This is a genomic window from Geobacillus lituanicus, from assembly GCF_050994965.1.
GTDB classification, from domain to species: domain Bacteria; phylum Bacillota; class Bacilli; order Bacillales; family Anoxybacillaceae; genus Geobacillus; species Geobacillus stearothermophilus.
On the sequence record NZ_CP194773.1, the window covers coordinates 288,357 to 400,000 of the forward strand.

The 111,644-nt window shown below is 51.3% G+C and carries 103 protein-coding genes, 1 rRNA gene and 9 pseudogenes (2 of these 113 cut by a window edge); 40 read left to right on the forward strand and 73 right to left on the reverse strand.

Features of this window, described 5'->3' with window-relative positions; translation table 11 throughout:
- Positions 1-483 carry the 5' portion of an agmatinase gene (gene speB, locus ACR1UW_RS01345; protein WP_049624641.1) on the reverse strand. The gene continues 393 nt to the left of window position 1, outside the view, so the window shows 483 of its 876 coding nt (coding positions 1-483); the start codon lies at positions 481-483; the stop codon falls past the left edge of the window.
- Positions 484-495: 12 nt separating this feature from the next.
- Positions 496-1,323: a polyamine aminopropyltransferase gene (gene speE, locus ACR1UW_RS01350; RefSeq protein WP_498934355.1), complete on the reverse strand. Its 828-nt coding sequence runs from the start codon at positions 1,321-1,323 to the stop codon at positions 496-498.
- 257 nt (positions 1,324-1,580) lie between these two features.
- Here speE and ACR1UW_RS01355 point away from each other — a divergent pair, with 257 nt between their 5' ends.
- Entirely contained in the window at positions 1,581-3,626 is a 2,046-nt protein-coding gene (locus ACR1UW_RS01355) for a transglycosylase domain-containing protein (RefSeq protein ID WP_237420988.1), read from the forward strand.
- Positions 3,627-3,757: 131 nt separating this feature from the next.
- Here ACR1UW_RS01355 and ACR1UW_RS01360 read toward each other — a convergent pair whose 3' ends face one another.
- Entirely contained in the window at positions 3,758-4,273 is a 516-nt protein-coding gene (locus ACR1UW_RS01360) for a YwhD family protein (protein WP_011232874.1), read from the reverse strand.
- 17 nt (positions 4,274-4,290) lie between these two features.
- Positions 4,291-4,959 carry a site-2 protease family protein gene (locus ACR1UW_RS01365; protein WP_011232875.1) on the reverse strand — a complete coding sequence of 223 codons (669 nt, stop codon included), beginning with the start codon at positions 4,957-4,959 and terminating at the stop codon, positions 4,291-4,293.
- A gap of 132 nt (positions 4,960-5,091) precedes the next feature.
- On the opposite strand from ACR1UW_RS01365, the gene thmT reads away from it, so the two are divergent.
- A complete protein-coding gene (gene thmT, locus ACR1UW_RS01370) occupies positions 5,092-5,280 on the forward strand; it encodes a 2-hydroxymuconate tautomerase (protein ID WP_011232876.1) in 189 nt (62 codons plus the stop codon).
- Between the two features lie 100 nt (positions 5,281-5,380).
- Positions 5,381-5,893: pseudogene (locus ACR1UW_RS01375) on the forward strand (solute carrier family 23 protein); the annotation flags it as partial.
- Positions 5,894-6,082: 189 nt separating this feature from the next.
- On the opposite strand, the gene ACR1UW_RS01380 reads toward ACR1UW_RS01375, so the two are convergent.
- The 3 genes from ACR1UW_RS01380 to ACR1UW_RS01390 all read right to left on the reverse strand — a co-directional run bounded on the left by ACR1UW_RS01380 (position 6,083) and on the right by ACR1UW_RS01390 (position 8,285).
- Complete coding sequence (locus ACR1UW_RS01380; protein WP_498934357.1) at positions 6,083-6,601, reverse strand: YwgA family protein; 519 nt, start codon at positions 6,599-6,601, stop codon at positions 6,083-6,085.
- Between the two features lie 13 nt (positions 6,602-6,614).
- Positions 6,615-7,913, reverse strand: a complete 1,299-nt coding sequence (locus ACR1UW_RS01385) for an HD domain-containing protein (RefSeq protein WP_498934359.1) — start codon at positions 7,911-7,913, stop codon at positions 6,615-6,617.
- A gap of 144 nt (positions 7,914-8,057) precedes the next feature.
- Positions 8,058-8,285, reverse strand: coding sequence for a YuzB family protein (locus ACR1UW_RS01390; protein ID WP_011232879.1), 228 nt, complete (start codon positions 8,283-8,285; stop codon positions 8,058-8,060).
- Between the two features lie 175 nt (positions 8,286-8,460).
- Between ACR1UW_RS01390 and ACR1UW_RS01395 the strand changes: the two genes are divergently transcribed.
- The gene (locus tag ACR1UW_RS01395; RefSeq protein ID WP_096226032.1) at positions 8,461-9,114 is read left to right on the forward strand and encodes an RsfA family transcriptional regulator; all 654 of its coding nucleotides are present in this window, start codon (positions 8,461-8,463) and stop codon (positions 9,112-9,114) included.
- 138 nt (positions 9,115-9,252) lie between these two features.
- On the opposite strand, the gene lipL is transcribed toward ACR1UW_RS01395, so the two are convergent.
- Complete coding sequence (gene lipL / locus ACR1UW_RS01400; RefSeq protein ID WP_013146647.1) at positions 9,253-10,104, reverse strand: octanoyl-[GcvH]:protein N-octanoyltransferase; 852 nt, start codon at positions 10,102-10,104, stop codon at positions 9,253-9,255.
- 199 nt (positions 10,105-10,303) lie between these two features.
- A complete protein-coding gene (gene pta / locus ACR1UW_RS01405; protein ID WP_434411003.1) occupies positions 10,304-11,284 on the reverse strand; it encodes a phosphate acetyltransferase in 981 nt (326 codons plus the stop codon).
- A gap of 228 nt (positions 11,285-11,512) precedes the next feature.
- Here pta and hemQ point away from each other — a divergent pair, with 228 nt between their 5' ends.
- The 3 genes from hemQ to gerQ all read left to right on the forward strand — a co-directional run bounded on the left by hemQ (position 11,513) and on the right by gerQ (position 13,630).
- Positions 11,513-12,259, forward strand: a complete 747-nt coding sequence (gene hemQ, locus ACR1UW_RS01410; RefSeq protein ID WP_011232883.1) for a hydrogen peroxide-dependent heme synthase — start codon at positions 11,513-11,515, stop codon at positions 12,257-12,259.
- Between the two features lie 321 nt (positions 12,260-12,580).
- A complete protein-coding gene (locus ACR1UW_RS01415) occupies positions 12,581-13,027 on the forward strand; it encodes a cell wall hydrolase (RefSeq protein WP_498934362.1) in 447 nt (148 codons plus the stop codon).
- A gap of 18 nt (positions 13,028-13,045) precedes the next feature.
- Positions 13,046-13,630, forward strand: a complete 585-nt coding sequence (gene gerQ, locus ACR1UW_RS01420; protein ID WP_095860134.1) for a spore coat protein GerQ — start codon at positions 13,046-13,048, stop codon at positions 13,628-13,630.
- Between the two features lie 195 nt (positions 13,631-13,825).
- On the opposite strand, the gene ACR1UW_RS01425 is transcribed toward gerQ, so the two are convergent.
- The 4 genes from ACR1UW_RS01425 to ACR1UW_RS01440 form a co-directional block, all read right to left on the reverse strand.
- Positions 13,826-14,197 (reverse strand): DUF423 domain-containing protein, encoded by a 372-nt coding sequence (locus ACR1UW_RS01425; protein ID WP_015376087.1) that lies wholly within the window; start codon positions 14,195-14,197, stop codon positions 13,826-13,828.
- 267 nt (positions 14,198-14,464) lie between these two features.
- The gene (locus ACR1UW_RS01430) at positions 14,465-14,764 is read right to left on the reverse strand and encodes a YwdI family protein (RefSeq protein ID WP_063167150.1); all 300 of its coding nucleotides are present in this window, start codon (positions 14,762-14,764) and stop codon (positions 14,465-14,467) included.
- An 18-nt stretch (positions 14,765-14,782) separates the two neighbouring features.
- Complete coding sequence (locus tag ACR1UW_RS01435; protein ID WP_011232888.1) at positions 14,783-15,472, reverse strand: uracil-DNA glycosylase; 690 nt, start codon at positions 15,470-15,472, stop codon at positions 14,783-14,785.
- Between the two features lie 82 nt (positions 15,473-15,554).
- Positions 15,555-15,710 (reverse strand): hypothetical protein, encoded by a 156-nt coding sequence (locus ACR1UW_RS01440; protein WP_158225554.1) that lies wholly within the window; start codon positions 15,708-15,710, stop codon positions 15,555-15,557.
- A 150-nt stretch (positions 15,711-15,860) separates the two neighbouring features.
- On the opposite strand from ACR1UW_RS01440, the gene ACR1UW_RS01445 reads away from it, so the two are divergent.
- Genes ACR1UW_RS01445 through ACR1UW_RS01455 form a run of 3 tightly spaced genes read left to right on the forward strand, consistent with a single transcriptional unit; the run spans position 15,861 to position 17,429 of the window.
- Positions 15,861-16,211 carry an STAS domain-containing protein gene (locus tag ACR1UW_RS01445; RefSeq protein ID WP_011232889.1) on the forward strand — a complete coding sequence of 117 codons (351 nt, stop codon included), beginning with the start codon at positions 15,861-15,863 and terminating at the stop codon, positions 16,209-16,211.
- Positions 16,208-16,696: an anti-sigma B factor RsbW gene (gene rsbW, locus ACR1UW_RS01450; protein ID WP_498934365.1), complete on the forward strand. Its 489-nt coding sequence runs from the start codon at positions 16,208-16,210 to the stop codon at positions 16,694-16,696. Before ACR1UW_RS01445 ends, rsbW begins: the two co-directional genes overlap by 4 nt.
- Positions 16,656-17,429 (forward strand): sigma-70 family RNA polymerase sigma factor, encoded by a 774-nt coding sequence (locus ACR1UW_RS01455; RefSeq protein WP_033011024.1) that lies wholly within the window; start codon positions 16,656-16,658, stop codon positions 17,427-17,429. Before rsbW ends, ACR1UW_RS01455 begins: the two co-directional genes overlap by 41 nt.
- Positions 17,430-17,463: 34 nt before the next feature.
- Here the strand turns inward: ACR1UW_RS01455 and ACR1UW_RS01460 are convergent, their stop codons facing one another.
- Positions 17,464-19,374, reverse strand: coding sequence for a SpoIIE family protein phosphatase (locus tag ACR1UW_RS01460; RefSeq protein WP_237421083.1), 1,911 nt, complete (start codon positions 19,372-19,374; stop codon positions 17,464-17,466).
- A 174-nt stretch (positions 19,375-19,548) separates the two neighbouring features.
- Positions 19,549-19,644: pseudogene (locus ACR1UW_RS01465) on the reverse strand (FMN-dependent NADH-azoreductase); the annotation flags it as partial.
- A 100-nt stretch (positions 19,645-19,744) separates the two neighbouring features.
- Between ACR1UW_RS01465 and ACR1UW_RS01470 the strand changes: the two are divergent.
- Positions 19,745-19,963, forward strand: a pseudogene (locus tag ACR1UW_RS01470) (type II toxin-antitoxin system PemK/MazF family toxin); the annotation flags it as partial.
- 485 nt (positions 19,964-20,448) lie between these two features.
- On the opposite strand, the gene ACR1UW_RS01475 reads toward ACR1UW_RS01470, so the two are convergent.
- The 7 genes and pseudogenes from ACR1UW_RS01475 to ACR1UW_RS01505 all read right to left on the reverse strand — a co-directional run bounded on the left by ACR1UW_RS01475 (position 20,449) and on the right by ACR1UW_RS01505 (position 26,010).
- Positions 20,449-21,084: an FMN-dependent NADH-azoreductase gene (locus ACR1UW_RS01475; protein ID WP_033015399.1), complete on the reverse strand. Its 636-nt coding sequence runs from the start codon at positions 21,082-21,084 to the stop codon at positions 20,449-20,451.
- A 173-nt stretch (positions 21,085-21,257) separates the two neighbouring features.
- Complete coding sequence (locus ACR1UW_RS01480) at positions 21,258-21,404, reverse strand: hypothetical protein (RefSeq protein ID WP_193443078.1); 147 nt, start codon at positions 21,402-21,404, stop codon at positions 21,258-21,260.
- Positions 21,405-21,927: 523 nt separating this feature from the next.
- A pseudogene (locus tag ACR1UW_RS01485) lies at positions 21,928-22,204 on the reverse strand (UPF0236 family transposase-like protein); the annotation flags it as partial.
- Between the two features lie 158 nt (positions 22,205-22,362).
- On the reverse strand, positions 22,363-22,860 hold the full coding sequence (locus ACR1UW_RS01490; RefSeq protein ID WP_033009759.1) for a PIN domain-containing protein: 498 nt from the start codon (positions 22,858-22,860) through the stop codon (positions 22,363-22,365).
- Positions 22,861-22,863: 3 nt separating this feature from the next.
- The gene (locus ACR1UW_RS01495; RefSeq protein ID WP_033009761.1) at positions 22,864-23,160 is read right to left on the reverse strand and encodes a hypothetical protein; all 297 of its coding nucleotides are present in this window, start codon (positions 23,158-23,160) and stop codon (positions 22,864-22,866) included.
- 348 nt (positions 23,161-23,508) lie between these two features.
- Entirely contained in the window at positions 23,509-24,891 is a 1,383-nt protein-coding gene (locus tag ACR1UW_RS01500) for a glycine--tRNA ligase (protein ID WP_033004942.1), read from the reverse strand.
- Between the two features lie 288 nt (positions 24,892-25,179).
- Positions 25,180-26,010, reverse strand: coding sequence for a glycosyltransferase family 2 protein (locus ACR1UW_RS01505; protein WP_121678363.1), 831 nt, complete (start codon positions 26,008-26,010; stop codon positions 25,180-25,182).
- Between the two features lie 171 nt (positions 26,011-26,181).
- Here ACR1UW_RS01505 and ACR1UW_RS01510 point away from each other — a divergent pair, with 171 nt between their 5' ends.
- Positions 26,182-27,732, forward strand: coding sequence for an IS1182 family transposase (locus ACR1UW_RS01510; protein WP_171698435.1), 1,551 nt, complete (start codon positions 26,182-26,184; stop codon positions 27,730-27,732).
- Positions 27,733-27,859: 127 nt separating this feature from the next.
- Here ACR1UW_RS01510 and ACR1UW_RS01515 read toward each other — a convergent pair whose 3' ends face one another.
- The gene (locus tag ACR1UW_RS01515; RefSeq protein WP_121650167.1) at positions 27,860-29,056 is read right to left on the reverse strand and encodes an MFS transporter; all 1,197 of its coding nucleotides are present in this window, start codon (positions 29,054-29,056) and stop codon (positions 27,860-27,862) included.
- 379 nt (positions 29,057-29,435) lie between these two features.
- Here ACR1UW_RS01515 and ACR1UW_RS01520 point away from each other — a divergent pair, with 379 nt between their 5' ends.
- The 5 genes from ACR1UW_RS01520 (at position 29,436) to ACR1UW_RS01540 (ending at position 32,920) form a co-directional block, all read left to right on the forward strand.
- Entirely contained in the window at positions 29,436-29,990 is a 555-nt protein-coding gene (locus ACR1UW_RS01520; protein ID WP_080985723.1) for a DUF4277 domain-containing protein, read from the forward strand.
- A gap of 245 nt (positions 29,991-30,235) precedes the next feature.
- Complete coding sequence (locus ACR1UW_RS01525) at positions 30,236-30,712, forward strand: YqxI family protein (protein ID WP_013146667.1); 477 nt, start codon at positions 30,236-30,238, stop codon at positions 30,710-30,712.
- 15 nt (positions 30,713-30,727) lie between these two features.
- Positions 30,728-31,045: a hypothetical protein gene (locus ACR1UW_RS01530; RefSeq protein WP_013146668.1), complete on the forward strand. Its 318-nt coding sequence runs from the start codon at positions 30,728-30,730 to the stop codon at positions 31,043-31,045.
- Between the two features lie 131 nt (positions 31,046-31,176).
- Entirely contained in the window at positions 31,177-31,239 is a 63-nt protein-coding gene (locus ACR1UW_RS01535) for a DUF7667 family protein (protein WP_420867691.1), read from the forward strand.
- Positions 31,240-31,558: 319 nt separating this feature from the next.
- Positions 31,559-32,920: an IS4 family transposase gene (locus ACR1UW_RS01540; protein ID WP_033011274.1), complete on the forward strand. Its 1,362-nt coding sequence runs from the start codon at positions 31,559-31,561 to the stop codon at positions 32,918-32,920.
- A gap of 314 nt (positions 32,921-33,234) precedes the next feature.
- Here ACR1UW_RS01540 and ACR1UW_RS01545 read toward each other — a convergent pair.
- From ACR1UW_RS01545 to ACR1UW_RS01590, 10 genes and pseudogenes are all read right to left on the reverse strand, one after another.
- A pseudogene (locus ACR1UW_RS01545) lies at positions 33,235-33,786 on the reverse strand (MFS transporter); the annotation flags it as partial.
- Between the two features lie 174 nt (positions 33,787-33,960).
- Entirely contained in the window at positions 33,961-35,406 is a 1,446-nt protein-coding gene (locus ACR1UW_RS01550; RefSeq protein WP_237420993.1) for a glycoside hydrolase family 32 protein, read from the reverse strand.
- A gap of 12 nt (positions 35,407-35,418) precedes the next feature.
- On the reverse strand, positions 35,419-36,795 hold the full coding sequence (locus tag ACR1UW_RS01555) for a sucrose-specific PTS transporter subunit IIBC (RefSeq protein ID WP_096226023.1): 1,377 nt from the start codon (positions 36,793-36,795) through the stop codon (positions 35,419-35,421).
- A gap of 193 nt (positions 36,796-36,988) precedes the next feature.
- The gene (locus tag ACR1UW_RS01560) at positions 36,989-37,819 is read right to left on the reverse strand and encodes a PRD domain-containing protein (RefSeq protein ID WP_328061948.1); all 831 of its coding nucleotides are present in this window, start codon (positions 37,817-37,819) and stop codon (positions 36,989-36,991) included.
- An 18-nt stretch (positions 37,820-37,837) separates the two neighbouring features.
- Entirely contained in the window at positions 37,838-38,332 is a 495-nt protein-coding gene (locus tag ACR1UW_RS01565) for a PTS sugar transporter subunit IIA (RefSeq protein WP_033015389.1), read from the reverse strand.
- Positions 38,333-38,535: 203 nt separating this feature from the next.
- Positions 38,536-39,564, reverse strand: coding sequence for a Bug family tripartite tricarboxylate transporter substrate binding protein (locus ACR1UW_RS01570; protein WP_498934369.1), 1,029 nt, complete (start codon positions 39,562-39,564; stop codon positions 38,536-38,538).
- 56 nt (positions 39,565-39,620) lie between these two features.
- Positions 39,621-41,138, reverse strand: coding sequence for a tripartite tricarboxylate transporter permease (locus ACR1UW_RS01575; RefSeq protein ID WP_094239381.1), 1,518 nt, complete (start codon positions 41,136-41,138; stop codon positions 39,621-39,623).
- Positions 41,139-41,156: 18 nt separating this feature from the next.
- The gene (locus tag ACR1UW_RS01580; RefSeq protein ID WP_498934372.1) at positions 41,157-41,633 is read right to left on the reverse strand and encodes a tripartite tricarboxylate transporter TctB family protein; all 477 of its coding nucleotides are present in this window, start codon (positions 41,631-41,633) and stop codon (positions 41,157-41,159) included.
- Positions 41,634-41,772: 139 nt separating this feature from the next.
- Positions 41,773-42,834: a tartrate dehydrogenase gene (locus ACR1UW_RS01585; protein WP_094240008.1), complete on the reverse strand. Its 1,062-nt coding sequence runs from the start codon at positions 42,832-42,834 to the stop codon at positions 41,773-41,775.
- Positions 42,831-43,520: a GntR family transcriptional regulator gene (locus tag ACR1UW_RS01590; protein ID WP_096226019.1), complete on the reverse strand. Its 690-nt coding sequence runs from the start codon at positions 43,518-43,520 to the stop codon at positions 42,831-42,833. The genes ACR1UW_RS01585 and ACR1UW_RS01590 overlap by 4 nt, the downstream gene beginning before the upstream one ends.
- Positions 43,521-43,960: 440 nt before the next feature.
- Between ACR1UW_RS01590 and ACR1UW_RS01595 the strand changes: the two genes are divergently transcribed.
- The 7 genes and pseudogenes from ACR1UW_RS01595 to ACR1UW_RS01625 all read left to right on the forward strand — a co-directional run bounded on the left by ACR1UW_RS01595 (position 43,961) and on the right by ACR1UW_RS01625 (position 51,382).
- Positions 43,961-45,196: a PucR family transcriptional regulator gene (locus ACR1UW_RS01595; RefSeq protein ID WP_498934374.1), complete on the forward strand. Its 1,236-nt coding sequence runs from the start codon at positions 43,961-43,963 to the stop codon at positions 45,194-45,196.
- Between the two features lie 117 nt (positions 45,197-45,313).
- Entirely contained in the window at positions 45,314-46,447 is a 1,134-nt protein-coding gene (gene ald, locus ACR1UW_RS01600; RefSeq protein ID WP_498934376.1) for an alanine dehydrogenase, read from the forward strand.
- 343 nt (positions 46,448-46,790) lie between these two features.
- A pseudogene (locus ACR1UW_RS01605) lies at positions 46,791-47,201 on the forward strand (zinc ribbon domain-containing protein); the annotation flags it as partial.
- A 71-nt stretch (positions 47,202-47,272) separates the two neighbouring features.
- Positions 47,273-47,812 carry a Uma2 family endonuclease gene (locus ACR1UW_RS01610; RefSeq protein ID WP_498934378.1) on the forward strand — a complete coding sequence of 180 codons (540 nt, stop codon included), beginning with the start codon at positions 47,273-47,275 and terminating at the stop codon, positions 47,810-47,812.
- A gap of 152 nt (positions 47,813-47,964) precedes the next feature.
- Positions 47,965-49,329, forward strand: coding sequence for an ISLre2 family transposase (locus ACR1UW_RS01615; protein ID WP_498932867.1), 1,365 nt, complete (start codon positions 47,965-47,967; stop codon positions 49,327-49,329).
- 222 nt (positions 49,330-49,551) lie between these two features.
- The gene (gene pdxK, locus ACR1UW_RS01620) at positions 49,552-50,367 is read left to right on the forward strand and encodes a pyridoxine/pyridoxal/pyridoxamine kinase (protein ID WP_498934380.1); all 816 of its coding nucleotides are present in this window, start codon (positions 49,552-49,554) and stop codon (positions 50,365-50,367) included.
- A 154-nt stretch (positions 50,368-50,521) separates the two neighbouring features.
- Positions 50,522-51,382, forward strand: a complete 861-nt coding sequence (locus ACR1UW_RS01625) for a carbon-nitrogen hydrolase family protein (protein WP_044744212.1) — start codon at positions 50,522-50,524, stop codon at positions 51,380-51,382.
- Between the two features lie 54 nt (positions 51,383-51,436).
- Here the strand turns inward: ACR1UW_RS01625 and putP are convergent.
- Positions 51,437-52,895: pseudogene (gene putP, locus ACR1UW_RS01630) on the reverse strand (sodium/proline symporter PutP).
- Between the two features lie 407 nt (positions 52,896-53,302).
- Here putP and ACR1UW_RS01635 point away from each other — a divergent pair.
- The 3 genes from ACR1UW_RS01635 (at position 53,303) to ACR1UW_RS01645 (ending at position 55,565) form a co-directional block, all read left to right on the forward strand.
- On the forward strand, positions 53,303-54,121 hold the full coding sequence (locus ACR1UW_RS01635; protein ID WP_289651738.1) for a basic amino acid ABC transporter substrate-binding protein: 819 nt from the start codon (positions 53,303-53,305) through the stop codon (positions 54,119-54,121).
- Positions 54,122-54,189: 68 nt separating this feature from the next.
- Entirely contained in the window at positions 54,190-54,846 is a 657-nt protein-coding gene (locus ACR1UW_RS01640; RefSeq protein ID WP_011232918.1) for an amino acid ABC transporter permease, read from the forward strand.
- Positions 54,843-55,565 (forward strand): amino acid ABC transporter ATP-binding protein, encoded by a 723-nt coding sequence (locus ACR1UW_RS01645; protein WP_289651739.1) that lies wholly within the window; start codon positions 54,843-54,845, stop codon positions 55,563-55,565. Before ACR1UW_RS01640 ends, ACR1UW_RS01645 begins: the two co-directional genes overlap by 4 nt.
- Positions 55,566-55,785: 220 nt before the next feature.
- On the opposite strand, the gene ACR1UW_RS01650 is transcribed toward ACR1UW_RS01645, so the two are convergent.
- The 7 genes from ACR1UW_RS01650 to ACR1UW_RS01680 form a co-directional block, all read right to left on the reverse strand.
- The gene (locus ACR1UW_RS01650; RefSeq protein ID WP_047819116.1) at positions 55,786-57,033 is read right to left on the reverse strand and encodes an RNA-guided endonuclease InsQ/TnpB family protein; all 1,248 of its coding nucleotides are present in this window, start codon (positions 57,031-57,033) and stop codon (positions 55,786-55,788) included.
- Positions 57,034-57,206: 173 nt separating this feature from the next.
- Positions 57,207-57,506 (reverse strand): cytochrome aa3 quinol oxidase subunit IV, encoded by a 300-nt coding sequence (qoxD, locus tag ACR1UW_RS01655; RefSeq protein WP_011232920.1) that lies wholly within the window; start codon positions 57,504-57,506, stop codon positions 57,207-57,209.
- Between the two features lies 1 nt (position 57,507).
- Positions 57,508-58,122, reverse strand: coding sequence for a cytochrome aa3 quinol oxidase subunit III (gene qoxC, locus ACR1UW_RS01660; protein ID WP_015376112.1), 615 nt, complete (start codon positions 58,120-58,122; stop codon positions 57,508-57,510).
- 3 nt (positions 58,123-58,125) lie between these two features.
- Entirely contained in the window at positions 58,126-60,072 is a 1,947-nt protein-coding gene (gene qoxB / locus ACR1UW_RS01665) for a cytochrome aa3 quinol oxidase subunit I (RefSeq protein WP_042381203.1), read from the reverse strand.
- Positions 60,073-60,089: 17 nt separating this feature from the next.
- On the reverse strand, positions 60,090-60,986 hold the full coding sequence (gene qoxA, locus ACR1UW_RS01670) for a cytochrome aa3 quinol oxidase subunit II (RefSeq protein ID WP_289651740.1): 897 nt from the start codon (positions 60,984-60,986) through the stop codon (positions 60,090-60,092).
- 281 nt (positions 60,987-61,267) lie between these two features.
- Positions 61,268-61,978 carry a TrmH family RNA methyltransferase gene (locus ACR1UW_RS01675; RefSeq protein WP_289651741.1) on the reverse strand — a complete coding sequence of 237 codons (711 nt, stop codon included), beginning with the start codon at positions 61,976-61,978 and terminating at the stop codon, positions 61,268-61,270.
- A gap of 266 nt (positions 61,979-62,244) precedes the next feature.
- The gene (locus ACR1UW_RS01680; protein ID WP_289651742.1) at positions 62,245-63,633 is read right to left on the reverse strand and encodes a DUF8451 domain-containing protein; all 1,389 of its coding nucleotides are present in this window, start codon (positions 63,631-63,633) and stop codon (positions 62,245-62,247) included.
- Positions 63,634-63,819: 186 nt separating this feature from the next.
- Between ACR1UW_RS01680 and ACR1UW_RS01685 the strand changes: the two genes are divergently transcribed.
- Together ACR1UW_RS01685 and manA are read left to right on the forward strand one after the other, a co-directional pair.
- On the forward strand, positions 63,820-65,346 hold the full coding sequence (locus ACR1UW_RS01685) for an FAD-dependent oxidoreductase (RefSeq protein WP_498934385.1): 1,527 nt from the start codon (positions 63,820-63,822) through the stop codon (positions 65,344-65,346).
- A gap of 191 nt (positions 65,347-65,537) precedes the next feature.
- Entirely contained in the window at positions 65,538-66,500 is a 963-nt protein-coding gene (gene manA / locus ACR1UW_RS01690) for a mannose-6-phosphate isomerase, class I (protein WP_289651744.1), read from the forward strand.
- Between the two features lie 564 nt (positions 66,501-67,064).
- On the opposite strand, the gene ACR1UW_RS01695 is transcribed toward manA, so the two are convergent.
- Entirely contained in the window at positions 67,065-68,219 is a 1,155-nt protein-coding gene (locus ACR1UW_RS01695) for a glycerate kinase (protein ID WP_289666524.1), read from the reverse strand.
- 716 nt (positions 68,220-68,935) lie between these two features.
- Here ACR1UW_RS01695 and ACR1UW_RS01700 point away from each other — a divergent pair.
- Positions 68,936-70,174 (forward strand): GGDEF domain-containing protein, encoded by a 1,239-nt coding sequence (locus ACR1UW_RS01700; protein WP_498934387.1) that lies wholly within the window; start codon positions 68,936-68,938, stop codon positions 70,172-70,174.
- A 372-nt stretch (positions 70,175-70,546) separates the two neighbouring features.
- Here ACR1UW_RS01700 and rlmH read toward each other — a convergent pair whose 3' ends face one another.
- The 20 genes and pseudogenes from rlmH to ACR1UW_RS01800 form a co-directional block, all read right to left on the reverse strand.
- Positions 70,547-71,026, reverse strand: coding sequence for a 23S rRNA (pseudouridine(1915)-N(3))-methyltransferase RlmH (gene rlmH / locus ACR1UW_RS01705; protein ID WP_020754209.1), 480 nt, complete (start codon positions 71,024-71,026; stop codon positions 70,547-70,549).
- Positions 71,027-71,109: 83 nt separating this feature from the next.
- The gene (locus tag ACR1UW_RS01710) at positions 71,110-71,262 is read right to left on the reverse strand and encodes a CxxH/CxxC protein (RefSeq protein WP_020754210.1); all 153 of its coding nucleotides are present in this window, start codon (positions 71,260-71,262) and stop codon (positions 71,110-71,112) included.
- 59 nt (positions 71,263-71,321) lie between these two features.
- On the reverse strand, positions 71,322-72,539 hold the full coding sequence (locus ACR1UW_RS01715; protein ID WP_050368739.1) for a S1C family serine protease: 1,218 nt from the start codon (positions 72,537-72,539) through the stop codon (positions 71,322-71,324).
- 101 nt (positions 72,540-72,640) lie between these two features.
- Complete coding sequence (locus tag ACR1UW_RS01720) at positions 72,641-73,435, reverse strand: MBL fold metallo-hydrolase (RefSeq protein WP_063329673.1); 795 nt, start codon at positions 73,433-73,435, stop codon at positions 72,641-72,643.
- A 6-nt stretch (positions 73,436-73,441) separates the two neighbouring features.
- Complete coding sequence (locus ACR1UW_RS01725) at positions 73,442-74,227, reverse strand: two-component system regulatory protein YycI (protein ID WP_033008870.1); 786 nt, start codon at positions 74,225-74,227, stop codon at positions 73,442-73,444.
- On the reverse strand, positions 74,214-75,542 hold the full coding sequence (locus ACR1UW_RS01730) for a YycH family regulatory protein (protein WP_498934391.1): 1,329 nt from the start codon (positions 75,540-75,542) through the stop codon (positions 74,214-74,216). The genes ACR1UW_RS01725 and ACR1UW_RS01730 overlap by 14 nt, the downstream gene beginning before the upstream one ends.
- Positions 75,535-77,364: a cell wall metabolism sensor histidine kinase WalK gene (walK, locus tag ACR1UW_RS01735; RefSeq protein ID WP_498934393.1), complete on the reverse strand. Its 1,830-nt coding sequence runs from the start codon at positions 77,362-77,364 to the stop codon at positions 75,535-75,537. Before walK ends, ACR1UW_RS01730 begins: the two co-directional genes overlap by 8 nt.
- A gap of 6 nt (positions 77,365-77,370) precedes the next feature.
- Positions 77,371-78,084, reverse strand: coding sequence for a response regulator YycF (gene yycF, locus ACR1UW_RS01740; protein ID WP_033008867.1), 714 nt, complete (start codon positions 78,082-78,084; stop codon positions 77,371-77,373).
- Between the two features lie 305 nt (positions 78,085-78,389).
- The gene (locus ACR1UW_RS01745) at positions 78,390-79,676 is read right to left on the reverse strand and encodes an adenylosuccinate synthase (RefSeq protein WP_498934395.1); all 1,287 of its coding nucleotides are present in this window, start codon (positions 79,674-79,676) and stop codon (positions 78,390-78,392) included.
- Between the two features lie 152 nt (positions 79,677-79,828).
- Positions 79,829-81,193: a replicative DNA helicase gene (gene dnaB / locus ACR1UW_RS01750; RefSeq protein ID WP_033008866.1), complete on the reverse strand. Its 1,365-nt coding sequence runs from the start codon at positions 81,191-81,193 to the stop codon at positions 79,829-79,831.
- Positions 81,194-81,304: 111 nt separating this feature from the next.
- Positions 81,305-81,754: a 50S ribosomal protein L9 gene (gene rplI, locus ACR1UW_RS01755; RefSeq protein ID WP_033008865.1), complete on the reverse strand. Its 450-nt coding sequence runs from the start codon at positions 81,752-81,754 to the stop codon at positions 81,305-81,307.
- On the reverse strand, positions 81,751-83,727 hold the full coding sequence (locus tag ACR1UW_RS01760) for a DHH family phosphoesterase (protein WP_498934397.1): 1,977 nt from the start codon (positions 83,725-83,727) through the stop codon (positions 81,751-81,753). Before ACR1UW_RS01760 ends, rplI begins: the two co-directional genes overlap by 4 nt.
- Before the next feature lie 47 nt (positions 83,728-83,774).
- The gene (locus ACR1UW_RS01765) at positions 83,775-84,701 is read right to left on the reverse strand and encodes a YybS family protein (RefSeq protein WP_498934399.1); all 927 of its coding nucleotides are present in this window, start codon (positions 84,699-84,701) and stop codon (positions 83,775-83,777) included.
- A 195-nt stretch (positions 84,702-84,896) separates the two neighbouring features.
- On the reverse strand, positions 84,897-85,133 hold the full coding sequence (gene rpsR / locus ACR1UW_RS01770; RefSeq protein WP_008880812.1) for a 30S ribosomal protein S18: 237 nt from the start codon (positions 85,131-85,133) through the stop codon (positions 84,897-84,899).
- 41 nt (positions 85,134-85,174) lie between these two features.
- Positions 85,175-85,669 carry a single-stranded DNA-binding protein gene (ssb, locus tag ACR1UW_RS01775; RefSeq protein ID WP_033008862.1) on the reverse strand — a complete coding sequence of 165 codons (495 nt, stop codon included), beginning with the start codon at positions 85,667-85,669 and terminating at the stop codon, positions 85,175-85,177.
- 29 nt (positions 85,670-85,698) lie between these two features.
- On the reverse strand, positions 85,699-85,986 hold the full coding sequence (gene rpsF / locus ACR1UW_RS01780) for a 30S ribosomal protein S6 (RefSeq protein WP_033008861.1): 288 nt from the start codon (positions 85,984-85,986) through the stop codon (positions 85,699-85,701).
- A 259-nt stretch (positions 85,987-86,245) separates the two neighbouring features.
- Positions 86,246-87,346: a redox-regulated ATPase YchF gene (gene ychF / locus ACR1UW_RS01785; RefSeq protein WP_033008860.1), complete on the reverse strand. Its 1,101-nt coding sequence runs from the start codon at positions 87,344-87,346 to the stop codon at positions 86,246-86,248.
- A 67-nt stretch (positions 87,347-87,413) separates the two neighbouring features.
- A pseudogene (locus ACR1UW_RS01790) lies at positions 87,414-88,028 on the reverse strand (molybdopterin-dependent oxidoreductase); the annotation flags it as partial.
- Between the two features lie 157 nt (positions 88,029-88,185).
- Positions 88,186-88,383: a DUF951 domain-containing protein gene (locus tag ACR1UW_RS01795; RefSeq protein WP_033008859.1), complete on the reverse strand. Its 198-nt coding sequence runs from the start codon at positions 88,381-88,383 to the stop codon at positions 88,186-88,188.
- 19 nt (positions 88,384-88,402) lie between these two features.
- The gene (locus ACR1UW_RS01800) at positions 88,403-89,302 is read right to left on the reverse strand and encodes a mechanosensitive ion channel family protein (RefSeq protein ID WP_498934402.1); all 900 of its coding nucleotides are present in this window, start codon (positions 89,300-89,302) and stop codon (positions 88,403-88,405) included.
- A gap of 197 nt (positions 89,303-89,499) precedes the next feature.
- Here ACR1UW_RS01800 and yyaC point away from each other — a divergent pair, with 197 nt between their 5' ends.
- A complete protein-coding gene (gene yyaC / locus ACR1UW_RS01805) occupies positions 89,500-90,120 on the forward strand; it encodes a spore protease YyaC (protein ID WP_044743676.1) in 621 nt (206 codons plus the stop codon).
- Between the two features lie 134 nt (positions 90,121-90,254).
- On the opposite strand, the pseudogene ACR1UW_RS01810 reads toward yyaC, so the two are convergent.
- The 11 genes and pseudogenes from ACR1UW_RS01810 to rpmH form a co-directional block, all read right to left on the reverse strand.
- Positions 90,255-90,924: pseudogene (locus ACR1UW_RS01810) on the reverse strand (DUF554 domain-containing protein).
- A 58-nt stretch (positions 90,925-90,982) separates the two neighbouring features.
- A complete protein-coding gene (locus ACR1UW_RS01815; protein ID WP_033010850.1) occupies positions 90,983-91,843 on the reverse strand; it encodes a ParB/RepB/Spo0J family partition protein in 861 nt (286 codons plus the stop codon).
- Positions 91,836-92,597, reverse strand: coding sequence for a ParA family protein (locus tag ACR1UW_RS01820; protein WP_033010849.1), 762 nt, complete (start codon positions 92,595-92,597; stop codon positions 91,836-91,838). Before ACR1UW_RS01820 ends, ACR1UW_RS01815 begins: the two co-directional genes overlap by 8 nt.
- Before the next feature lie 127 nt (positions 92,598-92,724).
- Positions 92,725-93,570, reverse strand: coding sequence for a nucleoid occlusion protein (gene noc / locus ACR1UW_RS01825; protein WP_033010848.1), 846 nt, complete (start codon positions 93,568-93,570; stop codon positions 92,725-92,727).
- Between the two features lie 141 nt (positions 93,571-93,711).
- Positions 93,712-94,428: a 16S rRNA (guanine(527)-N(7))-methyltransferase RsmG gene (gene rsmG, locus ACR1UW_RS01830; RefSeq protein ID WP_033010847.1), complete on the reverse strand. Its 717-nt coding sequence runs from the start codon at positions 94,426-94,428 to the stop codon at positions 93,712-93,714.
- A gap of 23 nt (positions 94,429-94,451) precedes the next feature.
- Entirely contained in the window at positions 94,452-96,341 is a 1,890-nt protein-coding gene (mnmG, locus tag ACR1UW_RS01835; protein ID WP_033010846.1) for a tRNA uridine-5-carboxymethylaminomethyl(34) synthesis enzyme MnmG, read from the reverse strand.
- Between the two features lie 17 nt (positions 96,342-96,358).
- Positions 96,359-97,747 carry a tRNA uridine-5-carboxymethylaminomethyl(34) synthesis GTPase MnmE gene (gene mnmE, locus ACR1UW_RS01840; RefSeq protein ID WP_033014247.1) on the reverse strand — a complete coding sequence of 463 codons (1,389 nt, stop codon included), beginning with the start codon at positions 97,745-97,747 and terminating at the stop codon, positions 96,359-96,361.
- A 223-nt stretch (positions 97,748-97,970) separates the two neighbouring features.
- Positions 97,971-98,627 carry an RNA-binding cell elongation regulator Jag/EloR gene (gene jag / locus ACR1UW_RS01845; RefSeq protein WP_094239398.1) on the reverse strand — a complete coding sequence of 219 codons (657 nt, stop codon included), beginning with the start codon at positions 98,625-98,627 and terminating at the stop codon, positions 97,971-97,973.
- A complete protein-coding gene (gene spoIIIJ / locus ACR1UW_RS01850) occupies positions 98,624-99,388 on the reverse strand; it encodes a YidC family membrane integrase SpoIIIJ (RefSeq protein ID WP_237421015.1) in 765 nt (254 codons plus the stop codon). The genes jag and spoIIIJ overlap by 4 nt, the downstream gene beginning before the upstream one ends.
- An 81-nt stretch (positions 99,389-99,469) precedes the next feature.
- Complete coding sequence (gene rnpA / locus ACR1UW_RS01855; protein WP_033014243.1) at positions 99,470-99,829, reverse strand: ribonuclease P protein component; 360 nt, start codon at positions 99,827-99,829, stop codon at positions 99,470-99,472.
- A gap of 79 nt (positions 99,830-99,908) precedes the next feature.
- Positions 99,909-100,043 carry a 50S ribosomal protein L34 gene (gene rpmH, locus ACR1UW_RS01860; protein WP_020961658.1) on the reverse strand — a complete coding sequence of 45 codons (135 nt, stop codon included), beginning with the start codon at positions 100,041-100,043 and terminating at the stop codon, positions 99,909-99,911.
- 490 nt (positions 100,044-100,533) lie between these two features.
- Here rpmH and dnaA point away from each other — a divergent pair, with 490 nt between their 5' ends.
- The 9 genes from dnaA to ACR1UW_RS01905 form a co-directional block, all read left to right on the forward strand.
- Positions 100,534-101,883: a chromosomal replication initiator protein DnaA gene (gene dnaA / locus ACR1UW_RS01865; RefSeq protein ID WP_033014241.1), complete on the forward strand. Its 1,350-nt coding sequence runs from the start codon at positions 100,534-100,536 to the stop codon at positions 101,881-101,883.
- 171 nt (positions 101,884-102,054) lie between these two features.
- Positions 102,055-103,191, forward strand: a complete 1,137-nt coding sequence (gene dnaN / locus ACR1UW_RS01870; RefSeq protein ID WP_033011986.1) for a DNA polymerase III subunit beta — start codon at positions 102,055-102,057, stop codon at positions 103,189-103,191.
- A gap of 181 nt (positions 103,192-103,372) precedes the next feature.
- Positions 103,373-103,594: a S4 domain-containing protein YaaA gene (gene yaaA, locus ACR1UW_RS01875; RefSeq protein WP_033011987.1), complete on the forward strand. Its 222-nt coding sequence runs from the start codon at positions 103,373-103,375 to the stop codon at positions 103,592-103,594.
- 11 nt (positions 103,595-103,605) lie between these two features.
- Positions 103,606-104,724, forward strand: coding sequence for a DNA replication/repair protein RecF (gene recF / locus ACR1UW_RS01880; protein WP_094239399.1), 1,119 nt, complete (start codon positions 103,606-103,608; stop codon positions 104,722-104,724).
- Between the two features lie 45 nt (positions 104,725-104,769).
- Positions 104,770-106,692, forward strand: a complete 1,923-nt coding sequence (gyrB, locus tag ACR1UW_RS01885; RefSeq protein ID WP_498934409.1) for a DNA topoisomerase (ATP-hydrolyzing) subunit B — start codon at positions 104,770-104,772, stop codon at positions 106,690-106,692.
- A 153-nt stretch (positions 106,693-106,845) separates the two neighbouring features.
- On the forward strand, positions 106,846-109,323 hold the full coding sequence (gene gyrA, locus ACR1UW_RS01890; RefSeq protein ID WP_237421017.1) for a DNA gyrase subunit A: 2,478 nt from the start codon (positions 106,846-106,848) through the stop codon (positions 109,321-109,323).
- A gap of 276 nt (positions 109,324-109,599) precedes the next feature.
- Positions 109,600-110,676, forward strand: a complete 1,077-nt coding sequence (locus tag ACR1UW_RS01895; protein ID WP_237421018.1) for an HD-GYP domain-containing protein — start codon at positions 109,600-109,602, stop codon at positions 110,674-110,676.
- Entirely contained in the window at positions 110,657-110,800 is a 144-nt protein-coding gene (locus tag ACR1UW_RS01900) for a hypothetical protein (protein WP_155734064.1), read from the forward strand. Before ACR1UW_RS01895 ends, ACR1UW_RS01900 begins: the two co-directional genes overlap by 20 nt.
- A 241-nt stretch (positions 110,801-111,041) precedes the next feature.
- A 16S ribosomal RNA gene (locus ACR1UW_RS01905) occupies positions 111,042-111,644 on the forward strand (it continues 956 nt past the right edge of the window).

A 111,644-nucleotide genomic window follows, 5' to 3' on the forward strand; every position in this document is an offset into this window, starting at 1 on the left:
CAAGTCAGCGACTTTGCGGATTGGCGTCGCGTGCGACAGCGGCTCGCCTTCGTAATGTTCACGCAAGTCGGTATGGGCGTCCATGTGAATGACGGCCAAATCCGGGTAATAGTCGTACACCGCTTTGATGACCGGCCAAGAGACGAGATGTTCGCCGCCGAGGCCAAGCGGAAACTTGCCGGCGTCAAGCACCTTTTTCACGAACTGCTCAATCAGCTCTAAACTGCGGGCCGCATTGCCAAACGGCAGCGGAATGTCTCCAGCGTCAAAGTAGCGGATGTCTTTGAGTTCGCGGTCCAAATATGGGCTGTACTCCTCAAGCCCGATTGACACTTCGCGGATGCGGGCCGGGCCAAACCGCGAGCCAGGCCGGTAGCTGACCGTCCAGTCCATCGGCATGCCGTAAATGACCGCTTCGCTCTCTTCGAAGTTCGGGTGGCTGCCAATAAAGACGTTGCCTGAATAAGCTTCATCAAAACGCATCGATCTGCCCCCTTATTTCACTAGGTCCGCGACAAATTTTGGCAAAACGAAGCACGCCTTATGCAATTCTTTCGTGTAGTATTTCGTCTCAATGTCATGGAACCGGTCGTCGCTCACCGCAAGCGGGTCGTATTGTTTCGAGCCGAGCGTAAACGTCCAGAGCCCGCTCGGATACGTCGGAATGTTCGCTGTATACAAACGGGTGATCGGGAAAATTTCTTTCACATCGCGGTAGACGTTGCGGATCAAGTCTGCTTTAAACCACGGATTGTCCGTTTGGGCGACGAAAATGCCGTCCTCTTTCAGCGCGTTGGCGATGCCGGCATAAAACCCTTTTGTGAACAAGTTGACCGCCGGGCCGACTGGTTCCGTCGAGTCGACCATGATGACGTCGTATTCGTTTTCGCTTTGCGCGATATGCATAAACCCGTCATCGACTTTCACTTCGACGCGCGGATCGTCAAGTTGGCCAGCGATTTCCGGCAAGTATTTTTTCGAATACTCGATCACTTTGCCGTCGATTTCCACAAGCGTCGCTTTTTTGACGCTCGGGTGCTTCAGCACTTCACGAATGACGCCGCCGTCGCCGCCGCCGACGACAAGGACGTTCTCTGGCTTCGGATGGGTGAACAATGGGACGTGGGCGACCATTTCATGATAGACGAACTCGTCTTTTTGCGTCGTCATCACCATGCCGTCTAAAATGAGCATGTTGCCAAACTCCGCCGTTTCGACCATATCAAGTTTTTGGAACGGCGTCTGTTCTGTATGTAAAGTGCGGATGATGCGTGCGGTGATGCCAAAATGCTCCGTTTGCTTTTCGGTAAACCAAAGTTCCATTCGGTAACATCCTTTCTCCGAGCGTTGCTTACTATACAAGTTTTCCTTAGCCAACGAAACACTAAACATGAAAAAGTATAGAGCAATCTAGCAAAAATGCAAGAGGAACAAGTTTAAAATAAAAAATTTTTTTTCATACTGGTAAGAAAAAGCGGAAAACCTCGCTGGCGAAGCCTTGACAAAAGCAAGGCGGCGCATCCAGCCGGGCGTCCGCCCGCATGTCTAAAACAACGCCAAAACCGTTGAGGTGATGCGCAATGGAACCGATCCCGGGCAGCCGTTTTCGCGGCACATGGAAATATGTGCGCGCCGCCGTCTTTATCGGCTTTTTTCTCGCCATCTTTGCCTTCGCCGCTCTCGGGAGCTTTATTTTGTTTGCCAAAATCGAAGGCGCCCCGCCGGTCGCCGTGCCGCAAACAACGATTTTTTATGCGGACGACGGCCGCAAAATTGGGGAAAGCGACCATGGACAAAAGCGGTACTGGGTTCATCTCGGTGACATTTCCCCGCACGTCATCGAGGCGACGATTGCCGTTGAGGACCGAAAGTTTTACGAACACCACGGATTTGACTTGAAACGGATCGCCGGCGCGGTGCTCGCCAATCTCGAGGCCATGGACAAAGTGCAAGGAGCGAGCACGATCACCCAGCAATATGCACGCAACTTATTTTTAACACATGAGAAAACGTGGTCGCGAAAAATCCAGGAAGCGCTGTACACGATCCGCCTTGAAGCCAATTACAGCAAAGAAAAAATTTTAGAAGGCTATTTAAATACGATTTACTACGGCCATGGCGCCTACGGCATCGAGGCAGCAGCGCGCTATTATTTCGGCAAGCACGCGAGCGAGCTGACGCTCAGCGAGGCAGCGATGCTCGCCGGCATTCCGAAAGGGCCGTATTACTACTCGCCGCTTGTCAACGAGGCGCGGGCAAAAGCGCGGCAAAAAATCGTGCTCACCTCCATGGTGGAAGCCGGCTACATCAGCCGCGAAGAAGCGGAGCGGGCGTACCGTGACAAGCTCGTTTACATCCGCCACCGCGAACGAGAGCAGCCTGTGGCCCCGTATTTCCAAGATGTTGTGAAACAGCAGCTGCGCACGAAGCTTGGCTTTGATGAGCGGACGATTGAGCTCGGGGGGCTGCGCGTCTACACAACGCTCGACCGACGCCTGCAGCGAATCGCCGAAGAACAAGTTAAACAAGTCATCAGTCCCCATTCTGCCATCCAGGCGGCATTGGTGGCCATGGATCCGCGCACAGGGGAAGTAAAGGCGCTCATCGGCGGACGCAACTACGAAGAAAGCCCGTTCAACCGCGCTGTGCAAGCGGAACGCCAGCCAGGGTCGACATTTAAGCCGTTTTTGTATTACGCGGCGATCAAGCAAGGATTCACCCCATCGACGCAACTGCGCAGCGAGCTGACGACATTTACGTTTAACGGCGGCCGATCGTCGTACACCCCCCATAATTACAATGACTACTACGCCAATGGCCCGATCACGCTCGCTCAGGCGCTCGCTGTATCCGACAACGTCTTTGCGGTGAAAACGCTCCAGTTCATCGGCGCCGACAAACTCGTCGAAACAGCGAAAGCGCTTGGCATTACAAGCAGATTGAAAGCAGTGCCGTCATTGGCGCTTGGCACCTCGCCCGTGAAAGTGATCGACATGGTGGCCGCGTACAGCACACTGGCCAACTACGGCAAACAAACCGAACCGGTGTTTATTCAAAAAGTCGTCGACGCGAACGGAAACGTGCTGTATGAACATAAGCCGGAGAGCCGGCAAGTGCTCGACCGCGACGCAGCGTTTGTGACGACCCATTTAATGACCGGAATGTTCGATCCAAAGCTTAACGGCTATACGACCGTCACCGGGCAATCGATCGCCGATGAAATGACGCGCCCGTACGCCGGCAAGTCCGGGACGACGAAAACGGACAGCTGGATGATCGGCTTCGCCCCGCAGTTGGTCGCCGGCGTCTGGACCGGCTACGACCGCGGCGAAACGATGAGCCGCTTTGACGAAAAGCAATACGCGAAACAAATATGGATCCGCTTTATGGAGAAAAGCCTCGCCGGCGAGCCGAAAAAATCGTTCAAGCCGACCAAAGGCGTCATCGGTGTCTACATCGACCCGCAAAACGGCAAGCTGGCGACCGATTCGTGCCCAGTGAAGCGGAAAACGTATTATATCGCTGGCACAGAACCGGTTGACTATTGCACCGATCATGTAAAAGAGGAGAAGAAGAAAAAAGAAGACGGAAAAAGCTGGTTCGAGAAATGGTTTCCATGGTTTTAAACAAGAAAATCCCCTGCGTTTGCCCGCAGGGGATTTTCTTGTCCTAGTTTTCCTGTGTTATACATGTAGATTTAGTTTATCCTTTTTTCCAGATAAGAACAAGCCCTTAGGCAAACATGTTCACAAAACCGTCACAATTCGCCTTCGAGTCCTTTTTTCAGTTCATCGCTCGAGCGATTCCACATCCCGATGTCGTGGCCTTTCAAAAAGTCGGCGAGCACCCGCTTCGACTTAGCGTCCATATGATCGACGATGATATGCCGTTTCAGCGATTTATCGAGCCGGTTCACATGTTCCGGCAATAACTTATAACCACGGCGCGCCTCACGGTCGACCGTCATTTCGCACGCCGTCACCCCGGCGTAATACGGACCGTCCTCGCGACGCTCGATCGTCACCCAGACGATCCAATACGGCTTGCCGTTTGGCACGGCGGAGCGATCCGGCAAAAACTTGATGCCGCGCTCAACAGAGCTGCGGGCATGCATCGCCCCCATATCAACGAACGCTTCACCCGCTTCGACGTCAATGATGACCGGCGACACGTTTTCTAGGCTCAACGCCCCGGCGCCAAAGCCGCGGTGCCCGTCGGTCGGGTCGTCTTTGATGATATTAAAGCCGATGTTTTTTTTCTTTTTTTGCTCCATCCGCTTGTTCCTCCTTCCTACATAAACAAGCTGGCCACAAGTGACTGCAAGTTCTCAAGCACAAACGGCAGCGCCACTTGAAACACCGGCTCAATCGTATAGCGATCGAGCGGCGTCAGCACGAGAACAAGGAAAATGAGCGCCCCGTACGTTTCCCACTGCGTCATTTTCGCCCGCAGCCCATCCGGGGCCAAGTCTTCAATAATACGATACCCATCAAGCGGCGGAAACGGCAATAAATTAAACACAAACAAGACGGCGTTCAAGCTGATAAAAATTTGGAAAAACAGATCAAACCCGGCCGCAAACCAATCTGGCAGCGCCCGCATGATGCCGAAATCGATCATGGCGTACCAAATGACAAATCCAAGCCCGGCGAGCGCGAGGTTGCTTAGCGGCCCTGCCACCGAGACAAGAATGCCGGCAAGGCGCGGGTTTTTGAAATAAAAGCGATTGACTGGCACCGGGCGCGCCCAGCCAAACCCGGCGAGAAAGATCAGCAAAGTTCCAAGCAAATCCAAATGGGCAAACGGTGACAATGTCAGCCGTCCCTCGTTTTTCGCCGTCGGATCGCCGAACTTGTAAGCAACGTAGGCATGGGCGAACTCATGCACAGAAAACGCCAGCGCCAGCGTCAACAGCACGTACGGAATTTCGCTTAACGAATACGGCAAAATGTGTTCCACTTGATTAACTCCTTTTCCCCTGTATTCACTATCCTTAGTATACATGATTTACCGCCAAAAGTGGACTGAACTTCACGGTTCCATGGTATAATAAGCGCGATAGCACTCGACAAGGAAATGGGGGGAATGATGATGCCGTATGTCACGATCAAAATGCTCGCCGGCCGCACGGATGAACAGAAGAAAGCGCTCGTTGAAAAAGTGACGGACGCCGTCGTCGAGACGACAGGGGCGAAACGGGAGAGCGTTGTCGTATTCATTGAAGAAATGACGAAAGACCATTACGCCATCGCTGGAAAACGGCTGAGCGACGCGGAGTAACAAACAGGGGGACGCCATCGGGCGTCCCCATTGCTTTTTGAAATAAAAACGAATATTATTATATTTGTCTTTCATATTGTTCGTCTTTAGGAGGTTGCCTATGATTCGTCTTCCGCACCATGCCAGCAATCGCAAAACAGAGGTTCTCGCTGGCCTGACGACCTTTTTCACCATGGTGTACATCATCGTCGTCAATCCGATCATCTTATCAGACGCCGGCGTCCCGTTTGAACAGGCGTTCACCGCCACCGTCACCGCCACCGTCATCGCCACCGTCGTCGGCACGCTTTGGATGGCAATATTCGCCAACTATCCGATCGCCATTGCCCCCGGCATGGGGCTGAACGCGTATTTTGCCTATTCCGTCGTCGGCTCGCACGGCGGCATTTCGTACGAAACCGCGTTTTCCGCTGTGTTTGTCGCGGGATTGCTGTTTTTGTTGCTGTCGCTCACCCCGCTCCGCAGCAAGCTGATCGAAGTGATCCCCGACAGCTTAAAACATGGCATCACCGCCGGCATCGGGCTGTTTATCGCCTTTATCGGCCTGCGGCTGACCGGAATCATCCAAGCCCATCCGCAAAATTTGGTCGCGCTCGGCTTCATCTCGTACCCGCTCTTAAAAATCGCCCGCGGCCGCTGGCGCGATGTGCCGTTGCTGCTGTACGTGCTTGCCGTGCTGTTCTTTTTGCAGCTGGCGTTTTTGCCGCATTAATCCAAAAGAAGAAGGTGTCCCGGAAACAATGGGACACCTTTTCGTCTATGGCCAGCTGATGGTGTGTTGAAACAGTGTTTTTCATCTTCCCTACACACCAGCGCCCTTGTTGCAACGGCTCCGCAGCGCCTCAATATACGCATACGCCTCTTCGATCTCGTCCTCCGTATAGCGCTGCTTGCTTTTTACGACAGCGATTTTCTCTTTTACCTCATCTTTTGACAAATGTTCAAAATAGAGCACCGTGGAGACAAGCTCCAAAAAGCGTGCGTTTTGTCCGTTCATCGCCTGCATGCATTCGGCAAGGCCCGGCATCTCCCAGTCGTAATGGCGCAAAAACTGTTCGCCCGCTTCGGTCAGTGTATAGCGGTATTGCACATAGCCGCTCTTTTTCTCTTTCACTTCATGCAAAAAGCCGAGCGCGCACAGCTCTTCGATGCGGCACGTCAACTCTTCCGAATACGGGCCGTAAAAGTGGAAGTCGAACTTCTCATAAAACGGAAAGTCGAGCTTTTTGGCGATGTAAATCATTTTTTGCAGCTTTTTGCGGCCGACAATTTCCCCGGCGGCCGCCAACGCCTTCATTACTTTCGCATGCTCTGTGAGCACTCTCCGTCATCTCCTAACCCTTTAAAATTTCCATAATCTTTTTCTTCACTGTCCGCTTCGTCGACAAGTCTTCCAGGAAATCAGCGGGGAAATAGAGCTTATGGTCGGTGCGCCGCTTGCCGGAAATGGCGTCAACCAACACCGATTCGCGCGACAGCTCGCGAAGCTCCCCGTTTGGCATCAACAAATAAATCGGCAGGCGCTCTCCTTCCTCGCCCGGCCGGTAAAAATCGTACGGCAAGTCGGACGATGAATCGACGACCAAGTAATAGTCTGGATCGATCCCGGCCTTTTTGAACAAGCCGGTCAGCTCGATCAGCTTCGCCATTTGCTCGTTTGTCGGATGGAACTCCGTATATTTGAACAGGCGGCGGTGGACAAACCGCCGGCATAAGTCGCTTAAAATCGGATCTTGCTCATATTGCCATTGCTGGAAGTAAAACAGGATGATCGCTTCATCGAGCGCCAAATAGTCGCCGAGCGTTACATGGCCGGCAAAAAACGATAAAAAATGGGTTGGCTTCGTCGCAAACGTATACCCGTCCTCGTACAGCTTTTTCGCCCGATGCAAAATTTTCGTCAAAATGACTTCCGCACTGCGCGTCACGGGATGAAAGTACACTTGCCAGTACATTTGGTAGCGGCTCATGATGTAATCCTCGACCGCATGCATGCCGCTCCGCTTAATGACGACTTGGTCTTCGCGCGGACGCATGACGCGCAAAATGCGCTCCATGTCAAAATAGCCGTAGCTGACGCCGGTGTAGTAGGCATCGCGCAACAAATAATCCATCCGGTCGGCGTCAATTTGGCTCGAAATGAGGCTCACAACAAGCTTGTTCGGGTACGTTTTGGCGATCACTTCAGCGACCCTTCGCGGAAAATCGTCATCCACTTGGCGAAGTGCGGCGTTCACTTCTGTATCGCCTAAAATGATGGCCTGTGTAAAATCTTCGTGGTCAAGGCGAAACACCTTCTCAAATGAATGGGAAAACGGGCCGTGTCCTAAATCGTGCAAGAGCGCCGCGCATAGGCAAAGAAGGCGCTCGCTATGATCCCAATGATCGCGGCCGACAAACACGTCGTCAATGATGCGGCGGATGATTTCGTAAACGCCGAGCGAATGGTTAAACCGGCTGTGCTCGGCGCCGTGAAACGTCAAATATGTCGTGCCGAGCTGCTTGATGCGGCGCAGGCGCTGAAATTCTTTTGTGCCGATCAAATCCCAAATCACTTTGTCGCGAACATGTATGTATCGGTGCACCGGATCTTTAAACACTTTTTCTTCGTCAAGCTGCCCGCCGGAATACATCGCATCCTCCTCTTCCGTCTCCAACATACATCTATTATACGCCGTTTCTTTTGGCAAAGAAATAGTTGACTTTTTTCTCCGTCTTTCTCCATTATTGACGGAAAAAACAAAAAATCACCTTCTTTCGGCAAAGAAGGTGATCGGTTATCGCTTTTTCAACCTTTCAGCAATTTTATCAATCAGTTCGTCTTCCGTCAGCGCCGCCACCGGACGGTTGTTGACGAAAGCAAACGTCTTTTTCCGCCCTGGGCCGCAATACGACTGGCAGCCTATCTTGATGACCGCATCCGGATCCAGCTTTTTGAGGCGCGGAATCAATGTTTTTAAATTCGGCGCCTTGCAGTCGTCGCAAACGCGAAACTCATTCGCCATCACTCGTCATCCCTTTCCGCAGCGTTTGCTTTGTGTATTCTACCGCTTTCGTGAGAAAATTGCAAGTTGGCATGCTTTCACCCTTGTAATTTGCCAATCCCATAAACTTGCAACGTATAATTTTTTTCCTTTTGGTCCACCCTTTTACTAGCATGGGAAAAAGGAGTGGAGAACAGTGAAACAACGGCAAGACGCTTGGACGGAAGAAGACGATTTATTGTTGGCAGAGACCGTATTGCGCCATGTGCGTGAAGGGAGCACCCAACTCAACGCCTTTGAAGAAGTCGGCGACAGGCTGAACCGGACATCGGCCGCCTGCGGCTTTCGCTGGAACGCGGTCGTCCGCCATCGCTACGAAGAAGCATTGCAGCTGGCAAAAAAACAGCGAAAAGAACGGCTGCGGCTGCTGGCCAAACAAGGCGGCGCGAAAAAGCGGCGTCTGTACGAGCCGCCGATGCCATCACTCGAAGAGCTGGGAGAGGTGATGCAGCTGCCTGCCGTCATCCCGTCCTCCCCGCCGCAACAAGTGACGCTGGATCAAGTGATCGCTTTTTTGAAAACGTTCCAATCCCATGAACGGAAACGGGAGACGCTGATCAAAGAAAACGAGCGGCTGCGCCGCGAAATTGAAGAATTAAAGCAAAAAAATAAAGAACTTGAAGAAAAGGTTGCGAAATTAGAAGAAAATTCGTCGACCGTCCAAGAAGATTTTGAGACGCTCGTGAAAATCATCAACCGAGCGCGCAAAATGGTGTTAAAAGAGGAAGAAGAGCGGGGGCTGACCTTCCGTATGGACCCGAACGGCAACTTGGAAAAAATCGCGGAGTAAATAAAATAAGGATGCCCTGTCCATGGCTGCGCCTTGATCGCACTCTCTCCGGTGCGGCCGAGACACGGAGCATCCTTTTTGCCTGCCGGCGGCGTCAGGCGATGAACGCAGGCTCTTGCTGCTGGGCGGACCGCCCCCTTATTCTCCTGCTAGGAGCTCGCCCTTGAGCGCCGTTTCATTCCGCTCGACGATGCGCGCCCAATACTGCTCATACCAATTCCATTCGCCGTTCTCGAGGGCAGACGAATATAGCTCGCCGCCAAACGACTGCAGCGTGCGCCAAAGGGCGACAAGCAGCTCATCGATCGACAACTCGCAGCCGAGAAGCTCAGACAGCGACGCCATGACAGCTGGGACAACATCGGGGTAGGCGAATTTCGTTTTCTCTCCTTGGCGGCCGAGCTCATAAAAGCGGCGAATCAGCTCAGCCCGCGCGGCTCCGCTCCCGTTGACGCAAAGGTAGATTTGCACGGCAACGCCGCCGCGCACGCGCCGTTGCGAAATGCCGGCAAACTTTTTGCCGCCAATGCTCAAGTCATAGCTCCCCGGGCAATACGAACCGACGATTTCCCCCGCCTCAACGCGGGCGCCGTATGAGGCAAGCATGGCGGCCATGAGCGCATACATCGCCTCATACCCTTGCTCGATGGCAATCGTGTTTTTCGTTTCCGGAAAAATGAGCGAAATATTCAACACCCCGCTGTCAAGGACAACGGCCAACCCGCCGGAATTGCGGACGACGACGCGATACCCTTCCTGGCGCAAAAACGAAATGGCCTCATCGATGTACGGAAGCTTCGTATCAGCGGCGCCTAAGACGACGGTATTCTCATGCACCCACGTGCGGACGACCGCATCCGACTGTCCCGCACCAACCGCGGTGCATAATGCATCATCGATGGCAAACGATTGTTTCGCATCAAACAGCGGACCGAAATGCGACTGGTCGATGACCCGCCATTTCGGCTGCCGCAGCAATTCATGGCCCATCGCAGCAAACCCCTTACGTTGAACGTTCCGCTCTCATTATACCACATCAAATTGGAACGATTACGGCCATTAAAAAAGAAAGCGGCTAAACAGCAGCCAGCCGCCTTCTTTGACACGAATCCATGCATGAAACAAGGTGTCGCCCATTCTTTGGCAAAACGAACCGGTTCCGACTCCTCTTGCTCAGTTCGCCGCCTCTTTACTCCCCAAGCGACTGCGCCGCGGTGATGAGCGCGAGCTTGTAGGCGTCTTCGGCGCTGCAGCCGCGCGATAGGTCGTTCACCGGCTTGTTCAGCCCTTGCAAAATCGGGCCAACCGCTTCAAAGCCACCAAGGCGCTGGGCGATTTTGTAGCCGATGTTGCCCGCCTCAAGGCTCGGGAAAATAAAGACATTTGCGTCCCCTTGAATGACCGAGTCCGGCGCTTTCTTTTTCGCCACCTCTGGCACAAACGCGGCGTCAAATTGAAACTCACCGTCAAGGATCAGATCCGGCGCCATTTCTTTCGCCAACCGCACCGCCTCAACGACTTTTTCCGTCTCCGGCGACGAGGCCGACCCTTTCGTGGAAAAGCTTAACAGCGCTACGCGCGGCTTAAGGCCGAACATTTTGGCCGTCCGGGCGCTCTCGACCGCGATTTCAGCCAAATCTTGACTGTTAGGAGCAATGTTGATGGCGCAATCGGCAAACACATATTTTTCGTCGCCGCGCACCATGATGAACACGCCGGACGTTTTGCCAACGCCTGGCTTCGTTTTAATGATTTGCAAGGCTGGTCGGACCGTATCCGCCGTCGAATGTGCCGCCCCGCTGACGAGGCCGTCGGCCGCTCCCGTATAAACGAGCATCGTACCGAAATAGTTTTCATCGAAAAGCAACTCGCGCGCCGTTTCTTCTGTCACTTTCCCTTTGCGCCGCTCCACAAACGCCGAAACTAGCTCATCAAACCCGCCGTAGCGGCGCGGGTTGACAATCTCCACCCCTTCAAGCGGCAAGCCAAGCGCCGCTGCTTTCACCCTTATCGCTTGCTCATCGCCAAGGACGATCGGCTGAAGCACTTGCTCCGTCGCCAAACGGCTCGCCGCCGTTAAGATGCGGTCATCGGTTCCCTCCGGAAACACGATTTTTCGACCCGTATCGGTTACTTTCGCTTTTAATGCCGTAAATAAATCGGTTGTCACGATTCATGCCTCCTTCACGGTTGGCCCGCCTGTCTCCAGGCATCAGCCTTTCTCTACATTAAGCATACCGCTTCGATACGAAAACGCAACGATCGTAAGCCCTTCCAATCAATAATTCACCTTTTGGAACAATTCAGTATCTTTTGCTTTATGCACGGACACCCGCTTTTTTGGCCAAACTATGATATAGTGGTACTGTACAATTGATTGAATAAAGGAGTGACGATGATGAGCGAAGCGGCCCAAACGTTGGACGGTTGGTATTGTTTGCACGATTTCCGCACGATCGACTGGAGCGCGTGGAAAACACTTCCAAACGAAGAGCGCGAGGCAGCGATCAGTGAGTTTTTAGCGCTTGTCGATCAATGGGAGACGACGGAAAGCGAGAAGCAAGGAAGCCATGCCGTCTACACGATCGTCGGGCAAAAAGCCGATATTTTGTTCATGATTTTGCGGCCGACGCTGGATGAGCTGCATGAAATCGAAACAGCGCTTAACAAAACGAAACTCGCCGACTATTTATTACCTGCGTATTCGTACGTTTCGGTCGTGGAGTTGAGCAACTACTTGGCGTCCGGCAGCGAAGATCCGTACCAAATTCCAGAGGTGCGCCGCCGTTTGTATCCAATTTTGCCGAAAACGAACTACATTTGCTTCTATCCGATGGACAAGCGGCGCCAAGGCAACGACAACTGGTACATGTTGTCGATGGAACAGCGGCGCGAACTCATGCGCGCCCACGGCATGACCGGCCGAAAATACGCCGGCAAAGTGACGCAAATCATCACCGGCTCCGTCGGCTTGGATGATTTTGAATGGGGCGTCACCTTGTTTTCAGATGATGCACTCCAGTTCAAAAAGCTCGTCTATGAAATGCGCTTTGATGAAGTGAGCGCCCGCTTTGGCGAGTTTGGTTCATTTTTCGTCGGCACTCGCTTGTCGGTGGAAAAAGTTCCTTCGTTCTTCCATGTATAAAAAAGAGGGGCCCAAACGCGGCAGGGCCCCTTCGCTTATTTTCCTGTTCTTCAAGCAACCGGCGAGCTCCTCCCCCTGAAAGGTCAGCCAAACGAGCGATTTCTTCCGCCGTCATCCCTTTGCACATCATGTTACGGGTCTTTCTTGCGCAACGGGTTTCCCTTTTTGGTCAACCTCCCCTGTTTCTGTCATATCCAGCCCAACTGCCCCATACATATAAATCAGAAATTCCTCCGAGAAATCGCCTGTCTGTCTGTCACCATTTTCTTGTTCCACCAATAGCCTATTACTGTCGAAATTCACAACGACTGAGGTGACGATATGGGTCAGATCGCTCCCTCCATTGTAGCCCACACAGAAGAGGAAGTAAAGTTGTTGGCTCGGCTCATGCGAGCCGAAGCGGAAGGAGACGGGCGGCTTGGGATGCTCATGGTCGGCAACGTCGGCGTCAACCGCGTCATCGCCGACTGCCTTGACTTCCGCGGCATCCGCTCTATCCGGCAAATGGTGTTTCAAAGCCCGGGCGGCTTTGAGGCGGTGCAAAAAGGGTACTTTTACCAACGGGCGCGCAAAGTGGATATAGGCCTAGCCCGCCAAGTGCTCCGCGGTTGGCGCTACCACCCAGCGACAAACGCCCTTTGGTTTTTTAAACCACCTGAAGGTCAACCGTGCCCACCGCAATGGTTTGGCCAGTGGAACGTCGGCCGCTACAAATCGCATTGCTTTTTTGCACCGACTCCATCCGACTGCCCACGTGTCTATTCTTAATATTGAGGAGGGTTCTTTATGCCGAACAATCCAGAAAATCAATTTTATCCACTTGATGAGGAGCAACAATCATTTTATTATTCGCCGTTCGGTCAAGAACGGCAACAACCGTATGCATCCTATCCATACGGCTATCCGTATCCGCAGCCGTACTATCCGGCGGCATACCCGTATTATTACTATCCGCAAGCGGCTGCCGCTCCAATGATGACACCGGCGACAGCCGCCGCTCCGACGTTCGGTTTGCAGGCGCCGACGTTTACGGCCCCGACACCGATGCCGACCACCACCGTCCCATCGATTCCAGGGATGCTGCCGATTGAAGAATCGTACATTGAAAACATTTTACGGTTAAACAAAGGAAAAGTCGCCACTATCTATGCGACGTTTGAAAACAACCGTGAGTGGAATGCCAAGGTGTTTCGCGGCGTCATTGAAGCGGCTGGACGTGACCATGTCATTTTAAGCGACCCACAAACAGGCACACGCTATTTGATCCCGATGATTTACCTCGATTATGTCACGTTTGAAGGAGAAATCGCCTACGAATATCCGTTTGCCGGTGCCTCCGCCACGCCGCTCGCCTCCTATTCGCCGCGCTGAGTGCAAGCGCAAAACCGATGTTCGATGAGCAGGCTGCCCCAGGGTAGCCTGCTTTTTTTCATCCGATGCGACGTCCATCACAAGTTGCTGACGCCTAGTTGTCTATCATGGTGGCAAACGAAACAAAAAAGGTGCCTTCTATGATTGGGACGGCGCGTGATTTCCTGTTCGGGGTACACCTTGCCCGCGCTTCGCTTACAGCCATTTCAACGCCGCATAGCCGATCATCACCCAGGCGACCAAAAAAGCGACGCCGCCAAACGGAGTGATCGCGCCAAGCGGCTTAATCTGCGTTACACTTAATACGTACAAGCTCCCGGAAAACAACACGATGCCGGCGAACATCACCCAGCCCGCCGCACCGATCAGCCCGACATTTGGCGCCTTGCCAGCGAGCAATCCGACAACAAGCAGCCCTAATGCGTGGAACATCTGATATTGGACCGCCGTTTTCCAAATCTCCAAATAACGATCCGGAATCTTCCCTTCAAGCCCGTGCGCGCCAAACGCTCCCAATGCGACGGCTAAAAACGCATTGAGCGCGCCGAGAAGGACGAATGTTTTCATAGCTGTTCCGCCTTTCTAATGAAAGATTGTTTTCCCTCATTCATTAATAATAATGGGAATGTTCCCCGACAACAAATTACTAATGAATGTCAGCCACTTCACTCGACAGAACCGGTCAATCGGGAGCGCCACCGGCAAGACCCGCATCCAAGCCGGTGAACCGCTTCTTGTTTTTTGGCGCAAACAAGGACAAGCGGTTTAAAGGAGTTCTGTTGATCAAGAATCCCTGTGGAGAAGGCCGTTCCACGGGGATTCGCTGTCCCACTCTCAGAAATCCAGCAACGACTCCCCGTTCGCCTCATCGTCAATGTCAGGGGAGCGTCCCCCGACAGAAACGGCTCCAAGCGAAAGCCCGCCAGCAACCGAAATCGGCCCGCCGACGGCAAGCGACTCTGTCGAGACAGACGGAACGGACGGCTGCGGCTGGCCTGTCGTTTCCAGCATCAAATCGCATAAAACGCGAATGGCAGCGACATGTTCACGCATCCGCTGCGGGTCATGGGCCGCCTTTGCCTTGCGCAATTCGTCTTCCATTTTGGCGACAACCGCCGCCAAAGAGATCGTCATGATGTCTTCCCCCTTTCTTCATTCAGCGCGGGCGCCGATGTTCTCGATTTGCCAATCGATCGGTTCGCGTCCGTGCTTGGTTAAAAACGCGTTCGTCCGCGAAAACGGGCGATGGCCGAAAAAGCCGCGCGCGGCGGAAAACGGGCTCGGGTGCGGCGCTTCAATAATCAGATGGCGCGGATTCGTAATCCGTTCTTTTTTCTCTTGCGCGTTCCGGCCCCAAAGCAAAAAGACGACCGGATCGTCTTTTTCGTTGACGAGCTCAATGACGCGGTCGGTGAAATATTCCCACCCTTTGCCGCGATGGGAGTTCGCCTGGCCGCGGCGGACCGTCAACACCGTGTTTAACAACAGCACCCCTTGCTCGGCCCATTTGACGAGATAGCCGTTATCTGGTATATAGCAGCCAAGGTCGTCATGCAGCTCTTTAAAAATGTTCGCTAAGGACGGCGGCACCGGCACGCCCGGCTTGACGGAAAAACTAAGCCCGTGCGCCTGTCCCGGGCCGTGGTACGGATCTTGCCCGAGCAGCACGACTTTGACGTTTGCATACGGTGTATAATGAAGGGCGTTGAAAATATCGTGCATATCGGGATAGATCGTCCGCGTCCGGTACTCCTCTTTTAAAAACTCGCGCAGCTTTAAGTAGTACGGCTTTTGAAACTCCTCTTCAAGCAGCGGAGCCCAGTCGTTTTTGAGAATCGGCATTGCGAGCAACTCCTTTGCCATCGGCTTTTTCCCTTTTATCATTGTAGCCCAAAAGACGCCAGCGTCAAAGCGAAGTGAATGTTCAGATTGAGGCAACCATAGCGAAACCTGTTTCCCCAACAGGAAATGCGCCAATCCCCTGCCGCAGCCAAACCGGAACACGCCGGTCGCGGCAGGCGGAATAGAGGACAAAAATCTCCTTTTTTATTCTCTTCGCCCATTGTTTCCATCTTTCCATCATCATGTCCCCTTTTCATTCGACATTCCCTGTTTCAACAAGTATAAAATATGGGTATAGAAAGCGTAAACGCCAAAGGCCGGACAAGCTAAGCCGTCGGCGCCAACGCAACACCGGGATATCCATCAAACGCACAGTGGGGTGAAAGAAATGGATCAGAAACAATTCCGTCTTGTTCATGACGAACAGCCGGATCGGCACGTTGTATACATAAAAGGCGAACTGGACCTGGCGGCAGCCGAGCAATTTCAACGCACCGTCGAACCGCTCGCCGGCGATGCGTCCAAACCGCTCGTTCTTCGTCTCGAAGATTTAACGTATATTGACAGCACCGGGATCGGCATGTTTGTAGCACTGTTAAAAACGCGGCATCAACTCGGGGCGCCGTTTGCCATTGAAAACGTGCCGCCGAAAGTGCGGCGTCTGTTCGATTTAACTGGAGTATCCTACTTTTTTTCCGAAATGAACGATGCGTCAGAAAGGATCGGAGGCCAATCATGAAAGAGCACGAAACGATCGTACAGCTGTCGATTCCAGCCGATGCACAGTTTCTTGACATCGTGCGTTTGGCGTTATACGGGCTGGCTGCCAAAATGGGATTTTCCTATGAAGAAATCGAAGATATGAAAGTCGCCGTCTCCGAAGCGTGCAACAACGTCGTGCTTCACGCCTACAACGGAAGAAGCGGCGATATTCACCTCCGTTTTGAGATGAGCGCCGATGCGCTTTCCATCGTCATTAAAGATGAGGGAAAAGGGTTTGACTACAAACGGGCGACCAAACAGGCGGCGTCGCTGTCCGGCAAGCCACTCCAAGATGTGAAAGTCGGCGGCCTCGGCCTCTTTTTAATGAAAGCGCTCATGGATGACGTCCGCGTCACGACCAAAGGCGGAACGGAAGTCCGCCTGACGAAATTCCGCCTTCACGGCGAAGGAGAGCATGCCCATGACTGTATATCCCCCTCCTCTGTCCAAGAGCAAGCTTGACGCCCTTATTTCCGCCTATCAACAAACGAAGACGGAAGAAGCGGCGACAGCGTTGCTCGTGCGTTTTGAGCCGCTCATTGCGGCCGCAGCGAAAAAAATGGCGCGCAGCCGCCCTGATTTTTACGAAGACTTGTTTCAAGTCGGCCGGCTGTCGTTTTTGCGCCTTCTTGACCATTACGACCCGAACCAAGGAACAAACTTTGAATCGTATGCGATGAAAAGCTTGATCGGCTATATGAAAAACTATTTGCGCGACAAAGCGTGGTATATCCAAGTGCCGCGCCGGGTGAAAGAGAAAGGAAGCAAAGTGCAGCAAGCCATCGACGAACTGACCGTCAAGCTCGAGCGGTCGCCGAACATAGATGAAATTGCCGCCCATTTAGGCTTATCGGTGGAAGAGACGATCGAGATTTTAGCCGGCCGCGACCATTACCAGGCGATTTCGCTCGACGCCCCGGTGCAAGACGGGGAAAAGGATGCGACGACGATCGGTGAATTCGTCGCGGATGAAGCGAACGAAATCGAGTCGCTGATCGAGCGAATGGATTTAGAGCAGGCGATCGGCAAACTGAGCGAGCAAGAACAAATCGTCATCGACGCCGTCTTCCGCCGCGGCGAGACGCAACGGTCGCTCGCTGAACGGCTTGGCGTCTCGCAAATGACGATCAGCCGCATTCAAAAGCGGGCGATCGAAAAGCTGAAACGGCAGCTGGCCGCTGCCTACCCGTCGTAACAGCCAAAAACGCCGCCGGCCGGCTAGGGCGGCATCAGCGGCGGCGGAGCAACAACAACGTCTGGTCGTCTTTTTGTTCGTATTGGTGGTACGCCTTGATATGCTCGTACAAATCGCGGACGATTTGCGCTGCCGGCTGGTCCAAATTGACGCGGGCAACCATCGAGGCGAGGACGGAAAAATCATCGTCCGCCTCTTCGCCGCGTTTTTCGGTCACCCCATCGGTGTACAGCAGCACAAAATCACCCGGCTCGAGCACTACCGACTTCGTCTCAAACGAAAATTGCGGAAACAACCCGAGCGCGCACCCTTTCGCGTGAAGCGGCACGCATTGTTTCGTTTTCGCCCGGTACCAAAGCGCCGGTTCGTGCCCAGCGCACGCGTACGAGAACGTATGCGTCTTTTCGTTGTAATTGCCGACAAACATCGTGACAAACATCGACGGCTCGGTGTAGTCGTAGGCGAATCGGTTCAGCAGGTCAAGATACACGTGCGGCTGCGTTCCGTAATGAACGGTCCGGTCTAAAATAAATTTCATCAATGTCATCAGCATCGCGGCTGGAATGCCTTTTCCCGACACATCGGCAATGCCGACTGAGACCGATGTTTGATGGACGGCAAAGTGGTAGAAATCGCCGCTCAACACTCGGGCAGGGACGCTGAGGACGCTGATGTCGACGTACGAAGGCAAATCCGCCTTCGACGATGTCTGCAAAAGCGACCGCTGCATATTCGCGGCAAGCGACAGTTCAAAGTCGAGTTGTTCGCGTTCACGCTCAAGCCGCTCTTTCTCTTTTTTCTCCGTCATGTCGCGCAAAACGGCGACAAGCCCTGTCAGCGCACCGTTTTCCATCACCGGCGCCAGCGTGTAGCCGACCGGCAGGCACACGCCGTCATGGCGGCGAAACGGCTCCTCCTCGACGCGAATCACCTCGCCGCTTTTCAGCTGTTTGACAACACGGCGCAGCCGCTTCCAGTCCCACTTGTCGCCGTCTGGCCCGGCGAGCGAGACAAAGGAAAACAGCGGCTTCCCTTTCGCTTCCTCCGGATCAAGGCCAAGCAAACGGCCCGCTTCCGGGTTCATCCATACGATCCGGCCGTCGCGGTTTAACATCATCAATCCCTCGCCAAGGGCGTTCGCCATCATTTCCAGCTGCTGTTTGTGCTGTTTCAGCTCCACGTACGGTTTTTCGACCGTCTCGACGTACATTGCACGCACGACATACAAAAATCCGGCCATTTCATACAGCTGCCCCCATAGCGCATGGCCGCCGCCAAGCATAAGCAGCCATTGGCCGAGGGCAAATAATAGAAGCGCCATAGACCAGTATAGGGAAGCGGGAGCCCTCCCTTGCCGAAAACGCCGCCATGCGAACACGGCCGCCGCTGCATCAAGCAAACCGACCGCTCCTTCCCCTGCGCGCCACCAAAACGGCCAGCGGCTCGTCCCATGCGCCGGCCAAAACGGGGACGTGATGTGGATGAACAAACTAACAGCCGCCGTATACAAAAACGCGGCCAAAAACGCCTGCCAGCGTTGCCCGCTTTGCCGTTCCATCACCTCATCGCGGCGCGAAAACAGAAAAAGAAGCCCCCAGGCAAGCGTCAATCGGGCCGAGAGCGAAAAAGGGGACGCTTCCACACCATCAGATGCAAAAGACAAGACAACATGCAGCGAAAACAACAAGCCTGAGGAGAAAAACAGCGCCCCCATCATCAGCCGCTCCATTGACAACGTATGCGGAAACACAGACCATCCTTGCACGGCGACAAGCCAGCAAACGACCATCACGGCGAGCCCTAAGGCAAGATGAATAGAATGATAGAATCCAGGCGAAACAGGCAGCCTGCCGGCCGCAAACAGAAGCAAGCCAAACATTCCGGCCGCCAGCACGGCCATCGCGCTGTGCAGACGCACCAGGCGATATCGTTCGTATTCCTTCACCAACGAGGAACCTCCACTCTTCATTCTATATGGCTTATTATACCATACGGCTCCCCGCCAGCGTATATGCACGTCACGGCCGTTTGGTTTGTCCAATAAAAAAGGAGCCTCTCCGGATGAAGAGGCTCCCAGGCCAAGTTTGCGGCCATTTTCCGCGCAATACCCGTTCTCCCGTTAAAACGTGTGCGCCAAGTCTTTCGCCCGGGCGATGGCGTTCGCTTTGATTTCTTCCGCCTTTTCCGGCACCGCCGCATGCCCTTCGACAAATACCATTCTATTGGTGATGGGAGATATCCTGCAACGACAAAATAATGGGAATGTATAGCGCAAAAAAATATTGCAGCGTGGCCGAACTTTAAGGACAAGATGTGATACAATTCGGAAAGGGAAAACCAAAGTAGTGCCTCGTTTCAAGACACATTACTTTCTTCGAAAGGAAGTTTATCCTTTTTTAGCTCAGACTTCCGCGGTAAAGGTAGAAGAATTAACGACCGTAAACAAAGTACGATTAAAGCAACATATCGGCAATATAAACGAGGATGACTTAAATAAGATTATGAACCGTGTAAAATGGGTATTTGACCTGTAACGTATTTACAATGTATTGACGACGTATTTATGACGTATTGACATTTCCCTAGGTTTTTTCTATACTTAGAGTACAAAATAAGTTGTCTGTCTCGTCACAGACCATTTCACACGTGAAAAAACGTGGATTCGTTTGTTTTGACAACGGAGAGGAGCCTAAATGGTTCCTCTCTTTGCATATTATCGCCAAGAGAATCATAACCTAATGATAAGTTGCCTGCCGCGTCGCAGGCCATTTCACCCCGTCAGCGGGGAATTCATGGTTTTTGCCCCAGTACTTCGGTGCTGGGGTTTTATGTATTTATCGAGGAAAATTTCTCACGAAGAAATAGGGACTTTATTGATCAGGCTATACCATACGGCTCCCCACCAGCGTATATGAACGTCACGGCCGTTTGGTTTGTCCAATAAAAAAGGAGCCTCTCCGGATGAAGAGGCTCCCAGGCCAAGTTTGCGGCCATTTCCCGCGCAATACTCGGCCTCCCGTTAAAACGTGTGCGCCAAGTCTTTCGCCCGAGCGATGGCGTTCGCTTTAATTTCTTCCGCCTTTTCCGGCACCGCCGCATGCCCTTCGACAAACAACCCTTCAAATGACGGAACACCGAAAAATTGCATAATGACGCTTAAGTACCGATGCCCCATCTCCATCTCCGCCGCCGGGCCTTCGGAGTAGAAACCGCCGCGCGCTTGAATGTGGAGCGCTTTTTTATCAGTAAGCAATCCGACCGGCCCTTGTTCCGTATATTTAAACGTCTTGCCGGCGACCGCCACGGCGTCAATGTACGCCTTTAACACCGGCGGGAACGAAAAGTTCCACATCGGCGTGACGAATACGTATTTGTCGGCGGAAATAAACTGCTCGCACAGCTCGTTCATCCGCCCGACTTTCGCTTTTTCTTCGTCAGACAGCTCTTCAAACGATTTCCCGGAGCGAAGTTTGCCCCAGCCGCTGAACACGTCGACGTCGATTTCCGGAATGTATTCCTTGTATAAGTCGAGATGAATCACTTCATGATCCGGATGCACTTGCTTGTACGTGTCGATAAACGCCTTCCCGACCGCCATGCTGTAAGACTGCGTGTCATCGTGCGGATGGGCGGTGATGTACAATACGTTTGTCATGATGCATACTCCCTTTCGTGATGATCTCGGCACTTTAGTGTTTGCACTTTGTTCAAGCGGCATTCACTTATTTTGAATTCAAATATCTCCAACAAGAGATAATTATATAAAGATCCGACACATTTGGCAAACGATTTGACCGCAAAAAAAAATTGCCTTTCTCCAAGGCAATGTTACTCGCTTTGTTCCACGACAAACGGGTTGCCGCTGATTTGTTTTCGTATCTCATCGGTGAGCGTAAACGGTTCGCTTTTGACACCGCTTTCATTTTCGCTAGGCAGATGACCGCTGCCATCGTAGTAGATCGGTTTTCCTTCCATGATGGCTAACCTCCTTGATTCGTGCAGGATACAGGAACTAGTCTGTGCTTCTATTTTACCATTTATGCGGCGGGAATTCGATCGTTTTTTGAAATTCGAGTCGGCCAAGACTTGGTGGAGAACGTTTTTTGGCTCCCTATGGAATTTTGAAATCACGGGTGATTGGGCCATTTTCAGGAGTTTATATCCGTAAGCGCTTTTGTACTCTCATCCCTCATCATGAGGTGACTCCGTTTAGTCTCATTTTTTACATCCAACCACCATCGCGAAGAGCCGGCAACGCTTGATCGATGGGCGTCCCCGATGACGGTTGAAGACACAGGATGTTTTGTCGCCTCACATCCGCCACCGCCGTCCTGCCTCCCGTTTGGCCTGTTCGACTCACTTGGCCTTCTTCGGGGCCGAGGCTGCCCTCTGGGGTTCTTCCTCCTCCAACTTCCCTTTCTCCGCCCTATTCCATCGATTTGGGTGATCATGGTCCATAAACGCCCGAAGCCGCTTCCCTTTCTCTTAGCGGGAAACAGAGTCCATCCGCTTCCACCAACAGCACCCGACCATATCGTTGGGAAACAGAGGGGAGGAGCGAGACAGGGGCCTCCAACACCAGCTGACGAATCACCTCATGGCTGAGGACCGCATCTCTCACGATCGACTCCAACGAACGGGCGGCTTTGCGGTAGGAAGAGCACCCCACAACCAACTTGACTGCCGTTTCCCCCTAGGCAAGGACCGATCGGTTAGACTCCATTAAAGCCCTGTTCAGCATTGAGCAAGAAAATATAGGCGCCCACTTGTCGATCGCAGTCTTAGTTCCGTTGAATGGATTAATTTTATTTTGCGGTAATCGGATTGGAAAATATCTTGTTGCGGAAGACGTATTTTGGAAATATTTTGGTGATGGGGTCACGAATGTCGTTAATCGGGTTGCCATAAGGGATAATATGTTCAAATAAAATTTCTAAAACCCTCTGCTTTCGATATAGGTTTTGACAAACTCGCCGTAAGCTTTCTTATCTATTATCGGATTCACATAATCTAACTTTCGATCTTTATAAGTATAGTTATCTCGAATCCAATGAAAGTCTTTATCGTTATTACTAACTAATATGGCATTATGTAGAAGAGCTGCAGCTGCAACAAGAGCATCTGGTGCTTTAATACTCTTTTTGCGTGTACTGTCCGCTCTCGCTTTTCTTCTTATGTCAGCTGCTAGCTCCATATCTTCTCTAGTGACTTCATAGATTTGATCAGCCATTTGAATATATCCTTTTCTATTTTCTCTTATATCAGGATCTGTTTCGATTTCGAAATGAGACATGATCTCCATCTCAATGAAGGTAGTCATAATAATCTCTACCTCATCTTCAATCAGCTGTTCAATGAACTCTACTGCATCAGGGTAACCCATTTCATGTGCTGCGTATATATTTGTATCGATTAGTACTTTGGTTGACAATGCTTAATCCTCCCACTCTTCTCTATTTGCAATTCTTAATGATTCCAACACGCCTTCTTTGCTAAATAACTTCGTACTGCCAGCCAGACGTTTGTGTAACGCTTTCTTTTCTTCCTTGGTTAGCTTCTTTTTTTTAGATCGCACTTGAATGACCTCCTTCATTTGCTCTTCTGTTAGAACAGATGGTCCAATTCGGTAATGATGACGGTTTTGACGCACTATTCTCTTTAAAATTGGGCGTTTTGCCGTTCCAGTTGTTATATGATATGCGCCACGGCTCCTTTTTTTGTTAGTGCTCATTTGCATCCCCACCTTGGTTGAGGTTTTATACATAATTATATCATGTTTCAAGAAGTCAGGTTATTAATTTTACTGTAGATGAGCAGGCTCTTCACCACAAGTTGTAAATGAACCTTCATCATTTACACTCCCGTTTCCGTTTTTCGCTGAGACACAGATGGAATAGCAGGATTTTGTACGAGATCATCGCCTCTCTAGGATCCGCATGTGAAATCTTTGCGAGCAAAGCATTTTGGCTCTTTTAGATGACCTCAAACCGTCAAACTCAGAGGGGTGAAGGATCAAAAAAAGAGGCTGTCTGCGAAAGCTCGGTTTCACGATCTTTTGAGACAGCCTCCGTTCCCGTCATCAAAAAGCGATTTTTTCCTCTAAAAAGGCTTTGAGCTCCCCAATCGGCAGCCGCACTTGCTCCATCGTGTCGCGGTCGCGCACGGTCACTTGGCCGTCTTGTTCAGACTCGAAATCGTATGTGATGCAAAACGGCGTGCCGATTTCATCTTGGCGGCGGTACCGCTTGCCGATCGAGCCGGTTTCGTCATAGTCGACCATGAAATGTTTCGCCAGCTCTTCATAAATGCGGTGCGCCCCGTCCGCGAGCTTTTTCGACAGCGGCAAGACAGCCGCTTTGTACGGCGCAAGCGCCGGATGCAAGTGCATCACCGTTCTCGTCGTGCCGTCTTCCAGCTCTTCTTCGTCATAGGCGTCGATCATAAACGCCAGCGTGACGCGGTCAGCGCCAAGCGACGGCTCAATGCAGTACGGGATGTAGCGCTCGTTCGTTTCTTGGTCGAGATAATGGAAGTCCTCGCCCGAGTATTCCATATGCCGCTTCAAATCGTAATCCGTGCGCGACGCGATGCCCCACAGCTCGCCCCAGCCGAACGGGAAATGGTACTCGATGTCCGTCGTGGCGTTGCTGTAGTGGGACAACTCTTCTTTCGCATGGTCGCGCAGGCGGATGTTATCCTCCTTCATGCCGAGCGACAGCAGCCAGTCCTTGCAAAACTGTTTCCAATAGTCAAACCATTGCAGCTCCTCACCGGGCTTGCAGAAAAACTCGAGCTCCATCTGTTCGAATTCGCGCGTGCGGAACGTGAAGTTGCCCGGCGTAATCTCGTTGCGGAAGCTTTTGCCGATTTGCGCGATGCCAAACGGCAATTTTTTGCGCATCGTGCGCTGGACGTTTTTGAAGTTGACGAAAATGCCTTGCGCTGTCTCTGGACGCAAATAAATTTCGTTGGCGCTCGACTCGGTGACGCCTTGGTACGTTTTAAACATTAAGTTGAACTGGCGCACGTTCGTGAAATCGCGGCTGCCGCATTCCGGGCAGGCGATGTCGTATTCCTTGATGAGTTCATCCATCTTGGCAAGCGGCAACCCGTCAACGATCATCTCGATCCCTTTTTCCTCGAGCGCCTTCTCAATCAGCTTGTCGGCGCGGTGGCGCGCTTTGCACTGTTTGCAGTCGACCATCGGATCGTTGAAGTTGCCTAAGTGACCGGACGCTTCCCACGTTCTCGGGTTCATTAAAATGGCGGCGTCGAGCCCGACGTTGTACGGTGACTCTTGAACGAATTTTTTCCACCACGCCCGTTTGATGTTGTTTTTCAGCTCAACGCCAAGCGGGCCGTAATCCCATGTGTTCGCCAGCCCGCCGTAAATTTCCGAGCCCGGAAACACGAAGCCGCGATGCTTGGCGTGGGCAACGATTTCTTCCATTGTCACAGCCATCTGTTCATCCTCCTCCATTCATCATTTGTTACCATGAAAAACGCCCTCGCCCCTAGGCCTTGTGCCTAGGGACGAGAGCGTAGCTCCCGCGGTTCCACCCTAGTTGATGCGCAAATCACGCATCCCCTTTTTGCCATTTCCGCTCCGGACTGCCGTTTCATTAACCGTCTTCACCGGGCTCCCACCGCCCCCGGCTCGCTTCGGAAGAGAGGGTTAACTACTATTGATCCGTCATCGCGATCCATATATGATTTTGTCCACTATCATAGCAAACCAGAAAGACCTATGTCAATGGTCGCTCGCATTTTTTTGCGCCCAAAACCGCGACACGACGGGCTTCCCGTCCCAGATGACTTCGCTTTTCGCCCGGCGCTTCGCGACTTCCGGCTCGTCAAGCAAGAGCCAAAAATTTTTCATCGGCAAGTCCCCAAGCCCATGCTTCTCGCAAAGCCGCCGCAAATATTGGCGCCGCTTGTCGTTCATATGTCGCGACACGTTGTCGCCGTCCGGGCTGAACGCGTACAACACGGTCGCCGCCGCGACACGGGCGACGCGACAGACGACCGCCGCGCGCAAAAAGAAGTCCCAATCCCAATAATGGTGAACGGACGGGTCAAAATCGCCGATGTTGTCATGAAGCGCCTTCCGATAAACGCTCCCGGACGGCACATACGTCGAAAACGTACGCATCGCCTCCAAATCATACTCATAAGCAAACAAAAACCGTGCCGACGGGATGCGTCGGTCGTTTTCGGTTCGATACTGAACAATTTCCGCATCGGCATAGGCAAAATCGGCGTCACGAAGCGCTGTGACCATACGTTCGAGATGGCACGGCAACACGAGGTCATCGTCGTCGCAAAGCATGATGAATTCGCCGCGCGCCGCCTTGACGCCTTCGTTGCGGGCGGCGACATGTCCTTCGTTGTCGCGGCGGTCGATGAGACAGATGTCAAGCTCTGGATACAAGGCGGCGACATCATGAACGGGGATGCCGCCGTCATTGACAATGATCACCTCAAAATGGCGGTATGTCTGCCGGCTCAACGCCTCGAGCAGCTCGGCAAGCGGATACGGGCGATTGTACGTCGGGATGACGACCGATACGAACGGGCGCAAGGAATCCACCGCCTCTCTTCATGATCCGAACAAAAAAGGGGCTGACCCAAAACGCGAATGCGTTTTGGGATCAGCCCCCACTTTTTTGCCTCAAATATAGAAGAATCGCCCTTTTTTCTGGTAGAATAGAGTCACCAAAACCACTACCACCGAAAGAAGGGCGATTCTTTTATGAAACATGATCATATTTCCTTTAAAGAGTATACCATGGACAACCTCTCTTTGCCAAGCAACATCGCCGATCTCATTCCACGGGATAACATGGCCCACGTGGTTCATGAGATGGTTGAACGCATCCCGATGGAGACGTTTCTTGCTTACTACAAAGGAGGGGGCGCCTCCGCCTATCATCCGAAAATGATGACCAAAATTCTCCTTTACGCTTACACCCAAAAAATGTATCATGGCCGTGAGATTGCACGGCAGCTCGAAGTCCACCTTCCCCTCATGTGGCTAAGTGGATTTCAAAAGCCGGACTTCCGCTCCATCAATCGGTTTCGTTCGGAGCGGATGAAAGACCTGATTGACGACCTGTTCCGGGAAATGATCACGCTGCTCGTGGCCGACGGCTATGTCAAGATGGAAGATTATTTTGTGGATGGAACGAAAATTGAAGCGAATGCCAACCGGTACACCTTCGTTTGGCGCAAATCGGCTGAGAAGTACCAGGAGAAACTCCAAGCCAATGTCGATCGGCTGATTGCCCAGATCGAGGCGATCGTGGAAGAAGAAAAGGCGGAAGACATCGACCCTTCGCCGGCCTTTACGTCAGAAGAAATCCGAAAGAAAACCGAGGAGTGGGAAAAACGGTTGGAGGCCGAGCCGGACAACCAACCGTTGAAGAAGGCCATCAAGAAGATGAAGGAGGACTACTTGCCCCGCAGTGAAAAGTATGAACACCAACTCCATGTATGCGGGGATCGCAACAGCTATTCCAAGACCGATGTGGATGCCACCTTCATGCGGTTGAAGGAGGATCACATGCGAAACGGCCAGCTCAAGCCGGCCTATAACGTACAGGTGGGTTCTTCCGGCCAATTTATTTTGGGGTATTCCCTTCATCAGAGGCCGGGCGACACTCGTTGTCTTCTCCCGCATTTGGAGACCGTTCGAGAGAAGTACGGCGTGGAACCCGAACGTTTGATCGCTGACGCGGCTTATGGCTCGGAAGAGAACTACGTGAAGCTGGAAGAGAAGCACATATCGGCCTTGATCAAGTACCATACGTATGAGAAGGAGAACACGCGCAAGGTCAAGAAAAATCCGCATCATCAGCAGAATTGGACCTATGTGGAAGAAGAAGACGTTTGGATTTGCGCCAATGGGAAAAAGCTGGTTCGCACCGGAACTTCGAAACAGACCACGGAATCAGGATACACCTCGGTCACCCGACACTACCAATGCCATGAATGCGAAGGATGTCCGTTCCGTTCGGCCTGCACGACTTCCAAGTATGGACGAACCACGCAATGGAACCCCGTCTATCATGAACAAAAACAGAAAGCCCGCGAACGGTTGGAGAGTGAAGAAGGGCAAGCCCGATACCGCCAACGCCAAACCGACATTGAGAGTGTATTTGGGCAAATCAAACAAAATCGCGGGTTTCGTCGCTTTGTCCTGCGAGGCCTCCAAAAAGTTTCCATCGAATGGGGGCTGGTTTGTGCTGCCCACAATCTTCTCAAAAAAGCCGCTAGGGACAAGCAATTGTCCTTGGTGGCGTAAATGAGGGGGAGAACAGAGTCGGAATTTTGTTCCGTTTGGTAAAATATACAAAAACCAGAGAGGGCTGACTCCAAAAGTCCGCTTTTTGGCGGACTTTTGGGTCAGCCCCTCCGTTTGATTTGTCAACTTAAGCGAGCTCTTGCTGCTTCGTCTCTTTGCCGAGGACGGCGACAGAAAGAACGGCGACAAGAACAGCGAGGCAAAACAGCGTGAAAATCATCGTCACCGACACCCCTTGGGCGACAAGCGAGCCGACCAACAGCGGGCCGAAAATGCCGCCGATGCGGCCAAACGCCGCCGCCATGCCGGCGCCGGTCGCACGAATCGATGTCGGATACTGCTCCGGCGTATACGCATACAGCGCTCCCCAAGCGCCGAGGTTGAAAAACGACAAGAAAATGCCGGATGCCATCAGCCCGACGAGCGACTCGGCCGTGCCGAAAAAGTAAGCGCTCAATGCGGTGCCAAGCAAGTACGTGACCAAGACAAATTTCCGCCCCGCCCGCTCGATCAGCCATGCGGCGCTGAAATAGCCGGGCAATTGCGCCAGCGTCATGATGAGCACATATTCAAAGCTTTTAATTAAGCTGAATCCTTTCATGACCATGACGCTTGGCAGCCATAAAAACATGCCGTAATACGAGAAAACGACACAAAACCAAAGGATCCAAAGCATGACCGTCTCTTTCCGATAAGGAGCGGACCATACGTGGACGATGTTTTTCCATACCGTCTCTTCTTTTCTTACAGCCGCAAACCGCGGCGAATCGGGCAGGCGGAGGCGCAAATAGATCGCATACAGCGCTGGAATCGCCGCCAGCCATAACGCCGTCCGCCATCCGTAAGCCGGGATAACGAAATACGAGATGAGCGCTGCCAATAGCCACCCGCCGGCCCAAAAGCTCTCGAGCAGCACGACAGCCCGGCCGCGATCCTTAGCTGGCACCGCTTCTGAGACGAGCGTTGACGCGACCGGCAGCTCGCCGCCAAGTCCCATGCCGATCAAAAAGCGGAGCGCCAAAAACGCCGCCAACGTCGTCGTCAGCGCCGACAGCCCACTGCCAAGCGAGAACAGCAACAATGTGAAAATAAAAACGTTTTTCCGCCCGATCCGGTCCGCAAGCAATCCGAACACGAGCGCCCCGACCGCCATGCCGATCGAGTTGACGCTGCCGATCCAGCCGACTTGGCCGGCCGTCAAATTCCAGTCTTTTTGCAAGGCCGCCATCAAAAACGACAACATGCCGACATCCATCGCGTCAAACAGCCAGCCAAGGCCGGCTATGCCTAACAGCTTGCGCTGGGAAATCGCGGTTTGGTTCATGTGTATCTTCCTATCATTATTAGTGTAAAGACATATTCATTATAAAAGAAAATCATTGGCCTGTGCACTATACGGTTGATAATTTTTGCGAAAAATCAGCTCGAAGCCTTGAATAACAGGATCAAACACCAACATCGCGATCCAGCCATCGTTCCATGGTTGGAACAAAAAGTTCGGCTAAAATCAGCTGCCATGCTTTTCATGATAGGCGCCAGTACAACCTTTTGGCAAAGCATCAAATCCTTTCTTCGTTCCCTCGTTCATGATGTTGATTTCGACCTCACATTTCGCACCCTTCCGACGAAAATCGGGAGGATTTTTTCGTTCCGATGTCGAATGAATCCTTGACACACAAGGAAAGTGAAGGAGTTTTTCTCTCATGGATGTGCAAGTCGAATCGGTCTATCGCAATTCTTATTTGAATATCATAAGTGCTCTATTCAAAAAACTGGGTTTCCCCCAATCGATTGACCATCTCGTTCCCGTCGATCCGCAGTGCCAGACTCGAGTCAACGATGCCGTTCAAGCCATTCTCTACAATGTGTTTGACGGCCGGCAAGCCCTCGTTCACTTGGAACAATGGGGGCACACGATCGACCTGGAGAAACTCATCCGTTCCGGGCTCCATCCTTCCCAGTTGAATGACGATGCGTTGACCCGTCATCTCGATCGTCTGTATGAGGCCGGCATTTACCGCGTCTTTCAGCGCCGGGTGCGTCCGTTCATGACTCCCGAACACCCGTTGAAGGGTCCTGGAGGCCGCAAGCTGACCCGTCCGACGGGACAGGCGATTTTTCAGCTGTTTCCATACGTGAACGTCGTCCTGTTCAAGCTGCCGGATGGACGCATCCAACGCTCACTGGATCGCTCCCTCACCCCGGATCAGCGAAGGATTCTGCAGGGATTGGGCATGGATGAGAGCATTTACGTGTAACGTGATACGGAACGACCAGATATGGTAAAAAAAGGATTTCCATCACTCGTTGTGTTGGTCGGAAAGTTATTCTAAAAAACGAAATAAAAAATCCTTTCTTTCAACCCTGTTAGGGTGCGAAATGTGAGTACTAATATGGGTTATATGAACTTTTTGTGAACGACAAATTGCGACATACTTTTACTTTTTTAACCTTTTATAGTATTCATTGAAATAAATAAACCGATAAAAGGGAGGGGGAATTTATGAAGCTGTCTATGAAGTTGTTCAAAAGAATTTTATCTCCTGTTTTAGCTCTGTCTGTTTTGGCGGTAGCAGTACCTACTTCTGTTTTTGCCGCAGAGACAAACACGGTGTCACAACTCACCCCTTCTGTGGCGAAGGTCAACACAGTGTCGCCAAAGGTAGAAACACAGGGTATCAAAACTGCAGCTCTCAAGAAAGCGGTATTGACGTTAGCAGACATGCTGGAATCGCAAGCCATTAAAAAATTGCTCGACTTTGTTGAGGACTACGGCAGTAAAAAGGTAGCAGATACTATCAGGGAATATGCCGATAATATTGCTGATACCTTGCGGACCATAGCTTCTTGGAAAGACCTTTCTATCCAAATCATTCAAGATCAAGTTAGCGGGGCGTTATATGATCTGGGAGTACCACTGAGTACAGCGAGACAGGTTGGTTGGGTCATTTCAAAATTCGTAGACTGGGTATTACTATAGTACAAGGAGGGTGCTATGAACGAGGAAAGAATCAAGGATCTTGAAGCAAAATTGAGTCTAGCCACCGACGCAATTACGTTACTCTTAGATATGGTGAACAAGGAGCACAAAAGCTTTGCGATTCTGGCCTTAGCCACTGGCTTTACTGCCGACGAGTTGGAACGCCTGGAAAAGCTGTTTTATCACGCTGGCAAATCACAGTGGGACAAGGACACATTTGTGGCAGAGTTCGAGAAGCAGCTTCCCAAAAGAAGTGCAATGTTGAGAAGCATTTTGGAAGGGCTAAAGTCAGATGGAAAGTTCGTATCGTTATGCGAGAAGTATTTGGATTGACAGAAAAAACCCGCCCATGTCGAGGCGGGTTTATTTTTCTTCAAAACATCCAAATCTTCACCAAACGATTCTGTCAATGTCAAGAGAGTATGGAGATCGCGAAACTCAAAAACCTGTCGCTACTGGCCAGCATGACCGGCGACGTTGAGTGGCAGCATGAGTTGTGCGCGAGGCTGGAGAAGTTGTCGGGATGAAAAAGGAGCCCTTCTCGCTTGATATTATCCCTCTAGTGTAGACAGTTGGGAAAATGCCCATACTGTCATGAAAAACACTGGAGGGATTTGTTTATGTTCGAGACCAAGCAAACACCGAAAGGGAAGACCACCTATTCCGTGGAGTTTAAATGGAGGGCTGTCCAGATGTACATCGAAGAAGGATGGGGATATAAGCGGATATGCCAAGAGTTATAGGGATTCCCTGCATAGCCATCAAGTTAAGAAAACAGGAATAAATATATGCCTGATTTGACCATCCTTTTGAAGACCTCATAATGTCTTAGAAAGGGTGGTTTTTTTGAAGACGTCCTTATCTCTCCGAGAAGAATGGCATTGTTTTTTAGACGGATTAAGAAGCGTGTTATCGTGCGAAGAACTTGAACATATGGCCCGAGATCATCAATTTATTCAACGAAAGGGGAAATTACGCGCCCATGATTTTGTGGCACTTTGCACATTTCTCCAGGAAGGAGGCGGTCAAAAATCATTGGTGCAGCTTTGCAGTGCTCTAGCTCTCAAGCAAAACACCTTTCTGAGTGCGGAAGGGCTCAATCAACGGTTTAATGAAAAAGCGGTGAGTTTCCTCAAAGCGGTGTTTGAAAAACTGCTCATTCATCAGACTCAGGAAGCCCGTCACTTATGTCAAAGACATTCGCTGTTTCGCCGGATTCGCATTCTCGATTCCACGTCGTTTCAACTGCCTCCTGAAATCCGGGGGATTTACGAGGGATGTACGGGGCCTGGGGTGAAAATTCAGCTAGAATATGAATGGCTAGAAGGGAAGTTTCTCCATGCGGATGTCGAAGATGCCCGTCATCACGACGCCGCCTACGGAGCGTCCCTTCTATCGACCATCCAAGAGGGAGACCTTTGTTTGAAAGACTTAGGCTATTTTTCGCTTGAGGGATTGCAAGCCATTCATGACGCCGGAGCCTTTTATATTTCCCGGCTCAAACACAATGTAGGGATTTACCAAAAAGAAGGAGACCGATTTCGAAAATGGGAACCAGAGGATTTCCTTGCGGTGTTACAACCCGGAGAAACCATGGAACTGGAACATGCGTATGTCAGTGGAAAGAAAGTTCATCAACCGCGGCTCATTGTGTATCGGCTGACCGAAGAACAGGAGCGACAGAAGGAAGGACAATGGAAACAGAAGGCGAAACGAAAAGGGGCCGCGTACGTGACGCGACGCCCCCACTCAATATATGTATATATCACCAATATTCCAGCGATTTATACCTCTTTGCACGAAATTCATACGCTGTATTCTCTTCGCTGGCAAATTGAAGTGGTATTTAAGACATGGAAATCCCTGTTTCACATTCATCGATTCAAACCGATGAAAGGGGCTCGCTTTCAGTGCCACCTGTATGGAACGTTGATTGCCTTATTGATCAGCTCCACTGTCATGTTTAAAATGCGGGAATGGCTCTATCGAAAACAGAAAAAGGAATTGAGCGAATATAAGGCGATGAGTATGATCAAGGAGTTCGGTATGGATTTCTTTCAAGCCTTATGGTGTTCTGAGGCGTTAGTTGTCCAACTCCTTTTAAAACTGTGTGACATCATCGCTCAACACGGAAAAAAATCAAGGCGTTATACAAAAAAGAGCGCTTTAGACATTATCGAGAGTTTGGTCATCATGCCGGTGTCATAAGAAATTCCCGCCTCATATACCATGAAAAAAACCTTCTATAGGGAAGGTGTATTTGGCATGCCTATCTTTATATATTCTCACGGTCACAGCCTCCAAAGATGAAAAGTGAAGCCTTGGAGCTACTCGCTCCAAGGCTTCACTTGATGGCTATGGGGATTCCCTGCACGAAAACGATCAGACTTTGGGTAAAACGTTATCATGAACATGGTCGAAAAGGGCTCGAAGAACGGCGCGGGACATCCAAGTCTCCATTCAAGGGAAGACCCCGAAAAAAAGAGTGCAGTTTAGAGGAAGAGAATCGAAGACTGAAAGCTGAGGCGGAGGCGCAAATAGATCGCATACAGCGCCGGAATCGCCGCCAGCCATAACGCCGTCCGCCAGCCGTAAGCTGGTATGACGAAATACGAGATGAGCGCTGCCAATAGCCAACCGCCAGCCCAAAAGCTCTCGAGCAGCACGACAGCCCGGCCGCGATCCTTAGCTGGCACCGCTTCTGAGACGAGCGTTGACGCGACCGGCAGCTCGCCGCCAAGTCCCATGCCGATCAAAAAGCGGAGCGCCAAAAACGCCGCCAACGTCGTCGTCAGCGCCGACAGCCCACTGCCAAGCGAGAACAGCAACAATGTGAAAATAAAAACGTTTTTCCGCCCGATCCGGTCCGCAAGCAATCCGAACACGAGCGCCCCGACCGCCATGCCGATCGAGTTGACGCTGCCGATCCAGCCGACTTGTTCGGCTGTCAAGTTCCAGTCTTTTTGCAAGGCGGCCATCAAAAACGACAACATGCCGACATCCATCGCGTCAAACAGCCAACCGAGACCGGCAATGCCTAACAGCTTGCGCTGGGAAATCATCGGTTGATTCATGTGTATCCCCCTGTCATTATCGATGTAAAGACATCGTCTACTGTTCATTATAGAGGGGGACGGAAGTAAATTCAATCCCGTATTGCTCATTGTCTCACAAAAGGAACTACAACAGTAATAAACAAGCCGCCGAAAAGCGAGTGCTCTCGGCAGCTTTGCTCGTGCCAATCCGTCTTATAATTCCCATTTCTCGATGTCCATCTGAAGATGCCCATGAGCGCCAAAGAAAATCGTTTGGTCGTCCGGATGCGGAAAAAACCGCGCAGTGAACGTCTCTTCGCCATCATTGACGAACAGTTCGATCGATGACGTATCAAGGAAAACATGAAGCGAACGAAGACGTGGCAATCGACATTGCCGCTTCTCCGTCAGCCCGTTCACAAAGCTTTTCCGTTCAAGCGTCAATACCCCTTCGTCACTATTGTAAACAAGGCGAGCCGCATGGCGAAAGTAAATTTCCATCATGCTTCCGAACAGTTCGATATTGTCGAGGCGAAGTTCGATCGCATCTCCCTCGAGTCCCGGCCATGACCTCAGCTCATTCACCACAGTGGCGCTTGGATATGCTACTTTTTGTTTGCGCAACTGTTTCAGCTCTTCCACTGGCGTCTGTCTCAGCTTGCCGCCAGTGAGGCGAAGTTCGCGCGGCAAGGTGAGCGCGTGCACCCAGCGGTGGCTCACTGTCGGCTGGCGGTCTTCATCCTGGTCCGGCACACCCATCCAGCCGATGAGGATGCGCCGCCCGTTCCGGTCAAGCATCGTTTGCGGAGCGTAAAATTCAAAGCCGCGGTCAAGCTCCTCAAACGTCCCGTGAAGGAATTCGGCCCGTTCGTAGTCGAAGCGGCCGACAAAATAACCTGACTGGTAGACGTTTTGGTAGCGCATGCCGTCCGGTTTTAATCCTTGCGGGCAGACGATGAGCACGTCTTGCCCATCTAATGGAAACAAGTCTGGGCATTCCCACATATAGCCAAACGGACCAAGCCCGTTCATGTTGCCGCCAGCAATTGGGCCAAGATGCTCCCAATGACAAAGATCAGCGGAACGAAACAGCACCGCTTTTCCATCGCCGCTTTCGCTTTGCGCCCCCAGGATCATATACCAATGGCCCTGATACCGCCATACTTTCGGATCGCGGAAATGGGCCGTATATCCGTCCGGAAGTGTAATGACGACGCCTTTTTTTGTAAAATGAATGCCATCTTCCGATACGGCCATGCATTGGTACGTTTGGCGGTTTCCTTGTTCATCTTTCACATTGCCAGTGTAAAACAGCACGAGTTTTCCATCGCAACTAATCGCACTGCCGGAATAGCAGCCATCTTTGTCATACCATTCGCTTGGCGCTAACGCAATCGGCGCTGCTTGCCAATGAACCAAGTCTGGGGATGTATAATGCCCCCAGAACTTGGCGCCATGGCCGGTGCGAAACGGCATCCATTGGTAGAAGACGTGATACGTTCCGTGCCAGTCGATCAGCCCGTTTGGATCGTTCATCAACCCGACAGGAGGCATGAGATGGTAGCGAAGCCGATACCGGTCACGATTGACAAGAGTCTCATATTTTTCGACTTCAGCGTATGCTTGTTCAATAAGTTTCTGTTCCTGTTCGGATTTCATCCGCTTGTCCCCTCACTCTTCTTCTTCACGGAACTTTAGAAGGAATGTCGCCACAAACGCTGAAACGACGGCAATGGCAAAACCGATTAAGTAGTGCATTAAGTTCGTGAGCCCTTCCGGCGCAACGATGGCGATCATCGGGATGCCGGTCAACCCGTAGGCATTAGCTACTACATTCGTAAATACGACGTACGCTCCGCCGAGCGCGCCGCCAATGGCCGCAGCGATAAACGGCTTCCGGTATTTTAAGTTCACCCCGAAAATGACTGGCTCGGTAATGCCTAAAAAAGCTGACAAGGCCGCCGGCAACGCAATCTCTTTTGTTTTTGTCCGCTTCGATTTGACAAATACAGCCAAACCGGCGCCGCCTTGGGCGACGTTGGCCATCGACCAAATTGGCAGTAAATAGTTGACCCCAAGTTTCGCCAACAAGTTCGCTTCAATGGCATGAAAGCTATGATGCACACCGGTAATGACGATCATCGAGTACAATCCGCCGAAGATAAGGCCAGCTAACGCACCGCCATAATGGTAAACAAAGTTCAACACCTTCGTAATCCCATCGCCAATCAAATTGCCGAGCGGACCAATGGCCAAAATCGTAATAAATCCCGTCAAAATGACGGTCACAAATGGAACAACAAGCAAACTGACCGCATGGGGAACAACTTTTCGCAATCCACGCTCCAATTTGCTCATCACATACGTCGCCAGCAAAATCGGCACGACCGTCCCTTGATACCCGACCATAGCGATATCAAAGCCAAGAAAATGCATATAGTTTGGCTTGGCCTCGGCCAATCCCCACGGGTTTAATAGCGCCGGGTGAGTCATAATACCGCCGATGACCGCCCCTAAAAACGGCGTACCGCCAAATTCTTTCGCCGCGCTAAAGCCGATTAAAATCGGCAAAATAATAAACGCCGCACTCGAAAACATATCAAGCAAAATATACAGCGGGCTGTCTGCCGCCACCCATTTGAACGCCTTCATCATCCCAAGCAAACCCATTAACAAACCGCTCGCGACAATGGCTGGGATGATTGGGACAAAAATGTTTGACAACGTCTTCGCAAAGCGGGCGAGCGGATTCATTTTTTGCTTGATGGCTTCTTGATGGGCATCAGCATCACCTTGCTGTATCCCTGCTTCCCGGACAAACGCCTCATACACTTTATTCACCACGCCGGTGCCAAAAATAATTTGAAACTGTCCGGAGCTGGAAAACGCCCCTTTAACCCCTTCAATGTTTTCAATGTCTTTCGCCTCGGCCTTTTTGTCATCTTTTAAGACGAGGCGAAGCCGTGTCGCGCAATGAGTTACGCTAATGATGTTTTCTTTCCCGCCAAGGAGCGGGATGAGTTGTTTAGCAATGTGTTCATAATTCATCGGTGAACTCCTCCCCTTCTGAATGATGGTGAAATGAAAAACAAAAAAGACCTAAAACATACAAAGGGCGATCTAGCGGCATGACTCACTTGCCGTTCCCTTCATACGTTTTAGGTCTTGCCTGCTCGAAGCAGTCACAATCCCGCAATATTTCGTTGTCCGTTTTGCATTATACGACAACTTGCTGTTTTTGTCAACGCTTTCGCAACCGTTGGATATGGAGGACGATATAGGCGAGTTCCTCCTCCGGAAAACGGATGCCATATTCCTTCTCTGCATAGCTTGCCGCTTTTTGTGTACACGCCCATTCCCTTGCATATTTTGTCTGAATGAGCGCAAGCATCTCCTCATCCATCGAATGAATCGGCTCCCCGTTTTCGATGCGACTTAAGGCAAAGCGCAAATGAGTGAGCAGCCGCTGGTATGAAATGCTTTCCTTATCGATCGATATGCCGAGCTCCGTTTGGATAAGGTCAACGAATTCATGAATGAGCGTCGTCTCGCGCATCGTTTTGTTCATGCTGGCGGCATCGAGTTTCGCCGTATGAATATGAAGGGCGATATGGGCCACCTCGTCATCGGGAATCTCGATGCCAAGCCGCTCTTTGATCAACTGTTTCGCCCATAGCCCAATTTCATACTCCGCCTTATATAGCACTTTAATTTCATTGAGCAATTTGTTTTGAATGCGGTAACCTTGCTTCAACCGCTCGATGGCAAACGACAAATGGTCAGTCAGCGCAATATGAATATGGTCGTTGAGCGGTGCTTGCAGTTTGTCTTCCGCATAGCTGATAATTTCTTCGGCAATATCGATATGTTCTTCTGGCAACGTGCGAAGCAATTGCTGGAACTTCTCATTTTCTTCTTCCATGACGAAAATTTTCTCAATGCGGCCCGGGGGGATGAGATCGTTTTTCCGCTTTTGAAACGCAATCCCCGGGCCCATGACAATTTTCTCTTTGCCTTCGTCGAGCACGACAACAGCGTTGTTGTTTAAAATCTTATGGATGCGAAACGCCATATGTCCTCCCTTCCGCCCTTATTTCATTTTCACATGAAATAAGACCGTCTCGCCTTTTTTGGCTGATGCCTCGGCCTTTCTCTCAAGGCTTTTGAGGGCATCCCCGTTCGTAATGATGATGGGCGTCACCGCGCTTTTCGCTTTCTCGCGCACAAGTGGCAAGTCGACAGAAAGAAGCCGATCGCCCCGCTTCACTCGGTCGCCGGCTTTGACATAAGCGGTAAACCCTTCCCCGTTCATCGACACGGTGTCGATGCCGACATGGATGAGCAACTCCACACCCGCTGCCGAACGCAAGCCGATGGCGTGTTTCGTCGGAAAGAGCTGAATGATTTCGCCATCGACCGGAGCGACGACATCCCCATCCGCCGGGTCGATGGCGATGCCATCGCCCATCATGTTTTGCGCAAACACCGGATCCGGCACGTCTTCAAGCGGCACAATCGTCCCGTCAAGCGGTGCGGTGATCATCTCTTCCTTCGGCTGTTGCTTGCCAAACCATTTTTTGAACAACGAACGTCATCCTTTCTTTTCTAAAATCACAATAAGCTTCTCTACTTACTTTTGTTGCACGTGAAATTAGAAGACATAAAAAAAGACCTAAAGCACCGCAAACAGAGCCGCTTTAGGTCCATAGGCGGCGTCTTTCCTGGCATGAGACCTCTCCTTTTAAGGTAGAGAAAGACGCCGCATTTGTCAAATAGGCTATATTCGTTTTACTTGATTAACCCCTTTTCATTGGCAATTTGTTTAAATTTTTCGACTTCGTCTTTCACATATTTTGTAAAATCTTCAGAGTTCAAATAAGACGGTTGAACAACAATCGATTTCAGTTTCTCTTGGTACTTAGGATCATTGAGCATTTCTTCAATTGATTTTTCCCACTTTTTCACGATTTCGTCCGGAACTTCTTTCGGCGCGGAAACCCCATACCATTGAGTGACAGTAACCCCTGTAATCCCTTGCTCTTCAAGTGTTGGGACATCCGGAAAATAAGGGCTTCGCTCCGACGAAGCGATGCCTAATATTTTCAGTTTTCCTGCTTTGACTAGGTTGGCGACCTCGCTGACCCCTTGCACTCCGAGCACAATATGTCCGCCAGCAACTTTCGGAAGCGCGTCTCCGGAGCCGTTTGTCATAACAAGCTTAGCTTTTGAAAAATCAGCGCCAATGCTGTCCATCCATTGGATGACGCCAAACGTTGCAATAGCAGTTGTGCCATTGCTGGCGAACGTCAATTTATCCGGGTTTTGTTTTACCCACTCGCTAAACTCTTTTAAATTGTTCCAAGGAGCATCGGCTTTTACTACATAAGCAAGCGGGTCAACAGCCAATCTGGCGATAAAGCGTAAGTCATCGAGTTTAAATGGCAAATTCGGATTTCCCGCAAAAAGCGCTGAGCCGGCGGAAGCGCTTTGTGTCAAGATTGAATAGCCATCTTTTGACCCTTTTTTCAGCACTTCCAACGTACCGGTGGCTCCACCTGCCCCCGGTTTATTGACAACGTTAATTGGTTGCCCCCACTTCTCGCTTAAGTATTCACTCATCGCCCTTGCATTTAAATCCGTTCCCCCGCCAGCAGCAAACGGAACGGTGATTTCAATTGGCTTTGTCGGATACTTTATCTCTTTTTCGCTTGACCCAGCTGGACTGTTCTTTGCCGTTTCCTGCGAGCAACCAGCTGCTAGCACTCCTAGCAAAACAACACTTGCCAATAAATTCGCAACCTTTTTCATTCTCTTCATGCTGAAAATTCCCCCCTACTAATTTCATTTATTTTATTTATTTCATCGCCAGCGTATTAGCCAGCGATGTCTACATCTGAACCGACCGCCTGCTTGGCACTCGACTTCGTGCGTCGAACCAGGGCAAGTGAAACAACGAGAAGAATGGCAGCACCGATTAAAATTGACAAAGAAAGCGGACGTTCCACAAAAATGGAAAAGCTGCCTCCTGACATCGATAGCGATTGAACAAAAGATTGTTCGAGCATTGGCCCAAGAATATAACATAAAATCAACGGAACGACGGGCCAACGGTATTTATGAAAAATGTACCCGAGTATACCAAACAAGATCGTCACAAACACATCCAATACGTTATTTCTGACAGTGTAAGAACCGACAAAGCAAAGGACGAGAACAATCGGGCTGATCACCCCAAACGGAATTTGCGTCAACTTGGCCCAAAAACCGACTAGTGGAAGGTTGAGAATGAGCAGCATGACGTTTCCGATAAACATGCTGGCGATCACTGTCCAGACGAAACTTCCATTTTGTTCAAACAATACCGGACCCGGGGCCAATCCGTAAATCATGAGCCCAGCCAACAAAATGGCCAGTGGAGCAGAGCTTGGTATTCCCAGGGCAAATAAAGGAATAAATCCTGCCGAACTCGTGGCGTTGTTTGCCGATTCCGGCGCCGCTACCCCTTGAATGGCACCTTTTCCAAAGTTCTCTCTATTTTTAGATACTTTCTTTTCTACATCATAGGCTAAAAAGGTGGAGACGGCTGTCGAACACCCTGGCAAAAGACCGAGCAAAAAGCCAATGAAACTCCCCCGCATGATAGACGGAAGACTTTGCTTGAAATCAAGCCACTTGGGATATACACTCCCAATGTTGTTCGCCGAAATGGCGGCATGTTTTTCTTCTATCCCTTTTAGCACTTCTGTAACAGCGAACAGACCGATAATAATGCTGATCATATCGAATCCGGCGCTTAACGCATTAATACCGAAATCAAAACGGACTTGCCCTGAAGGCCCCATACCGACCATAGCTAGCAAATAGCCAAACAGCCCCATAATCAGTCCTTTCAGCAAGGAATTCCCTGCAAGGCTGACAACAACTGTAAGCGCTAACAACATTAACGAAAAATATTCGGGCGGTCCAAACTTTAGCGCTTGATCAGCCAACAACGGAGCGAAAAACACTAAACCGATCACTCCGATGATCCCCGCAATGAAAGAAGCAATGGCGGCAATGCCAAGCGCGGCGCCTCCCCTTCCTTGTTTGGCCATCGGATAACCATCAAGGCAAGTTGGGACGGATGATACTTCTCCGGGAATGTTGAGCAAGATGGCCGTTGTCGATCCCCCGTACATCGCTCCGTAATAAATGCCGGCGAGCATAATAATCCCTTGGGTCGGACCGAGTACTGTTGTTAAAGGAAGCAAAATTGCAATCGCTGATGTCGGGCCGAGCCCCGGCAACATGCCGACTAAAGTGCCGATGAACGCCCCAATGAGAGCAGCAAGCAAGTTTAATGGGGCAAACGCTTCTGAAAACCCTGATAAAAGCATGCTCAATGCTTCCATGCCTATGTCCCTCCTGCCCTATATCCCAACCATTCCTTTAGGGAACGGAATGGATAATAAATAGACGAAAGCAACGTACAAAAACGTTGTCAACAAGGCGCCCAACAGCAACGCCTTAGGGAAAAACGGATACGAACCGATTATTCGGAACAGCAAAACAGAAACAATCAACGTACTGACAACGTAGCCGACAAACTGAAATAAAATCCAGTAAACGAACAAAAGTCCAAGCGTGCCAATGATGCTCAACATTGTCTTTCGGTCGGGAAACTCTGCGTCAAACGACTCACCCTTTGTGAAGAGGAGTGAAATACCTAAAACAACCATAAGGAAGCCAACAACAGCAGGCATTGTATGATCGCCAACCAACATACTCGTCCGAGTCGGGTATAAACGTGCAGCCTCAGCCAGCGCGATTCCGCCTGCCAAAATGGTGACAATCCCACCAATGCGGTCTGCGGATATAATCCTCATCCTTTTCCCTAGCTGTTTCATCGCATTCACACTCGGGCAAAGAAAGGAGAGCCATCGTCCAAACAGTTCAGCCGCCTCATTTGGGCTCTCTTTTCGCTCCGATCGGAAATGCGACAACTAGGTTTTCACCTCCTTATTGACACAGATTGAGCCTTTCACATTATTGAGACGCCCGTAACCGCCGGCAAATTTCTTCCGTCACTTCCTTTGTCGTCGCCGTGCCGCCGAGATCCGGCGTTTTGATGCCGTCAGCGGTGACATCCTCAATCGTTTGCAACAAAAGGGCGCCGAGCTCTTCTTCGCCGAAATGGTCAAGCATCAGTTTCGCCGTCCAAATTTGCCCGATCGGGTTGGCGATGCCTTTGCCGTAAATGTCCGGCGCCGAGCCGTGCACCGGCTCAAACATGGATGGGTACTTGCCGTTGACGTTGATGTTCGCCGCCGGGGCGATGCCGATGCTGCCCATAATAGCGCCGCCAAGGTCCGTCAAAATGTCGCCAAACAAGTTGCTCGCGACAACGACGTCAAACGTATGCGGCCTTGTCACGAAAAAGGCGGCCAATGCATCAATATGGTACGACGCGGTCGCGACATCCGGGTAGTCGCGCTTGACGTCGGCGAACACTTCATCCCAAAACGGCATCGTATGGAAAATGCCGTTCGATTTCGTCGCGCTCGTCACATGCCGTTTCCGCTTCCGCGCCAGCTCGAACGCATAACGCATCGCCCGCTCCGTCCCTTTGCGGGTAAAGACAGCGTTTTGAATGGCGATTTCGTCTTCCCCGCGGTGGATGCGCCCGCCGACTTCGCTATATTCCCCTTCGCTGTTTTCGCGGACGACGATGAAATCAAACTCGCGCGGTTCGGCAAGCGGCGACGACAATCCGCGAAAATATTTCGCCGGGCGGATGTTGATCACCTGTTCAAATTCGCGGCGGATTTTCAGAAGCAGCCCCCATAACGAAATATGGTCAGGGACAAGCTTCGGATTGCCGACCGCTCCAAGGAAAATGGCGTCAAAGTTCCGCAACGTCTCAAGCCCATCATCTGGCATCATTTGGCCGTGTTCAACATAGTAATCGCAGTTCCATGGAAATTCCGTAAAGGAAAAAGAGATCCCTCCATGAACATCCGCGACCGCCTGCAGCACATCCAACGCCGCAGGCACGACCTCTTTGCCGATGCCATCACCTGGAATGACGGCGATGTCCCATTGTTTCAGGATTTCTTCCCCCTTGCTTGTTCGCATTCCTTTGCTAACAAGTTTTTTAAGTGAAGCAAGTCATGTTCAATATGCACTTTCATTTCTTCCGCCGCTTCATCCGCTTTTCGTTCTTTCATTTTAAAAAAAATTTGCTTGTGCTCTTCTAAAATTTGGTTTGCCCTCCCTGGCCCGTGCACGTTCAGCGTCCGATAGTAATACGTTAGCGACCTAAGTCCTCCTAGCAACTTTCCTAGTTCGCTATTACCGCTGAACAAAACAATACAATCGTGGAACTGGGCGTTGAATGCAATCACGGATTCAAGATCCCCGATTATAATATTTCGTTCTGTTTGGTAAAGCACTTCCTCAATCTCATCCAATTGAGAGGCAGACATCCGTTCGCAGGCCAGTTTAACAGCCAATGATTCAAGGGACATGCGGCATTGATAAATCTCCTCCACATTCCTCATCGTCGGTTCGTACACAGTGATCCGCGATTTATGATCAATCTGGAGCAATCCCTCTTTTTCAAGCGCCCTTACAGCCTCTCGCACCGGACTTCTACTTACATTTAACTCTCTGGCCAGCTTTGCTTCGTAGATACGTTGTCCAGGCTTGAATTCTCCTTGAAGAATTTTCTTGCGCAATAAATGATAAATTTGCTCGTAAAAAGGAGCGGATCGGTCCGGTTGATCCTGACTCATTTACCTTCACCTACTTTGTCGACTGTCGACAGATATAACCTAAGTCCATTTTATTTGACGTATCCTCTTTCGTCAATAAAATGTTTTTATATTATGAAATTATTAAATATTTGGAAATAAATTCTTGTCTTTCGGGGATAGATCATTCCCTTAACCTAAAATAAACGATAATACACCGTCCCCGCCATTTCACAAGGATAGCGAACAAAAGCAGGAAGATCATACAAATCTCAGGCGCGTGCCCTCGTTTAAACAGGACCGTATTGAGTCACCTCAAAATATACCCATACGTGTTGATTTACAGCTGACGGCGCATAAGTTATGATGAAACCGTTCATAGAATTGTGAGGAAATGTTTAACCAGAGGCGGCTAATGACTGCTGCTTAAATGCGATGCTTTTCGTCTCATAATTTTATGCTGGGGGGGGGAAAACACCGATATGCCCTCGTACACCGACCCGTTCCGCGGCGAATTTGACAGCCTTGAAGAGTTTGCCGACCGCGTCAGCGATGTGCTGAAATGCCCGGTGACGATCGAAGATGCGAACCATCGGCTCATCGCCTACAGCGCCCATGACGATTACACCGATCCGGCGCGGACGGCGACGATCATCAGCCGGCGCGTCCCGGAAAAAGTGATCAACAGCTTATGGAAACAAGGCGCCATCCCGGCGCTGCTCAAAAGCCGCGAGCCGGTGCGCGTGCCGCCGATTCATGACGTCGGCCTCGGCAGCCGCGTCGCTGTGTCGATCTGGAAAAACGATGAGGTGATCGGTTTCATCTGGGTGCTGGAAACGAACCGGACGCTGTCGCCTGAGGAGATGGAATGGCTCAAGCTCGCCGCCAAGGCAGCGAAAAACAAAGTGTTGCAGCTGTATATGCGCAAAAACAAAAAAGAAGAGCGGGTGCAGGAGCTGTTTTGGAAGTTGCTGACGAGCCATATCGCGGCCGAAGACGAGATTCGCACCCATCTCGCTGCCATGCAAATCCCGACCGCACCGCAGTTTGCCGTTGTCGTCTTCCGCTTTGCCGCTGATTTGACCGCCGAAATGGAGCGGCAAATTTCCTACTTATTGCAAACAACCCAGCAACTCCCGCTCCTTCTTTATACGACCGACGGCCGCGATGTGATTTTGCTGGCGGCGCCCAAAACCGACCAGCCGCTCAAAGAGCTGAATGCATTCATCGAATCGTTCGCCGCCAAAATGAAAGAACGATTTCACATCCACGATGTGCAGTGCGGATTTGGCGGCGTGTACAGCGTCTATCGCCTCATTGAAAAAAGCTACCGCGAAGCGCTCGCCGTGCTAGCGCTGAAGGAGAAGCTTGGGGATGACATCAACGGCGTCTACGGCTACGCCCAACTCGGTATTTACCAATTTTTTGACTTTTTGCTTGAAAAAAAACGGCAAGGAGGCTGGACCAACCCGGCGCTTGAGAAATTGCAAGCCTATGACCGCAAACATCACAGCGACTTGGTGAAAACGTTTGAAACATTTTTTGACCATAACGAAAATGTGCAAGAAACCGCTGACGTCCTCAACGTTCACCCGAACACGCTTGCTTATCGGCTCAAGCGGATTGCCGACATCGCCGAGCTTGATCTCAATGACATGAATCAAAAAATCAAATTATACATCGATATTAAATTAGCGAAATACGAAGCGCGCGGTTGAATTTGTGGAAATCCACAAAACCCACGCGCTTCTTTCTCTTTTTTGAACAATGCCCGGCCCGTTCCGTCTCTTTTATACTATAAGTAAGGCCACTTTTGATGAGGAGGAACCATATTCATGATTATTGGAGTGCCAAAGGAAATTAAAAATAACGAAAACCGTGTCGCCATTACGCCGGCTGGCGTATTGTCGTTCGTTCAGGCAGGACACACGGTGCTCATTGAGAAAGAGGCAGGGGTTGGGAGCGGTTTCAGCGACAATGATTACGCCCGTGCCGGAGCACAAATCATCGAGCGAGCGGAAGATGTGTGGGCGCAAGCAGATATGGTGATGAAAGTGAAAGAGCCGCTGCCAAGCGAATACCGCTTCTTCCGTCCGGGGCTTGTGCTGTTCACCTACTTGCATTTGGCCGCCGACCCAGAGTTGACGCGCGTGTTAAAAGAAAGCGGCGTTATCGCCATCGCCTATGAAACTGTGCAAGTCGGCCGCACGCTGCCGCTGTTGACGCCGATGAGCGAAGTCGCCGGGCGGATGGCGGCGCAAATCGGGGCGCAATTTTTGGAAAAGCCGTACGGCGGCAAAGGCATTTTGCTTGGCGGTGTCCCTGGCGTCGCCCGCGGCAAAGTAGTCATCATCGGCGGCGGGGTCGTCGGCACGAATGCGGCAAAAGTCGCGGTCGGCCTCGGGGCAGATGTCACGATCATCGACTTGAACGCGGATCGCCTGCGCGAGCTTGACGACATTTTCGGCAACCAAATTACGACGCTCATGTCCAACCCGATGAACATCGCCGAAGCGGTCGCAGAGGCCGACCTTGTCATCGGCGCCGTCCTCATCCCAGGGGCGCGGGCGCCGAAGCTCGTCACCGAGGACATGGTGAAAGCGATGAAACCGGGGTCGGTCATCGTCGATGTCGCCATCGACCAAGGGGGCATCGTCGAAACAAGCGACCACGTCACGACGCACGACGACCCGACGTACGTCAAACACGGCGTCGTCCATTATGCGGTCGCCAACATGCCGGGTGCTGTCCCGCGCACCTCGACGATCGCCTTGACGAACGTCACGATCCCATACGCCTTGCAAATCGCCAATAAAGGCGTCATGCAAGCCATTACGGACAACCCGGCGCTCGAGCTTGGCGTCAACGTCGCCAACGGCGAAATCACGTACGAAGCCGTCGCCCGCGACCTCGGCTATCGCTACGTCCCTGTCCGCGAAGCGCTCGGGAAAGCGCTGGCTGCCAACTAACCGTGATGGACGTAGGCGGCAACGCGCGCTGCCGGCCGCCTGTTCATCATTGTCCATTCCCATGATCGCCCGCTCATAGCGGGCGGCTTTTTTTATCTTAATTAGGCGAGAAGACTCCCACTTCAACGAAGCGAAGCGGAATAAGTGGGAGATGAATCGCCTTAACTATATTTTGCTGAAAATAGGATAGATTCAGTAAAATATAGTATCATATAGTTAGATGGGAGGTGAAAACATGTATTTTTGTATCAAACAACAGCTAAATGGTTTGACCAAAGAAGAATACTTGACTCTTCGAGAACTGTGCCATATTGCCAAGAACATGTACAACGTCGGATTGTAAATTGGCAAACTTGTCATTGGCTATGCGGAAACATGGCAACGCAATATTAATCTAGGAAAAAAGACAAATCAAAACTTTGTCAATATTCCTCTCGGTAACATAAAAGAAAAACTAGAATATCTTTGTGAATTTTACGGCATTGAATTCTTGAAACAGGAAGAATCCTATACGTCTCAAGCCAGCTTTTTTGACGGCGATGAGATTCCTGAATATAATGCCAACAATCCAAAAGAATATAAGTTCAGCGGCAAACGTATTAAGCGCGGCTTGTATCGAACAAAGTCTGGCAAACTAATTAATGCTGATGTCAATGGCGCATTAAACATCTTAAAGAAAAGTAAAGCTGTAGACCTGAGTGTCTTATGCTCTAGCGGCGAAGTGGACACGCCTCAAAGAATAAGGATTGCTTGAAGCAGTCAAACTTCTTTGGAAGCCCCCACTTCAAATTTTCGCTAGAAAATTAAGTGGGGGTAGTTCACCGCATGCGGGAAACAACCGACCGCGTTTTAGAATACATTGATGGCGCTGTGTTGATGTCTCCCTCCCCTTCGACCCAGCACCAACGCATATCGGGACGGCTGCACGTCCAACTGTTCCATTTTTTAGAAGGAAAGCCGTGTGAAGTGTTTCATGCCCCGTTTGGTATCGAACTAAAGAACGAACGAATCGAAGGCAAGAAAATTGTCGTCCCTGATTTAACCGTGATCTGTGATCGAAGTGGATTAACGGATACAAAATTTGTCGGCGTCCCAACGCTGATCATGGAAATTTTAATCCCTTCCAACCAGGCGTATGATCTCGTGTTCAAATTGAATTTGTATATGCAATACGGAGTCTATGAATACTGGATCGTGAACCCCATGCATCGTGTTGTGCAAATCTACTCGCTCAATGACAATGGACAATATGAACAAGCCGGCGTCTGGAAAGAAACCGGCATGGCCTGTTCACGTGTGCTGGATGGCTTTTTTGTTGATGTGGAACGTGTGAGTAAAATATTTGTGGGTGACATTCAGGAATGATTCCCCGACGAGGGTTGCGAACTTTTGTTCGCGACGCTCGTCGGGGCCACCAAGCGAAGCGCGGTAGAAAAAAGCAAATGTCATGCAAAAAGGACTCTCTCCCTGCTATGATGGTGATGACCAACATCCATAAAACAGGAGGGAGAGAGTCCATGAAACATCTTACCACAGAATGGCCTTTATTAAAAGAGCTGGAGGAACAATTAGTCAGAACTCTTCAAAAGGTGTTCGCTGTCTTGTTGGCGGCCCTTTTGGAGGAGATTGATCAACAACTGGCGGAAGCGCGGGACAAGCGCCGGTATCAGCTGAAAGACAAACGGCCGACTACGATCCAAACGCTGTTTGGAGAAGTGACGTTTCGACGGAACTACTACTATGACCGGCAAACGGGGAACTATACCTTCTTGCTGGATGCCGAATTAGGCTTTGATGGGGCCCGATCGATCAGTCCTTGCCTCGAGGAAACGGCGGTCGAGTTGGCCGTAGAGTGCTCTTCCTACCGCAAAGCGGCCCGTACGTTGGAGTCGATCGTGGGGTATGCGGTCATGAGCCACGAGGCGATTCGCCAACTGGTGCTGGAGGCCCCTGTCTCGCTGCACCACCCTGTTTCCCAACGGCACGGCCGAGTGCTGTTTGTGGAGGCGGATGGGCTGTTCATTTCCCGCCAGGGGAAAGGGAAACGGGCGAAAGAAGAGAAAATCCTGGCGGTTCACGAGGGATGGAAACGAAACGGTTCGCAGCTCGAGCTCGTGAACCGGCGCCACTACCTCCATGAAGGGGCGGGAGACGTGTGGGAACGGTTTGAGGAGTGGCTGATGAACGAATATGCCTATGACCCGTGCCGGGACCTTTTGATCATCAACGGCGACGCGGCGTCGTGGATCACAGCCTGCCGGGAGTATTTTGGGAAGCGGGCGTGCTTTCAGCTGGATCGATTTCATGTGGCGCGGGAGCTGCGTCAGTGTCTGTCCGGCCATCCGCGTTGGCGGGAGGTGCGGAAGAAGCTGGCGAAACAAGACGAAGAGGGGCTTCTCGTGGAGCTGAACAGCGCGGTCGGCACGTTGGAGGACGAAGGCAAAGAACAACAGCTGGCCGCCTTGATTCGCCGGATCGAGTCGATGCCGGGATGCATCCGGGACTATCGGGAGTGGCTGTCGGAGCAAGGGGTGGAGACGACCGGCATGCGTCCGATGGGCCACGCCGAGAGCGTGATGAGCCGGTTTGCGCATCGGGTGAAATCCCGCCGCAGCTGGAAAGACCAAGGGCTTCGGGCGTTTCTGAGGGCGATGGCGGCCCGAATCGACGGGATCGGGTGGAGAAAGGGACGGTGGGAGGAGCAAGAGCCCCAGTCGGCCGTCTCGGCCTCAACAAAGTCCAAGCGGATCGAACAGGCCAAACGGAAGGCCGGACGGTTATGGGCAGATGTGGTGCGTCAGAATCTACCGTGTCTGCAGCGGTCATCCGGGACGCCGATCCATCAAGCGTTGTCGGCGCTCCGGGATGGTGGTTGGGTGTAAAAAAATGGAATACAATATCATCACTTCAAGATGAGGGATGAGAGTCCGAAAGCGCTTACGATATTAATTCCTGAAAATGGTTCTATAACTAGTGATTGACAACACCCGTAGTGAACCGAAAAAATGTTCTCCACAAAGTCTTGACTGACTCATGTGGAACAACTATTTCGTCCTTGAGGGCGGCTTCATGATATAATGTTATGAAGCAAAGGAGTGATGATGATGACGATGCCAAAAGCGTTAACGATCGCCGGCTCGGACAGCAGCGGCGGCGCCGGGCTGCAGGCGGACTTAAAAACGTTCCAAGAGCTTGGCGTTTACGGCATGACGGCGATCACGACAATCGTCGCCATGGACCCGCACAACCGGTGGGCGCACCAAGTGTTCCCCGTTGACCTAGCAACGATCGAAGCCCAGCTTGAGACGATCATCGTCGGCGTCGGCGTTGATGCTCTCAAAACGGGGATGCTGCCGACGACGGACATCATTGAACTGACCGCGCGGACGATTGAAAAACATGGTTTGAAAAATGCGGTCGTCGATCCAGTTATGGTGTGCAAAGGGGCGGATGAGCCGCTCCACCCGGAAAATACGGTGTGCTACCGGGAAACGCTTGTACCAAAAGCAACGGTCGTGACGCCGAACTTGTTTGAGGCGGCGCAGCTAGCCGGCCTGCCGCGCATTGAAACGGTTGAAGACATGAAAGAGGCGGCTGGACGCATTCATGAGCTCGGAGCTCAATATGTGATCGTCAAAGGCGGACGGAAAATTCCGCACGACTATGCGGTTGACGTCCTTTATGACGGTCAAACGTTCGAACTGCTTGAATCGGAACGGATCGACACGACGTATACGCATGGCGCTGGCTGCACGTTCTCAGCCGCCATCGCCGCCGAACTGGCAAAAGGCCGGCCGGTGAAAGACGCCATCGCCACCGCCAAGGCGTTCATCACCGCCGCCATTCGCCATTCGTTCCCGTTAAACGAATACGTCGGCCCGACGCATCACGGCGCGTACCGACGCTACGGCGAACAATAATAGACAAGACCTCGTCCTTGTCTTTTTCCGCAACTCCCCTCCTTGAAATAGGAAGGGAGCGGGGCCTGCGCATATTGAAAAATCAAATGCCTCGAAACGGTTTGCATGGTGCTAAAATAGATGCCATATGGAAATAGAAAGGAAGGTGCCGCCATTGCGCGTATCCGCTGTCCAATATCATTTGCATACGATCCGTTCGTTTGACGAATTTGCCGCGCAAGTGACGCATTACGTCAAAACAGCGCAAGAGTTTGACGCCGAGTTTGTCTTGTTCCCAGAATTTTTCACGACCCAATTGCTTTCCATTCCACTTGATGACGGACGTCAAGCAGCGATCGACGACTTGCCGGACTACACGGAGCCGTATTGCGGGCTGTTTACGTCGCTCGCCAAAGACACGGGCATGTATTTGATCGGCGGTACGCATGTCATCCGCGAAAACGGCAAGCTGTACAATGTCGCCCACTTGTTTGCACCGGACGGAACGATCCATCGCCAAGCGAAGCTGCACATCACCCCGACCGAGGCCAACGAATGGAACATCGCCCCGGGTGACGGACTGCACGTCTTTGAAACGGACAAAGCGACGATCGCCATTTTGACGTGCTATGACATCGAGTTTCCGGAAATCGTTCGCCTGGCGCGCGCGAAAGGGGCGGACGTCATCTTCTGTCCGTCGTGCACCGACGATCGGCACGGGTTTTACCGTGTACGGTATTGCTGCCACGCGCGGGCGGTCGAAAACGAAGTGTATGTCGTCACAACCGGCACGGTCGGCTCGCTTCCAACGGTCGACTTTATGCGCGCCAACTTCGGCCAGGCGGCCGTCATCACGCCAAACGACATTCCGTTCCCGCAAGGCGGCGTCCTTGCGGCGGGCGAGATCAACAGCGACATGGTCATTACCGCTGACCTTGACTTGTCGCTCCTTCGCAAAGTGCGGGAAAAAGGATCGGTCGCGACATGGCGCGACCGGCGCATCGACTTGTACCCGGATTGGAATCAAGTGAAATAGTCCTAAACGACAAAAAGGGTGCCCCTGCGCAAGGGGACACCCTTTTGCCTATTTTTAGGACAGCAACTGCTTGAATCGATCAAATTGTTCAGCTACTTTCCCTTCTGGCTCCTTCGTCAGCAAGCTGACGATCACAATCGCTGCCAAGCTGGCGGCAAAACCGGGGATCATTTCATACAACAGCCCTTTTAAGTAGGCGGATTGCGTCCAAAGAATGACCGTCAATGCCCCAGCGACCATGCCGGCGAGCGCCCCCCATTTCGTCATCCGCCGCCAGCATAAGCTAAGCAAAATGACGGGGCCAAACGATGCGCCAAACCCAGCCCACGCATAGCCGACCAAGTTTAAAATGGTGTCGTTTTTCGTATACGCCAGCGCTGTCGCGACAATGGCGACAAGGAGCACCGACAAACGCCCGACGAAGACAAGCTCCTTATCCGAAGCCGCGCGGCGGAACACGACTTTATACAAGTCTTCGGTCAGCGAGCTCGACGTGACGAGCAACTGTGACGAGATCGTGCTCATAATCGCCGCTAAAATCGCCGCCAGCAAAAACCCGGTAATAATCGGATGGAACAAAATGTGTCCGAGTTGAATAAACACCGTTTCCGGATCATCAAGCTTCATGCCGCGCTGCGAAAAATAAGCGATTCCAAAAAGACCCGTCAACATCGCTCCGACAACGGAGAAAATCATCCAGCCCATGCCGATGCGCCGGGCGCTTTTCATTTCTTTCACCGACTTAATGGCCATAAAGCGGACGATAATGTGCGGCTGGCCGAAATACCCGAGCCCCCAGGCGAATAACGAAATGATGCCAAGAACACTCGTTCCTTTCCATAAGTTCAACAAGTTGGGATCGATGTCGCGGATCGTCTCCATCGTATCTACTGGCCCGCCTGTATGGAACAGCGTCACGACCGGCACTAAAATCAACGCGATGAACATAATCGCCCCTTGGACAAAGTCCGTCCAGCTGACGGCCAAAAAGCCGCCAAACAGCGTGTAGGCGACAACAACACCGCCGACGATCCACAATCCCGTATGGTAGCTAACACCAAACGAGTTTTCAAACAGAACGCCCCCCGAAACGAGGCCGGACGAGACATAAAACGTAAAAAAGACCATAATGACAATCCCAGAATACCATTCGCAACAATTTCGTGGCATCCCCGAATCGGTTTTCCAAAAACTCCGGAATCGTAATCGAGTCGTTCGCTACTTCCGTATAGACGCGCAAGCGCGGCGCGACAAACAACCAGTTTGCATAAGCGCCAAGCGTCAAGCCGATGACGATCCAGGCGGCGCTCACCCCATCGACATACATCGCCCCCGGCAGCCCCATGAGCAGCCAGCCGCTCATGTCGGAAGCCCCGGCGCTGAGCGCCGTCACCGCCGGTCCGAGCGTCCGGCCGCCAAGCATATAATCAGACAAATTGGACGTCCGTTTATACGCCCAATAGCCAATCCAAAGCATGCCGACTAAATACACAATGACGGAAAATAAAACCATATGGACTCTCCTTCCTCTACTGTCTTGTCACCACTTTCATCATAACGAAATTGATAGTATTTACACAATAGTATTTATTTTTCCATACCGCTATAATAAACAAATTGACAAAACCTTTGCCAACTCTACCCTCTTCCTGGTATAATATTCTGTAAATTCAAAATCAATCGTTTATGTCTTTTTATACATAAAAAATTATTTTATAAAAATGCACACGAAATGATATTAGCCATATGCCCTTCAGTTAATTTGGCGAAAAACATTGAAAAATGCGCCTTTTCCCCATTTATACGGCGGTGCCAAAATGTTCAAACAATTATTTTTATAAAACCTATTGCATAATAACAAAAATATTGATAGTATGATAATCGTTCATCGACAATGATTCCAAAGGGGGATTTTATAGGATGTTAAAAATGAAGAAAGGTTTGATCGTAGCGGTCGTTGCTGTGTTGTTTATGGCGCTCGCCGCTTGTGGCAAGTCGACAGAAACAAGCTCTCCGTCAGGCGCTGAAAAAGAAGGGAAGCAAAAAATCACCGTCGGGACGGACGCGGCGTTTGCGCCATTTGAATATATGCAAAAAGGGAAAATTGTTGGGTTTGACACCGACCTTTTGGATGCGGTGATGAAAGAAGCCGGCTTGGATTATGAATTAAAAAACATCGGCTGGGATCCGCTGTTCGCTTCGCTGCAAAGCAAAGAAATCGACATGGGCATTTCCGGCATTACGATTACGGACGAGCGGAAACAATCTTATGATTTCTCAGCTCCGTACTTTGAAGCAACACAAGTCATCTTAGTCAAACAAGGCAGCCCGGTGAAAAACGCCCTTGACTTAAAAGGGAAAACGATCGGCGTTCAAAACGCGACAACCGGTCAAGAAGCTGCGGAGAAGCTATTTGGCAAAGGCGATCATATTAAAAAATTCGAAACGAGTGTTGTTGCCATTATGGAACTGCTAAACGGCGGTGTTGATGCTGTCATCACGGACAACGCGGTGGCAAACGAATACGTGAAAAACAATCCCAATAAAAAACTGCAAGTCATTGAGGATCCAAAAAACTTCGCTTCAGAATATTATGGTATGATCTTCCCAAAAAACAGCGAATTGAAAGCAAAAGTGGACGAAGCATTAAAAAACGTCATCAACAGCGGCAAATACACTGAAATCTATAAAAAATGGTTTGGAAAAGAACCGAAGCTTGATCGATTAAAACAACAATAAGCGTGCGAACAAAGAAAATGCGTAACTACCCGCAAGTTACGCATTTTTCTTAGAGAAAGGTGAGATCGATGGATTTTCGTTTTGATATTATTGTTGAATACGCCCCTTACTTTTGGCAAGGGCTGCTCGTAACGATCGGCGTATCATTAGCCGGCATCGTGTTCGGCCTCATTCTCGGCCTGTTCATCGGCCTTGGCAAAATGTCGTCCAACCCGATTATTCGTTTGCCGTTTTCGTGGTACATTAACTTTTTCCGCGGTACGCCGCTTGTCGTGCAAATTTTGCTCGTCCATTTCGGCGCCATGCCGCTCTTTTTCGCCCAGCCAAATGCCGTCGCTTCCCTGGCCGTCTCGCTGTCGCTCAACTCGGCCGCGTATGTGGCCGAGATTTTCCGCGCCGGCATCCAGTCGATCGACAAAGGGCAAATGGAAGCGGCCCGCTCGCTTGGGATGACGCATGCGCAGGCGATGCGCTACATTATTTTGCCGCAGGCGTTAAAGCGAATGATTCCGCCGTTTGCGAACGAGTTTATCGTCTTAATTAAAGATTCGTCGCTTGGGATGGTCATCGCCGCCCCGGAAATCATGTATTGGGGGAAAGCGGCCGCGGGTGAGTATTACCGCGTTTGGGAGCCGTATTTAACAGTGGCGTTCATCTATTTGCTCTTAACGCTTTCGTTAAGCAAACTGTCACACTATCTTGAAAGGAAGTATTCGACCCAATGATTGACGTACGCCAGCTGAAAAAATCGTTCGGTTCGCTCCAAGTTTTAAAAGGAATCGATGTCCATATTCGCGAAGGAGAAGTCGTGGTCGTCATCGGCCCATCGGGGTCGGGAAAATCGACGTTTTTACGCTGTTTAAACTTGCTTGAGGATTTCGATGAAGGTGAAATTATTATTGACGGCATTAATTTAAAGGCGAAAGACACGAACTTAAATAAAGTGCGGGAAGAAGTCGGAATGGTGTTCCAGCGCTTTAACTTGTTTCCGCATATGACGGTGCTGAACAATATCACGCTGGCACCGATGAAAGTGCGGAAATGGCCGCGTGAAAAAGCGGAAGCGAAGGCGATGGAGCTGCTCGCCAAAGTCGGGCTGCAAGACAAAGCGCACGTCTACCCGGACTCCCTCTCCGGTGGGCAGGCGCAGCGCGTCGCCATCGCCCGGGCATTGGCCATGGAACCGAAAATCATGCTGTTTGACGAGCCGACGTCAGCGCTTGACCCGGAAATGGTCGGGGAAGTGCTCTCGGTCATGAAGCAGCTGGCCAATGAAGGGATGACGATGGTCGTCGTCACCCACGAGATGGGCTTTGCCCGTGAAGTCGGCGACCGCGTCCTGTTTATGGACGGCGGCTACATTGTCGAGGAAGGGAAGCCGGAAGACTTGTTCGACCGTCCGCAGCATGAGCGGACGAAAGCGTTTTTATCAAAAGTGCTGTAAAACGTCGTCTTGCCTGTTTGAGGCAAGACGACTTTTTTAGGCACATATCATGCCCCCTATAATGCAACCACGTTGCCTCTCCATCTCTTCAATGTTCCGTCAACGGCTCCCCCATTTCAGGCATCTATGACACCACAAAAGCTCTTCTGAACGTGAACTACCCCCACTTAATTTTCTAGCGAAAATTTGAAGTGGAGGCTTCCAAAGAAGTTTGACTGCTTCAAGCAATCCTTATTCTTTGAGGCGTGTCCACTTCGCCGCTAGAGCATAAGACACTCAGGTCTACAGCTTTACTTTTCTTTAAGATGTTTAATGCGCCATTGACATCAGCATTAATTAGTTTGCCAGACTTTGTTCGATACAAACCGCGCTTAATACGTTTGCCGCTGAACTTATATTCTTTTGGATTGTCGGCATTATATTCAGGAATCTCATCGCCGTCAAAAAAGCTGGCTTGAGACGTATATGATTCTTCCTGTTTCAAGAATTCAATGCCGTAAAATTCACAAAGATATTCTAGTTTTTCTTTTATGTTACCGAGAGGAATATTGACAAAGTTTTGATTTGTCTTTTTTCCTAGATTCATATTGCGTTGCCATGTTTCCGCATAGCCAATGACAAGTTTGCCAATTTGATTTTCAATACAGTAGTTAATGATGTAACGGCAAGTCTTGTTGATATAATCATTCACTTTATTATTGCGATTCATAGCAAGCAAAGCCTGTTTACGAGTGGTGCCTTTGATTTTTTGCTTATCTTTTATGCTTTGAAGTCTGGCATTTTCTTTGTTAAACCATTGATTTATACTTTTTAATCTCCGCCCATCAATGATGAATGATCTGCCGTCTGATGTGACACAAGTGGCAAGATTGTTTAATCCTAAATCAATGGCCAGTGCTTTTTGGTCGTTTAATTCTCTTTGATCTTCAGGCATTTCATATTTGTACTGAATCTCAAAGAACCTGGCATGATGCTTAGGAATGATTTCAATCTGCTTAATCTTTTTGTCCAGTAACACAGGCGGAATCGTTATCGTGATAGGCTTGTGAGTCTTTTTAAATAGGCGAGAATACGGTATTGTGAATTTGTTGCCGTCTATACGAATCTGGCCAATGATCAGTGAATGAAAGCCATCTTTTTTAAGATATTTTGGAATACTGATAGCCTTGTAGTCATATTTTCCTTGTTTGGCAAGACTGATCAAACCAAAGAAAGATTTAAAGGCTTCATTGACCTTTTTTAAAATTTGCTGTGCCATGTTGCTGTTTAACAGCTTATAGTTTTCGTTAGTTTTTGCAAGATGATAATTTTTCTCATAATTAAGAAATTCCTTGTGTTCAAAATAGTATTGTCTGACATTGTACAATCCGACGTTGTACATGTTCTTGGCAATATGGCACAGTTCTCGAAGAGTCAAGTATTCTTCTTTGGTCAAACCATTTAGCTGTTGTTTGATACAAAAATACATGTTTTCACCTCCCATCTAACTATATTATACTATATTTTACTGAATCTATCCTATTTTCAGCAAAATATAGTTAAGGCGATTCATCTCCCACTTACTCCGCTTCGCTTTGTTGAAGTGGGAGTCTTCTCGCCTAATTAAGATAAAAAGCCGGCCGAACCCCGGCCAGCCTCGCTTTACAACACAAACTGCATCACCCAAATCGAACCGGCGACAACGACAACAGCAATAAAGAAGCTGTATACCATGTTGAACGTTTGCACTTTGCCGCTGTCGCTTTCGTTGACGTGCATGAATAGAAACAGCTGCAAGCTCGCTTGGATGATCGCGAACAAGACGATGATGACGATCACGGCTTTAAGCGGCAGCCCAGACGAGAGCGCCACCCAAAGAGCCGCAAACGTCAAGACGAGCGACAACAAAAACCCAATGATATGTTTCCACGGAAATGATTCGCGATGGCTGTTTGCGCCCATGTTAGATCACCATCCCTAACAAATAGACGAGCGTGAAGATGAAAATCCAAACGACGTCTAAAAAGTGCCAATACAAACTGACGATAAACACTTTGCGCGCCGTTTTCGGCGTAAAGCCGCGCTGGAGGAGCTGGATGATGATCAAAATCATCCAGCCAATTCCTACACTGACGTGGGCGCCGTGCGTGCCGACGAGCACGAAAAAGCTTGATAAAAATGCGCTCGTCTGCATCGTCGCTCCTTCATGGACGTAATGGATGAACTCGCGAATTTCAACCGTAATAAACCCCACCCCAAGCAGAAGCGTCACGAGCAGCCAGGCAATCAGCCCGCTCATGCGGCCGCGGCGCATTTCAAAAATGGCCAACCCACATGTGAAACTGCTCGTCAACAGCAACAACGTTTCGATCAAAACGTCTTTTACCTCAAACAGCTCCGCTGCCGTCGGCCCCGAGCCGGTCCGTTGGAACAAGACGAGATACGTCGCAAACAGCGTCGCAAACAGCGCGACTTCCGCCCCGAGGAAAATCCAGAAACCCAATATGTTCAACCGACTTTCTTGCGTCCGATACTCCAGCGGCACCGTTTCCTCATAGCGATGTGCAGCTTCTCCCATTCGTCACGCCCCCTTCCGCGCCGCTCGTTCCATCCGTTTGATTTCGTCAACCGGAATATGGTAGCCATCATCGTCTTCAAATGAGCGGAGAATCAATCCAAGCACAATGAACAACGCACCAACGATAGCCAACGCAAACCACTTGAACACAAGGCCGAACCCGGCGACGAAAAACGCCACCGACATCCAAAACGGGCGTCCTGAGTTGCTTGGCATATGGATCGGCTTCAAGTCTTCTTCTTTCACGTGGAAGCCGCCATACTTTTTCTTCATCACCCAATACGCGTCCACATCTTCGACAACCGGCGTCACCGGGAAATTGTAATGCACCGGCGGCGACGCGGTCGCCCACTCAAGCGTCCGTCCGTTCCACGGGTCGCCGGTCATGTCGCGCTCGCCGTAGCGGGCGCTGTAATAAATGTTGTAACAAAGCACGATAAACCCGATGCCCATCAACACCGCCCCGACCGTCGCGACGACGTTGAGCGGCGTCCAGCCGAGACCAGCCGAGTACGTGTACATGCGGCGCGTCATCCCCATCAACCCTAGGAAATACATCGGGAAGAAGCAGATGTTAAAGCCGATCATAAACAGCCAAAACGTCCACTTGCCAAGCCGTTCATTCAAGATATGGCCGAACATTTTCGGATACCAATAATGCAAACCGGCAAAGCAGGCGAACACCGTACCCGCGATCAACACGTAATGGAAATGGGCAATCAGAAAATAGCTGTTATGGTATTGATAATCGGCCGCCGCCATCGCCAACATAACCCCCGTCACGCCGCCGATGACGAAGTTCGGAATGAACGCCAGCGACCAAAGCATCGCCGTCGTAAAGCGGATCTTCCCTTTTCGGAGCGTAAACAGCCAGTTAAAAATTTTCACCCCGGTCGGAATGGCGATCGCCATCGTCGTGATCGAGAAGGCAGAGTTCACGGCCGGCCCTGCGCCCATCGTAAAGAAGTGGTGCACCCAGACGATAAAGCTTAAAAACGCAATGCCCACGATCGAACCGACCATCGCCTTATAACCGAACAGCCGTTTCTGCGCAAACGTGCTGACCACTTCCGAGAAAATGCCGAACGCCGGCAAAATGACGATATACACTTCCGGATGGCCCCAAATCCAGAACAAGTTCGCCCAGAGCATCGACATGCCGCCGTTGGCCATCGTGAAAAACTGCGTATCAAACAGCCGGTCAAACGTCATGAGCGCCAAGGCGACCGTCAACACCGGGAAGGCGAAAATAATGAGCACGCATGTGATGAGAATCGTCCACGTAAACATCGGCATGCGCATCAACGTCATGCCCGGCGCACGCATTTTCAAAATCGTCACCAAAAAGTTGATCCCCGTCATCAACGTCCCGATTCCCGAAATTTGCAGGGCAACCGCATAGTAGTTGTTGCCAACGCCATGGCTGAACTCATTCCCCGCGAGCGGGAAATACGCCGTCCAGCCGGCGTCCGGCGATCCGCCGATGACAAAGGAAATGTTAAACAGCATGGCCCCGAAGAAAAAGAGCCAAAAACTTAACGCGTTCAAATACGGAAACGCGACGTCGCGCGCCCCAATTTGCAGCGGAACGACGATGTTCATCAAGCCGATGATGAACGGCATCGCCATAAACAAAATCATAATCGTCCCGTGCGTCGTAAAAATTTCATTGTAGTGCTGGGCATCAAGAAATTTCATATTCGGAGCCGTCAGCTGCGCCCGCATCAAAAGCGCATCGACGCCGCCGCGGAAGAGCATCAAAACTGCGCAAATAATGTACATGACGCCGATTTTTTTATGGTCGACGGTAGTGAGCCATTCGTTCCACAGCCATTTCCATTTTTTAAAATACGTCAAGACGAACACAATGCCGATTATCGTTAAAACGATCGCGACATCAGCCGCGTAAATGAGCGGCTCTCCGGTTACGAAAAACTCGCTCCATTTCATGGTCTCTTCCTCCCTTCCTACTCCCCATGATGATGAGCGTCTGTCGCATCGCGGCTGCCATCATCTGCTGATTCATGCTCGGCATGGTGGCTATTTTGCTTCGCATGATCAATCCAGTCTAAATGAGTGTTTGAAAACGTCATCCGGCCGACAAGCCCTGGCTTTAAAATTTGCGCGTACTTGTCCTCATTAAGCTTCGGCGCCGTCGTTTTCACCTCATTCACCCATTGTTTAAAATCTTCACCCGTTTGCGCGACAACCTCAAATTCCATATGTGCGAACTTTTCCCCGGAAAAGTTGGCGCTCCGCCCCATATACGATCCTGGTTTATCAGCTTGTAAAATCAGCTCTGTCTCCATGCCGTCCATCGCATATTTTTGTCCGCCTAGCTCCGGCACCCAAAACGAATTCATCGGTCCGACAGACGTGAGCTTGAATTTGACCGGCACGCCAGCCGGGATATGGACGTAGTTGACCGTTTCAATGTTTTCTTCCGGATAGCTGAAAATCCATTTCCAGTTCGCCGCCGTCACATGAATGGTAATCGGCTCCACCTTGTCTGTCGGCGGTTTCTCCAAAGCAAATGTCGCCTTCACAGTTGGAACAGCAAGCGCGATGACAATCAAAATGGGAATCGCCGTCCAAACGATTTCAAGCAGCGTATTTCCTTCCTCTTCCGGCGGCTCGTAACCGGCGTTTTCCGGCTTTTCGCGATAGCGGATGAGCACAAAAGCAAACAAGGCAAAGACGACAACAATAATAAACAGCATAAAACCGACCGACCACATAATTAAGTCGTATTGCGTCCGCGCCACCGGCCCTTGCGGATTTAACACCGCCGTGCGCTCGACGCAGCCGCCAAGCAAAAGCAAAAACGGCAAAGCTAACATGGCGCGCCATATCGCCTGTTTCATCGCTCTGTATCCCCCTTTATCCGCCCCGGCATCCAGGGCGTCTTCCATCGATATGTCTTTGTTTTCTACCATATCAAAATTGAAAATGTTTGAAACCAACACGCGCAAAAGTTCATAAATCAGCAAAACATTTGTCACAAACTGTTCAATCATTGTTCAAGAAATCGCCACTAGTTTTCCTCGATTAGGGAACTATTGATGGGAAAAGGGATTCAAGGCGGGGAATGCCATAAAAAAACGGCCGGATCCCCACGTTCCAAAAATCCGGCCGTCTCTTGCGTTCAAATGGTATACCCTTGCAGCTCGAGCTGTTTGCGGATGCGCGGATTCAACGTTTGCCACATCCATTGTTTGTAGAGCGCTTTTTTTTCATTAGACGATAAATAATAGCGCGTTCCGGCTTGGCGGCGGGCGCGCTCCGTGACATCGTACAGCGCCAGCGCCGCGGCAACGGAAATGTTAAAGCTTTGGACGAAGCCGTACATCGGGATGACGAACGTCCCGTCTGCGAGTTTCAGCGCCTCATCGGATACGCCGCTATGTTCGTTGCCAAATAAAAGCGCCGTCGGTTTGGATACATCGATGTCGGAAAGAGGAATCGTCCCCTCGCCAAGATAGCTGGCATACACTTGATACCCTTGCTGTTTTAAGTCGTTGATGGCGGTTTCGATATCAGGCTGCCGGTGAAGCGTCAGCCATTGGTCAGCATGGCGCGTCACGAGCCGGTTTGGCGAAAATGGCGCTTTTCCCGTGACGATATGGATGTCTTGAACGCCGAACGCCTCGGCTGTCCGCAGCACCGCTGCCTGATTGTGCGGGTCGTCGACCGCTTCAATCAAAACCGTAATATAACGGGTGCGCTCGTTAAGAACGTCATACATTCGTTTTAATCGTTTCGGCAAAATCATTTCCCAAACCGGACGCGTCTGCTCGGTCAGCAGCCCTTCTTGCTGCAGCTGGGCAAGAAACGTCTTCATGTCCCGTTCTTCCATGTCGATCACCTTCGCTCCGTTCCTCTTCGCCTGTGCTTCCTATTGTACAAAATAGGATGCCGCTGGGCAAAACGGGGCTGACCCAAAAGAGCGGTAATGCTCCTATCTGGGGCGACATAGAAAAATAGACCACCACGAAAAACCCGGTAAAACCGAGGATTTCAGAGGTGGTCTCTTTCACATACTTCGGTTACATTTCATCAAAAAGGGACTTTTGAGTCAGCTCCGTTTCCTTTTCATTTGTTGGCAACTGCACAACCCGTCCCTCATCTTTCTTTGACGCCGATGTACGCCTGGCGCGGGTGGTTCGGCTGATCCGGATATTTCAATCGGATTTTCCCTTCGTCGACCAGCTTCCCTAAGTAGTTGGTGCGCAGCCCATCCGGCGTCCGTTCCAACAGCGTCGCCAACTCTTTCAGCCGCAGCGGTCGCTCGCAGCACAGGCGGACGATCATCTCTTCCATAACCGCCGGAGCCAACCGCTTTTTTCGACGTGCCAGTTCTGCCATCTCCCACAGCCGCTCATCGATCGCCTCGTTTCTCTCTTCTTCCTCCCTTTCATCAACAGATATAGCATTATTTACGGAGTTTGGTGTTTTATTAACGGAGTTTGCACCTTTATTCACGGAGCATGACGGGATATTTACGGAGTCAACCTCGTTTTTTACGGAGTTCGCCTCCCTATTCAAGGAGTTTGTCGAGTTGTTTACGGAGTTTTGTTCGATAATAACGGAGTTGAGCTCCTTATTTACGTAGTTGACCTCGTTACTTCCGAAGTCCACGTCATGTTGATCCGCACCGTGTTCTATCCATGCTTGTTCTTGCTGTTGCAATGATTCATTGATTTCTGTTTCAATTGTCGCCCCCGCCTCAGCTGGAAACAACAATGGGCATAACGTCACGATCGTGCGGTCTGGATTCGTTTGCTGCAAAATATCGACCGGCTGGACAAGCGCCCGTTCCTGCCAATCATGCATGCGCTTCAAACCGGATCCTGCGCGTTTGCATACATCGATCAACAAAAACATTTTAAAGATGTTCGGGTTGCGCAGATTGCTCATTTGCCCAGCCATGGCAGCTTCGACCGGCAGGCGGAACCGGCCCGGGTTGGCAAATCGAAACGCCCCGTCCTCTTTTTCAACGGTAATGCCGCCTTCTTCCCCGTAATCGGCATGAACGATGGCATTAGCGAGCGCCTCGGCGAGCAGAGCACGCCCTTCCTCAAGCCAAACGTGGCGCTCCAACTCCGCCAACACGCGGAAATAAAAATCATAGGCGTTGCCGGACCACGTTCCATCCTGCGATGTGAACCGCTTCGCCCATCCTGCCGCCTTTGCACCGTCATATTCCCGGTATTCTAAAAAATATTGCGGCAGCACCTCGGTAATGATCCGCTCTTCGCTGAACATCACGAGTCCGGCGAGCGTCAGTCCTTCTTTGCTGCTGTCGCGCAGCTTGCCCCAAGCGCCGATTTTGTATAAAAACTCTTTCGTCTCAAGACTGTTCCATGGATGCCCCGGTTTGGCGCGGGCAAACTGCTCCCGGTAATGGCTGACGGTCTCAAAATTGAGCTCGCTCAAGCTGTAATGCTCTAAAATGAAGCTGTCTGCCAACCCATTGGCGCGTTCATGAAACGAATGTGTATATTTATTCACTCTTGATCTTCCTTTAACATTATTTTTGCAAAACAGTCTTGACCTCTTTTTTTCTATTGTACCATCTTTTATTCTCCTTGCGGACGATTGCCAAAAAAAGAAAAGGGTTGTGGATATGTGGAATAACGGTCCATGGCAAAGAGCAAACTATGGAAAACCACTATTGACAGGCAAGGAGGCATCCGTATGTCATCCCTCCCTTCGGTCATAGAGCCGTATTGGCGTGATTCCGTGCCGCTTCCGTCCTTCCCGAAGCTCGAAGAAGACGTTTCGGTCGACGTCGTGGTTGTAGGCGGCGGCATTTCCGGCATTACAACCGCTTATTTACTGGCGACGCAAGGTGTGCGCGTCGCCCTTCTCGAAGCGGACCGGCTGTTGAACGGAACGACCGGCCATACAACGGCGAAGCTGACTGCCCAGCACGATTTGGTGTACGATGAATTCCTAAACCACTTTGGGGCGGAAAAGGCGCGCCTATATTATGACGCTTGCATGGACGCACTTGGCTTCGTCCGCCGCACGATCGAGCAGCACGGGATCGACTGCGATTTTTGCGAACAAGACGCCTACACATATACGACGTCTTCTTCATCATTACAAAAATTAGTAAAAGAATGGCAAGCGTACGAGCGTCTAGGAATTGACGGCGCTTTTGTCGAATCGATTCCGCTCCCGCTGCCGGTCACAGCGGCCGTCGTGATGAGGAAGCAAGCGCAGTTTCATCCGCTCAAATATTTGGTCAGACTGGTCGAAGCCATCAAACAGGCCGGCGGCATCATTTACGAGCACACGCCGGTCGCCGACATTGAACAAGGAGAGCGGCTGTCCGTCGTGACGCGCAGCAAACGGCGGGTCACATGCGACCACGTCGCCGTCTGTTCCCACTTTCCGTTTTATGACGGCGGATTTTATGTTTCCCGCATGTATGCTGAGCGCTCGTATGTCATTGCCATCACAGCTGCAGAGCCATACCCGGGAGGCATGTACTTGAGCGCCGACAACCCGAAGCGATCGGTCCGTTCCGCAGCGGCAAATGGCGAGACGCTTATTCTCATCGGCGGGGAAAACCATAAGACCGGCCAAGGGGTGCCGACAATGCGCCATTATGAGGCGTTGTCCTCGTTCGCCTCGCAGTTGTTTACGGTAAAAGACATTCGTTACCGTTGGTCGGCCCAAGACTTGACGACGCTTGATAAAGTGCCATATATCGGCCCGATGACGGCAGGGACGCCAAACATTTATGTCGCGACAGGGTACCGGAAGTGGGGGATGACAAACGGCACAGCGGCGGGGATGATGTTGTCCGACCTCATTCTCGGCCGCGACAACCGGTATCGCGACTTGTACTCTCCGTCGCGCTTTTACGCCGACCCGAGCGTGCGGCAATTTTTCACGACAAACCTCGATGTCGCCAAACACTTGATCGTTGGAAAAATCGAACTAGCTGTTCGCCAGCCGCAAGATTTGGCGCGCGGAGAAGGGGCGGTCGTCTTGGTCAACGGGAAACGGGCGGGCGCCTATAAGGACGAAGCGGGAACGCTTCATGTCGTTGATACGACGTGCACCCATATGGGCTGCGAGCTGGAGTGGAACAGCGGCGACAAGACGTGGGACTGTCCATGCCATGGCTCGCGCTTCTCGATCGATGGCGATGTGATCGAAGGACCGGCGAAACAGCCGCTCGCGTGCATTGAACTTGATGACGTGAAGTGACGCGCTGACGCGAGACGGCGGCGCATGCAGAACATCGTTGCAGTGGACATGTCGACCTTGAGTTCCAATGGGGGTTGGGAGCGTATGTTCCTAACCCCCTTATCGTTTTCATTTGCCGATCGCGCATTTCGTGATAAGATGAAAATGAGAGTGGACTGTACGTTGTATGATGTTTTCGGGAGGGATGACGCATGGACTTTGAACCGATTTTTCTCACCCCTGTCTTCCAAGAACGGATTTGGGGCGGCATGAAGCTCGCCGAACGATTCGGCTACGACATTCCGTCTTCGCAAACAGGGGAATGCTGGGCGGTGTCCGCCCATCCGCACGGACAGACAGTCGTCGCCCGTGGACCGTTTGCCGGGATGACGCTTGGTCAATTATGGGAGGAACGCCGCGATTTGTTCGGCCACTTCCCGTCTGATCGCTTTCCGCTGTTGACGAAAATTTTGGACGCCAACGCCGACTTGTCCGTCCAAGTCCACCCGGACGATGAATACGCCAAAACGCATGAAGGCGGAGAGCTCGGCAAAACGGAATGTTGGTACATCATCGATTGCAAGCCGGGCGCTGAGCTCATTTACGGCCATTACGCCGAGACGAAGGAGCAGCTGCGCGCCATGATGGAGGCGGGGGAGTGGGAGCGCTTGCTCCGGAAAGTGCCGATCCGCCCGGGCGACTTCTTCTATGTCCCAAGCGGCACGATCCACGCCCTTTGCGAAGGAACGCTCGTCCTCGAGACGCAGCAAAGCTCGGACACGACATACCGCGTCTACGACTACGACCGTGTCGACAGCCAAGGGCGCAGGCGGGAGCTTCATCTTGACAAAGCAATAGATGTCACGACTGTCCCGCACCGCGACATCGACATCCGCCCCCATGTCGCCGAATTCCCGGGCGCGACTGTGACGACATTCGTGGAAGGCGACTACTTCGGCGTCCAAAAATGGGACGTCCGCGGCGCGTTCGAATCAGAGCAGGCAAAACCGTTTCTCATCGTCAGCATCCTCGAAGGCGAAGGCGAGCTTGTCCGCAAAGGACAGACATACTTGCTTCGCCGGGGCGACCATTTCATTTTGCCGCATCAATTCGGCCGTTTCACCATTCGCGGCTCCCTCCAGGCGATCGCGTCGTGGCCGCGGACAGGCAAATAAACGACTGACTTCCTCAACCAATGGGTTGCAACATACAAAAAAGGTGTCCTCTTGCCTTTGGGACACCTTTTTCTATTGTCCACCCGAGAAGGGGACGGCTGAACAGAACATGCCGTTCAACAATAGGATTTCACCCGTCAACTACCCCCACTTAGCTAACGCTTGAAGTGGGGGCTTGCAACTCCCCAGAAGTACAAGCGGACTTCGTCCTCCTTCCTTGACTTGGGGTTGCATCAGGGCAGGTTGACAACTACCCAACGACGCAGGTCATGCCTGCATCGTTACCGATTCTCTCGGTGTGTCTGTTGGCAGTACTTGGCTTCCACACACAACAGACGGATCTACGCTCGATGTTTTACGGTTACAACGTTTCCTGTAACCAACTCCATACATCGAGTAGCAGTTATTGGAGTGCCTTTATTAAACGGTTTTCTCCACGCCTTTATTATATCATACACAAAAGAAAAGGGGAACGCGCATTCCTCTCCCACTTACTCCCTTTGGTCGTTGAAGTGGGAGTCTCCTGCGCGAAATAGGATGAAGAAATCCCATCATCTTCCCCGCTTAGGAGAAAGATGTCCCTTTCATTTGACCGAGACGATACACAGAGGCAATATGCCGCGCCGTTTGCGTCACATACTGTTCCGCCTGCTCGAACGCTTTCTCAAGCGGAATGACGCCGGGAACAATTGTAAAGAGGGCGTCAATGCCATGGTCTAAGACGACCGCACTGTCGTCGCCCAGCGATCCGGCGATGCCGATGACCGGGACGCCGAACTGTTTCGCCGTTTTGGCGACACCGATCGGCGTTTTTCCGAATATCGTCTGTCCGTCGATCCGTCCTTCACCGGTAATGACTAAATCGGCGCCTTTGACGCGCTTCGCGAGCTGAACCGTCTCGATCACAATATCAACGCCGCGCTTCAGCTCAGCCGGGAGAAACGCAAGCAGCCCCGCTCCCAAGCCTCCGGCCGCGCCGGCGCCGGGAATGTCGCCGACTTGTTTGCCGAGATCGCGTCGGATGACATCTGCGTAATGCGCCAAATTCCGGTCGAGAACCGCGACCATATCCGGTGTCGCCCCCTTTTGCGGGCCGAAAATGGCGGACGCGCCTCTCGGTCCGGTGAGCGGATTATCGACATCGCACGCGACATCAATGCGCACGTTCTCCAGACGCGGATCGAGCCCGGACAAGTCGATCGACTGCAAATAAGCGAGCGCTCCGCCGCCCGGACCGATGTCCCGGCCGTCTTCGTCCAAAAGCCTTCCCCCAAGCGCCTGCACCATGCCGGCCCCACCGTCGTTCGTCGCACTGCCGCCAATGCCGATAATCAAATGAGTGGCGCCGGCGTCAAGCGCTGCTCGGATCAGTTCTCCCGTCCCCCGTGTCGTCGTCACCAATGGGTTGCGCCGGTCGCGCGGGACAAGGTGCAGCCCCGAGGCAGCCGCCATCTCGATGACCGCTGTCTTCCCGTCGCCAAGCAAACCAAAAAACGCCCGCACCGGCTCGCCGAGCGGCCCGGTCACTTCCGTTTCGACGATGCGGCCGCCGGTCGCATCAACGAGCGACCGCACCGTCCCTTCCCCGCCGTCGGCCATCGGCACCTTAACGTATTCCCCCTCCGGAAACACCGTGCGAAACCCACGCTCGACCGCCTCGGCGACTTCGAGCGCAGAAAGGCTTTCTTTAAATGAATCAGGGGCAATAACGATTTTCATTCTTTTTCCCTCCTCTTTTGTCTCCATCCAAACCTTGAAAACGAAAAGTCATCGGAAACGGCTGTCTTGGCACAAACGATGACAATAGCCTCCACTATAAGTTGTTCGCCAACCGAAGCGCTGCTTCCTTTGAGCGCAAACAAATCGCCAACATACTTACGCCACGAACAAGCCATGGCTGCTCGTAGCCGTCATAAGCGGGAAAAGAGAAGCGCCAAACACCTCAGCCGCCGCAATCGTATTCGGATTCGGCGATATGATATTTCCGGCCTTTCCGTCGCCGACAACGCCGCAATCGCGCTAGCTGTACTGGAAGAACCACCTATGCTTTATCTGCTTCCCTTTTCATTCAGCGAAATAAGCACGATCCAGCTGTATAGTTCACGAAAGAACCGGCATCGATTGGAACCAACTTTCACTCAATATGTGTCAAATTTTGTGGAAAAAAGGCGAAAAACAATGCCATTTCGTCTATTTTCACAATTGTGTATATAGTACTATAATAGATGTAACCATATGTTCGTTTGTTCCAATTGGGAACATCTTGATTCTATAAAAAAGACGGTTTCCAAATTCACCGTTCGCCATCGGCGGCTATAATCCGTATTTTTGCTGAAAGCCACTGGCATGTGAGCAGCCTTCCTTTTCTTTTTTTTGGAATCACTTCATCAACGCCGAAGTTGTCAGAGGTCAGATTTATAGGAGAGAGAGCCGAGATGTTACTCCGAGCACGACCGATGATTTTTGCTGTTTTTTCCGCATCCATTGTTGTTGTTTTTGTGTCAAAACCGCCTTCCTTCGATCGTACATATATGATCGCCTTGCTGTTTTATTGGCTGTTTTCCAGCTTGTATTCGCACTTGCGCGTCGTCGATAAAACAAAAAACAATATCCCGGTTGACTACGGCATCAACTACAGCTTATCGTTCTCCTTGTTTGCTGGCCCACTCGGGCTGCTTATTTTTGAATCGCTGTTTCGCTTGACTGAACATCTGACAAAGAAATATTTAAAAACAGCGGAACCGGATGAATGGCTGCACACGTTGTACAACATCGGCTCATTTGTGACGTTCAACTCATTGGCGTTCGCTCTATACAACCTCCTTAACCCGCTGTTTCAATCCGTTCCGCTTATCGGTTTTTGGCTGCTCGTTTTTCTGCTCGTCGTCATCGTTTCATTGCTGACTGATTGCTGTCTCATCATCGTTTTTTATCTCACCGGCGATATTCGGACACAAGGCGAAGCGCTTGAGTTTATTAAAACAAGAAGCTGGACGGACATGGGAAAAACGGCGCTGACAAATGGTCTGTTATTTCTCTTTTTGCAAGAACAGCGGTGGGATATGCTTTTAAGTTTGTTTTTGCTTAATTACTTTGTCAGTCGCTCGTTTTTTTCCAAATCGCAAAGCATCCGTCATAAACTGGAGCGCGATCAGTTTGAGAAGATGGCGTACACCGATTTTCTCACCGGCGTCCATAACCGCGCCTACATGGACAAAACGATCGCCAAGCTGAATGGAACAGGCGAATGGATCGGCGTTGTCGTCGCAGATATTGACAATTTTAAATCGATTAATGACACGTACAACCACGCTGTTGGCGACGAAGTGATCCGCCATTTTGCCTCGACGTTGAAACAATTTCTTCAGGAAGATGATTTTTTGTTCCGCAGCGGCGGCGAAGAGTTTACGATGTTTTTGCGCCATCGCACGTTTGAAGAGAGCGTCCGGCTTGTCGAGGAGATTCGAGAAGCCGTGCGCCGCAGCACCGTGTTGGTCGATTATATGGCGGCGAAACGTCCCATTGCCTATACGTCATCGTTTGGTCTTTACTTTTGTCAAGCAGAAGGAACGATGTCAATTGAAAAAGCGTACATTTATGCCGACCATTTATTGCTCCGTTCGAAAGAAAGCGGCAAAAATAAAGTATCAGCCCAATGCGGGGGAGTTGCGTGACGGGGCAGCTCCTTTTTGTTTTCTCCGCACCGTCCGGCCTAAGCAAAAACGGCGCAGCCACCATACATTAACGAAAAAATGGGGCTATCCTCGGCTGCACTGCCAAGGCAAACTTCTTCATCCTTTTCAGTAATGGATGACAGAAGAGGAATAGTTCAATAAGGTGGTGAGGGCCCTTTGATTGATCTTGTTACGGCGACTAACGACGCATACCCCTTGCCTCTTGGGGCGATGTTAAAGTCGTTGTTTGCCGATAAAACGTCCGAACATCGTGTCACCATTTATGTATCACACGAAACATTATCGGAACAAAACCAGCTAAACTGAGAAAAAAGTATTAAAAAAACATCCCCCAAAGTAAAAGGGGACGGCTCACTTGTGATACGGCTCCCCCCGGTTGATCCGAAATGCGCGGTAAATCTGCTCGAGCAAAATGAGACGCATGAGCTGGTGAGGAAACGTCATTTTCGAAAACGACAACGCCTCGTCAGCGCGCGCCATCACTTGTTTGCTTAAGCCAAGCGAGCCGCCGATGACGAACACTACCTTGCTTTTGCCATAGGTGGCGAGCTCATCGAGACGGGCGGCAAATTGCTCGGACGATTTCATCTTTCCTTCAATCGCAAGCGCGATGACGTGGGCGTCATGCGGAATTTTCGCCAACAGCCGCTCGCCTTCCCGCTGTCTGATTTGCTCTTCCTCAAGTTCGCTTGCCCGTTCGGAGGTTTTTTCATCGGCGACCTCAATTATCTCAATTTTTGCATATGCGGACAGACGCTTTGTGTACTCATTGATCCCTTGAATTAAATATTTTTCCTTCAATTTGCCCACAGCGGCAATGGAAATATGCACACATCATCCCCACCTTACAAACAACTTATCAACAATATTTATCCACATATACACAACACATATCCACATATTGTGCAAAAACATCAGCATCCTACGGCATAGACAGCCTTTTTCTCGCAAAAACGGCACAGTTTTTCGCTGTTATCCACAAACATGACATCAGGGGCCTGCTCCGTCTCATCCACATATTCGTCAATGGCCATATCGATGTGCTCCTCACATGTGAATATCATCATTCTCGCTCCTTTCCTTGTGGAAAAAAGAAGGAGCGTTTCCGCTCCTCCATCGTTTTCGTTTAATACGACTCACGCGCCAACTTCATCGTGACCGTGCGTTTTTCCCCATCACGATAAAACGTGACTTCCATCCGGTCGCCGATCGATTTTTTCGTATACAAATATTTGCGCAAGTCGAGCACATTGCGGATTTTTTCGCCATCAAGCGCCACGATGACATCAAACTGTTTTAAGCCTGCCTGGGCGGCTGGCGACATCGGCACGACTTGGATGACCGCGGCCCCTTCTGTTACATTCGGCGGCAAATGAAGCGTCGCCTGCAAATGGTACGATGGGATGTCGCTCAGCGAGCGAAGTTCAACGCCCATATATGGACGGCGCACTTGTCCGTATTTTTCCAAGTCCGAAATGATCGGAATGGCTGTGTTGATCGGGATCGCAAATCCGATGCCTTCAACCGCCTCTTGGGCGATTTTCATCGAATTAATGCCAATGACTTGCCCTTTGATGTTGACGAGGGCGCCGCCGCTGTTGCCCGGGTTAATGGCTGCGTCTGTCTGCAATACTTCCGCATTCCAATCCGGAGCGCCGTCCTGGTCCAAGTCAACTTCCACCGTCCGGTTCGTCCCGGAAATAATGCCTTGCGTCACCGACCCGGCGAACTGCAGGCCGAGCGGGTTGCCGATGGCGATGACCGGCTCTCCTGGCTTTACCGCGTCGGAGTCGCCGAACTCAGCCACCTTTTTCACATGCTTTGCATCGATTTCCAGCACAGCCAAGTCCATCAGCACATCGCTGCCCAGCAGCTTCGCCGGCACTCTCGTCCCATCTTTGAGGCTCACTTCGAGCTGACTGGCGTTTTCAACAACATGATGGTTCGTGACGATAAACGCCCGTCCTCCCGCTTTCTTGTAAATGACGCCCGATCCGACGCCAGCCTCGCCTCCTTGCGACCAGAAGCTGGCTTCTTGAATGTTGACAACGCCGACAACCGCATCCGATACTTGGTCGATCGCCTTTGTCACCGCCGTCGTCACATCGACGGAAACGCTTTGCCGAACCGCAGGAGCTTCACTTTCCCCTTCCGGCTCCCCTCGTTCCTCTTGCGACGGCACGACGTCGTACGGGAGGACGTCCCAACGGGAAAGCGCCGGAATGGACATGAGGACGAGCAATCCTCCTAACACAGCGCCGACAAGCGTGGACAAAAACGAACCGCTGCGCCGTTTCCGTCTCGTTTGCCCGTGCGCTTCGTAATGGTCATCGTAATACCCCACATTCACCACCCTTTCCGCATTCGTCTCCATCCCTCATTATAATCATCAATAGAGAAAAAAATCCAACAAACACATTTTCCCCAGTTTAGCCAAAACGCCTCTCATACATACGCCAACGCGGTCGCCCGACGGGGATCGGTGTCGTATAAATGAAAGCGGGCGCCGACTGCCAGCCCTCTTTGTTCCAACATTTGCGCCACAGTCATGCGCGCCAGCTCTTTCATATTGTTATCTTGACTTAAATGAGCCAAATACACTTGTTTTGTCCGCTCCCCGATCACATCGGCAAGCGCCAGCCCTGCTTCCTCGTTCGAAATATGGCCGACATCGCTTAAAATGCGGCGCTTGACGCTCCACGGATACCTCCCCATCCGCAGCATCCCGACGTCGTGGTTGCTTTCAAACACGAACACATCAGCATTTTCGATCGTCTTTTTGATCCGCTCGCTCACGTAGCCGGTGTCGGTGAGCAACGCAAGCTTTTTTCCCCCGTAGTGAAAGACGTAAAACATCGGTTCAGCCGCATCGTGAGAGACGCCAAACGATTCGACATCCACATCGCCGAACGTCCTCACCGCGCCGAGTGGAAAGACAAATTTTTGTTCGGCCGGAATGTCGCCGACGGCCTGTTCCATCGCCCGCCATGTTTTTTCATTCGCATACACAGGCAGGCGGTATTTGCGAGCGAGCACCCCAAGCCCTTTAATGTGGTCGCTATGTTCATGGGTGACAAGCAGCCCATCAAGCTCCTTTGGATGGCGGCCGATTTCGGCAAACAGCTGCTCAAGCTGCCTGCCGCTCAACCCGGCGTCGACGAGCAAGCGTTGGCGGTCCGTTTCAACGTAAAACGCGTTGCCGGTGCTGCCGCTGGCCAGTACACTAAATCGCATCGTCATTCAAGCTCACTCCAACACACTTCCTTCATCGGTAATGACTTGTCCTTCAAACGCATTCACAAAATAATCTTCTTTCCGATTGACGACGATATGCCATGTCGGCGTCAACACTTGGGAAGCGGTAAACTGGACGAGGCCATAGTAGCCAAGCTCCACTTTCGTGACGCGGTCGCCCGGCTGCAAATGCCCTTTCCGGTACAGCGTCTCAAGAGCTTTAATGGCCGGAACGATGTCTTGTTTCCGCTCGTATTTTTCCAAGTCATCGAGCATCGTCTGTTCATAAGAAACCGCTTTTTGCTGCTTATTGACATGAATGATGAGCTTGCTGTTTTCGTTGCCATAAATCATTTTGCCTTCGTACACTTGGTAACAAATTACCGTTCCTTCCCCTTCATCAAATGACCAAAGGGCGTACTGCTCCCCATCCAAAATATAGCGCCGCAAAAACTCGCGCAACTGGTACGGGTCGCTGACATTTAAAGCAATGGGATGGAGAAACGTTCCTTTCAATTTCGTTTCTCCTTCTTCGATTTTTGCTTTTTGCGCGGACAGTTTTTTCGTATCGGCGGCGGTAAACGCTCGGCTTTTGCCGCTGACGTACGCCGCTTTCGTCACTTCTTTCGGCAGCTCCACATACGTGATGCCGTTCGCTTCGAGCTGCTCTTCAATGGTCGTTTCCAAAATGACATCAAGCTGGCTGCTGTTTCGTTTTTCCATAAACTGATACACTAAAAAGCAGTCGAGGATGAGGAACACAATGATGAAAATCGTCTTCGTTTTACTCCAATCCATTCGTTCCCCCTCCTCCGCCGTCCCCATCGTCGCTCACTTTTTTCCACGTTTGCTCGTACAAATAAAACCACGCCGGTTCCAGACGAATCACTTTCTCCCGTTCCGGATCTTTGACGAGCTCGTAGCCGATGGCGATATCTTTCACGAGCGATTTGCGGACGCCTTTCGCTTGTTCAAGCTGTTTGACGATCTCACGGCCGGACGGCAGCGTTTTCGGGGTTCGGGTGCGGTCGGGGATTTCCAGACGGAAGAGCGGGCGCTGATATTTCATTAAATCGCTCGCCCCCCACGTCTCCACGATTTCCGACATGCCGTATTCATTAAAAACCGGATACCCGTTGACAACAAGCCGGAAAATGACTTTCCGATCTTCTTCACTCCAACGGGCAAAATGGTATACATCAGTCCAGCCGCCATGTTCATTGACAAAATCAATGCTTTTTTGAATGAAGTGAGTTTCTTGATCAGTTTGGCCCATATTGGAGACACGGGCTGCCGGATTGACATACAGCAGCATGCGCTGAAGGAAATCGACGTCCATCAGCCGCGAACCATCGGTGTACTCCTCGCCAAACGGAATCAAGTCCTTTTTCACAAAGCTCGGGTCGCTAAACAGCGCTTCTTTAAACTTATCGGCGTCCAACTCATCGGTGTAGTATTGCAAACTGCTAAGCTCCACTTCTTTTTCCGGCAAATAAAGCTGCTTCGTCTCGCTGACCGGATAAGCGAAATAACGGGGAAAATGGTTGGCCTCCTTCGCCAGCCGGCTGATGGCGTCCTGCGAAGCGTCACTGGCGGTCGCCTTATAAATTTTGTGCTTATCGGTTGCGATAAAATAGACTGGGAATTTATCCCCTTCACTGAATGGAACGAGAATGCGGTCAAATGCCAGGCCATCAAGCCCTCTATCTTCCACCGTGAAGATCAACCGGTAAATATCGATCGGCAGCTCGTCTGGGTAAATGATTTCCAGCCGCTCTTTTCCGTCTAAAAACGACAAAAACTTTCCTTGCGGGACGGAAGATGAAATGTTCTCAAAATCGTCGAGCGCCCATTTTTTGACTTCTTTCAGCACTTCATTTTTCTTTTCCTCTTTCGTGAGGGCGTAGTGGGCTCCGCCTTTATGGATGAGCACCTGCTTTGGCTGCACGACCATCGCCGTATCAACTTGCGTATTGCTGACGGAAACGTGCTGAATATACTCGTCGTTTTGCAGCACGTCATATTTAGGATGATACGTCCATAAAGCAAACGTCATCATAATGCTGATGAGCACAAGCGACGTCAACACAACTGTTTTGATCGCTTCATACATCGTACCAGTCATCCTTTTGCTCCCGTTCTAGCGGCAGCGTAAAATAAATCGTCGTCCCTTTATGTTCTTTGCTTTCCGCCCAAATCGTCCCGCCATGGGCGAGCACGACTTCTTTGGCAATGGCCAGTCCGAGGCCGGTGCCGCCCAATTTGCGCGACCGCGCCTTATCGACCCGGTAAAAACGCTCAAAAATTTTCGCCAAATCGGCCTTCGGGATGCCGACCCCTTCGTCGCTGACGCTGACAATGATCTCGTCGGCCAGCTCGCGGACGCGGAACGTGATCGTCCCGCCTTGCGGAGAGTATTTCAACGCATTGGAAATGATGTTGTCCAATACTTGTGTGATTTTGTCCTCATCCACTTCGATGAAAATCGCCTGGCGCGGAATTTTGCGAACGAACCGGATGTTATCGCTTTTTGTCAGTTCAAACCGGTCAATCACTTTATGAAAATAAGCCGAAAAATTGATCCATGTCTTTTTCAGCTTGTAATCTTTGCTGTCGAGCTTCGACAGATGAAGCAAGTCGTTGACAAGCCGGATCATCCGCTCTGTTTCGTTTTGGACGACGTGAATAAACCTTGGCGCAATGTCTTTATCTTGCCAGGCGCCATCCGCCAATGCCTCTAAATAGCTTTTCATTGTCGTCAAGGGCGTGCGCAGCTCATGCGAGACATTGGCGACGAACTGCCGCCGCTCGCGGTCGATTTTTTCTTGCTCGGTGATGTCGTGCAAAACGACAATCAGCCCGTTGACAAACCCACCCTCTTTTTGAATGACCGATAGTGACGCCCGCAAAATGTACAATTCCTCATCGGTGCTGAAATCCAAAATGAGTGAGTCGCGTTCCTCGAGCAGCGTTTCAAACGTATATTGGTCAGCGATGCCGAGCACGTCGACGATCGAACTCGACAGCACTGTTTCACGTGAAACATTCAAAATGTTTAACGCCGCATCATTAATGAGAATGACGCGGCCGCGGCGGTCGGTCGCGATCACGCCATCGGTCATGTGCGTCAACACCGACTCAAGCTTGCGCCGTTCGCCTTCCGTTGTCGCCTGCGCTTCCTGCAGTTTTTTCGTCAAGTTGTTAAAGGTCATCGCCAGCTGGCCGATTTCATCATAGCCGTACACTTTGACTTTGCGGGAAAAATCGCCCCTTGTCATCGCCAGCGCTTGCCGGCGCATATCGGAAATCGGCCGGGTGATGGTGCGCGACAAAAAAATGCCGAGCACGGCGGTAATGACGAGCGCGATCCCCGTCCCAGTCGCCAAAATCATGTTGATTTGCCGCATTTGCGAAAAGACGTTTTCCATTGAGGCAATAACGTAAATGACCCCTTTGACTTCCCCGCTCGTCTTAATCGGAGTCGAGGAAATGTACATACGATGGCCTGTCCTTGAATCAAGCATCATCCGGTCGACAGTTTCGCCGGTGACGAGCGAACGCTTCACGTAAATCTCCGTCGTCCGCTTCCCGACGATGTTTTGCATATACGGATTCGACGTCGCCAACACCTTCCCTTTGGCATCAATGACGCGCACTTCGGAAATATCTTGGGAAACGAAATCATGAAGAAGCGAACGGATGTCTTCTTCCAATGTCGGGTTTTTTTCATCGCGCTCCCGATTCATTGCCTGCTCGACGTTATAGGCGAGCAGCGTCACCCGTTCGTTCAGTGAGTTTTTGAAATTTTGCACAAGCTCCGTTTCCAACTTACGGACAAAATACACGCCGATGATTTGCATGGCGACAAGAATGAGCAGCACATAAATAATAACAAACTTAAAGCGGATCGAACGAAATGGCCCTACTTTTTTCATGCCGACTCATGACTCCTGTTCCGGGTTGCGCAAATAATAGCCGACGCCCCGTCTTGTGACGATCCACGACGGATGGGAAGGGTTGTCTTCGATTTTTTCACGCAGCCTTCTTACCGTCACATCGACCGTGCGCACATCGCCGTAATAGTCGTAGCCCCAAACCGTTTGCAGCAAGTGTTCGCGCGTCATCACTTGGCCGATATGTTTCGCCAAATAGTGGAGCAGTTCAAATTCGCGATGGGTCAACTCGATCGTCTCCCCCCGTTTTTGCACGACGTACGCATCTGGACGGATGACAAGCGGCCCGATGACGATTTCATTCGTTTCATTCTCCACTTCCTCTTGGTTGGCTGTTTGCGCATGGCGGCGCAAGTTCGCTTTGACTCGCGCCAGCAGCTCGCGCGTGCTGAACGGCTTTGTCACATAATCGTCCGCCCCCAGCTCCAAACCAAGCACTTTATCAATCTCGGAATCTTTCGCCGTCAGCATGATGATCGGCATGTCGTATTTTTTCCGCACCTCGCGGCATACTTCCATGCCGTCTTTCAGCGGCAGCATAATATCCAATAAAATCAAATCCGGCATCGTTTCTTCCACTTTTTGCAGCGCTTCCTCGCCGTCATAGGCGCAGATGACTTCGTACCCTTCTTTTTGTAAGTTAAATTGCAAAATATCGGCAATCGGTTTTTCGTCGTCAACAACTAAAATGCGTTTTTCCATCTCGCTCACGTCCTTCCTTTTGCGATGGAATGCTATCATTATTAATTTACCACGTTATAAAAACGAAATCATCCTTTGCCCGCTGCCATTTTGAGGAGCAAACCATAGGCTTGCCTTCGACAGTCAAAAATGGATGAGCCACTTTTCCGCCAAGGATATGTTAAACGATTTCGTTGCATCTATACAGTGAAAAGAGCATAGACGCACGCGCATGACCTCGACCACGGACGGGACCGCTTTTCCTCCGCGAATGAAAAAAGCATAGACGCATGTGCATCTATGCTTTGGTGTTCACCGCTAGCCGCTTATGCATAAACGCTGCGGACGACGTTCGTTTGCGAGCGGTCCGGACCAACAGAGAAAATCGAAAGCGGGATGCCGGTGAGTTGGGAAATGCGTTCGACATAGTGGCGGGCATTGGTCGGCAGCTCGTCCAAGCTTCTCACCCCGGTGATATCTTCCGTCCAGCCCGGCAGCTCTTCGTAAATCGGCTCGCATTCCGCCAAAACTTTTAAGCTGGCTGGAAACTCCTCGATCACTTCACCGCGATATCGGTAGGCGACGCAAATTTTCAACGTTTCAATGCCGGTCAACACGTCAATCGAATTGAGCGACAAGTCGGTGATGCCGCTCACCCGGCGGGCATGGCGAACGACGACGCTGTCAAACCAGCCGACGCGGCGCGGACGTCCGGTTGTCGTCCCATATTCGCGGCCCACTTCACGAATGCGGTCACCGATTTCATCATGCAGCTCGGTCGGGAACGGCCCATCGCCGACGCGCGTCGTATAGGCTTTTGCCACTCCGACGACGTGCTTGATTTTCGTCGGGCCAACGCCAGCACCGATCGTCACCCCGCCGGCCACCGGGTTGGAAGACGTAACAAACGGGTACGTCCCTTGGTCGATATCGAGCATGACGCCTTGCGCTCCTTCAAACAGGACGCGGCGTCCTTCATCAAGCGCGTTGTTCAATACGACCGATGTATCACAGACGTATTTTGCGATTTGCTGGCCATACTCGTAATACTCTTCAAAAATGTCCTCGAAGCGGAACCCTTCGGCACCGTACACTTTTTCGAACAACATGTTTTTCTCTTCCAAGTTGCGGGCCAGCTTTTCCGCAAACACATCGCGGTCGAGCAAATCGATGATGCGGATGCCGATGCGCGCTGCTTTATCCATGTACGCCGGCCCGATTCCTTTTTTCGTCGTGCCGATTTTATTGGCGCCTTTCCGCTCTTCCTCAAGCCCATCCAATTTCAAATGATACGGCAAAATGACATGGGCGCGGTTGCTGATGCGCAAATTATCGGTCGAAACGCCGCGCTCATGCAAATAGGAAAGCTCGGCGACAAGCGCTTTCGGATCAACGACCATGCCGTTGCCGATGACGCAAATTTTGTCTTTATAAAAAATGCCCGACGGGATTAAGTGAAGCTTATACCGCTCTCCGTTAAACACGATCGTGTGTCCGGCGTTGTTCCCTCCCTGGTACCGGGCAATGACTTCCGCGTTTTCCGATAAAAAGTCTGTAATTTTCCCTTTTCCTTCATCGCCCCATTGCGTGCCGACAACAACGACTGACGACATGGCGAGCACCTCCAGTTTCCTCGGTCTAAACATTGTCAGTGTATCAGTTTTTCGGTGCAAAGTCAATGAAACACGAACATTTTAAACAGTTATAAACTTTTTGTTCGTCTATTAAACCCGAAAGGAGGCGCCTGCCGCCAACGTGAGCCGGTTTACGCCCCCGGCGGAATTTGCGCCTCATCGAAGCGGCGCTCTAGGTTGACAAACTTATTATACTCTTTAATAAAAGCGAGCTGCACCGTTCCGACTGGACCATTGCGCTGTTTGGCAATAATGATTTCAATGATGTTTTTGTTCTCAGAATCTTTGTTGTAATAGTCATCGCGGTACAAAAAGGCGACAATGTCGGCGTCTTGCTCAATGCTTCCGGATTCACGAATATCGGACATCATCGGCCGTTTGTCTTGGCGCTGCTCGACGCTGCGCGACAGCTGCGACAAGGCGATGACCGGCACTTCAAGCTCGCGGGCGAGCGCCTTCAGCGAGCGGGAAATTTCCGATACTTCCTGTTGGCGATTTTCTTTGCTGCGTCCGCTCCCTTGAATGAGCTGCAAATAATCGATGACAATCATGCCGAGCCCGCTTTCCTGCTTAAGCCGGCGGCATTTGGCGCGAATGTCGCTGACGCGGATGCTCGGCGTGTCGTCGATATAAATGCCGGCGTTCGATAAACTCCCCATCGCCATCGTCAGCTTGCCCCAGTCTTCCGGCGTCAATTTGCCGGTGCGCAAGTTTTGCGCGTTAATGTTGCCTTCGGCACAAAGCATCCGCATCACCAGCTGCTGGGCGCTCATTTCCAAACTGAAAATGGCGACATTTTCATTCGTTTTCGTCGCTACATTTTGGGCAATATTTAAGGCGAACGCTGTTTTCCCAACCGACGGCCGGGCGGCCACGATAATCAAATCGCTCCGCTGAAAACCGGACGTCATCCGGTCAAGCTCGGTGAACCCGGTCGGGATGCCGGTGATTTCCCCATTCCGGTTATGGAGCATCTCAATATTGTCATACGTTTGCACGAGAATGTCCTTAATATTTTTAAAGGCGCCCGAATGCTTCCGTTGGGAAACCTCCATAATTTTGCGCTCAGCTTCATCAAGCAAAACGTCGATCTCGTCTTCCCTTGTATATCCGTCTTGCGCGATCGATGTCGCTGTGCGGATGAGGCGGCGCAGCACCGATTTTTCCTCGACGATGCGGGCGTAATATTCGACGTTGGCCGCTGTCGGCACGGCGTCGGCGAGCTCGCTTAAGTAGGAGACGCCGCCGATTTCCTCAAGCTGCTCGGAAGCGGCGAGTTCCGCCGTCACCGTCACCAAATCGACCGGCTCCCCCCTGTCGGCGACGCGAAGCATGGCGTGAAAAATTTTTTGATGGGCTGCACGGTAAAAATCCTCTGGGATTAAAATTTCCGAAGCAGGCACTAACGCAGCGGGATCCAAAAATACGGCGCCAAGCACCGCTTGCTCAGCTTCAATGCTTTGTGGAGGAATTCGTTCTGAAAACAGCTCGCTCATCGTTTCACCACCTTTTCCCCCGTTGTATCTTTCTCTGTTGCAGCTAATAAGCAAAGGAGCCCCGCCGCAGCGGGCGGGGGCATCTTCGCTTCCTGAAATGAGACGTCGCCGTTATTTTTGTTCTGTCACATGCACTTTCAGCGTCGCCGTTACCTCTGGGTGGAGTTTCACCGGCACGTTCGTGTATCCAAGCGCGCGAATGGCATCGGCAAGCTCAATTTTGCGCTTGTCGAGCTTCAAGCCGTGTTGGGCTTGCAGCGACTCGGCGATTTGTTTGCTCGTAATCGAGCCGAACAAACGGCCGCCTTCTCCTGCCTTTGCTGGAATGGTTACTGTCAGCTTCTCAAGCTGTTCTTTCAATTTTTTCGCATTCGCCAGCTCCTCGGCCGCCTGGCGCTGCTCTTTTTGTTTTTGCGCCTCGAGCGCTTTTAAATTGGCTGGCGTCGCTTCAATGGCCAGCCCTTGTTTAAATAAGAAGTTGTTGGCATAGCCGTCGGCGACGTTTTTGATTTCCCCTTTTTTCCCTTTTCCTTTGACATCCTTTAAAAAGATGACCTTCATGATGGCTTACCCCCCTCAAAATAGTCATGAATGGCTTCGCGCAGTTGCCGCTCCGCCTCTCCGACCGTCACCCCGGACAGTTGGGCGGCAGCATTTGTCAAATGTCCGCCTCCGCCCAACTTCTCCATAATGACTTGCACGTTGATGTCGCCAAGCGAGCGGGCGCTGATGCCGATCGTCCCATCTGCCCGCTTGGAAATGACGAAAGAGGCGGCGACGCCGCTCAGCGTCAGAAGCGTATCGGCGGTTTGCGCGATCAACACTTGATCGTGCACCTCGTTCTCGCCCCCCTTGGCGATGGCGATGCCGTGTTCATCAATCACCGTCCGCTCGATCAATTTCGCCCGTCTGACGTAATTCGTTACGCTTTCCCGCAGCAATTTTTGCACAAGCACCGTATCCGCTCCTTGGGCGCGCAAATACGACGCCGCATCGAACGTGCGGGAACCGGTGCGGAGCGTAAAACTCTTTGTGTCAACGACGATGCCGGCAAGAAGCGCCGTCGCCTCCAGCATCGACAGCTTCACCCGCTTCGGCTGGTACTCAAGCAGCTCGGTGACCAATTCCGATGTCGATGAAGCGTACGGTTCCATGTAGACGAGAATCGGCGCTTCAATAAACTCTTCGCCGCGACGATGATGATCGATGACGACGATATGATCCATGCGGTACAGCAGTCGTTCTTCAATGACAAGCGACGGACGGTGCGTATCCACGACGATGAGCAGCGTATCTTCTGTCACGAGCTCAAGCGCCTGCTCCGGTTTGATGCATCTCGACCATAAATCAGCATGTTTTCTCATTTCTTCGAGCAGCCGTTGCGCACCTGCATCCGTTTTTGCCTGGTCAACAACAATAAACCCTTCCTTTTGGTTTGATTGAACGACCTTTAAAATGCCAATCGCCGCCCCGAGCGCGTCCATATCCGGATATTTATGCCCCATAATGAGCACCCTATCGCTTTCAGCGATGAGCTCGCGAAGCGCATGGGAAATGACGCGGGCGCGGACGCGTGTCCGCTTTTCCATCGGGTTCGTTTTTCCGCCATAAAACTTCACTTTTCCGTTTCCGTGTTTGATCGCTACTTGATCGCCGCCGCGCCCGAGCGCCAGATCCAAGCTCGATTGCGCAAGCGTCCCAAGTTCTGGCAGTGGGGATACGCCGGCGCCAATGCCGATGCTCAACGTGAGCTGGGCTTGGTGTTTGGCCGTCTGCTCGCGCACCTCATCCAAAATAGAAAATTTGCTTTTTTCCAACAGGGTCAATATGTGCTCATTCAATACGGCAATGAATCGATCCGACGACGTTCGCTTTAAAAAGATGCCGTAATCGTTCGCCCATCGGTTCAACACAGAGGTTACAAGGCTGTTCAATTGGCTTTTCGCTTGATCGTCCATCCCTTGCGTAATTTCATCATAATTGTCAAGAAAAATGATCGCCAGCGCCAACCGCTCTGCCTCATATTGCCGTTTCAGCTCCATATGCTCTGTAACATCGAAAAAGTAAAGAAGCCGTTCGTGGCGGCGGACGATGACTTTCAGCTGTTTTCCGTTCAGTTCCATAATCTCCTCGTCCGCCTTTCCTTTTTTGACGAAAGCGGCCAACGGTTCGGACAGCTCGGCAAGCGAGCGGCCAACCAACGTCTGTTCCTTAAAGCAGGAGGCTAAAAACCGGTTCGACCATTCGATTTTCCCTTCCTCATCGATGAGCATGATGCCGATCGGCATCTGCATAAGCGCTTCCTCGCCGACTTTCTTCACCCGATACGACAGGTTGGAAATATATTGCCCCAGCTCTTGATACAAAGAGCGCTGTGACCAAATGACATAATAAAGCGTAAACCCAACGGTGAGAAAGCCGATCAGCCCAAGCAGCCAGTGGAAATAAAACAGGCCGGCCGCCATGAGCACCGCTAAGGCGGCTAACGCATAGGACGGATAGCGGTATGCTTTCCTCTCGTAAAAATGGGACATTCAAGTCAGCTCCTACACTGAAGAAATGGCTCACCTTATCCAATTATTTAAATGCGGCGGCGCAAATCAAATCCTAAATCAATTATACCGAATATCGCCACAAGATAAAGTAGAAAAGGCAGGAATAAACAAACAACCGTCCCAGCGATCACCACGCCTTTCGCAATGCCTTTTTTGTAGGCGGCGTAATGCAAAAACGAAAATCCTTGTACTGCCATGGCAAGCTGCAGCACATAAGAGAGGTTCAATACAGCAATATAAGGGAAAGTTCCCTCGGCAAACGGAAACATGGAAAGAACAAGCACCATGATGTATATCCATAGCACGCTTTTTGGCAAGGAGAGCTCACGAAACGGCGGCCACGTGCCGACCGGGAGCTTCAGCCGCTTCATAATGGGCAGCGAGACCATGATGGTCACGTAGGCGAGCGCCAACGCAGCGATGACAAACAGCGTCGGAACCATGTAGCCGATCAGTTCGATTCCTTGTTCAAGCTGCTTTTGCATCTCAGCTGGCGGCTTTTGGCCCATCGCTTCCATCATGCGCATCGCCGTATCAAACGACTCGCGCACTAAACCAAGCGTATCCCGGATCATGTCAACTTGGAAAAATTGAATCGAAATGATGTAATTAAGCACGATGTTGGCTAAAAACACGAGGGCGCCGACAAGCCAGATGAGATAGCGGTTTTTCTGTTTCGCCAACATCGCGCCGACCGTTATGCCAACAGTGCCAAACATAAGCGCCATCGGCAGCGACAAAAACGAACCGATAAGGCTGGAGACAACGAGAGCCGCAACGAGCAGCAACCAGGCAGGGGCAAGCCCGTGACGCATCGTAAACACCATAAATGGAAGCGCTAAAAACAGGGCAGCGACAAAGCCGATCACCGGCACGTACAACGCCATCAAAAACAAAACGGCAAACAGCGCGAGTTCGATGGCTGCTTCAGTGAGGGCGTGCGTTTTCCGCAATGAACATTCTCCTTTCCATCTATATAAGTTGCAATAAAGATTTTCCGATTGTTCGATTCTGTTTTCCTTCATAACAAGTCATTTTGATAGAATGCAGCGGGCGCTCTACTGGATGTAAAACAAAGTTTCAACTTATATAGTTTACTCAGCATAAATAGAAAAAGCAGTAAGGTCCCCCTTACTGCTTTTTTCAGCTCACTCATCGGCAACGTACGGCAACAGCGCCATTTGGCGCGCCCGTTTGATTGCGACCGTCAGTTTGCGCTGATATTTCGCGCTCGTTCCCGTCACACGGCGCGGTAAAATTTTGCCGCGTTCAGAGATGAATTTTTTCAGCAAATCAACGTCTTTGTAGTCGATGTGCGTGATGTTGTTTGCCGTGAAATAACATACTTTGCGGCGTTTGCCACGACCGCCTTTCCGTCCTGCCATGCTTCGTTCCTCCTTTCCGCTTCTATCGTTTCCATGATCGTTCAAAACGGTAAATCATCGTCGGAAATATCAATCGGCTGGCCGTCATTGGCAAAAGGATCTTCATCGAGGCGGCCAACCCCTTTCTCGCTTGAATGACGGTGGTTCTGATCTTGTCCGAATGGGAACGGATCCCCATAGTATCCGCCTGCTGCTGCCCCACGCTGCTCATTGCTTCCTTTTGGCTCAAGAAATTGGACGTTGTCAGCCACCACTTCCGTCACATACACGCGTCGGCCTTCCTGGTTTTCATAGCTGCGGGTTTGCAGCCGGCCGTCAACCCCGGCCAAGCTCCCTTTTTTCAAGAAGTTGGCGACGTTTTCCGCTTGGCGGCGCCAAACGACGCATTGAATAAAATCCGCCTCCCGCTCGCCCTGCTGATTCGTAAACGGGCGGTTGACTGCGAGCGTGAACGTGGCAACAGCCACTCCGCTTGGAGTGTAGCGCAACTCCGGATCTTTCGTTAACCTGCCGACCAAAATGACGCGGTTAATCATCAGAACCACCTCGTACCATATACAAAAAATTATTCTTCTTCTTTCACAACGATATGGCGGATAATGTCTTCGCTGATGCGCGCTAAACGGTCAAATTCTTGCACCGCTTTCGGCTCTGCCGTGACGTTGACAATCATGTAGTAGCCGTCGCGATATTTTTCAATTTCATAGGCTAAACGGCGTTTGCCCCAATCCGTCACATTCGTAATCTCCGCACCGTTTTCTTTCAACACGTTGTTAAACCGCTCGACGAGAGCTTGTCTTGCTTCATCGTCCATGTTCGGGCGGATGATGTACATGATTTCGTATTTTCTCACGCTCGTCACCTCCTTTTGGTCTAAACGGCCCTTCCCGTCGAAGGGCAAGGAGCAATAATCATTACTCACATTCGTTGATTATACCATGACTGGCGGCAATAAGCAAGGCTATTCCGCTTCATTCCGATGACGGAAACATTCGCCAGAATTAGCACTGGAAGTTCACCACGCCGCCAACCATTTTCCTTTCTCCGCGGCATTGCACATGGAACTCACGCAGTCTGCCGCCCCTTGGCCGCGGACTCTGTCGACAATGGCATTACACATTGAACCGGAAGTGCATGATGTCGCCGTCTTGCACTTCGTAATCTTTCCCTTCCAGCCGCACTTTGCCGGCTTCGCGCGCCGCCGCCATCGAGCCGGCAGCGACTAAATCGTCGTATGAAACGGTTTCAGCGCGAATGAACCCGCGCTCAAAGTCAGAGTGAATAATACCGGCGCATTGCGGCGCCTTCATCCCTTTGCGAAACGTCCATGCCCGCACTTCTTGTTCACCGGCGGTAAAAAACGTCGCCAGCCCAAGCAAGCTGTAGGCGGCGCGAATGAGCTGATCGAGGCCGGATTGTTCAATGCCGAGCTCTTGCAAAAACTGCTGTTTTTCCTCATCGCTGAACTCGGCGATTTCTTCTTCAATTTTTGCACAGACGACAATCACTTCCGCATTGTCGCTTTTGGCAAACTCACGCACTTCCGCAACGAACGGATTGCTCTCCGGATCAGCGACATCGTCCTCGCCGACATTGGCGACATAAAGCATCGGTTTGGTCGTCAGCAAGTGCAGCTGCTTGACGACTTTCATCTCTTCATCGGCAAACTCGATCGTGCGCGCCGGCTTGCCGGCTTCGAGCGTCTCTTTCAGCCGCAGCAAAATTTCGTATTCAAACGCCGCCTCTTTGTCTTTTTGCTTGGCGATTTTGCCCACCCGCTCCATTCGTTTGTCGACCGTCTCCAGGTCAGCAAAAATAAGCTCTAAGTTGATCGTTTCAATATCGGCGAGCGGATCGACTTTGCCGGCGACGTGGGTGATGTTTTCATCGCTGAAGCAACGGACGACTTGGCAAATCGCATCAACTTGACGAATGTGCGACAAAAACTTGTTGCCAAGCCCTTCCCCTTTGCTTGCTCCTTTCACGATCCCGGCGATGTCGGTAAACTCAAAAACCGTCGGCACGGTCCGCTTCGGCCGGAACATGTCGGTCAGGACGGTCAACCGCTCGTCCGGCACTTCCACGACGCCGACGTTCGGTTCAATCGTGCAAAACGGATAATTGGCCGATTCGGCGCCTGCTTTTGTAATGGCGTTAAACAACGTCGATTTGCCGACGTTTGGCAACCCGACGATTCCTGCTGTCAATCCCATTCGTTCCACTCCTCTTTCCCGTTCGCATCTTCCCTCATTATATGGGCTGGCACAAAAAATGACAAGCTTCAATGCGCACAGTTTGCAGCGCCGGAACGAGAGGGTAATGCTGAGAATGGTTGGAACGGAGCGGATGGATCGTCAACAACCGGTACGGATACTTGGCGGCCAATGCCGGATGAGCTTCTTCCGACTCAGCCGGGTACATGATTTGCAGCCGGCCGTCCATTCCTTTTTGCCGGGCAATGTTCGAAGTGAATTCATATTTGCCGCTTGGCGTTTGGAAACGGCGGTCATGCCATGGCACCGGCTCGACGGGCAGAAGAACGCGATGCTCGGCTTTGATCCGCTCGAGCGTAATCCCGTGTGTTTCCAACGGGCGCAGCGCCATGGCGAGAAACTGCTCGCGCGTATAGGCGAACGCATCGCCAAAGCCAAGCCGTTTGGCCAGCTCCGTCCAAATCCAAAGATCAGGCTTCGCCTCGCCCGTCGGGTCGACGAGCTTCGGCCCGTAATTCAAATACGCATGGTACATTGACGAACAATAAACGTCTTCTTCCTCAAACGAAGCCGCAACCGGAAGGACATAATCAGCAGCGGCGGCGGTATCAGTCATAAACTGTTCAAAGACAACAACAGTGTTGACCGAGGCAAACGCCTCTTTCATTAAATTCGTATTCGGGCTGACGCAAAAGCCCCTTTTTGATGAGATGCAACCGAAGTATGGGAAAGAGACCCCCTCCTGAAACCCTTGGCTTTACCGGATGTTTCGTGGCGGTCTATGTTTCCATGCTGCTCCAGATAGGAGCGTTACCGCTCTTTTGGATCAGCCCCTTTTGTCATTCTTCATGCCTGACTAACACTTTTTTCATTTTGCGAATAAACTCTTTGCGCGGCAACAGAACGCTGTGGGCGCACCCCTCGCATTTGATGCGGATATCCGCGCCTAAGCGGATCACTTTCCAACGGTTCGTGCCGCACGGGTGCGGCTTTTTCATCTCAACGATATCATACAAGCCAAATTCCTTCTCTTCCATCTGCTCACCTCCATGATTGTCATGATTTCTGCCCTTGCCATTTGGCATCAAGCGGCTCCTCTCCGCTTCGCCGATGCAACACGAACCTTGGGTATGCCATTTCGATTCCGCGTTCGTCTAAAAGCATCTTTACTTCTTTGCGGATGGCTCTTGCCACACCGACATGGCACATCGGCTTCGTTTCGCATGTAATACGAAGCACCATTTCCGAGTTCACTAAGTTTTGCACGCCAAGCAACTGCGGCGGTGCGACCATATCCTCGTATTTGTCCGGCAACTGCGGCAGCAGTTCACGAATCGCTTTTTCTGCCTCTTCAATATCTTCTTCATAGGAGATGCTGATGTCCACTACCGCCAAACTGTTGTGAAGTGAATAGTTCGTCACTTGCGTAATGCTGCCGTTAGGCAAAATATGCACTTCTCCCGTCCAGCTTTTAATTTTCGTCACCCGAAGCCCGATCTCTTCCACATACCCTTCAAAATTGCCGATGCGGACGTAATCGCCGACCGCAAACTGGTCTTCAAAAATGATGAAAAACCCGGTGATGATGTCTTTTACTAAGCTTTGCGCCCCGAAGCCGACGGCCAGGCCAACAACCCCGGCCCCAGCCAACAACGCTTTGACCGGAACACCAAACGTATCTAAAATCATCAACAGCGCAATAAAATATAGTACGTACGTAATCACATTGTCTAACAGCCGCGTTAACGTCATCTCTCGCCGTTCCGAAATGCGGATCGGTGCTTTCTCCCGCACTTTGAACATATTATGAACGGCTATTTTCAACACTTTCACTGTTGCGGCGCATATGAGTAGGATAAGAACAATCTTAAGCGCCCCTGTTCCAATTCGAAGCCATAACTCCTCATTCGTCAACAGCTCGAGCAGCCGGTTAACCGTTTTTTCCATCGCATTCAATGTTGACGACACCTCAACCTTTTTCTATTCTGCGCTTTTATTTTAACAAGATGGACCGCCGATTTGTAGTCAAATGCAGGCAACGGGCGAAAAAGAAAAGACAAGAAAAGACAAGAAAACAAACATCGAGATGTATATGATTTTTTTATTTTCCGTATACTGTTAATAATTTTGAACCGAAAGTAGGAGTGAATCGCATGAGCATACCGTCGATATTTTTCTCTTCCCGGGAAGAAAGGAATCGCGTTTTTTATGATGAACAGGGGGCGGCATCGTCCATCGCCTGGCGAATCACTTCGCTGCTTCCCGATCCGCTCGTTCAACCGATTGCCGTCGTCTGCATCGGCACGGACCGTTCGACCGGCGATTCGCTTGGACCGCTCGTCGGCACGATGCTGAAGGAGAAGCCATTGGCCCGTTTTCACGTATACGGAACGCTTGAAGAGCCGATTCATGCGGTCAACTTGGAAGAAAAAGTGGGGGCCATTCAGCTGATTCATCGCGATCCGTTTATCATCGCTGTCGACGCTTGCCTCGGACGGTTGAAAAGCGTCGGGGCCATCACCGTGTCGAAAGGGCCGGTTCGCCCCGGAGCCGGAGTGAACAAGCAACTTCCCCCTGTCGGCGACGCCCATATTACTGGAGTCGTCAATGTGAGCGGGTTTATGGAATTTTTCGTCTTGCAAAATACGCGTCTTCATCTCGTCATGAATATGGCGAAAACGATCGCCAACGGCATTTATGAAGCGGAGCGGCACATCATCCGCAAAGAGCGAGCCGCCCAACCGCTTCTGAAAGACCGGCATTCCTTATGGTAAACAGCAAAATCCCCTCTCATCCGGCTGTTGTTCTTAAAGAGGGGATTTCTTTTGCGCGCCTTGAACGCCCGGTTTAGGCGCTCCCTCTGCACGGACGTCGTTTGTCCGCTCTCGGCCGAAGAGGCGGCCGTCTATTAGACGAATGAAAGAACACACACGGCAGCCGCCACGACAAGAATGCTCGGCAGCAAATTCGCCACGCGAATGTTCTTAAAATTCCGCCGGTGGCCGTTGATTCCGCGATGAATGAATCCAGCACTTCCCTTGGCACGAACCGTTCAATTTGCGTGGCCAGCAGCGCGATGCCGCCTTCGTACAGGACAACGGGCAGGGCGGAGAACATGACGCCGATGCCGAGCGTCGTCGTCAAAATGACGCTCGCAAAGCCGTCTAAAATCGCCTTCGTATACAAAAGACGCTATGATCGCCGCGCAGTCCGCTGTCAAGCGCCCCAACAATCGCCATCGCCCCGATGACAAACAACAGCGTCGCGCTCACAAATCCTTTGGCAATGCCGCTTTCTTCGCTGCCGCCGACTTTCTTTTCCAGCCATCGTCCGAGCCGGTTCAGCTTTTCCCCCCAATTCCACCATTCGCCGAGAATGCCGCCGAAAACAAGGCTGAAGATGACAATGAGAAACTGTTCGCTTTTCATTCCCATTTGGAGGCCAAGGAGCGCCACCGCCAGCCCGATTCCTCCCATCACCGTCTCTTATACCCGTTCGGGAATGCGGTGAAACCATTTTCCAATCAATGCCCCGGCTACAATGCTGAGCCCGTTCACAATCGTTCCTAGCAATACCATGATGTTCAACCCTCTCTAGCTCCAGCAAAAATAAACCGGCCTTTATTGCCAGGCCGCTCTACTCGTCGAACTGCACATCAAGCAGTTCCAATATTCTTTGCAAGTCTTCCGGAGAAAAAAACTCGATTTCAATTTTCCCCTTTTTCTTCGTCTGTTTGATCGTGACGTTTGTGCCGAATTTTTCGCGCAACAGCGATTCGCTCTCACGGAGAAACACGCTTTTTTCCGGCGGTTTCCGTTTCGATGTTTCACGTGAAACATTTTCGTTGATTTGCCGGATCAGTTTCTCGAGCTGGCGGACGTTCAGCCCGTCGCGGACAATCCGCTCGATCACGAACTTCATTTTGCTTTTTTGCTTCAGCCCGAGCAGCGCACGTCCATGGCCCATTGACAGCGTTCCATCGGCAAGCAGTTTTTGCACGTCGGGAGGAAGCGACAAGAGGCGCACATGATTGGCGACGTGTGGGCGGCTCTTTCCGACGCGGCTGGCGACTTCCTCCTGGGTCAGATGCAGTTTGTCCATCAACATTTTATAAGCCATCGCTTCTTCAATCGGGTTCAAATCTTCGCGCTGCAAGTTTTCCAAAAGGGCAAACTCCATCATTTGTTCATCGGTCAGTTCGCGCACGACGACCGGCACAAACTGCAGGTTCGCCTCTTTTGCCGCCCGGTAGCGCCGCTCGCCGACGACAATTTCAAACCCTTTGACCGACCGGCGGACGATGAGCGGCTGCAAAATGCCGTGCTGCAAAATGGACTGTTTTAACTCTTCGATCGTTTCGGGCTGAAATGTTTTCCGCGGCTGGTATGGATTCGGATGAAGGACATGAATGCTGACCTCCTGCACCACTCCCTCTTTTCCGTCGAGTTCGAGGTTGTGAAACAGCGCATTAATGCCTTTGCCAAGACCTTTAGCCACGCTCAAGCACCTCCTTCGCCAACTCTAAATACACTTCCGCCCCCCGCGATTTGACATCGTACAAAATCACCGGCTTGCCGTGGCTTGGCGCTTCGCTCAGCCGCACGTTTCTCGGGATGATCGTTTCGTACACCATTTCGCGAAAATACTTTTTGACCTCCTGAATGACTTGCAACCCTAAATTCGTCCGCGCATCGAGCATGGTCAACAAGACGCCTTCGAGGCGCAAATTATAGTTTAAGTGGCGCTGCACAAGCCGAATCGTGTTCAGCAGCTGGCTGAGCCCTTCAAGCGCATAATATTCGCACTGGACGGGAATCATGACGGAATCGGCCGCCGTCAGCGCATTCAGCGTCAGCAGCCCTAGCGAAGGGGGGCAATCGATAATGATAAAGTCGTACATGGCTTTCAGCGGCTCAAGCGCATTTTTGAGCCGGATTTCTCGGGAAATGACCGAAACAAGCTCAATTTCTGCACCGGCAAGTTGGATCGTCGCCGGGATGACATATAAGTTTTCAATGTTCGTCGGCCGAATGACCTCTTTCGCCTTCATATCGCCAATAATGACATTATAAATGCATTCGTCGACATCGCCTTTTTCAATGCCGATGCCGCTTGTCGCGTTTCCTTGCGGATCGGCGTCAACGAGCAGCACTTTTTTTCCGAGATGCGCCAAACAGGCCGACAGGTTGACAGCTGTTGTCGTTTTTCCGACTCCGCCTTTCTGATTTGCAATAGCAATGACTTTGCCCACGGTGCCACCTACCTCTATTCCTTACTCGTAAATTCTATTTTACCATGAAAAAAGGAAAATGACTTTGTTTTCTGAAAGAAAAAAACCTCATCAGCTGCGCTTGATGAGGCAAAAGGCGACTTGATGATTATTTTTTCGCGATGCGAATCGTAATTTGATAGTAATCGTCAAATTCCTCTTCTTCGGAATGGACGGATACGCCGCTGTTTTCCACCATGGAGAGCGATTGGCGGATCGTGTTGACGGCGATGCGCATATCGCGGCTGAACGCCTTCCGTTTCGGCTTCGGCTTTCGCTCGCCAGCCTCGAGCATCTTGACGACCCTGTCTTCCGTCTGCTTGACGTTGAGCTGTTTGTCGATGATTTCTTGCAACAGTTTCAGCTGTTTCTCTTTATCTTTCAACACAATTAACGCGCGTGCGTGGCGCTCAGTGATCGTCCGCTGCAACAGCGCCTCTTGCACTTCCTGAGGGAGTTTTAGGAGACGCAGCTTGTTGGCGATCGTTGATTGCCCCTTGCCAAGGCGCTGGGCGAGCGCCTCCTGCGTCAAATCGTGCAGCTCGATCAGCCTGGCGTACGCCATCGCCTCTTCGATCGGCGTCAATTCCTCGCGTTGTAGGTTTTCGATGAGGGCGACGGAGGCGGTTTCTTTGTCGTTTAAGTTTTTCACAATAGCGGGGATTTCCGTCCAGCCAAGCTTTTGCACCGCCCGCCATCTCCGCTCGCCGGCAATGATTTCAAATTGGCCGTTTCCGCATTCACGCACAACGATCGGTTGAATAATGCCATGCGTGCGGATCGTCAACGCCAATTCATCGATTTTCTCCTCATCGAACACAGCGCGCGGTTGGAAACGGTTTGGAATAATGCTGGAAACGGGAATATGGCGCACTTCTTCCCGGTCTTTGTCTTCTCCCATTTCTTCTTGCTCTTTTTCTCCAAAGCTGAACAAGCGCGAAAACGGATGCTTCATCCCCCTACACCACCTTTGGACATACTTGGCCGATATTCTCTGTTTTGCCCGGCATACGCCGCTGCTTTAGGCCGTCTTTTGTTTCCCTTGGCATAGGACGCAAAGCGGAGGGACGGACCCCCGCGCCGTCTGCAAGGGGTTTTATTGAATCGGTTGTTTGCTCGGCATTCCCGGCTTGCGCGGATATCGAGCCGGCGTCTTTTTCGTTTTGCGGACGAAAATGATCGTCCGTTCGCCCTCTTCGAACGGCAGCATGAACGTTTCCACCGCCGCCACCTCCCCGCCAAGCACAGAAATTGCCTTCTCCCCCTCTTTCAGCTCTTCCGGCGCTGAGGCAGCTTTCATCGCAATGAATGTACCGCCTGTCTTCACAAGCGGAAGACAAAGTTCGGCAAGCACCGGCATGCGCGCCACCGCTCTAGCCGTGACGACATCGAACGATTCGCGCATCCCCTTTTGGCGGGCGAACGTCTCGGCGCGGTCATGGTACAGCGCTACATCCGCAAGTTCCAGCTCTGCTGCGAGATGCTCCAAAAAGCGGATGCGCTTTTGCAGCGAATCGACGATCGAGATGCGCAGCTGCGGAAAGCAAATTTTGAGCGGAATGCTCGGAAACCCCGCCCCGGCGCCGACATCGCAAAGCGATATAGGCGCGGAAAAATTGTAATAGAAAGCCGGAGAAACCGAATCAAAAAAATGCTTTACATAGACGCCGGGCTTGTCCGTAATGGCAGTCAAATTCATTTTCTCATTCCATTCCACAAGCAGTTCATAATAGCGCTCAAACTGCGCAAGCGCCCGGGAAGAGAGGGAAATCCCTCTCTCTTCGAGCATGGATTGAAATTGTGTCGCCTCCATATGCCAATCCTTTCCCTCATGATTTATTCATTCGACACGCGCGCGATTCTTCCTTGTTCCAAATACACTAATAATATCGAAATATCGGCGGGATTGACGCCGGAAATGCGCGATGCTTGGGCAATTGAGAGCGGCCGCACTTGCTTCAGTTTTTGCCGCGCCTCGGTCGCCAGCCCTTGGATGGCGTCGTAATCGATATCTTCCGGGATTTTTTTGTTTTCCATTTTTTTGAGCCGCTCGACTTCCTGCAGCGATTTTTGGATGTAGCCTTCGTACTTGATTTGAATTTCGACTTGCTCGGCCACTTCCGGAGCGATGTCCTCGTCCGCCGGCGCCAGTTTTCGAATATGTTCATACGTCATTTCCGGACGCCGGAGCAAATCAGCGGCGCGGATGCCGTCTTTCAGCTCGCTTCCGCCCGCTTCGCGGATGACTTCCTGCACTTTTGGCGTCGGTTTGATGATCACCGTTTGCAGCCGCTTTTTCTCCCGCTCGATCGCCTCTTTTTTCGCCAAAAATTTTTGATACCGCTCTTCGGAAATGAGGCCGATCCGATAGCCGAGCTCGGTCAGGCGCAAATCGGCGTTGTCGTGGCGGAGCAACAACCGATATTCAGCGCGCGAGGTGAGCAAGCGGTACGGCTCGTTCGTCCCTTTCGTCACCAAGTCGTCGATTAAGACGCCAATATAGGCGTCCGAACGGCTTAAAATGATCTCCTCGCGACCGAGCGCACGGTGGGCGGCGTTAATGCCGGCCATAATGCCTTGGCCCGCCGCTTCTTCATAGCCGGACGTACCGTTGATTTGCCCTGCGGTGTACAAGTTTTTCACAAGCTTCGTCTCGAGCGTCGGCCAGAGCTGGGTCGGCACGATCGCATCATACTCGATCGCATATCCCGCCCGCATGAGCTGCGCTTTCTCAAGCCCCGGAATCGTTTCAAGAAGCTTGCGCTGAATATGTTCCGGCAGGCTCGTTGACAGTCCTTGCACGTACACTTCTTCCGTTTCCCGCCCCTCCGGCTCGAGGAAAATTTGATGGCGCGGCTTGTCATGGAACCGAACGACTTTATCTTCGATCGATGGGCAATAGCGCGGTCCGGTTCCTTTAATCATGCCGGAGTACATCGGCGACAAATGCAAATTTTCATCGATGATTCGGTGCGTTTCCTCCGTCGTGTACGTCAGCCAGCACGGCAGCTGATCCGTGATGTATGTTGTCGTCTCGTACGAAAACGCCCGCGGCTCTTCGTCGCCCGGCTGAATTTCCGTTTTGCTGTAATCGATCGTCCGGCTGTTGACGCGCGGCGGCGTGCCCGTTTTAAAGCGGACGAGCTTAAACCCAAGCTCCTCTAAATGCTCGGACAGCTTGATCGACGGCTGCTGATTGTTCGGTCCGCTCGAATATTTAATGTCGCCAATGATAATCTCCCCGCGCAAAAACGTCCCGGTTGTGATGACGACCGCCTTGGCGTAATAATGAGCCCCCGTTTGCGTAACGACGCCTTTGCAGACGCCGTCTTCCACGATGAGCCGCTCGACTTTGCCCTGCAGCAGCGTCAAGTTTTCCTGCCTTTCAAGCGTCTTCTTCATTTCCCGCTGGTACAGCACTTTATCAGCCTGGGCCCTCAGCGCGCGCACGGCCGGGCCTTTCCCGGTGTTGAGCATCCGGATTTGAATGTATGTTTTATCGATGTTTCTTCCCATTTCCCCGCCGAGAGCGTCGATTTCACGCACGACGATCCCTTTTGCTGGGCCGCCGATCGACGGGTTGCACGGCATGAACGCAATCATATCAAGGTTAAGGGTGATGACGAGCGTTTTCGCCCCGATGCGCGCAGCCGCCAATGCCGCTTCACAGCCGGCATGGCCGGCGCCGACGACGATGACGTCATACGATCCTCCTTGGTAATCCATGCTTGTTTCCTCCTTGCTTATTTTCCTAAACAAAATTGAGCAAACAGCTGATCAATCAAACTTTCGTGCACTGTATCACCCACGATTTCGCCAAGCAGCTCCCACGCCCGGCGCAAATCGATTTGCACAAGATCGACCGGCATGCCGGCGTCAATGCCGGCCAAGGCATCGTCAATCGCCTGTTTCGCCTGCTCGAGCAAGGCGATATGGCGGGAGTTGGAGACGTATGTTAAATCGCCGGCTTCCAGTTCGCCGCCGAAAAATAAGTCAGCAATCGCCTGTTCCAATTCATCAATTCCTTGTTCGCGCAACAACGACGTCGCCACGACCGGACGGCCGGCCGCCAGCTCGTTCACGCGCTCCATGTCAATCTTCTTGGGCAAATCGGTCTTATTCACAATGACGATGACATCCATCCCTTCCGTCATCGCAAACAGCCGTTCATCTTCTTCTGTCAGCGGTTCGTGGTAGTTTAAAACGAGCAAAATTAAATCGGCCCGCTTCAACATTTGCCGGGAGCGCTCGACGCCGATTCGTTCGACAACATCTTCCGTTTCCCGGATGCCGGCCGTATCAATCAAGCGGAGCGGCACGCCGCGGACGTTGACATACTCCTCAATGACATCGCGCGTCGTCCCCGGGATATCGGTGACGATCGCCCGATTTTCATGGGCGAGCGCATTTAACAGCGAAGACTTGCCGACGTTCGGCCGTCCGATAATGACCGTGGCCAACCCTTCGCGCAAAATTTTCCCCTGATTGGCGGTCGACAAAAGCTTTTCAATTTGCCGGCGCACATATTGCGCCTTCTCCTTTAGCAGCCGCGGCGTCATCTCCTCGACATCATCGTATTCGGGATAATCGATGTTCACTTCAACATGCGCCAGCGTCTCCAAAATCGTCTGCCGCAGCTCGCGGATGAGCTTGGAAAGGCGCCCCTCCATTTGCTGCAAGGCGACATTCATGGCCCGGTCCGTTTTCGCCCGAATCAAGTCAATGACCGCCTCCGCTTGGGACAAGTCAATGCGCCCGTTTAAAAACGCCCGCTTCGTAAACTCGCCCGGCTCGGCAAGCCGCGCTCCGTTGGCGAGCACTAACTGCAAAACGCGGTTGACGGAAACAAATCCGCCATGGCAGTTAATTTCCACCACGTCCTCGCGTGTAAATGTTTTCGGTGCCCGCATGACCGACACCATCACTTCTTCGACGACCCGGCCGCTTTTCGGGTCGACAATATGCCCGTAATGGATCGTATGCGACGGGACGTCTTTCAGCCGCTTCCCGCTCGGGCTCCGAAACAGCCGGTCAGTGATCTCCACCGCCTCATCTCCGCTCAGCCGGACGATGGCGATCGCCCCCTCGCCCATCGGCGTTGAAATGGCGGCAATCGTATCCAATTGTGTCACCGCTTTTCACCTCGCTTTTCTCCGTTTCTTCTATATCCACAGCCTTTCTCAGCCGCATGTTCCCTGTGCATAGTTGTTTAGTTCAATTTTAACTTATCCACATATGAATAACAATATGGCACGCTCAGCCCCGCTGTGGAAAAATATATTGCTGGCCCATTTTCGCGCAGCCGCAAGTACACAAGCGAAAGAGGGCAAAAAAAGAGGCCTCCTCCACAATTCGTTAGAGGGGCGTCCTTTTCGTTGGCGATTTTTTGCTTGTTATCGGGGAAACAACAATAAGGCGGTGCGGGTCAACTCCAACCGAATAGGTAGAGACATGCTTATGGCCGGCCAACGCAGCATGGATGATTTTGCGTTCATGGGCAGGCAACGGCTCCAGCCTCACTTCTTTGCCTGTCCTGACCGCCTGAGCCGCCAGTTTGTGCGCCAGTTCCACAAGCGCCTTTTCCCTTCGTTCGCGATAATGCTCCACGTCAACCGCAATCGACACATATTCCTCCGCATGGCGATTGGCGACAAGCTGCGCCAAAAACTGGAGAGCATTTAAAGTTTGGCCGTGTTTGCCGATCAACAAACCGACCGGCCCCCCATGGATGTGGAGCGTCACTTGCTTGCCGCGGCGGACAGCTTCGACGTCTGCCTCTTCCGCTCCCATATGCGCAATGACTTGCTGCAAGAAGCGCACCGTCTCCTCAACCGGATCCATTTTCAACACCGCTTTGACAACCGCCGGCCGGCCGCCAAACAAGCCAAACCAACCTCTTTTCCCTTCATCGAGCACAACAATAACCGCACGCTCTCGAGGCACGCCAAGCTGCGCGAGCGCCAACTGCACCGCCTCTTCGACTGTCCGGGCAGTCGCGGTCACTTCTTTCACTTTTTCGCTCCTCCTGAATGGGCGGCAATCTCCGGCCCTTTAATGAGATACGTTTGCACAATGGAGAAAATATTTCCGACGACCCAGTACAGCGACAAAGCTGCCGGGAAGTTGATGGCGAAAATGACGATCATAATCGGCATCATCCAAAGCAACATCGCCATTTGCGGGTTTTGCTGAGCGGAGCCGGCCATCATGATCTTTTGCTGGATAAACGTCGTCACCCCGGCAATGACCGGCAAAATAAAGTACGGATCCTTTTCGCCAAGGTCAAACCATAAAAAATTATGTTGGGCAATTTCCCTTGTCCGCATAATCGCGTGGTAAAAACCGATTAAAATCGGCATTTGGATTAAAATCGGCAAACAGCCGGCCATCGGATTGACCCCGTGCTTTTGGAACAAGAGCATCATTTCCTGCTGGAGCTTTTGCTGTGTCTGAGCGTCTTTCGAACTGTACTTTTTACGCAACGCCTCTATTTCCGGCTGAAGCGCTTGCATCGCTTTGGCATTGCGCGTCTGTTGGATCATCAGCGGCAAAATCAACAAACGGATTAAAATAGTGACGACAATAATCGACAACCCAAAACTTCCGCCGAGCAGCCCGGCCACATATTTGATCAGCCAGGAGAGCGGATAAACGATATACTCATTCCAAAATCCTTTGCTTTCCGGAGTGATCGGCTGATTGATTTCCGTGCATCCGGCCAGCATGGCAGCCAATGCACCGATCAAAGCAATGAATAGTATTCGCCTTTTCACCTTCTTTTTCCTCCCACATGTACAAGTTCACTGTATGTATTTTATCATCTTTTTCCGCCCTTGTGAGAGCGTTTTTTCAGGCTAAATCCGGCGTTCAGCCTCCTTTTTCAGCCCCCCGGCTTTCCGCAGCACATGGATCAAACTTTTTTTCACTTCCGCGTAGCCCATTTCCGCCGCAGGCTGCCTGGCAATAATGACATAGTCCTTGCCAGGGGCGACCTCTTCTTTCAATTCAAGAAAGCATTGGCGGACGTATCGTTTGATCCGGTTTCTGACAACCGCTTTGCCAAGCTTTTTGCTGACTGACAGCCCAATGCGAAAATAAGGCTGCTCAGGACGGTCAAGCGTGTAGACGACAAACTGGCGGTTCGCCACCGAGACGCCCTGCTGAAACACCTCTTGAAATTCCTCGTTTTTTTTGATGCGATATTTTTTTTTCATGCCCCTAAAACACTCCATTTGCCTAGTTTCCCGCCGCCAAAACATTGAGAAAAAAGACCACTGAAGCTTCAGTGGCCTATTATGCAGACAATACTTTTCTTCCTTTGCGACGGCGGCGCGCCAATACTTTTCTCCCATTTTTCGTGCTCATGCGCGCGCGGAACCCGTGCACTTTGCTGCGCTTCCGTCTATTTGGTTGATACGTCCGTTTCATCTATGACACCTCCCTGAAGGAATAACTGTTACGGGCAGTCTTTCTCATTATATTGAACAATCTCAGCAAATGTCAACCGCCCCTTTCTCTTTTCTTGAGGCGGCCTTGATGTGGATAAATTTTTCTGCCCCCAACCACAATCCACAACATTTATCGACATTTTTTTCACATACGCAATGGTGTGGATAACGTTTTTTTCACAGCCTGTCCGTTTTGTGGATAATCAAAAAATTCCGTTGCAACAAGCCGCTTTATTTGCTATTATTATTGTGTTTTCACTATGGTCGACAATGGATAACTGTGTGGATAAAAAAACCTATCCACACTTGTGGATAGGTTGTGGATATGTTTTTTCACATCTTGTTTATAATGTTGTCCACAGTTGGTGGATTTTGTCGAAAAGCCGTCTTTTTTCCTTAATATATCTTTTCCACAAACTTATTTTTTTAAACAAATGATTATCCTCTGAATTAAAAGGGAGGGGCAACGGGTGGAAAATATCCATGATTTATGGGATCGCGTGCTTCAGGAAATTGAACGGAAAATCAGCAAGCCGAGCTTTGAGACTTGGCTCAAGTCAACGAAAGCCCACTCTTTGCGTGGTGACACGCTCGTCATCGTAGCCCCGAACGAGTTTGCTAGAGACTGGCTTGATTCCCGCTATTCCCATTTAATTGGGGAAACGATCTACGCCATTACCGGCGAAGAGCTGGCCGTCAAATTTATCATTCCGCCAAACCAGGCTGACGAAGAACTCGAGTTTCAACCGGCCAAAAAACAGCGGAAGCAGTACGAGGAAGCGAATGATTTCCCGCAAAGCATGTTAAATCCGAAATATACATTCGACACGTTTGTCATCGGCTCCGGCAACCGGTTCGCCCATGCTGCATCACTCGCGGTCGCCGAAGCCCCGGCCAAGGCGTACAACCCGCTTTTCATTTACGGCGGAGTCGGACTTGGAAAAACGCATTTGATGCACGCGATCGGCCATTACGTCATTGAACATAACCCGTCCGCGAAAGTTGTCTATTTATCTTCAGAAAAGTTTACAAACGAGTTTATTAACGCCATTCGCGACAACCGCCCGGACGATTTTCGCAACAAGTATCGAAACGTTGACGTTCTGCTAATCGATGATATTCAGTTCTTGGCTGGAAAAGAACAAACGCAGGAGGAATTTTTCCATACGTTTAACACGCTGCACGAGGAAAGCAAGCAAATCGTCATTTCAAGCGACCGGCCGCCTAAAGAAATCCCGACGCTTGAAGACCGCTTGCGTTCGCGCTTTGAGTGGGGGCTGATCACCGACATCACGCCGCCTGATTTGGAAACGCGGATCGCCATCCTCCGAAAAAAAGCGAAAGCGGAAGGGTTTGACATTCCGAACGAAGTGATGCTTTATATCGCCAATCAAATCGATTCGAACATCCGTGAGCTCGAAGGCGCCCTCATCCGCGTCGTCGCCTACTCATCGCTTATCAATAAAGAAATCACGGCTGACCTGGCAGCGGAAGCATTGAAGGATATCATTCCGAGCGCGAAGCCCAAAGTGATCACGATCCAAGACATTCAGCGCGTTGTTGGACAGCATTTCAATATTAAGCTTGAAGACTTTAAGGCAAAAAAACGGACAAAATCGGTCGCGTTCCCCCGGCAAATCGCCATGTATCTCTCCCGCGAACTGACCGACTGTTCGCTGCCGAAAATCGGCGACGAATTTGGCGGCCGCGATCATACGACGGTCATCCACGCCCATGAAAAAATATCAAAGCTTTTGCAAACCGACACGCAGCTGCAGAAACATGTGAAAGAAATCCAAGAAAAGCTGAAGCAACTGTGAATAACCGCCGCTGTCTTACGCACAGCTTATCCACATGTGGGCAAGCTGTGCTTGCTTCGCTTTTCTTGGTTATCCACATACCAACAAGCCATACTACTAGTACTACGGTTTTTATTTTTTATATTTTTATAATTTATTTCCGATCACCATTAAAACGAGGAGGAACAGCAAGTGAACATCTCGATTGACCGTGAAGCGCTGGCAAGAAGCGTCCAAGATGTGATGAAAGCTGTATCGACGAGAACGACGATTCCGATTTTGACAGGGATTAAACTGACAGCGACGGCCCTTGGGGTGACATTGACAGGCAGCGACTCCGATATTTCGATCGAGTCGTTCATTCCGCTTGAAAAAGAAGGTCGGCTGCTCGTTGATGTCAAAAGGCCGGGAAGCATCGTGCTGCAAGCTCGCTTTTTTGCTGAAATTGTCAAAAAGCTGCCGCAGCAAACTGTCGAGATCGAGACGGAAGACAACTTTTTGACTGTCATCCGCTCAGGCCACTCGGAATTCCGTCTCAATGGCTTAAATGCCGACGAATATCCGCGGTTGCCGCAAATTGAGGAAGAAAACGTCTTTCAAATTCCGGCTGATCTATTGAAGACAATCATCCGACAAACTGTTTTTGCTGTTTCAACATCGGAAACGCGTCCCATCTTGACAGGTGTCAACTGGAAAGTGGAGAATAACGAACTCGTCTGCACGGCGACAGACAGCCATCGTTTGGCGATGCGAAAGGTAAAAATTGAAGCAGGACATGCTGTGTCGTACAACGTCGTCATTCCGGGGAAAAGCCTAAACGAGCTGAGCAAAATTTTGGACGACGGCAGCGCTCCGGTCGATATTGTCATAACGGCCAACCAAGTGTTGTTTAAAGCGGAACATCTTCTTTTCTTTTCCCGGCTGCTTGACGGAAACTATCCGGAAACAGCCCGCCTGATTCCGACAGAAAGCAAAACAACGATGACCGTCAATGCGAAAGAGTTTTTGCAAGCGATTGACCGGGCATCACTGCTTGCAAGGGAAGGGAGAAACAATGTCGTGAAACTGACGACGCTCCCGGGAGGGCTGTTGGAAATTTCCTCGGTTTCTCCAGAAATCGGGAAAGTGACGGAACAGTTGCAGGCCGAATCACTTGAAGGGGAAGAGTTAAACATCTCGTTCAGCGCAAAATATATGATGGATGCACTCCGGGCCCTTGATGGCACCGATATTCAAATCAGTTTCACCGGGGCAATGCGCCCGTTCGTGCTGCGTCCGCTTTACACCGACTCGATGCTGCAGCTCATTTTGCCGGTAAGAACATATTGATGTATGTCGGAAACGCATAAAAGGCGATCCAGTCATGGACGCCGTCCTTTTCGGAATGCCTCCGATGGAGAGGATGGGGACAATTGCGTCCCATTCTCTTCATCGGCTTTCTTTGCGGACGGGCGATGTTTTCGATAAAATAAAGGAATAGGCGACTTAGAGGAAAGCGAGCGATGAACGGATGGAACAAACGGTGACGATTAAAACGGAAACGATCACGTTAGGACAGCTGTTGAAGCTTGTGCAGTTAATTGATACAGGCGGCGCTGCGAAATGGTTTTTGCAGGAATACAACGTGCTCGTCAATGGCGAAAGAGAGACCCGGCGCGGGCGGAAGTTAAAAGACGGCGACCGGGTGGATGTTGAGCAAATCGGCACGTTTGTCGTTGTACGGGCAGAGTAGGTGAAGATCGGGTGTTTTTAACCGACTTAGTGTTAACGAACTACCGCAACTACGAACATGAAATGGTGAATTTCAGCCAAGGCGTCAACGTCATTCTCGGGGAAAATGCCCAAGGGAAGACAAACATGATGGAGGCCATTTATGTATTGGCCATGGCGAAATCGCACCGCACATCGAACGATAAAGACCTTATCCGTTGGAATGAAGAGTATGCTAAAATAGAAGGAAGAGCGGAAAAACGAAGCGGTTCTCTTGCCCTTGAACTGCTCATCTCAAAAAAAGGGAAAAAAGCGAGATGCAACCATATTGAGCAGCGACGGCTCAGCCAATATGTCGGGCAGTTAAATGTCGTCATGTTCGCTCCGGAAGACTTGAATCTGGTCAAAGGAAGTCCGCAAGTGCGGCGGCGGTTTATCGATATGGAAATCGGACAAGTATCCCCCGTTTATATACATGATTTGGGTCAATACCAAAAACTGTTGCAGCAGCGCAACCACTGCTTGAAGATGATGCAGACGCGCGAGAGGGGCGACGAGGCGGTGCTTGACGTATTAACCGAACAGCTCGCCGTGCTGGCGGCGAAGATTACGTTGCGGCGCCGCCAGTTTTTGTCGCTGCTTGAGCAGTGGGCGATGCCGATCCACCGTGAAATCAGCCGCGGAGCTGAACAACTCGGCATTCGGTATGAACCGTCGGTCGACGTATCAGAAAAGGCAGAATTGTCGAGAATAGTAGAAGCATACTGCGAAACGTTCGCTTCCTTGCGAAAACGGGAAATCGAGCGGGGAACGACGCTTGCCGGCCCGCATCGCGATGACATCGCGTTTATCGTCAACGGAAAAAACGTCCAAACGTTCGGTTCCCAAGGGCAACAGCGCACAACCGCGCTGGCGGTGAAACTGGCGGAAATTGAGCTCATCTTTTCCGAGTTAGGTGATTACCCCATTTTGTTGCTCGATGATGTGCTGTCCGAACTTGATGACTTTCGGCAAACCCACCTCTTAGATGCGATCCGAAAAAAAGTGCAAACTTTCGTGACCACAACGAGCATTGACGGCATTAAGCACGATATCATTCAAGAAGCGGCTATTTATCGAGTCCACTCCGGTTCGGTAGCTGCCCCTTCTTGACCGCAAAACGTTGAACGTTTGCAAAGAAAGCGTAGGTGATCTGGCATGACAATGGAACAACGGGTTGAGCGAGCGTACGACGCGAGCCAAATCCAAGTGCTCGAAGGCCTTGAAGCAGTTCGAAAGCGCCCGGGGATGTACATCGGCTCGACGGGGCCTAAAGGGCTGCACCACCTCGTTTGGGAAATCGTCGACAACAGCATTGACGAAGCATTAGCCGGCTATTGCACGGAAATTCATGTGACGATCGGAAAGGATAACAGCATCACGGTCGCTGACAACGGGCGCGGCATTCCAGTCGATGTGCATGAGGCAACCGGACGGCCGGCTGTTGAGGTCATCATGACCGTTCTGCACGCCGGCGGGAAGTTCGGCGGCGGCGGTTATAAAGTATCCGGCGGCTTGCACGGCGTCGGCGCCTCGGTCGTCAACGCCTTGTCGGAATGGCTGGAAGTTTACGTATACCGAGATGGGAAAATCCATTATCAAAAATACGAGCGGGGCGAGCCATGCACCGATCTGCAAGTCATCGGCGAGACGGACCGAACCGGGACGACGACCCGCTTTAAGCCGGATCCGGAAATTTTTACAGAAACGACCGAGTTTGATTACGAAACGTTGGCCGCCCGGCTGCGCGAGCTCGCCTTTTTGAACCGCGGCTTGAAAATCACCTTGACGGATGAACGGGCTGACAACCGGAAAAGTGAATACTTTTATGAAGGCGGCATCCGCTCTTACGTCCGCCATTTGAATCGGACGCGGGAAGTGTTGCACGAAGAGCCGATTTACATTGCCGGCGAGCGCGACGGCATCGCTGTCGAAATCGCCTTGCAGTACAACGACGGCTATACGAGCAACATTTATTCATTCGTGAATAATATCCATACGCACGAAGGCGGCACGCATGAATCCGGCTTTAAAATGGCGTTGACGCGCATCATCAATGACTACGCCCGCAAACAGCAAATTTTCAAGGACAATGATGCCAATTTGACGGGGGAAGATGTGCGGGAAGGGCTGACGGCCATTGTGTCAATCAAACACCCCTCCCCGCAATTTGAGGGGCAGACGAAAACAAAGCTCGGCAACAGCGATGCGCGCACGGTGACGGACGCTGTCTTTTCTGAACAATTTGAAACGTTTTTGCTCGAACACCCGACCATTGCCCGAAAAATTGTCGAAAAAGGGATGATGGCCGCCCGCGCCCGCCTGGCGGCCAAAAAGGCGCGCGAACTGACGCGGCGCAAAAGCGCGCTTGAAGTCTCCAATTTGCCGGGCAAACTTGCCGACTGCTCGTCAAGAGATCCGTCGATCAGCGAGCTGTATATCGTGGAGGGGGATTCGGCGGGCGGTTCAGCGAAACAAGGGCGCGACCGCCATTTCCAGGCAATTTTGCCGTTGCGTGGGAAAATTCTCAACGTTGAGAAGGCAAGAATCGACAAAATCTTGTCCAACAACGAAGTGCGGGCGATCATCACCGCTCTTGGCACCGGCATTGGCGAAGAGTTCGACATCTCAAAGGCGCGTTATCATAAAGTCATCATTATGACCGATGCGGACGTCGACGGCGCTCATATCCGCACGCTTCTTTTGACATTCTTTTATCGCTACATGCGTCAATTTATCGAGCACGGCTATGTGTACATCGCCCAACCGCCCCTGTATAAAATCGAACAAGGAAAACAAGTGCGCTACGCTTACAACGACCGCCAGCTCGAAAAAATTCTTGCTGAGCTGCCGGAACAACCGAAGCCGACAATCCAACGCTACAAAGGGTTGGGCGAGATGAACCCAGAGCAACTTTGGGAGACGACGATGAACCCGGAAAAGCGAACATTGCTTCAAGTCAGCTTGCAAGATGCCATTGACGCAGATGAAACGTTTGAAATTTTAATGGGCGACAAAGTCGAGCCACGCCGCCAATTTATCGAAGAAAACGCCCGTTATGTGAAAAACTTGGACATTTAGGATGAAAAGAGAGGGATGGGGCCGCCCTCCTCGCTTCTTTTTGCCGACGGGGCCAACCGGGGCGCAAACGAAGCGGCGCCCGCCGTCCGCCTATGTCTGCTCCCTGTAAAGGCAGACCGGGCCGAAGAAGGCTCAAAAGGGAGGTTTATATGAATGGCAGAACATGAACAATCGCGCATTCGCGAAGTCAATATCAGCCAGGAAATGCGCTCGTCGTTCCTTGACTACGCCATGAGCGTCATCGTTTCCCGCGCCTTGCCGGATGTGCGCGATGGGCTGAAACCGGTGCACCGCCGCATTTTATATGCCATGCATGACCTCGGCATGACCGCTGATAAACCGTATAAAAAGTCAGCCCGCATCGTCGGCGAAGTGATCGGGAAATACCACCCGCACGGCGACGCCGCCGTGTATGATACGATGGTGCGCATGGCGCAAGACTTCAACTACCGGTACATGCTCGTTGACGGGCACGGCAACTTCGGGTCGATCGACGGCGATGCAGCAGCGGCCATGCGTTACACGGAAGCCCGCATGTCGAAAATCGCCATGGAGCTGTTGCGCGACATCAATAAAGACACGATCGATTACCAAGATAACTACGACGGTTCAGAAAAAGAACCGGTTGTGCTGCCGTCACGGTTTCCAAACTTGCTTGTCAATGGTTCGTCAGGCATTGCCGTTGGGATGGCGACGAACATCCCTCCGCATCAGCTTGGCGAGGTCATCGATGCGCTGTTGGCGTTAAGCCGAAACCCGGAGATGACCGTTGCCGACTTGATGGAATACATTCCTGGTCCGGATTTCCCGACGGCCGGGCAAATCATCGGCCGCAGCGGCATCCGCAAGGCGTACGAAACGGGACGGGGATCCATTACGTTGCGCGCCAAGGCTGAAATTGAGCAGCATGCCAATGGCAAGGAAACGATTATTGTAAGCGAACTCCCCTATCAAGTGAACAAAGCAAAGCTGATTGAACGGATCGCCGAATTGGTGCGCGAGAGAAAAATCGACGGCATCACCGATTTGCGCGATGAATCGGACCGGAGCGGAATGCGCATCGTTATTGAAGTGCGGCGCGATGCGAACGCGAAGGTCGTGTTAAACAACTTATACAAACATACCGCCTTGCAGACGAGTTTTGGAATCAACATGCTCGCCTTGGTGGATGGCGAGCCGAAAGTGTTGAACTTAAAAGAATGTTTGGAGCACTATTTGAACCACCAGAAAACGGTCATCCGCCGTCGAACTGCCTTTGAGCTGAAAAAGGCTGAAGCGCGCGCCCATATTCTTGAAGGCTTGCGCATTGCCCTTGACCATTTGGATGAAGTGATCGACCTCATCCGTCGTTCGCGAACGACAGAAATAGCGCGCGAAGGGTTGATGGAGCGGTTTTCGCTCAGCGAACGGCAGGCGCAGGCGATCCTAGATATGCGCCTGCAACGGCTGACCGGCCTCGAGCGGGAAAAAATTGAACAGGAATATCAAGAGCTTCTCCGCCTCATCGCTGAGTTGAAAGCGGTGTTGGCTGACGAAGAGAAAGTATTGCAGATCATTCGCGATGAGCTGGCCGAAATCAAAGAGCGGTTTAACGACGAGCGGCGCACAGAGATCATTGCGGGGGCTGTCGAACAGTTTGACGACGAAGACTTAATCCCGCACGAACATGTCGTCATTACGCTCACTCATAAAGGATATATTAAGCGCCTGCCGTTATCGACGTATCGAAGCCAGAAACGCGGCGGCCGGGGCGTGCAAGGCATGCATACAGCCGAGGATGATTTTGTCGAACATTTGCTCGTCACTTCTACTCATGACAACGTGCTGTTTTTTACAAATAAAGGGAAAGTATACCGGGCGAAAGGCTATGAAATTCCGGAATTCGGACGCACCGCCAAAGGGCTGCCGATCATCAACTTGCTTGAGCTCGACAAGGATGAATGGATCAACGCCATGATTCCCATTGAAAATGAGTTTGATAATGAACTTTATCTCGTGTTTGCGACAAAGCAAGGGATCGCCAAGCGCTCTCCGCTCTCAGCTTTCGCCCACATCCGCAACAATGGGCTCATCGCCATTCACTTGCGCGAGGGGGATGAGCTGATTTCCGTCAAGTTGACGGACGGTAAAAAACATTTGATTATCGGCACGAAAAGAGGGATGCTCATCCGTTTTCCAGAAACGGATGTGCGGACAATGGGCCGCAGTGCGACGGGAGTCAAGGCCATCTCACTCGATGACGGCGATGAAGTCGTTGGCATGGAAATCTTGGAAGACCATCATGATGTTCTTGTTGTGACGAAAAAAGGGTTCGGCAAACGCACCCCAGCTTCGGAGTATCGCGTGCAAAGCCGGGGCGGCAAAGGGTTGAAAACATGCAATGTCACGGAACGGAACGGTCCTGTTGTTGCAGTGACAACAGTCGTCGGCAATGAAGATTTAATGGTCATTACGACAGGCGGCGTGCTGATCCGCATCGCTGTCAGCGATATTTCCAGGACAGGGAGAATTGCCCAAGGCGTCAAGCTCATTCGCCTCTCGGACGAAGACGAACATGAGTGTGTAGCGACAGTTGCCAAAGTGCCAGAGGAAGAAAAAGAAGAGAAAGAGGAAGAAGGGAATCCCGCTTAATTGAATGGCGTTCCGCCTGCAGGTGCGGGGCGCCCTTTCGTTTGAAAATGCGTGCGTCTGTTTTTACGGCGAATCGGAAAGCGAAACGCGCTTATTGGGCTTTCCAATTGCGAAAGTGCTGTTATTGCAGCCTATATAGATGCAACGAAATCGTTTAACATATCCTTGAAGGAAAAGTGGCTCATCCATTTTTGACTGTCGAAGGCAAGCCGTAGGCTTGCCTCCGTCACGATAAATCGTGCTACGATAAAAACAAAAAGACGGGGGGCTACATGGATGGTTCGCGTGAAGCGCTCCCAGCTTCGCGAAGGCTGTGTGCTTGCTGAAGATGTAATCGGCAAAACGAAACGGCCGATTATGACAAAAAACACTATTATTACAACACCGTTGTTGCAAGTGCTTGAAAAATTTCTTGTAGAGGAAGTGGAGATTGAGCCGTTTCTCGCAAACGGCGAACCATTTTCGCCGGGGGATTCGGCCGCGGCGGAGGATCAATGGCCGCTCTCTTTATATTTAGAGACCGTCCGTCAATACAAGACATGGTTTCAATCTTGGCGGTCCGGCTTGCCGGTCGACATCAATGAAATAAGGGAAGCTGTCATTCCCCTTTTTGAACACATGACAGGCTGCAAGCGGGAATTGCTTGCGTTGCACCATTATGCGACAAAAGAGGAATATTTATATCATCACGCCGTCAGTGTAGGATTGCTCGCCGGCTTTTTAGCCATGGAGCTCGGGTATAGCCGCGGGGAATGCCACCAAGTCGTTTTAGCCGGCGTCTTGTCCGACTGCGGCATGGCAAAAATGAGCAAACAAATTTTAACGAAGCCGTCGGCGCTCACTGAAGTGGAGTTCCACGAAGTGAAGCAACATCCGATTCTCGGCTACCGCATGGTGCAGAAGATCACAGCGTTAAGCCATGGAGCGAAGCTAGCCGTTTTGCAACATCATGAGCGAAACGACGGCAGCGGCTATCCGCTCAAGTTAAAAGCGAAAAAAATTCACCCCTACAGCCAACTCGTCGCAACAGCGGATGTGTACCACGCCATGACGTCAGAGCGCTTGTATCGGCGCAAACAACCGCCGCTTCGGGCTATTGAAACGATGTTGCGGCAGCAAGCCGGCAGATTGAGCGCAGACGCCGTCGCTGTACTGTTGAACCGTCTCGTCGGCCTGCAAACAGGATCCGTCGTCAAACTATCCAACGGTGAGACAGCCGAAGTCATGTCGATTCAGCCAGACGAGCCAACCCGGCCGGTTGTCAAAGCAGCGAGGACGGGACGATTGCTTCTGTTAAGCACTCAACATGATATATATATTGAGGAGGTTTTGCGTGCACCAATGGATGAATAGTCGACCGAAAAGGCCGGTGAAAAACAATCATTTTCTCTTGCTGCTGTTGTTCATCGCCGAAAGAGGAAGCGGATTTCAGCAGGTTTCTCAGCTTGAGAATAACGCATTCCGCATTGTTTTTTGAATTAAATTGCCAACCGTCCAAAAAATACCGTTGCATAAACAACATCAACATGATACAATCAACTTTGCTTGCGCCGGCAACAACGAAATAAAAAAACTATTGACTTTTTATCGCCCATCAGTTATTATGTAATAGCTGTCATCATTAAAGTAAAGATCAAGCTCCTTGAAAACTAAACAAAACGCAAGCGTCATGAAAAAAACTTCGGCCGCATTGGCCGAAGGAATCAGCCAATCAACTTTCTTTGGAGAGTTTGATCCTGGCTCAGGACGAACGCTGGCGGCGTGCCTAATACATGCAAGTCGAGCGGACCGAACGAGAGCTTGCTCTTGTTTGGTCAGCGGCGGACGGGTGAGTAACACGTGGGCAACCTGCCCGCAAGACCGGGATAACTCCGGGAAACCGGAGCTAATACCGGATAACACCGAAGACCGCATGGTCTTCGGTTGAAAGGCGGCCTTTGGGCTGTCACTTGCGGATGGGCCCGCGGCGCATTAGCTAGTTGGTGAGGTAACGGCTCACCAAGGCGACGATGCGTAGCCGGCCTGAGAGGGTGACCGGCCACACTGGGACTGAGACACGGCCCAGACTCCTACGGGAGGCAGCAGTAGGGAATCTTCCGCAATGGGCGAAAGCCTGACGGAGCGACGCCGCGTGAGCGAAGAAGGTCTTCGGGTCGTAAAGCTCTGTTGTGAGGGACGAAGGAGCGCCGTTCGAAGAGGGCGGCGCGGTGACGGTACCTCACGAGAAAGCCCCGGCTAACTACGTGCCAGCAGCCGCGGTAATACGTAGGGGGCGAGCGTTGTCCGGAATTATTGGGCGTAAAGCGCGCGCAGGCGGTCTC

What these genes read in the sequence shown, in the direction of transcription:
- ACR1UW_RS01725 (WP_033008870.1), bottom strand. Translation starts at nt 74,227, where the DNA reads ATGGATTGGAGTAAAACGAAGACGATTTTCATCATTGTGTTCCTCATC.
- lipL (WP_013146647.1), bottom strand. Translation starts at nt 10,104, where the DNA reads ATGGGCCATGAATTGCTGCGGCAGCCGAAATGGCGGGTCATCGACCAG.
- ald (WP_498934376.1), top strand. Translation starts at nt 45,314, where the DNA reads ATGATTATTGGAGTGCCAAAGGAAATTAAAAATAACGAAAACCGTGTC.
- ACR1UW_RS01635 (WP_289651738.1), top strand. Translation starts at nt 53,303, where the DNA reads ATGTTAAAAATGAAGAAAGGTTTGATCGTAGCGGTCGTTGCTGTGTTG.
- ACR1UW_RS01390 (WP_011232879.1), bottom strand. Translation starts at nt 8,285, where the DNA reads ATGGCGAATGAGTTTCGCGTTTGCGACGACTGCAAGGCGCCGAATTTA.
- qoxD (WP_011232920.1), bottom strand. Translation starts at nt 57,506, where the DNA reads ATGGGCGCAAACAGCCATCGCGAATCATTTCCGTGGAAACATATCATT.
- ACR1UW_RS01580 (WP_498934372.1), bottom strand. Translation starts at nt 41,633, where the DNA reads ATGAAACAGCTAGGGAAAAGGATGAGGATTATATCCGCAGACCGCATT.
- ACR1UW_RS01570 (WP_498934369.1), bottom strand. Translation starts at nt 39,564, where the DNA reads ATGAAGAGAATGAAAAAGGTTGCGAATTTATTGGCAAGTGTTGTTTTG.
- speE (WP_498934355.1), bottom strand. Translation starts at nt 1,323, where the DNA reads ATGGAACTTTGGTTTACCGAAAAGCAAACGGAGCATTTTGGCATCACC.
- ACR1UW_RS01525 (WP_013146667.1), top strand. Translation starts at nt 30,236, where the DNA reads ATGAAGCTGTCTATGAAGTTGTTCAAAAGAATTTTATCTCCTGTTTTA.
- qoxB (WP_042381203.1), bottom strand. Translation starts at nt 60,072, where the DNA reads ATGAAATGGAGCGAGTTTTTCGTAACCGGAGAGCCGCTCATTTACGCG.
- ACR1UW_RS01795 (WP_033008859.1), bottom strand. Translation starts at nt 88,383, where the DNA reads ATGGAAGAGAAGGAATTTGGCTTGTATGATATCGTTGAGATGAAAAAG.
- ACR1UW_RS01555 (WP_096226023.1), bottom strand. Translation starts at nt 36,795, where the DNA reads ATGAATTATGAACACATTGCTAAACAACTCATCCCGCTCCTTGGCGGG.
- ychF (WP_033008860.1), bottom strand. Translation starts at nt 87,346, where the DNA reads ATGGGATTGACAGCAGGAATCGTCGGGTTGCCAAACGTCGGCAAATCG.
- pdxK (WP_498934380.1), top strand. Translation starts at nt 49,552, where the DNA reads ATGACGATGCCAAAAGCGTTAACGATCGCCGGCTCGGACAGCAGCGGC.
- ACR1UW_RS01645 (WP_289651739.1), top strand. Translation starts at nt 54,843, where the DNA reads ATGATTGACGTACGCCAGCTGAAAAAATCGTTCGGTTCGCTCCAAGTT.
- ACR1UW_RS01590 (WP_096226019.1), bottom strand. Translation starts at nt 43,520, where the DNA reads ATGAGTCAGGATCAACCGGACCGATCCGCTCCTTTTTACGAGCAAATT.
- ACR1UW_RS01520 (WP_080985723.1), top strand. Translation starts at nt 29,436, where the DNA reads ATGGATGTGCAAGTCGAATCGGTCTATCGCAATTCTTATTTGAATATC.
- rsbW (WP_498934365.1), top strand. Translation starts at nt 16,208, where the DNA reads ATGAAAGAGCACGAAACGATCGTACAGCTGTCGATTCCAGCCGATGCA.
- gerQ (WP_095860134.1), top strand. Translation starts at nt 13,046, where the DNA reads ATGCCGAACAATCCAGAAAATCAATTTTATCCACTTGATGAGGAGCAA.
- ACR1UW_RS01595 (WP_498934374.1), top strand. Translation starts at nt 43,961, where the DNA reads ATGCCCTCGTACACCGACCCGTTCCGCGGCGAATTTGACAGCCTTGAA.
- rnpA (WP_033014243.1), bottom strand. Translation starts at nt 99,829, where the DNA reads ATGAAAAAAAAATATCGCATCAAAAAAAACGAGGAATTTCAAGAGGTG.
- noc (WP_033010848.1), bottom strand. Translation starts at nt 93,570, where the DNA reads ATGAAGCATCCGTTTTCGCGCTTGTTCAGCTTTGGAGAAAAAGAGCAA.
- ACR1UW_RS01430 (WP_063167150.1), bottom strand. Translation starts at nt 14,764, where the DNA reads ATGACGATCTCTTTGGCGGCGGTTGTCGCCAAAATGGAAGACGAATTG.
- ACR1UW_RS01530 (WP_013146668.1), top strand. Translation starts at nt 30,728, where the DNA reads ATGAACGAGGAAAGAATCAAGGATCTTGAAGCAAAATTGAGTCTAGCC.
- walK (WP_498934393.1), bottom strand. Translation starts at nt 77,364, where the DNA reads ATGAAAAAAGTAGGGCCATTTCGTTCGATCCGCTTTAAGTTTGTTATT.
- yycF (WP_033008867.1), bottom strand. Translation starts at nt 78,084, where the DNA reads ATGGAAAAACGCATTTTAGTTGTTGACGACGAAAAACCGATTGCCGAT.
- yaaA (WP_033011987.1), top strand. Translation starts at nt 103,373, where the DNA reads ATGGAACAAACGGTGACGATTAAAACGGAAACGATCACGTTAGGACAG.
- qoxA (WP_289651740.1), bottom strand. Translation starts at nt 60,986, where the DNA reads ATGAAACAGGCGATATGGCGCGCCATGTTAGCTTTGCCGTTTTTGCTT.
- ACR1UW_RS01415 (WP_498934362.1), top strand. Translation starts at nt 12,581, where the DNA reads ATGGGTCAGATCGCTCCCTCCATTGTAGCCCACACAGAAGAGGAAGTA.
- rpmH (WP_020961658.1), bottom strand. Translation starts at nt 100,043, where the DNA reads ATGAAACGGACGTATCAACCAAATAGACGGAAGCGCAGCAAAGTGCAC.
- ACR1UW_RS01455 (WP_033011024.1), top strand. Translation starts at nt 16,656, where the DNA reads ATGACTGTATATCCCCCTCCTCTGTCCAAGAGCAAGCTTGACGCCCTT.
- gyrB (WP_498934409.1), top strand. Translation starts at nt 104,770, where the DNA reads ATGACAATGGAACAACGGGTTGAGCGAGCGTACGACGCGAGCCAAATC.
- qoxC (WP_015376112.1), bottom strand. Translation starts at nt 58,122, where the DNA reads ATGGGAGAAGCTGCACATCGCTATGAGGAAACGGTGCCGCTGGAGTAT.
- ACR1UW_RS01730 (WP_498934391.1), bottom strand. Translation starts at nt 75,542, where the DNA reads ATGTATGAAGCGATCAAAACAGTTGTGTTGACGTCGCTTGTGCTCATC.
- gyrA (WP_237421017.1), top strand. Translation starts at nt 106,846, where the DNA reads ATGGCAGAACATGAACAATCGCGCATTCGCGAAGTCAATATCAGCCAG.
- ACR1UW_RS01440 (WP_158225554.1), bottom strand. Translation starts at nt 15,710, where the DNA reads ATGGAAAGATGGAAACAATGGGCGAAGAGAATAAAAAAGGAGATTTTT.
- ACR1UW_RS01640 (WP_011232918.1), top strand. Translation starts at nt 54,190, where the DNA reads ATGGATTTTCGTTTTGATATTATTGTTGAATACGCCCCTTACTTTTGG.
- ACR1UW_RS01615 (WP_498932867.1), top strand. Translation starts at nt 47,965, where the DNA reads ATGAAACATCTTACCACAGAATGGCCTTTATTAAAAGAGCTGGAGGAA.
- thmT (WP_011232876.1), top strand. Translation starts at nt 5,092, where the DNA reads ATGCCGTATGTCACGATCAAAATGCTCGCCGGCCGCACGGATGAACAG.
- ACR1UW_RS01515 (WP_121650167.1), bottom strand. Translation starts at nt 29,056, where the DNA reads ATGAACCAAACCGCGATTTCCCAGCGCAAGCTGTTAGGCATAGCCGGC.
- ACR1UW_RS01480 (WP_193443078.1), bottom strand. Translation starts at nt 21,404, where the DNA reads ATGGAAGGAAAACCGATCTACTACGATGGCAGCGGTCATCTGCCTAGC.
- dnaB (WP_033008866.1), bottom strand. Translation starts at nt 81,193, where the DNA reads ATGAGCGAGCTGTTTTCAGAACGAATTCCTCCACAAAGCATTGAAGCT.
- ACR1UW_RS01425 (WP_015376087.1), bottom strand. Translation starts at nt 14,197, where the DNA reads ATGAAAACATTCGTCCTTCTCGGCGCGCTCAATGCGTTTTTAGCCGTC.
- ACR1UW_RS01550 (WP_237420993.1), bottom strand. Translation starts at nt 35,406, where the DNA reads ATGAAATCCGAACAGGAACAGAAACTTATTGAACAAGCATACGCTGAA.
- ACR1UW_RS01355 (WP_237420988.1), top strand. Translation starts at nt 1,581, where the DNA reads ATGGAACCGATCCCGGGCAGCCGTTTTCGCGGCACATGGAAATATGTG.
- ACR1UW_RS01560 (WP_328061948.1), bottom strand. Translation starts at nt 37,819, where the DNA reads ATGGCGTTTCGCATCCATAAGATTTTAAACAACAACGCTGTTGTCGTG.
- ACR1UW_RS01500 (WP_033004942.1), bottom strand. Translation starts at nt 24,891, where the DNA reads ATGGCTGTGACAATGGAAGAAATCGTTGCCCACGCCAAGCATCGCGGC.
- ACR1UW_RS01435 (WP_011232888.1), bottom strand. Translation starts at nt 15,472, where the DNA reads ATGCCGATTCTCAAAAACGACTGGGCTCCGCTGCTTGAAGAGGAGTTT.
- ACR1UW_RS01575 (WP_094239381.1), bottom strand. Translation starts at nt 41,138, where the DNA reads ATGGAAGCATTGAGCATGCTTTTATCAGGGTTTTCAGAAGCGTTTGCC.
- ACR1UW_RS01720 (WP_063329673.1), bottom strand. Translation starts at nt 73,435, where the DNA reads ATGACGATGCGATTTAGTGTACTGGCCAGCGGCAGCACCGGCAACGCG.
- ACR1UW_RS01650 (WP_047819116.1), bottom strand. Translation starts at nt 57,033, where the DNA reads ATGTATTTTTGTATCAAACAACAGCTAAATGGTTTGACCAAAGAAGAA.
- ACR1UW_RS01700 (WP_498934387.1), top strand. Translation starts at nt 68,936, where the DNA reads ATGTTACTCCGAGCACGACCGATGATTTTTGCTGTTTTTTCCGCATCC.
- ACR1UW_RS01360 (WP_011232874.1), bottom strand. Translation starts at nt 4,273, where the DNA reads ATGGAGCAAAAAAAGAAAAAAAACATCGGCTTTAATATCATCAAAGAC.
- manA (WP_289651744.1), top strand. Translation starts at nt 65,538, where the DNA reads ATGGACTTTGAACCGATTTTTCTCACCCCTGTCTTCCAAGAACGGATT.
- rplI (WP_033008865.1), bottom strand. Translation starts at nt 81,754, where the DNA reads ATGAAGGTCATCTTTTTAAAGGATGTCAAAGGAAAAGGGAAAAAAGGG.
- hemQ (WP_011232883.1), top strand. Translation starts at nt 11,513, where the DNA reads ATGAGCGAAGCGGCCCAAACGTTGGACGGTTGGTATTGTTTGCACGAT.
- mnmG (WP_033010846.1), bottom strand. Translation starts at nt 96,341, where the DNA reads ATGGATTACCAAGGAGGATCGTATGACGTCATCGTCGTCGGCGCCGGC.
- ACR1UW_RS01495 (WP_033009761.1), bottom strand. Translation starts at nt 23,160, where the DNA reads ATGAGCACTAACAAAAAAAGGAGCCGTGGCGCATATCATATAACAACT.
- ACR1UW_RS01510 (WP_171698435.1), top strand. Translation starts at nt 26,182, where the DNA reads ATGAAACATGATCATATTTCCTTTAAAGAGTATACCATGGACAACCTC.
- ACR1UW_RS01475 (WP_033015399.1), bottom strand. Translation starts at nt 21,084, where the DNA reads ATGACAAACGTATTGTACATCACCGCCCATCCGCACGATGACACGCAG.
- ACR1UW_RS01745 (WP_498934395.1), bottom strand. Translation starts at nt 79,676, where the DNA reads ATGTCGTCAGTCGTTGTTGTCGGCACGCAATGGGGCGATGAAGGAAAA.
- ACR1UW_RS01675 (WP_289651741.1), bottom strand. Translation starts at nt 61,978, where the DNA reads ATGGAAGAACGGGACATGAAGACGTTTCTTGCCCAGCTGCAGCAAGAA.
- yyaC (WP_044743676.1), top strand. Translation starts at nt 89,500, where the DNA reads ATGAGCATACCGTCGATATTTTTCTCTTCCCGGGAAGAAAGGAATCGC.
- ACR1UW_RS01610 (WP_498934378.1), top strand. Translation starts at nt 47,273, where the DNA reads ATGCGGGAAACAACCGACCGCGTTTTAGAATACATTGATGGCGCTGTG.
- ACR1UW_RS01895 (WP_237421018.1), top strand. Translation starts at nt 109,600, where the DNA reads ATGGTTCGCGTGAAGCGCTCCCAGCTTCGCGAAGGCTGTGTGCTTGCT.
- ACR1UW_RS01760 (WP_498934397.1), bottom strand. Translation starts at nt 83,727, where the DNA reads ATGTCCCATTTTTACGAGAGGAAAGCATACCGCTATCCGTCCTATGCG.
- ACR1UW_RS01685 (WP_498934385.1), top strand. Translation starts at nt 63,820, where the DNA reads ATGTCATCCCTCCCTTCGGTCATAGAGCCGTATTGGCGTGATTCCGTG.
- rpsR (WP_008880812.1), bottom strand. Translation starts at nt 85,133, where the DNA reads ATGGCAGGACGGAAAGGCGGTCGTGGCAAACGCCGCAAAGTATGTTAT.
- ACR1UW_RS01710 (WP_020754210.1), bottom strand. Translation starts at nt 71,262, where the DNA reads ATGATGATATTCACATGTGAGGAGCACATCGATATGGCCATTGACGAA.
- ACR1UW_RS01445 (WP_011232889.1), top strand. Translation starts at nt 15,861, where the DNA reads ATGGATCAGAAACAATTCCGTCTTGTTCATGACGAACAGCCGGATCGG.
- rsmG (WP_033010847.1), bottom strand. Translation starts at nt 94,428, where the DNA reads ATGGAGGCGACACAATTTCAATCCATGCTCGAAGAGAGAGGGATTTCC.
- ACR1UW_RS01695 (WP_289666524.1), bottom strand. Translation starts at nt 68,219, where the DNA reads ATGAAAATCGTTATTGCCCCTGATTCATTTAAAGAAAGCCTTTCTGCG.
- ACR1UW_RS01385 (WP_498934359.1), bottom strand. Translation starts at nt 7,913, where the DNA reads ATGTATTCCGGCGGGCAGCTTGACGAAGAAAAAGTGTTTAAAGATCCG.
- ssb (WP_033008862.1), bottom strand. Translation starts at nt 85,669, where the DNA reads ATGATTAACCGCGTCATTTTGGTCGGCAGGTTAACGAAAGATCCGGAG.